The sequence below is a fragment of the Vibrio sp. KUL78 genome (assembly GCF_059725505.1).
This window is the reverse complement of sequence record NZ_AP045837.1, coordinates 3,051,279-3,166,621: the sequence shown is the minus strand read 5'-3', so window position 1 is coordinate 3,166,621 and position 115,343 is coordinate 3,051,279. Positions and strand designations below refer to the sequence as shown.

Here is a 115,343-nt window from a genome sequence, read left to right as displayed (position 1 = left end):
AGATGCAGCCACCCTCATGCTAACGGGTATGGCCGTGGTATTTGTATTCCTAACAATCCTCGTTTATCTCGTTCGGTTAATGTCAAAATTGGTACCAGAAGAAGTACCAGAACCGATCGCAGTTCCTACTCAGAATAAAACCCAACCATCCCCCTCAAATGGTGTTAGCCCGAATGTGGTGGCAGCAATTTCTGCCGCTGTCCATCAATACCGCACTTCGGCCGCTAAATAGATTGAGTTAAAAAAGCTTAAAAAGGAGTTTATGAGCATGTCTAAACCACTTGCTATCACGGACGTGGTACTTCGTGACGCCCACCAATCTTTGTTTGCTACGCGCATGCGTATTGAAGATATGTTACCGATCGCAGCTGAGCTTGATAAGGTTGGCTACTGGTCCCTAGAAACGTGGGGGGGAGCGACCTTTGATGCCTGTATTCGATTCTTGGGTGAAGATCCATGGGAGCGTTTGCGCGAGCTAAAAAAGGCCATGCCGAACACACCTATGCAAATGCTGCTTCGTGGTCAAAACCTACTGGGTTATCGCCACTACGCAGATGACGTTGTTGAAAAGTTTGTTGAGCGTGCACATGCTAATGGTATGGATGTGTTCCGTATCTTTGATGCGATGAACGATGTTCGTAACTTTGAAAAAGCAGTGAAAGCAGCCGTTGATGTCGGCGCGCATGCTCAGGGCACGCTGTCTTATACGACAAGCCCAGTTCACAACACCGATACTTGGGTCGATCTTGCTAAGCGTCTTGAAGACTTAGGCTGTCACTCTCTATGTATTAAAGATATGTCGGGTCTGCTAAAGCCTTACGAGGCAGAAGAGCTGATTTCTCGCATCAAAGCATCTTGTGAAGTGCCGCTTGCGCTGCACTGCCACGCGACAACGGGTCTGTCTACTGCGACAGCAGTGAAAGCGGTAGAAGCTGGGGTCGATATTCTAGATACCGCAATCTCGTCGATGAGCCAAACCTATGGTCACACGCCAACAGAAACTGTTGTCGCGATGCTACAAGGTACTGAGCGCGACACCAACCTAAAACTCGAGCAGATCGAGCCTATCGCTGCTTACTTCCGCGAAGTTCGCAAGAAGTATGCGAAGTGGGAAGGTCAGTTGAAAGGCGTGGATTCTCGTATCCTAATTGCTCAGGTACCTGGTGGTATGCTGACCAATATGGAAGGTCAGCTAAAAGAACAAGGTGCCGCGGATCGCATCGATGAGGTTCTAGAAGAGATCCCACGCGTACGCGAAGATCTTGGCTTTATTCCTCTGGTAACGCCAACCTCGCAGATCGTCGGTACTCAGGCGGTTATCAACGTACTGACTGGTGAGCGCTATAAGAGCATCACTAAAGAGACGGCCGGTGTTCTAAAAGGCGAATACGGTAAAGCGCCAGCGGAAGTCAACGCTGAGCTTCAAGCAAAAGTGCTTGAAGGTGGTGAAGCGATTACCTGTCGCCCAGCCGATCTACTCGAAGCTGAGCTACATACGCTGACGGATGACTTGTTACAGAAAGCGAAAGCAGAGGGCATTTCTCTAGCAGAAGACACTGTGGATGATGTTCTTACTTACGCACTTTTCCCACAAGTTGGTCTTAAGTTCCTGAAAAATCGTCACAACCCAGATGCATTTGAACCAGCGCCAGGTAAAGAAGAAGCGAAGCCTGCTGCGCCTGTCGCTGCGCCAGCAACGTCTGCTCAAGGTATCGAAGCATACAGCGTGAAGGTCGATGGTCAGGTTTATGATGTTGAAGTGGGACCAAAAGGTGAACTGATGTCAGTAACGCCAGCAACCGCTCCTGCGGCCGCTGCACCAGCGCCATCTCCAGCAGCAACCAATGTTGAGGCGGTATCTGCGCCGCTAGCGGGTAACATCTTTAAGGTTAATGTCGCTTCTGGTGCGCAAGTTCAAGAAGGCGATGTCCTATTGATCCTCGAAGCGATGAAAATGGAAACGGAAGTTCGCGCAGCGCAAAGCGGCGTGGTTCAAGATGTACACGTTAAAGAAGGTGATGCCGTTGTTGTTGGCGCGCCTCTTGTTAGCTTAGCGTAAGGGAGCACCATGGAAGGATTGATGACCTTATGGTCAGAAACAGGGATCGCTAACTTTGAATTCGGCCAGATCTGCATGATCTTGGTCGGATGCATCTTGTTGTACTTGGCGATTCGCAAAGGGTTTGAGCCGCTACTCCTATTGCCAATCGGCTTTGGTGCTGTGTTGGCAAATATCCCTAATGCTGGCTTCACTGAGCCGGGTGGTCTGCTGTACTACGTCTACTATATCGGTATTGAATCGGGTGTATTCCCACTGCTCATTTTTATGGGCGTGGGCGCGATGACGGACTTTGGTGCCCTTATTGCTAACCCGAAAACGCTATGGTTAGGCGCAGCGGCACAGTTTGGTATCTTTGCGACCTTATTTGGCGCGATCTTGCTGAACTACGTACCAGGTATGGAGTTTTCCATGCAGGATGCGGCATCAATCGCTATCATCGGTGGTGCCGACGGCCCAACCGCGATTTTCTTAGCGAGCCGACTGTCTCCTGATTTGCTTGGGGCAATCGCGGTAGCAGCATACAGCTACATGGCATTGGTACCAATCATTCAGCCGCCAATCATGAAGGCACTTACCACGCCTGAAGAGCGTACTATCAAAATGGCTCAGCTGCGCCACGTTAGCAAAGGCGAGAAGGTTCTGTTCCCTCTTGCCGTGCTATTGATGACGATTCTGTTCTTGCCATCGGCAACGCCTCTGGTTGGCATGTTCTGTCTTGGTAACTTGATGCGTGAAGCGGGTGTTGTCGATCGACTATCGAAGACGGCGCAAAATGAGCTGATCAACATCGTCACCATCTTCTTGGGTCTAGGTGTGGGTTCTAAGCTTCAAGCTGAGCAGTTCCTGAACTTCGAAACCTTGGGTATCCTGGCACTTGGTGCTGTGGCGTTCAGTATCGGTACTGGCGCGGGTGTATTGATGGCGAAGCTCCTCAATAAGTACTCAAAAGAAGACATCAACCCTCTTATTGGTGCTGCAGGGGTTTCTGCCGTACCAATGGCGGCGCGTGTAGTAAACAAAGTAGGTTTGCAGGCTAATCCGCAAAACTTCCTACTGATGCATGCAATGGGACCAAACGTCGCAGGCGTATTGGGCTCTGCCGTTGCTGCGGGTATCTTGTTAGCTCTGGTTGGCTAGCACCTACGACTGCATTTGATAAGCCAAAGGGAAGCGCGAGCTTCCCTTTTTGCGTTACTAGCTCAGTGTCTCAGGCGACTTACCGGAATCAAACGCACAGCTAAAGTGATTGAATTTGTTACATACTTGCTATTGAGTGATGAAAAGTTAATCTAGACTCAACTATGGAAATCGTTACTATGAAGTCTTGATTAGGAAGAGGAAGCTGCAATGAAGTGTAAACAGATCGTGATTCCAGAATTTGGTTCAGCAGAGGTATTGGCGTTTCAAGAGATTGAGGTTCCACAGCCTCAGGCCGGAGAAGTTCTGGTAAAGGTTACCTACTCAGGAATCAATCCGATTGATGTGAAAACTCGTGCAGGTCTTGGTTGGGCGGCTGCCGAGAACAAAGACAATCTTCCTTGGGTTCCCGGCTATGACATCGCCGGTTCGATTGAAGGACTGGGTGAGGGTGCTAATGAGTTCGAAATAGGGCAAGAAGTCGTTGGCTTTATCGGTTTCCCTGTTCGAGGTGGTGGCTACAGCCAGTACGTATGTGTTCCTGAGTCAGAGTTAACTCCGATTCCTAATTCCGTCACACTTGAAGCGGCCGCAGCGTTGCCGCTGGCAGGTCAAACCGCGGCACAAGCAATCAATAAAGCACAAGTTCAAGAAGGGGAACGAGTGTTGATTTTAGCGGGTGCAGGTGGTGTCGGTCATATCGCCGTTCAAATCGCTGTCGCAGCAAAAGCAGAAGTGTATACCACGTGCAGTGAGCGTAATCTTGATTATTTGGCCACCTTGGGCGCGCATGCCATTAACTATGAGTTTGCACCGGCATCCGAGCGTGTAAGTGACGTCGATGTGCTTATCGATCTTGTTGGTGGTGATACGGCTTTAGATGCGCTGAAATGTTTGAAAGATAATGCGCGAGTCGTGACGATCCCTACGATTACCGCAGAGCTAGTGTGTGAAAAAGCCAAGCTTCTTGGTTTTGAAGCAAGTGGTATGTTGGTATCGCCAGATACTAAACAGATGGAAACCTTACTTTATATGGTGGGCGTTGGGTTGCTGAAAACGGAGATCCAACAAGTCTACCCTTATCAACAAGTGGTGGCTGCTCATCAGCAGGTAGAAACCAGCCGCACGCGCGGTAAAGTACTTCTTAATATGCAATGCTAGAAACGTTTTCTCAATTCCTTGCGGAGTCTTGGTTCGCCGACTCCGCTCTCGCTGTTCTTTTTATCTCTGGATTTTTAAGTGCAACACTTCTCCCGGGCGGCTCTGAAGCAGGTCTTATTGCTACATTGAGCCTGCAACAGTATTCGCCCGTATGGGTTATTATCGTCGCCACGATAGGTAACACCTTAGGTGGTCTCACTAATTATTGGATAGGGATTTGGTTACCAAATCGAACTCAAAACGAGAAGCATGGTCATAAAGCCATGGCTTGGCTACAAAAATATGGGTATTGGAGCTTGTTATTTAGCTGGCTACCCGTCATTGGCGACCCTCTCTGTTTAGCGGCAGGGTGGCTAAGAATGAAATTTCTGCCTTGTGTTGTTTTGATCGCTATAGGTAAGGCTCTGCGCTATATGGTGCTTACGGCCTTGTTCTACGGTCTATTCTAGTTTTCTCGATCTTTTAAGGAGCTCTTATGAGAAAGATCTGGCTCGGCTTACTGTCGGTGGTCTTTGTTTACGGTTGTAGCAATAGTGACTTTTCGACCCAAAGCGATAGCGCACTCCCTCCGGGTATCACCCTTGTTGAGGAGATGAAAGCCGATCCCGACCGGGTGATGATCCCATACTCCAAGTACAAGCTGGATAATGGTTTGACCGTCATTTTAGCGCCTGACGATTCAGATCCTCTTGTGCACGTCGATGTGACCTACCATGTCGGCTCGGCACGTGAGGAAATCGGCAAGTCTGGGTTTGCTCACTTTTTCGAACACATGATGTTCCAAGGCTCAGAGCATGTTGGCGATCAACAGCATTTTAAGATCATCACGGAGGCCGGTGGTACCTTAAACGGTACAACGACTCGAGATCGAACCAATTACTTCGAGACGGTTCCGTCCAATCAGCTTGAGAAAATGTTGTGGCTGGAAGCGGACCGTATGGGCTTTTTGCTTGGCGCTGTCTCGCAGCGTAAGTTTGAAATTCAGCGTGATACCGTCAAAAATGAACGCGCCCAAAACTTTGATAACCGCCCTTACGGTCTGATCTGGGAGCGTATGGGAGAGGCGATGTTCCCTGAAGGCCACCCATACTCCTGGCAGCCGATTGGTTATGTAGAAGATCTCGATCGCGTCGATGTCAACGATCTAAAAGCCTTCTTCTTACGCTGGTATGGTCCAAACAATGCCGTGCTCACTATCGGTGGTGATATCGATAAGGCGCAAACCCTAGAGTGGATCCACAAGTACTTTGGCTCGATACCTAAAGGTCCGAGTGTAGAAAAAGCACCAAAACAGCCGGCAGTACTGCCGGAAGATCGCTACATCACGCTCGAGGATCGCATCCGTCAACCTATGGTGGTGATTGGCTGGCCAACGACGAGTTACCGCGGGGCGGAAGATCAAGTGGTTCTCGATGCGATGGCGGATGCTATCGGTGGTGGTACCAACGGTTTGCTGTATCAGAAGCTAATCAAAACGCAGAAAGCCCTCGATGCTGGTGCGTTTAGTGACTGTAATGAACTCGCGTGTAATTTCTATGTGTATGCCATGGGCGCCTCTACAGACAAAGATGGCTTGAAGTCTCTTTACAATGACTTGTTAGCGACGCTGGATGAGTTTGATAAACAAGGCATCAGTGACGAGCGACTCAAGCAAATCACAGGGCTTTCAGAAGCCGGTGCTGTGTTTGCACTACAAAGCGTAAAAGGCAAGGTGACTCAACTTGCCGCGAATGAAACCTTCTATGGTCAGCCGGATCGCATTGAGCAAAAACTGGAGCAGATTCGCTCGGTGACATCGGAAGAGGTAAGTGCTGCTTACAAGACCTTCATTGAAGACAAACATAAAGTCACCTTGAGTGTTGTCCCAAGAGGGCGAACCGACATAGCGGTGAAACCGGCAACGTTCGTGACGCCAGCACGCACTCTGCCTGAATATAAAAAGGTAACCGAGGCCGATCTTGAGCTGCGCCGTCCTGTTGATGATTTTGATCGCAGTGTTATGCCTCAGGTAGCGGAAGGGGTTGCGGCGAAAATGCCTGAGTTGTATCAAGTTCACTTCGACAATGGCAGTGAGTTATTGGGCACCGAGACCAGTGAAACGCCAACGGTTGAGATCCACTTCCAGATGCCAGCGGGCAGTCGCTATGTTCCTAAGGGCAAAGAAGGGCTTGCTGGCCTTACTGCTGCCATGATGGAAGAGGGCACAACAACACGTACGGTTGAGCAGCTTCAAGCAGAGCTCGATAGTTTGGGGAGCCGGATTGGATTCAGTGAAGGTGCGTACACGACACGAGTTTCTGTGTCTGCTCTGGAGCGCAACCTACCACAAACCTTAACCTTGCTTGAGGACATCTTGTTCAACCCTGCGATGAAACAGGAAGACTTCGACCGTCTCAAAGCACAAACGTTAGAAGGCTTGGTGTATCAGCATCAAAAACCAAGCTGGATGGCATCGCAAGCTACCCGTGATGTGCTCTATGGTGACTCAGTCTTTGGTCGTTCATCAGACGGCAGTGCCGAGTCCATATCGTCTATCACTATAGAGGATGTGAAAGCCTTTTATCGCGATCACTACACGCCGCAAGGAACCCAAATCGTCGTGGTTGGCGATATCTCAGAGAAGAAGATCACCGATCAATTAGCGTTCTGGTCGCTATGGCAAGGGCAAGCAGCACCGCTTATCGCACCTGAGGTCACTCCATCTCAAGGTGAGCAGCGAATTTATCTTGTCGATAAACCATCTGCACCACAAAGTATTGTACGTATGGTGCGTCAAGGTTTACCGTTTGATGCAACGGGCGAGCTTTACCTAAGTCGTCTAGCAAACTTTAACCTGGCAGGTAACTTCAACAGTCGCATCAATCAGAACCTCAGAGAGGACAAAGGCTATACCTATGGTGCCAGCGGTTATTTTGCTAGCAACCGTGAAGTTGGCGCGATTGTGTTTAGTGCTCAAGTTAGAGCCGATGCAACCCTTGCTTCTCTCGAAGAGATGATTGCTGAGCTGAAAAACTACAGTGAAAATGGCATGACGGACGAGGAGCTCTCTTTCATGCGCCTCGCAGTGGGGCAACAAGACGCCTTGACTTATGAAACACCGAGTCAAAAAGCCAGCCTGCTTTCGTCGATTTTAACCTATAGTTTGGATAAGGATTACCTTAAGCAGCGTAATGAGATTGTCGCCACAGTCGAAAAAGAGACCCTCAATACGTTGGCAGCGAAGTGGTTTGACCCGAGCCAATATCAGCTGATAGTGGTCGGTGATGCCAAGCGTTTAAAACCACAACTAGAGAAATTGAATATTCCAATTACAGAGCTTGAAATCTCTCAATAGCATGACCATATAGGGAGGATGGGTGATCTGACGGAGAACAAGGTTTGCTGTCTGTCGGTGCATCCACCCTTCAATTGGAATAACAAACTATAAGCGAATCGCATTGTGACTAATTTTGCTAAGCGACTGGATCAAGTTGCTAAAGATGAGACCGTTTTCCGTCAGTTTGGACGCGGTGTGGAACGGGAATCGCTACGTTACACCGACGATGGTCGATTAGCGACAACACCTCACCCTAAGGCGTTAGGCTCAGCCTTCACTAATGAATACATCACGACGGACTTTTCAGAGTCGTTATTGGAGTTTATTACCCCAGTGTCACGTGATGTTGATACGCTGATTAATCAGTTGTCCGATATTCATCATTTCACGCAAACCAAGCTCGGTGACGAGAAGCTTTGGCCTTTGTCTATGCCTTGTTATGTTGGCTCAGAAGATGACATTGCCTTAGCACAGTACGGCAGTTCAAACTCAGGTCGAATGAAGACGTTATACCGCCAGGGACTTAAGCACCGCTACGGTAGCTTGATGCAGATTATCTCTGGCGTGCACTTTAACTTCTCTTTTCCTGAATCATTTTGGGATGCATTATTTGGCGAGCAAGACGAGAAAACTCGTCAAGATGCCAAGTCAGAAGCTTACTTTGGGTTGATCCGCAACTACTACCGCTTTGGTTGGTTGATTCCTTACTTCTTTGGTGCATCACCAGCTATCTGCTCCTCTTTCTTACAAGGCAAAGAGACGAAGCTTCCGTTTGAAAAAGTGGGTGGGACCTTATATCTACCAAAAGCGACGTCGTTAAGGCTAAGTGACCTTGGTTATACCAACAGCGCTCAGAGTGCACTGAAGATTGGTTTTAATGGATTAGAACAATACCTAGAAGGTCTTAACCAAGCGATTCATACCCCATCACAAGACTTCGCCAAAATTGGCGTTAAAGTAGATGGTGAGTACCGTCAGTTGAATGACTATGTGCTGCAGATAGAAAATGAGCTTTACGCGCCAATCAGACCAAAGCGTGTCGCAAGAAGCGGTGAAAAACCGTCAGAAGCACTATCTCGCGGCGGCGTTGAATACATCGAGGTCCGCTCTTTGGACGTTAACCCGTTTAGCCCAATTGGGATTACCGCGGAGCAGATTCGCTTCCTCGACTTGTTCCTAACTTGGTGCACGCTCAAAGATTCTGAGCCGATGGACAATTGTGAGCTAGAGTGCTGGCGTGAGAACTGGAACAAGGTCATTGTTGATGGCCGCCAAGTGGGTCTTCAGCTGCAAATCGGCTGTCACGGTGAAGTTCTCGATAGCCAGTCGTGGGTAAAACGCGTCTTTGCTGATCTTCGTGAGATTGCCAAGCATATGGATTCAGCACACGGTGGTAACGAGTACGCTGCAGTATGCGACAAGCTAGAAGCGTGGAACGAAAATCCTGAACTTTCTATCTCAGGTCAGCTACTGGCGAAAACCAAAGAGCTAGGCGGACTTGGGAAAGTGGGCTGTGAACTGGGTAAAGAGTACCGTCAGAAGAACCTTTCTCACGAATATAAAGCGTATTCGACTCAAGTAATGGAAGATGAGGTCACTCGTTCGGTTTCAGCTCAAATGAGCATTGAATCGGCGGATACCGTTAACTTCGACGACTTCTTGTCTGATTACTTTGCTTACCTATCACCAGAGCAAGCTCAGGTCGCTAACTAAGCTTGCTAACTGAGGTTGCGCAGCAATACTGTGCCACTTACAATCACGCTAAAGAGATTGTTCTTGAAGACACTGTTCTTAAAGATATAGCTCTTACAGACACTGTTCTCACGGTTTTAACCCAAGGTTGGAACCGTGAGTAAACCAAGGAGAAAATATCATGCCACTACTGGATAGCTTTACGGTAGACCACACTAAGATGCACGCTCCAGCGGTACGCGTTGCGAAAACAATGCAAACCCCTAAAGGCGACACGATTACTGTTTTCGACCTACGTTTTACGATCCCAAACAAAGACATCTTGTCTGAGCGCGGCATTCACACACTAGAGCACCTATATGCAGGCTTCATGCGTGCACATCTAAATGGTGATCAGGTTGAGATCATCGATATCTCTCCAATGGGTTGTCGTACTGGTTTTTACATGAGCTTGATTGGTACCCCATCTGAGCAGCAAGTTGCTGACGCTTGGCTAAATGCAATGCAAGATGTACTGAAAGTCGAGAGCCAGAACAAGATCCCTGAGCTTAACGAGTATCAATGTGGTACTGCAGCGATGCACTCACTGGATGAAGCGAAAGCGATCGCAGAGAAGATCATTGAAGCGGGTATTCAAGTGAACAAGAACGATGAACTTGCATTGCCTGAGTCTATGTTGCAAGAGCTGAAAGTAGACTAATTGAATTAGGTCGCGCGCTTTGAGTCTATCCCTGTTTGCGCAGGAGCGCGGCTAGCGGACATTAAAAAGGATGGCATTTGCCATCCTTTTTCGTTTTTAAAGCCGCTTTAAGCCCACTGCGCCTCAAACCAGCTCTCTAAGATCACCACTGCTGATTGGCAGTCAACATTGCCTTTTGATAAGGCCTTGTAACCACCCATCTCAAACAGCTCCGAGCGAGCTTCGGCGGTAGACAGTCTTTCATCGTGCATTTCCACTTGAAAGCCGAACCGACCATGTACACGGTTGGCAAACTTCTTGGCGCGAGCGGTGATTTCATCAAGTGCTTTGCCTCGTACGTCGGTGGGTAGACCCACGACGATGAGGTCAGGTTGCCACTCTTTTAGCATGGCTTCGATGTCATCCCAGTTTGGAATGCCGTCTTTGGCTTTGAAAGCTTTTAGTGGGCTTGCTGTGCCAGTGACCTCTTGGCCGATAGCACTACCAATACTCTTGGTGCCGAAATCGAAAGCAACGATGGTTCTGGATGTCATAATTTCTCTGTTTGTGAAGGCAATGGTCTTGTTTAGATGAATCTCTAGCTTTCCAAAATAGGGTCTATGCGTGACCAACATCTGTTGAAAGCTGAGCGATATCGAACCCTAACATACCGACGGCGCTACTCCAACGCTCTTCCACCGGGGTATCAAAGATCACGCTTGGATCGGCCTCTATGGTGAGCCAAGAGTTCTCAGCTAACTCGGTTTCCAGTTGCCCCGCACTCCAGCCAGAGTAGCCTAATGCGACGATATAGTTATCCGGCTGTGCGTCAGTGCCGAGTACGGCCAGAATATCCTTAGACGTGGTCACAGATACCGTGTCGGTGATCTGGATACTGGACTGGTACTGATCTTTAGGGTTATGAAGGATAAAGCCGCGATCTTCAGAAACGGGCCCGCCGTTTAACACGGGCTCGTCGAGGCTTTTGCTGTGTGTCGTTTGCGAGGCGATGGGAAGCTCGGTTTGCACTTGCTTGAGCATGTTTGCAACGGTGACATCGATAGGGGTGCTGATCATGATCCCCATCGCGCCATCTTCATTGTGCTCACACACATAGATGACGCTGCGTTGGAAATAAGGATCCTTCATCCCCGGCATTGCCACGAGAAAGTGGTTGGCTAAGTTCATGATCGCCTCTCCCAATAGACTTCTACAATTGGCTACTTGCCTAAACGGCGCTCGATAGCGTCCATTAGTTTGCCAGTAATAGAGATGTCAAAGGCGGCTTCAATTTCACGAATGCACGTTGGGCTGGTCACGTTGATCTCAGTAAGTTTGTCACCGATGACATCCAGACCTACAAATATTAAGCCCTTCTCTTTCAAAGTGGGAGCTACCGCCTCGGCAATTTGCTTGTCTGTCTCACTTAAGGGACGAGCTTCACCACGGCCACCGGCTGCTAGGTTGCCACGAGTTTCCCCTTTAGCTGGGATACGCGCTAGGCAGTAAGGCATTGGCTCACCATCGACCACGAGAATACGTTTGTCACCGTTGCTGATATCAGGAACAAACGTCTGCGCCATGGCGTAGTTTTGACCGTGGTTAGTCAGAGTTTCGATGATCACCGATACGTTCGGATCGTCTTGCTTAACACGGAAGATAGAAGCGCCGCCCATACCATCAAGTGGTTTAAGGATGACATCACCATGCTGATCGCGGAACTCTTTAATCTTCTCTGCTTTGCGCGTTACGATAGTCGTTGGCGTTAGCTCAGGGAACCACGCTGTGAAGAGTTTCTCGTTGCAGTCACGAAGGCTTTGCGGCTTGTTAACGATTAGCGTGCCTTTCTCTTCTGCGCGCTCCAAAATGTAGGTCGCGTAGATGTACTCTGTATCGAATGGAGGGTCTTTACGCATCAATACGGCATCTAGCTCAGACAGCTCAATGGTTTGCTCTGAAGTAAATTCGTACCAGCCATTAGGATCTTCTTTAAGCGTCACGACTTTTGTATCGGCAACCGCTGTACCTTGATCTAGGTGTAGGTCATTCATCTCCATATAGTGGATTTCATAACCACGACGCTGTGCTTCCAGCATCATTGCAAAGCTTGAATCTTTTTTGATGTTGATGGACGAAATAGGGTCCATCACGATACCGAGTTTGAGCATTGTTTTTCTCCCGTTAACCTAAATCGCCAAAGCGTACTTGAAGTGCCGTAATAGCGGTCAGTGCCGCCGTCTCAGTTCTAAGTACACGAGGACCAAGCAGGGTTTCTTCGAATTGATATTGTTCTGTCATTTCAATTTCTTGCGCAGACAAACCACCTTCTGGACCGATAAGAAGACGAACCTTATTCACGGGCTCTGGCAAGGTATTAATTGAGTATTTTGCTCTTGGATGAAGGTTGAGTTTAAGCGCCTCAGATGGCTCTGCACACCATTCTTCTAGCGACATGATTGGGCGAATCACAGGGATGGTATTACGTCCACACTGCTCACAAGCGCTAATGGCTATCTTTTGCCACTGTTGCAGCTTTTTCTCAAAACGCTTGGCATCGAGTTTCACGCCGCATCGTTCTGAGATGAGAGGCGTAATCGTGTTCACACCTAGCTCAACGGACTTTTGGATGGTGAACTCCATCTTATCGCCGCGAGAAATAACTTGTCCGAGATGCAAATCGAGTGGTGATTCGATGCTCGACTCGACCTTCTCTTGAATATCCACGTCGACATTTTTCTTCCCGACGCTGGTAATCGTCGCAGGAAACTCATGGCCACTACCGTCGAATAGCAGAACCTCTTGACCCTCTTTCATACGCAATACTCGGCCAATGTGCCCTGCGGCATCATCGCTTAGGGCGAGAGTGCCTAAAGATTGAATCGTTTCAGGGTGATAGATACGAGGTATACGCATAACAATTTCCAAAGAACAAACAGTATTGAGGTATAAGATGGATGCCAGCCCTCGAAATTACAAGGGCTTGGCTAAGGAATTAGCCCTGATTTTTACACGCTTCGGAGACAAAAGGATTATCGTTGCCCTGAATGCGGCGGATACGCTCGTTTCGAGTGCACTCCCAGTTATCCACAGGGTAGCTTTTGTTCCAAGCTTTCATTAGCTTAGCTTGCTGCTTAGATAGCCTAAACCCGTACTCTTGACTCATGTAAAGGTAAGTTCGAGCAATAGACCCTCGCGCACGTTCAGGCGGCATCGCTTTGCGCTGCTTGAAGTTTACTTGCATTTCGCATTGGCCATAGCTGACACCATCGACCCCATTCCATTGTGAAAAGTTGTAGTTGGAGCGATCACCATTGACCTCGCCGATGGCTGGAGTGAGGTTGTGTAGATCGGCTTCCATCAGTTTGAATTGTTTGTCGTTGCGTGTGCAGTTCTTGCGCCCACCATCTTGCCAACATTGACGCTGGTGGCCAAACTGCCAGGCTGGTACCACGTGTTCCCACTCAATACGACTTGCGCGCTTTTCTTGTTTACGAACCTGGTAACCGCACGCAGAAAGGTCTGGTACGCCTTTCTTACCGTTCCATTGAATATCACAGCCACAATAGAAACTCACAGGATGGTCGGCATAGATCTTTACCGCTTCTTTCTTCGCTTTACTAAAGCTACTCGGTGGTGCACCAACTGCTGTGATTGGAACGGTGATAGCCATTAGGGCGATAGAAGTGAGAAAGCGGCGCATCATAGTAAGGTCTAAAAAAGGTTGAGATAACCTAGTGTAACTCGCAAAAAAGACCTTAGCTATCGATAGTTAGCTCAGTTGTTTGCCAGTGTACTCTATGGTTTGGCCGCACTTTCGACAACGGTAGTTGGCTTGCTGGCGCAGGACCTTATTGTGGCGTCGTATGGTCACAGCAAATGTGTCGCATTGGCAGCGGTACTCAAACGTGCGTCCCTGTACAGACTGGATATTGAGTGAGTGTGTGGTGTTTGGTGCAATATGGAATACTTGGTTCATGACCATCTGCCACTCTTTGCCATGCGGGCGCACGCGACCGAACAGCGCATAGGTAATTAAATGAGCGACTTCATGGGGAATGACTTCGTCGATAAACGCCTGTTGATTCTCGACAAAAAGCACTGGGTTTAAACGGACCTCCCAGGTCTGTAGGTACGCTTTACCTGCGGCTTTTCCGCGCAGCTTGTAGTTGAGAGCTGGGACGGGGAAGTCTCTTTCAAAGTAGTGACGTGCACGCTCAATACAACGAGACAGTGTTTTTAAAGCAAGATAGTGAAGCTGCTCTGATAATTCTGCATCCACGAAGTTCAATCCAAACAAAAAGCGCCCAAACAGGGCGCCATTCTACTTAGGATGTGATGTTATGCCAACGCATCAGACATGATGCTTCTTCTTGATGGTCTCATGGTAAGCGTGCCAAGTTCCGTACCCGAGGATCGGCATGGTCACAATCATTCCAATCCCGTAGGTGGCAAAACCAATTAAAATACCGCCGCAAATGATAAGAGCCCACACTATCATGGCCGGAATGTTGGATTTCACCGCGTTAAAACTGGTGAAGACCGCGGTCATGATATCGACTCGACGTTCCATCATAAGAGGGATCGAGAAGGCTGAAATGCTAAAGATAACCGCTGCGATAACCGCGCCAACAACACTGCCGGTAATCAAAAACGGCGCGAACTCAGTTAGGGGAGCGCCTTGCACTGATGGGTAGAGCGCATGTAACAGCGCAGCGATACGCATCCAAAATATCATCGCTACCGCGAGTAACACGGCAAACGCCCATTGTGATGTTGAGTTGCGACCAATGGCTTTCATGGAATGGAACAGGCTCGGTTTGTGCCCTTTTTCTCTCTCCCAAGCGGCATCATAAAGACCCAGCGCCAAGAAAGGCCCGATAAGCATATAAACCACTAGGCTTGGCATAATGACGAGGTGTGTACCTTGCCATTGCACCAATAGAACGATCGCGACCGCCGCTGCGGTAAAGCAGAGTCCGTAGAAAGCACTAATGATTGGCATACGTATGAGGTCATGCAAGCCGAGCGCGAGCCAGTGGAATGGGGCTGATACACTCAGTTGGTTGCACGGAATGGTTTTAGCGTAATCTTGATCCCTGACTTCATGTTTCTTCTGGAAGTCATCAGAATTTACAGTTCGAGGCATATGTCCTCCCTGATTGACAAACTGGCCTTCGTTTTATCAGGGCATGGCGCTAATAGTCGCGGTGTTAACACGAGCAGCGACTCTCGCCGCAGTTGACGTGTCCTTACCAGCTTACCGTTATTAGCGTCTTCCCCTCTTAAGTGCTCTATTTTGCATACGAACAAACCGAGCAAATTGGTCTATTCGCAAGGGCACTTTTGATTAACTATTGACCGTGTTACAGGAAAACACAATTTTCAAAAGGGTATTAAATCAAAGCCATTCGAGTTTAAGTTAACAACTTTGTAACAAAGTGTTTGAAAAGACAGGATTAAAAAAATAAAAAAGCCCTCAAAATAATTTGAGGGCTTTTTTGGAGTAAATACTCAGACTAAGAGTAATTACAGACCAGCGAAATCACGTAGGATTGCCGCTTTGTCTGTCGCTTCCCAAGGGAACTCTTCGCGACCGAAGTGACCGTATGCTGCAGTCTTCTTATAGATAGGTTGCAGTAGGTTTAGCATCTCTTGCAGGCCGTATGGACGTAGGTCGAAGTTTTGACGAACCGCCTCTACGATGATGTCGTGAGAAACTTTTTCAGTACCAAATGTCTCAACCATGATAGATGTTGGATCAGCAACACCGATTGCGTAAGACAGTTGGATCTCACAACGGTCAGCCATACCAGCCGCTACGATGTTCTTCGCTACATAACGTGCTGCGTATGCTGCAGAGCGGTCAACTTTTGATGGATCTTTACCAGAGAACGCACCGCCACCGTGACGAGCTGCGCCGCCGTAGGTATCAACGATGATCTTACGACCCGTTAGACCACAGTCACCCATAGGACCGCCGATTACGAAACGACCGGTTGGGTTGATGAAGAAGTTGGTTTCTTTGTTGATCCACTCAGACGGAAGTACTGGCTTGATGATCTCTTCCATTACTGCTTCACGCAGGTCAGGTGTTGAGATTGAATCACAGTGCTGAGTTGAAAGAACAACCGCATCGATACCAACGATCTTACCTTGGTCGTATTGGAACGTTACCTGAGACTTAGCGTCTGGACGTAGCCAAGGTAGAGTGCCGTTCTTACGTACTTCCGCTTGCTTTTGAACAAGACGGTGAGAGTAAGTAATAGGTGCTGGCATTAGGATGTCAGTTTCGTTGGTTGCGTAACCGAACATGATGCCTTGGTCGCCCGCGCCTTGCTCTTTAGGATCTTCTTTATCAACACCTTGGTTGATGTCTGGAGACTGCTTACCGATGGTGTTTAGAACGGCACAAGAGTCCGCGTCAAAACCCATGTCAGAGTGAACGTAGCCGATTTCGCGAACAGTTTCACGAGTTAGCTCTTCGATGTCTACCCATGCTGAAGTGGTGATCTCACCACCCACCATCACCATGCCAGTCTTAACGTAAGTTTCACAAGCAACACGTGCTTTTGGATCTTGTTCTAGGATTGCATCAAGAACCGCGTCAGAGATTTGGTCTGCGATTTTATCTGGATGGCCTTCTGATACTGACTCAGAAGTAAACAGGTGCTTAGCCATGAGAGCTCCAATTACTGTTTTTAAGCGAGTGTCGAATCACTCACTTGTAATAAATTCAATGATATATAGTAGGTGTATCTACATCTAGACGTCTATTCTAGTCATCAATGTTCGATTAGCAAGCGATTTTTGCTTTTAACATATAGCCAAACGTTTGCCTATTTTGCGCGTGGATCGCCACATTCCGGCGACATTATTCGGCGATAATGCCAAAAAATGACGGTAAATCGTTTGCAGAGACTATATGGCTTTGCGACAATAGCCGCCGCTGATTATTCAATCAGTCTATGAAAAACTTGGAATTCGCTTAATGCACTCAGGAGCAGACATGTCTTCTCGTAAACAACTCGCTAATGCAATCCGCGCGCTAAGCATGGATGGTGTTCAACAAGCTAACTCAGGTCACCCAGGTGCACCAATGGGTATGGCAGATATCGCTGAAGTTCTTTGGCGTTCTCACCTAAATCACAACCCGTCAAACCCAGAGTGGGCTGACCGCGACCGTTTCGTACTGTCAAACGGCCACGGCTCAATGCTGATTTACTCTCTGCTTCACCTAAGCGGTTACGAGCTATCAATTGACGATCTTAAAAACTTCCGTCAACTGCACTCAAAAACACCAGGTCACCCAGAGTACGGTTATGCACCAGGTATCGAGACGACGACTGGTCCTCTAGGTCAAGGCATCACTAACGCGGTTGGTATGGCGATTGCTGAGAAATCTCTTGCAGCGCAATTCAACAAAGAAGGTCACGATATCGTTGACCACTTCACTTATGTATTCATGGGTGATGGCTGTCTGATGGAAGGTATCTCTCACGAAGCGTGTTCACTAGCGGGTACCCTAGGTCTAGGCAAGCTGATTGCGTTCTGGGATGACAACGGCATCTCTATCGATGGTGAAGTGGAAGGTTGGTTCTCTGATGACACACCTAAGCGCTTCGAAGCTTACGGCTGGCACGTAATTCCTGCAGTAGACGGTCACGATGCTGACGCGATCAATGCAGCGATTGAAGCGGCAAAAGCGGATCCACGTCCAACACTTATCTGTACTAAAACCATCATCGGTTTTGGTTCACCAAACAAAGCGGGCTCTCACGACTGTCACGGTGCACCACTAGGTCACGACGAAATTGCAGCAGCACGTGAATTCCTAGGTTGGGAACACGGTCCATTCGAGATCCCTGCTGACATCAAAGCAGAGTGGGATGCAAACGAAGCGGGTAACGCAAAAGAAGCAGCTTGGAACGAGAAGCTAGCAGCTTATGAAGCGGCTTATCCAGAGCTTGCGGCTGAGTTTAAGCGTCGTGTGAACGGTGAGCTTCCAGCTCAGTGGGAACAAGAAGCAAGCAAGATCATTGCAGACCTTCAAGCGAACCCAGCAAACATTGCATCACGTAAAGCGTCGCAAAATGCACTAGAAGCGTTCGGTAAGATGCTTCCAGAATTCATGGGCGGCTCTGCTGACCTAGCGCCATCAAACCTAACCATGTGGTCTGGTTCTCAGTCGCTAACGGCTGACGATGCGTCTGGTAACTACATCCACTACGGTGTACGTGAATTCGGTATGACAGCGATCATCAACGGTATCGCTCTGCACGGTGGTTTCGTACCATACGGTGCAACCTTCCTAATGTTCATGGAATACGCTCGTAACGCAATGCGCATGGCAGCACTGATGAAAGTGCAAAACATCCAGGTTTACACTCACGACTCTATCGGTCTGGGTGAAGATGGCCCGACGCACCAACCGGTTGAGCAAATCGCATCACTGCGCGTGACGCCAAACATGAGCACATGGCGTCCATGTGACCAGGTTGAGTCTGCAGTGGCTTGGAAATACGCAATTGAGCGTAAAGACGGCCCTACATCGCTTATCTTCTCTCGTCAAAACCTAACACAGCAAGATCGTGACGCTGAGCAGCTAGCAAACGTTGCTAAAGGTGGTTACATCCTGAAAGATTGCGAAGGCACGCCTGAGCTAATCCTTATTGCGACAGGTTCTGAAGTTGAGCTAGCAACAAATGCTTACGCTGAGCTAACGGCTGAAGGTAAGAAAGTACGCGTAGTGTCTCTTCCTTCTACTGATGTATTTGACGCGCAAGATGAAGCATACCGTGAAGCAGTTCTTCCAGCGGCTGTGACTAAGCGTATTGCGGTTGAAGCAGGTATTGCGGATTACTGGTACAAGTATGTTGGCTTCGGTGGCAAGATCATCGGTATGACGACATTCGGTGAGTCTGCACCAGCAGGCGAGCTATTCAAGATGTTTGGCTTCACGACTGAAAACGTTGTGAACACGGCAAAAGAGCTGCTTGCATAAGCACCTTTCTTCTTGAAATGAAAAACCGAGCCTAGTGCTCGGTTTTTTTCTGGGTCGAGAAACGCATTGTCCCCAGCTAACAACTCTTGATGCGAAAGCAACCGTTATCGGTTACCATGCAAGCCTTTATCACGTGAACAAAAAGGCGTAATGCGATGCTAAGAGTGGCAATTAATGGCTTTGGACGCATTGGACGGAATGTACTCAGAGCGCTATACGAAAGCGAGAAGAACGACCAAATTAAAGTCGTCGCCGTTAACGAGTTGGCGCAACCTGAAGCGATGGCTCACCTGCTTCAATACGATACCAGTCATGGTCGTTTTGATAAGAAGGTGTCTCATGACCAAGAGCATTTGTACCTTACGCATAAAGATGGTCAGTTCGACACCATTCGTATTTTGCATCTTGAGGACATCAGCCTGTTACCGTGGAAAAACCTAGAGGTTGATATCGTATTAGATTGCACTGGTGTATTCGGTAGCCGCGCTGATGGCGAGAAACATATCGAAGCTGGTGCAAAGAAGGTGCTGTTTTCTCACCCAGGCAGCAATGATCTTGATAACACCATTATTTACGGTGTTAACCACCATACCCTGACCAAAGATCACACCATTGTCTCCAATGGTTCTTGTACCACGAACTGTATCGTGCCGGTTATTCAAGCGTTAGATGAAGCCTTTGGTATCGACTCTGGGACTATCACCAGCATTCACTCTTCGATGAATGATCAACAAGTTATCGACGCTTACCATGGTGATCTACGCCGTACACGCTCAGCCAGTTTATCCATCATTCCGGTGGATACGAAACTCCATAAGGGCATCGAACGCATCTTTCCGAAATTTTCTAACAAATTTGAAGCAATTTCTGTAAGAGTGCCAACAATTAACGTCACCGCTATGGATCTTAGTGTAACTATAAATACGAATGTGAAAGTTAATGACGTAAATCAAGTCATTATTAACGCTTCTCGGTGTACATTAGACGGCATTGTTGACTATACTGAAGCACCGCTGGTTTCCGTGGACTTTAACCACGACCCGCACAGCGCCATTGTTGATGGGACACAGACTCGAGTGAGTGACGGTCGTCTGGTCAAAATGCTGGTGTGGTGTGACAACGAGTGGGGCTTTGCTAACCGCATGTTAGACACCGCGTTAGCAATGCAAGCGTCTCAGTAGTATCAAGGGCGCTCTTGGGGAAAAATATTAATTTCGAAGGTTGAAATTAATATTCATGAGCCCAATATAAGTAAGCAGTTGATGAATTCTAAAACTTGGCAAGAAGCCGGGTTTCAAAAACTTTATTTATTTTTTAGTTGAGAGGACTAAACATGTCTGTAATCAAGATGACTGACCTGGATCTAGCAGGTAAACGCGTATTTATCCGTGCTGATCTGAACGTACCTGTAAAAGACGGTAAAGTAACATCTGACGCTCGTATCATTGCGTCTCTACCAACCATCAAGCACTGCCTAGAAGCTGGCGCTAAAGTTATGGTTACGTCTCACCTTGGTCGTCCTACTGAAGGCGAGTACGCAGAAGAATTCTCTCTACAACCTGTAGTTAACTACCTAAACGACGCACTAGATTGCGACGTTAAACTAGCAAAAGATTACCTAGACGGCCTTGAGCTTAACGCTGGTGAGCTAGTTGTTCTTGAAAACGTTCGCTTTAACAAAGGCGAAAAGAAGAACGAAGAAGAGCTATCTAAGAAATACGCTGCACTGTGTGACATCTTCGTAATGGATGCATTCGGTACTGCTCACCGTGCACAAGCTTCAACTCACGGTGTTGGCATGAACGCGCCTGTAGCGTGTGCTGGTCCTCTACTAGCTAACGAACTAGACGCACTAGGCAAAGCAATGGACAAGCCTGCTCGTCCAATGGTTGCTATCGTTGGTGGTTCTAAAGTATCGACTAAGCTAACGGTTCTTGAGTCTCTATCTAAAATCGCTGACCAACTTGTTGTTGGTGGTGGCATCGCGAACACGTTCATCGCTGCAGCGGGTCACAACGTAGGTAAGTCTCTTTACGAAGCAGACCTAGTAGACACAGCTAAGAAGCTAATGGACGAGTGTGCAATTCCAGTTGCGACTGACGTTGCATGTGCAAAAGCATTCGACGAGAACGCAGAAGCTGAAATCAAGCACGTATCTGAAGTTCAAGACGACGACATGATTTTCGACCTAGGTCCAGACTCAACAGCTGAACTAGCGAAAATCCTGAAAGATGCTAAAACTATCCTATGGAACGGCCCTGTTGGCGTATTCGAATTCAAGAACTTCGAAGCGGGTACAGAAGGCATTTCTAAAGCGATCGCTGAATCTGAAGGTTTCTCTGTAGCAGGTGGTGGTGACACGCTAGCAGCTATCGACAAGTTCGGTATCAAAGCTGACGTTTCTTACATCTCTACAGGTGGCGGTGCTTTCCTTGAGTTTGTTGAAGGTAAAGTACTACCAGCAGTAGCAATGCTTGAAGAGCGTGCTAAAGCATAATTATCTTTTTATAAAGCGGACTGATTGGTCCGCTTTTATCTATGCTGCAATGGCTGGTTAACTTTGATACAATGCCGCCCATTGTGAGCAAACGATTGCCAATTTTTATTTAAAACGACAGAAAATAGGACTTATTCCATGTCTAAGATCTTCGACTTCGTAAAACCAGGTGTTATCTCTGGCGATGACGTTCAGAAAGTATTTGAAGTTGCTAAAGAGAACAACTTCGCTCTTCCTGCAGTTAACGTAGTTAACACTGACTCTATCAACGGTGTTCTTGAAGCTGCAGCTAAAGTTAAAGCTCCAGTTGTAGTTCAGTTCTCTAACGGCGGTGCTGGCTTCTTCGCTGGTAAAGGCGTTAAGCTTGAAGGTCAAGGCGCGCAAATCCTAGGTGCAGTTGCTGGTGCGAAATACGTACACGCAGTAGCTGAGTCTTACGGTGTTCCAGTTATCCTTCACACTGACCACGCTGCTAAGAAACTTCTACCATGGATCGACGGTCTTCTAGATGCAGGTGAAGAGTTCTTCGCTCAAACTGGTAAGCCTCTATTCTCTTCTCACATGATCGACCTTTCTGAAGAGTCTCTAGAAGAGAACATCGAAATCTCTGCTAAGTACCTAGCTCGCATGGCGAAAATGGGTATGACTCTAGAGATCGAACTAGGTTGTACTGGTGGTGAAGAAGACGGCGTAGATAACTCTCACATGGACGCATCTGAGCTTTACACTTCTCCAGAAGACGTAGCATACGCATACGAGAAACTAAACGCTGTTAGCCCACGTTTCACTATCGCTGCTTCTTTCGGTAACGTACACGGTGTTTACAAGCCAGGTAACGTTGTTCTAACTCCAACTATCCTACGTGACTCTCAAGCATACTGTGCAGAGAAGTTCGGTATCGCACCTAACGCTCTAAACTTCGTATTCCACGGTGGTTCTGGTTCTACTGAAGCAGAAATCCAAGAGTCTATCGGCTACGGTGTTATCAAAATGAACATCGATACTGATACACAGTGGGCAACTTGGGATGGTATCCGTTCTTACGAAGCTGAGAACCACGATTACCTACAAGGTCAAATCGGTAACCCAACTGGTGAAGACGCGCCAAACAAGAAGTACTACGATCCACGCGTATGGCTACGTGCTGGTCAATCTTCAATGGTTGCTCGTCTAGAGAAAGCTTTCGCTGACCTAAACGCTATCGACGTACTATAAGATTAAATCGCATACGATTTAACTGATAGTAAGATGAAAAAAGTCGCTCTTTGGAGCGGCTTTTTTTGTGTCTGATGAAAATTGTGTGATTGATCTTAAAAAAACTGGCATTAACGCATATGTTTGCGTAACCTTTTGTTAAGTAATGTGTATTGGTATTGATTTTCTGAATGCATTGCTAATTACGGCGCGCCTTTGCTAATAGTACAGTGGTATTAGCTAAGACTCGCTTTGCCCAATTCGTTTTATATAAGAGGTACGCAATATGGCTGGTGAGTCAGTTGATATCGAAACTCCGCTCGTGGATAGCCTGTCGCATGCAGAAAAATGGCTAACTAATAACTCTGATCTTCTGATCCAGTACGGTGTAAACATCATCTCTGCACTGCTTATCCTATTTATCGGTAACATTATCGTTAAAGCGATAGCGGGCAGCGTAGCTAAGCTGCTGCACAAGAAGAAGATGGATAAAGCCGTCGTTGAGTTTATCCATGGGATTGTACGCTACACCTTATTTGTTATCGTACTCATTGCTGCATTAAGTCGCATCGGCGTACAAACCGCCTCAGTGGTAGCAGTTATCGGTGCTGCCGGTTTAGCTATCGGTCTTGCTCTGCAAGGCTCACTTTCTAACTTTGCAGCGGGTGTGCTTATTGTTGGTTTCCGTCCGTTTAAGTCAGGTGACTATGTAGAGATTGGCGGTGTAGCGGGTTCAGTGGATTCTATTCAGATTTTCCAAACTATCCTTACCACCCCAGACAACAAGATGGTTGTGGTTCCAAACGCATCGGTCATTGGCTCTCCAATCACCAACTATTCACGTCATGCGACTCGTCGTATCGACCACGTGATTGGTGTCTCTTACGGTGCGGATTTGAAGAAGACGCAAGAAGTGATTCGTAAGACGCTAGAAGCGGATGAGCGTATCCTTAAAGAGCCAGGCATTACCGTGGGTGTTGTTGCACTTGCGGACTCGTCAGTGAACTTTGTGGTTCGCCCTTGGGTTCGCACTGAGCAATACTGGGACGTTTACTTTGATACCCTACAAGCGATCAAAGAAGCTTTGGATGCCGAAGGTATCGAGATCCCATTCCCTCAGATGGATGTACACTTGAACAAAGTGGACTGATCGCTCAGGCTTTAACATCAGATGTAAAAAAGGAGAAGCTAGGCTTCTCCTTTTTCGATTTCAATGACTTGGTTTGGAACGCTATCTAACACCTGTTTGAGAGCATTGCCGTCAATACCGAATGTCCACTCAGGCTTACCTGGCGTATAAAGGATCTCTTCGGCATCAAATAAACGGCTATCGACAACGATGGCGATGTCATCGGGCAAGCCGATAGGGCAGACAGCTCCGGGAACACAGCCGATTTGTTCGATCATTTCTTCATTGCTACAGATAGAGGTACGTTTACCGAGCGCTTGTTTTAGCTGCGCTTTGTCTAGCCTTGAGTCTTTATCGGTTAGGAACAGAGCAAACCCGCCGCCTTTCTTTTTCAAAAACAGGCTCTTGCTATGCAGCCCAGTCCAGCCAAGCTCTTTCGCTATACGAACATCAGTTTCAAAATCCAGAATAGGCTCATGTTGCCACTTGGAAAAGGGGACGGAAAGCTGCTCCAAAAGCGCCACGTTAGCGAGGTAGATGGCTTCAGTTCTGTCCATCAAGACTTACTCCATTAATCCTTTTGTTAGTAACAGAGCAATAGTAAACATCATTGTCGCCACCGCCAAGTCGATACCCTTTTTAACTTTAGGTTTTGATAGCGTTGGGCCAAGTTTAGCTGCGCCCATCGACAGGGAATAGAACCAAACGAATGACGCGAGTACTGTACCAATAGCAAAAGCAATTCGGTCATTTCCTTCAAATTGACCACCAATGGAGCCAAGGATAACAACCGTATCTAGATAGAGGTGTGGGTTCAACACCGTTACCGCTAGGGCACCTAAAACCACCGTGCGTCTTCCGCGCGCCAAGACCTCGCCTGAGGACTCTTTTGCTGCGGGTGCTTTAAACGCGCTGCGCAGTGACAACAAACCATAACCGGTTAGAAAGGCGATACCACCTAAAGTAACAGCGGTAAGCAGCAGCTCATTTTGCGATAGAATCGCACCGCCACCAAAGATACCCAGTGAGATGAACGTCATGTCTAGCAGGCTGCATACCGTTGCTGTTGTCAGGTGGTGATTGCGTTTAATCCCCTGATTTAATACATAAGCGTTCTGAGCGCCAATTGGGATAATCATTGTTGCGCCCAATCCGAAACCTTGAAGAAGCACCCAAAAATTCACTTTAATTTCCTCACCACTGCATAAAAGAGAGCGAGAGAATAGCGATTCGATTATGATTAGGATAGTTAATAATATTAATGAGAAATAAGCTTAACTAATGGCTGTTTTGAGAGGTTAAAAGATGCGCGGATTAGACTACAAATGGATAGAGGCACTGGATGCCATTGTTGAGCAAAAAAGCTTCGATAAAGCGGCGGAACACCTATATATCTCTCAATCTGCCGTATCTCAGCGCGTGAAGCAACTGGAAAAATGGTTAGCGCAACCGGTATTGGTTCGCGAGCAACCACCGCGTCCAACCGCTGTAGGTAAAAAGCTGTTAGGTCTATATCGTCGAGTGCGCCTACTTGAGCAAGAATTGGTGCCTGAGCTTGCCGCGGATCTTGGCGATAAACCTTTATCTGTATCCTTGGCCACTAACGCAGATAGTCTCGCCACTTGGTTACTTCCAAGTCTGTTTCCTCTGCTCGAATCTAAGCGTGTCGAACTAGACCTTATTGTTGATGATGAAGGTCGAACCATAGAAAAGCTGAAAAATGGTGAAGTGGTGGGCGCTATCAGTCTCGAGCCACAATCAATCCCTGGCTGTGTAGCAGACTATTTGGGGCGTGTGGATTACCTTTGCGTGGCGAGCCCAAGCTTTATTAAGCGCTACTTTAGCCAAGGCGTGAATCGTGAAACCTTGATGAAAGCGCCAGCGGTCGCTTATGACCAACACGACAAGATGCATCAGAAGTTTGTTAACCAGCACTTCAATATCATGCGTGGCAACATACTCAAACATACGGTACGAAGCTCAGAGGCGTTTGTGAAGTTGGCTGTTGCTGGTGTCGCATACTGTCTGATCCCTAAGCTTCAAATTCAAGAAGAACTCGAGTCTGGCGCTTTGATTGAACTGACGCCGAATATCTTACTTTCCCACCAAATCTACTGGCATCACTGGCAGCTTGAGAGCGGGGTGCTGAGTGAGGTGTCAGATGCCATCATCGGTCACGCTAGACAATTTTTACCTCAGTAGTCTGGGGACGTGTTTGGTCAATGTTCTGTCAGCTTTTGGATGTTTGGGAACCTATAGTCTAAACCTATGCCTAATATTGAGTATGTGAAAATAAGACGAGGAGTCTTCATGAAACAGTCTTTAGTTGTTGGTAGTTTGGTGGTCAGTTTATTCGCGGCGCCAGTGTTTGCGAGTCAGCCTGAATTTGCCCATATTTCTACGACAGGCTACGGTGAGATCCAGGCCACACCAGATATGGCTGAGTTTTCCGTTCGAGTGGTGCAGTCACAGATGGATGCCGATCAAGCTAAGCAAGGCGTAGATGCCGTAGTCGATAAATTTCTTGATGGTTTAACCAAGAATGGTATCGATAAAGCGGACATCCAAAGCTCAAACTTGTATCTATCACCGCAGTATCACTACCCAGAAAAAGGTAAGCCAGAGCTGATTGGCTATCGCGCTTCACGCACGGTGACGGTTCAGGTGATGGACCTCGATAAGCTTAATAACTACTTAGATCTGGCTCTAGAATCTGGAATCAATCAAGTCGACAACATTCAACTGAAAGTGAAAGACGAAGGGCAGTATCAAGAAGCGGCTCGTATGGCGGCGATAAAAGATGCGCAAAGCAAAGCGTCTTCGTTGGCGAAAGGCTTTGAACAGCAGCTTGGTAATGTGTGGCGTATTGAGTACCGTCAGCAAATGAACCAACCGGTGGTGATGCGTGCGATGGCGATGGATAGTAAGGCGGAGTCGAATGCCTATCAGGATTCGGTGATTACGATTCGTGATCGGGTGGATGTGACTTATCGGATTGGTGAGTGATGGTTTTTGGAGTGCTTAGTGAGTTAGCTGTGTTTGCTAGAGGCTAAGGCGTCTACTTTAATTACTAACTTGTTGTAAGTTCAGCGCATTATCCCCCCTCTAGCTCCCCCTATATTAGGGGGAGAACCTAGGCTAGCTCCTGTCGTCGCATCGCCTTTTAGCAAAGCGGCGCGCAACGAGCATTGGCTCCTCCCCTTGCTAAGGGGAGGCTGGGAGGGGTAAAGCTCTTACTAACCATTAGTGAAGAATACGCGCTCGCAACGTCCCTTCAATCTGCTTCAACTTCGCCAACGCCTCTTCCGAACGCGCCGTCTCAACATCAATCACTACGTAACCGATATCCGCAGAAGTCTGCAGGTACTGACCCGCGATGTTAATACCTTCATCCGCAAATATGGTGTTGATTTGCGTTAGGATACCTGGGCGGTTTTGGTGAATGTGTAGCAGACGAGAACAGTCTGTGTGCTCAGGCAGTGATACTTCTGGGAAGTTCACGCTTGATAGCGTTGAACCGTTGTCTGAGTATTTCGCTAGCTTACCAGCAACTTCAACCCCAATGTTCTCTTGCGCTTCTTGCGTAGAACCACCAACGTGCGGTGTGAGGATCACGTTGTCAAACTTCATCAGTGGAGACTCAAACGGGTCCGCATTGGTTTTTGGCTCTTCTGGGAATACGTCAATCGCTGCACCTGCTAGGTGACCGCCTTCAAGGGCATCACAAAGAGCAGGGATATCAACCACAGTACCGCGTGCCGCGTTGATAAAGATTGAACCTGGCTTCATGCGTTCGAACTCTGCCGCACCCATCATGTTCTTAGTGCCAGCGGTTTCTGGAACGTGCAGTGAAATCACGTCACACTTATTCAGTAACTCAGTCATGGTGTGCACTTGAGTCGCATTACCAAGAGACAGTTTGTTCTCGATGTCGTAGAAGTAGACACGCATACCCAAGTTTTCCGCAATGATACCCAACTGAGTACCAATGTGACCGTAACCGATGATACCTAGGCGCTTACCACGAGCTTCATAAGAGTTGTCCGCACTTTTCTTCCAGATGCCACGGTGAGCGAGAGCATTCTTCTCTGGAATACCACGAAGTAGCAATAGGATTTGACCAAGTACTAGCTCAGCCACACTTCGCGTGTTTGAGAATGGTGCGTTGAAGACAGGCACACCGCGCTTGGCAGCGGCTTCAAGGTTAACTTGGTTAGTACCGATACAGAAACAGCCAATCGCCACCAGTTTCTCTGCCGCGTTGATCACCTTGTCGGTTAGGTTAGTACGGGAGCGAATACCGATAAAGTGCACGTCTTTCACTGCTTCCATTAGCTCTTCTTCTGGCAGAGAGCCTTTGTGGTAAGTGATGTTGGTGTAACCGGCAGCTTGTAGAACCTCTACAGAAGATGGATGCAAACCTTCCAGCAGAAGAATCTTAATCTTGTCTTTTTCCAGTGAAACTTTGGCCATTGAACTCATCCTTAACATGGGAAATTTGGGCTAAATTGGCGCACATTTGACAGTGAGAATATCAGGGAGGGAGCTTCCAACTGCTTGAGGCAAACGTTTTCCTTGTGCGTCTTGTGACCAATAAAGTAACAAAAAAGTTTAACGATGGGTAAGAAAATTACGGAATAAGGCATAATTTTCTTATAGGAAAACGAAAAAACGGCACCAAGGGTGCCGTTTGTAGTCAAATGACGTAATCACGTTCAATATATCGGCCAGTTATAAATCTGGCGACAACGTGAATGTGGGGTCATTAATCTTCGATTTTTGCGCCTTCTGGCGTACCTGTGATGATCACGTCGGCACCACGGTGTGCGAACAGACCCACAGTAACAACACCCGCTAGTGCGTTAATGCTGTCTTCCATCGCTTTTGGATCAGTAATTTGCATACCATGAACGTCTAGGATCACGTTGCCGTTATCCGTTACCACGCCTTCACGATATACAGGGTCACCACCAAGTTTTACTAGTTCACGAGCCACGTAAGAGCGCGCCATTGGGATGACTTCAACTGGAAGAGGGAACTTACCCAATACGTCTACAGCCTTAGTACCGTCAACAATACAAACGAACTTGTCTGAGATAGCTGCAACAATCTTCTCACGAGTTAGCGCCGCACCGCCGCCTTTGATCATGTCGCGAGTTGCGTTGATTTCATCAGCGCCATCGACATACACATCGAGCGCAGCCACATCGTTACAATCGAAAACTTCGATGCCAAGCGCTTCTAGCTTCTCAGTAGAAGCGATAGAGCTTGAAACAGCACCTTTGATGTCTTCTTTAATTGTGCCTAGTGCATCAATAAAGTGGTTAACAGTAGAGCCAGTGCCGACACCGACAATGCTGCCTTTTTCAACATACTTTAGTGCCGCCCAACCAGCAGCTTTCTTCATCTCGTCTTGAGTCATGGTGAAATCCCAGTTTTTAGATTTAAGGTGAAAATGCGGGCGAATTATATATCAAAATCATTAAAAAATGAGCGTAAAGTTGGCGAAATGAAGAAAATCGCCAAAAAACAGCAATCGTTTGCTCGGTGGAGGGGATTTACCAGCGCCAGATCTTGCTCGGTGTCATGATGGTACTAAGAGGAATGTCCCAGGACTCGGTAGGAAGCGCGCTTACCTGCTGACAGTCGTGCGCAAGTCCAATCGCGATAGGACCAGTTGACTTTGACTCCCAGGGTGCCAACGTTCGATCATAGTAACCCCCACCCATACCCAAGCGTTGACCCTGCTCGTCAAAGGCGACAAGTGGCGTAAAAATGATATCGAGGTCAGCGACAGGGCAAATCATTTGCTTATCAAGGCGCGGCTCGAGGATCTTATATTGGTTGTACACCAGAGGCGTTGTCGGTGCGTAACGCAGAAACAATAATTGGCCCTTGGAAAAAGGGTGAATCACGGGAAGGTAGGTGTCGATGCCTTGCTGCCAGCACCATTCAATCATTGGCTGGGCATCTAGCTCACCATCGGTGGCAAGATACAGGGCTATCTTTTTCGCTCGGCTAAGTTCTGGTAACTGCTTAGCACGCTCGACTAACTCATCAGAGTATCGGATTTGTTGGTCTGCACTGATGGCTTGGCGGCGACCTCGAATCAAGGTTCGAATTTGCTGCCTAGTCGATAATGACATTAGGAATACCCCAGAGTGCCGTTGAGGATTGTGGCCCTTGAACCAGCTGGTTCAAGGCGGATCAGCAATGATAACCGTAGGCTTCTCGGTACGGGCCGAGCTTGCTCAATAGCTATCAAGTACTAACCCTTTGGTATTGCTTATCGGCTCAGGGACTTAAATCCACTGACGCACACCCCAGGGTAAAATTAGGCTTGCTGTCCTTGCTTTACTTTGCTGATGGCATCATCAAGCGATGCCGCGAGCTGCTCCATGCGCTCGTTCATTTCAGTCACTTCTTGAAGTGACTCATTACTGCGGTTGTTAAGCTCATACGACATGTTAAGCGCCGCGATGGTAAGCAGTTTCAACTCGTTGGTTACTTTAGTCCTTTCGGACATTTCTTGCAATCGGTTATCCAAGTCTTTCGCTGCTTGAACAAGGGTATCTTTCTGATCTGCAGGACAATTTACCCGAGTCAGTTTACCCAAAATTTCAACTTCGACAGCTTGATTTTCCATAATGACAAGAACTCTTTTAAGTATCACCAATAGCGGTAATGTTGAGGGAGAAACTATAGGTAAAGCCACATTAAGATTCAAGCTTTTCCGGTGACTCAGTGCCAAATGCGTGGCTAATCACACACGAAATCGACAATTCGCACAAAAGCTATTCAGAAACGAGCGCGACACCATTTCCGCCAAGTGTGTGAAGTGGTAGCATGGCACATCAAATTTGAATCAAGGTAGTTTGTTCTTTTTACCGCTGACTACCCTACAGGACAACGAGTATCGTTATGAGTGAATCAACACTACCCGATTACATTGCGGTAGCGACAGAGCTACAGCAGGCAGGACTTGCCGTTTCCCCAGCAGAACTACACGGCCTATTGGTCGGTATGTTGAGTGGTGGTTTAGGGCTAAAGGATGACAGCTGGCAACCGCTATTGTTTGATTACACCAACGATGGCCTCGGTTGGCCGCAGTCATTATTGACTCGCTCAAGAGAGCTTCTTGATCTTTCCATCAAAGAGCTCACGGCTGAGCAAAGCTTTGAACTCGCACTGTTTATCCCTGGGGAAGGTGTGGAAGCCGATCTGTTCGAACAAGCAGATGGACTCAGCGAGTGGGTCAATCACTTTATCTCTGGCTTGGGGCTTATTAATGCCCAGCTTGCTAAGGCATCGGCTGACACCAAAGAAGCGCTCGCTGACTTAGAAGAGATCGCTAGATTAGGCATCGATGAAGATGATGATATGGAAGAGCAAGCGCAGTTGCTTGAGCAGGTTATTGAGCATGTTAAAGCGTGCGTTCTGACCATCCACGCTGAGTTTGGCGTAAAACCAAGTAAAGAATCAGAGACACCTACCATCCACTAAGGTCGGAGAGGGTTTGGCTACAAGGAGAATATCCGTGCCCAAAGAGTATGATGTTGTTATTGCTGGTGGGGCTATGGCAGGCGCAACGCTTGCCATGGCGCTAGATTCCAGCACTAATCATGCGTTAAAGATTGCGGTCGTCGAGCCATATGCGCAAGGTAATGCCGCTCACCCGGGCTTTGATGCTCGCTCTATTGCTCTGTCTTATGGCAGTGTCGAACTTCTGAAACGTTACGACCTGTGGCGTCTCATCGAGGATCACGCTACGCCGATCACCCATATTCATGTCTCAGACCGAGGTCATGCTGGAATGACCGACTTCCATGCTGATAAAGAAGGTCTGGATGCGATGGGTTATGTTGTTGAGTTGGCTGAAGTTGGGCAGCGGTTTAGCGATGAGCTAGCCACTCGCTCCCACATCGATTTGTTCTGTCCAAGCGCAGTAACACACCTTGTTCAACAGCAAGATAATGTGGTTCTTGACCTCACCTCAGACGAAGGTGACCAGCAGCTTCACGCTAAGCTGGTGGTTGCCGCCGACGGTGCAGATTCTGCAATTTGCCAAGCGGTTGGACTAGGTCAAGAGATTCGAGATTTCAATCAAGTTGCCGTTATTACGAATGTGCTGACTAGCGAGGCACCAAACGGTCGAGCGTTTGAACGATTTACCGAACATGGTCCATTGGCCTTGCTCCCAATGTCACAATCGCGCAGCTCACTTGTTTGGTGCTTGCCTCCAGAAGAGGCAGCGGATGTGCAATCACTCTCCGAGTCCGCGTTTCTTGAGAAACTGCAACAGGCATTCGGGTGGCGTTTGGGGAGGTTTACTCGCGTAGGCTCTGTGGTTAGCTATCCACTCTCGCTCAAACACCGTCCGCAAATCGTGAGTCATCGAGTGGCTGCGGTAGGTAATGCGGCACAAACTCTTCACCCGATAGCAGGGCAAGGCTTCAACCTGGGAATTCGCGATATTGCGACTCTGGTCGATTCGTTACTGGAAAACCTTAAAGATGTCGGCGAATACGCTAATCTAACAAGGTTCCAGGCACAACGTCAGTCGGATAGAGAGCTGACGATAACCATGACATCAGGTTTGGTGCATGTATTTTCCAACGATTTGCTCACGCTTCGTGTAGCTCGAAATCTTGGATTGGCAATGATGGACAATTTCCCACGTCTGAAGACGCCAGTGTTCAACCGAGCGTTGGGCGTGGTGAAAAGGTAAGGCAAAGATGCAAAGTTTTGACATCGCCATTGTAGGTGGCGGAATGGTGGGGCTGGCGCTAGCGCGTGCCCTAAAAAATACCGGAATTCGAATCGCAATTGTGGAAGGCTCTCAACCTTCCAAAGATTTGAGTGGAGATCCAGATATTCGCGTCTCCGCACTTAGCCGCGCGAGCGAAACTATTTTAAAAAATCTGGATGCATGGGAAGCGATCCAAAATCACCGCTGTGCACCTTACCAGGCGATGGAAGTGTGGGAGCAAGATAGCTTTGCACGTATTGAATTCTCTGCCAGCCAAATGTCTCAACCGAACCTCGGTCATATTGTTGAGAATCGTGTGATTCAGTTAGCGCTGCTAGAACAGGTGGAACAGCAAAGTAACGTGACGCTATTTATGCCGCACCGCTGTCAATCGATGGCGATTGGTGAGAGCGAGGTTTGGACCACACTGGATAACGGTCAGTCCTTTACGAGCAAACTCATCGTTGGTGCAGATGGCGCCAACTCTTGGGTTCGTAAGCAGCAAGATATTCCTCTGACGCATTGGGACTATGGTCATAGCGCTTTGGTTGCGAATATTTCGGTAGAAGATTATCACCAGCGTGTCGCTCGACAGGTGTTTACCTCTCAAGGCCCACTGGCTTTCTTACCTATGGTGGATGATAACCTTTGTTCCATCGTGTGGTCGACAGATCCAACGCGAGCAGAAAAACTCGCAAAGATGTCAGATGCTGAGTTCAACAAAGCCCTGACTGCTGAGTTTGATAGCCGTTTAGGTTTATGCCAAGTTCAGTCTGAGCGACGCGTTTTCCCGCTGACCATGCGTTATGCTCGAGATTTTGCAACTGAGCGCGTTGCTTTAGTCGGTGATGCGGCGCATACGATCCATCCGTTAGCAGGGCAAGGGGTCAATCTTGGGCTGCTTGATGCAGCAAGCTTAGCACAGGAACTGCTCAAACTATGGAACTCAGGACAAGACTTGGGTCGCAAACGTCATTTAAGAGAGTACGAGCGCTGGCGTAAAGCCGAGGCGGCGAAAATGATTGCTGCGATGCAGGGCTTTAAGGATCTGTTTGAAGGCGATAACCCAGCCAAGAAGTTATTCCGTGGTATCGGTATGAGCCTAGTAGGGCAATTGCCAGGGGCAAAACAGGAAATTATGAGTCGGGCATTGGGGATGCGAGGTCGCTTACCTGAGCTTGCAAAAGCGGTTGTGAATCAAGATTAATCGTAGTCTCTGATCCAAAAGCAAAAGGACAGCATGAATGCTGTCCTTTCTTAATTTTGTTGTGTTTTTCTAATGCGCTGATTCTAATGAGCCTATGCTTGCGAGCCTATGTTTGCGAGCTTAGGTTTGCGAGCTTAGGTCTAACGCGATGCTGCCTTGATGTTGATGAGAGCGCAGCGAGATTATGACTAAACTTTCAGCTATGCGTAGGCGCACCTCAGTTTCATCACTTCTTGATTTACTTCTTTTACGGCTTGAAAGTGGCGTTTCTCTGCACGCTCAGGGATGATCAATTTGCCGTTATCGAACTCAAAGCCACCGAGTCCATAGATGTAGATCTTTCCTTTAAACAATCGACTTATATGTTTAGCAATCATACCTGGCGTATAGCGCTTAAACAGTCTCATTTAGCCTTCCTTATCGTGTTACCTAGCATTGTCCTAGCTCGAGAATTATAGATAAAACCCTAGCTAAATTGTGTGATTGAGAGGGCTTAATTTGTCCTCTATCGGGGTCACTTTTTGGTTTTGTGGTACGTTTTGCAATTCTTCCACTTGCCAGCCTATTCCGCGTGATACCTAGCACAAAAGCGCGTTGAGGGGGCTTCCATTTATTTCGGTATCCTGTTTCAGATAGGCTAGTCACTAGCAAACGAGAATCAACATTATTCTCCAGTAGTCAGTGAGGGAGAAAAGCGCACCTTTGCTATTGCTTACGGATTAATAGACCGGAGAAATCAGAAAAAGTTGTCACCAGACATAAACTTTTACAGATTGAGTGAGGGCGATAAAGTCGATACTAGCAGGTAAAAAAAAGCCCGCACAGCGGGCCAAATGTCACAGATGCATTACACAAAAGTGGAGTTACTGCACTAGGCAGAGATTCACTCTAGTGTGATATTCAGTTCGTCGTGACGATGAACTGAACACAAAACCACCATATCGTAATTTTCACTCTGTGACTATTTATGCTGAATAAATGTATAACTTTTCATTAAGGTAAGTGATAAAACTCGACGGTTCTCACAGTTCCTTGCGCAGAGTGAACAAAATATTACATAAGATCCCGTTTAATTGGGCGCTAACGAATGATGTCACCCCATATTGGAGAGCAGTTCTGAACCAGATCGCTAAGGGCGAGCTCAATGCCCGCAATGCGCTTACCGCTGCTAATTGTCACTGTGGGTGTGGTTTGGAGCGAATGATCAAAGAGGACTGGCATTGGGGTCTTGATAAGTAGGGGAGTGACTGTCCCTATTTGATAGCCGGTTAGCGACTCAATTTCTTTGCTATCGACACACGTCATGCGCCGGGACTGGAGCTGTGCTCGTACTTTCTTTGGGTCAATTTGGCGATCACCCGGGCAACACGCGAGGGCATATTGATTGCCCATGTCTCTGAGTACCATGGTTTTCACCATCATATTGGGCTTGATACCACGTAATAACGCCGCATCTTCAATGGATACGGCCTCTCTAGATTGCATAAGGACACGAAACGCAATGCCATTTCGTGTCAGATACTCAGTAATCGGGGTGTTGATCATCTCTTATTCTTCATCCAGCGGATAAGGAGGAAGTGTCAGCGATAGGCGACTTTCTGGCTGAGACGATAGACGGAACTCAACATCTTGCTCAAGGTTGTTGTTGACGATAATAGAGGCAAGCAGGGTGTTGTCATCGTATTGGAATGTAGCTAGGACATCGCCCGCTTTACGCCAGTTTTCGCCAACCGAACGCTCAATAACGATCTCGTCACCATCTGCGACCGGCGCTGGTAATGTGCCTTTTACCGTTGCCAGCATGCGCTTGTTGATCCCACGGTACTTTGCTCTTGCTACGGTTTCTTGACCTGTATAACAGCCCTTGCTGAAACTTATACCATCCAGTGCTTGCAGGTTAAACGCCTGAGGAATGTGTTGGCTTTGCATAGCATCTGTCAGTGTAGGTAGGCCCTGCTCGATATCGAACTTGGTCCATAACGCTTCTTGAACCCAAGTGAGTGAATCCTGGCTTTGTAGCGCAGAGACAAGCTCAGCATCAGCCAGAACAAACCATCTCTCTTCGGATACTTTTACCGCAGTACTGCCATTGTGTTGTCTTACGTCGCCGCTCACAGGGAAGTGCTGCTCGATCCAAGCGCTCGCCTGTTCGCCCAGCACGCCAAAGCAGGCTTTATCACTTTGGGTAAACTCGACCTTAGAAAATACCGCATACTTTTTCAGTTCTGCGAGTTCTTGAACAATCGCGCTCTGAGGCTGAAACATTGCGTAGCCTTGCTCGGTATGAAATAGGCGGAAAATACTCCACACTTTGCCTTTGGCATCACAATGAGCACCCAATGTTGACTGCTGAGGCTCAAGCGAGACCACATCACACGTTACTTGACCTTGAAGATAAGACTTGGCGTCGTCTCCCGATAACTCAATGGCGCCCCATGACGTTAGCGGCGTAAACATTAATGAAGGTAGCGTTGTCTCTGGCGTTAAAGATAGTGCTTGAATGCTTGGTTGCCATTCCATAGATTGTGATCTCATTGTTAAACATAGTGGCTATGTTAATCCTCACCGTGGCATTTGTCAGCTTAAACTGCGCAGGATAAATGGGGTGAGGACGAGGGAAGCAAATAAGATTGAGTGTGTTGCACGAAATCTTGTGAGCAAAGTTGAGTTTGTGTGATACAGAGTGTGGTGGGGCATGCACTTGCTTGTTACACTCGGCTCATATTGAGTAGTAGATGGAGATTAGAATGTACTCTAGTGAAGAAAAAGCGCGCATCAAGTGGGCGTGTCGTAGAGGTATGTTGGAGCTCGACGTGGTAATTATGCCTTTCTTTGAGGAGTGCTTTGATACTCTCAACGATCAAGAGCAACGAGACTTCGTATCCCTGCTAGAATGCGATGATCCTGACCTGTTTACCTGGGTCATGGGGCATGGACGTAGCGAGAATCTTGGCCATGCGTCAATGGTCGACAAAATCGTGGCACATAACCTAAGCAAAGTGCGTTAATTCTGTTGTCTGGGGGGCAGGCATCGACTCATTACCTTGACCTGCTCCTTCATTCTTCTGCTTTCCCCTTCTATATTGATATCAGTATCAGGCTATTCCTCTGTAGCCTAATCGTCTTCTCGCCTATTCCTTTGGTCATTGTGCCAGTTGTTTTTACTTTTGTTATGACCTCTTCAATGCTCAGGCCCTGTGTTGTTGGACGGCTGCTGCTTAAAGACGAGGTTTGGTATCTAAACAGTGAGGCGCTGAGAAACGTACAGTTTAGTCTCGCGTTATCGCCCTGGGTGATTGCGATAAAAGATAATCGATATGGTTGGCGTCTTATCTGGCGCTCATCAGCTTGTGAAACCAGTTATCGTCACTTAATCGTGAGCATAAAAAAGCAGCCAATGTAGCGGCTGCTTTTAAAGGTAGGCGAGTCGAATCAACGATTCGTTGAGTGCTCGTTACTCATTAGGTGTCAGAATAGTTGGCCCGCTGTTCTCTAGCATATCTGGGTAATCTAGCGTGTAGTGAAGACCACGACTTTCTTTACGCTGCATCGCACAACGAACCATCAGCTCTGCAACCTGAAGAAGGTTACGAAGCTCGAGTAGGTTGTTGGATACCCTAAAATTGCTGTAATACTCATGCGTCTCTTGCTGAAGCATTTGAATACGGCGCAGCGCTCTTTCTAAGCGTTTGTCGGTGCGAACAATCCCCATGTAATCCCACATAAATAGGCGCAACTCGTGCCAGTTATGCTGAATGATAACCTCTTCATCAGAGCAGCTGACTTGGCTTTCATCCCAGTCTGGAATAGCATCAACCACGCTCGCATCGTCAAATTTGGTCAGGATATCTTTCGCCGCTGCCCAGGCATAAACCACACACTCGAGCAGTGAGTTAGATGCCATACGGTTGGCGCCGTGAAGACCCGTGTAGCTCACTTCACCAATCGCGTATAACTGGTCGAGATCGGTTTGACCGGTTTTATCTACCATGACGCCACCACAGGTATAGTGAGCGGCAGGAACGATAGGGATCGGCTCCTTGGTCATGTCAATACCCAGATCTTGCAAGCGCATGTGAATGGTCGGGAAGTGTTTAATAATGAACTCTTCTGACTTGTGGCTGATGTCTAGATACATGCAATCTGCACCAAGTCGCTTCATTTCAAAGTCAATAGCGCGAGCGACCACATCACGCGGCGCAAGCTCTTCACGCTCATCAAAATCAGGCATGAAACGAGTGCCATCTGGGCGTTTTAGGTAAGCCCCTTCACCACGCAGTGCTTCCGTAAGCAAGAAGTTACGCGCGTCTGGGTGGAAAAGGCACGTTGGATGGAATTGATTGAACTCTAGGTTCGCAACGCGGCAGCCTGAACGCCATGCCATCGCGATACCATCACCCGATGATACATCAGGGTTTGAGGTGTATTGGTAGACCTTAGAGGCACCGCCTGTCGCGAGGACCACGAATTTAGCGCGCACGGTTTCAACGTGTTCTTGGTTTCGGTTCCAGATATAAGCACCGACAACCTTGTCTTTGCGTCCGCCGACTTTATCTTCGGTAATAAGATCGAGTGCATTATAGCGTTCAAAGATCTCAATGTTTGGATGGCTTAATACGTTGTCTTGAAGTGTTGTTTGCATCGCCATGCCTGTCGCATCGGCGGCGTGCAGAATTCGGCGATGGCTATGACCGCCTTCACGAGTTAAGTGGTAACGAGGGGCTTCGTCTTTGGCCGTTTCAACTTGATCAAATGGAACGCCACCGTCGATGAGCCATTGCACACACTCTTTCGCGTTCTCGGCAATAAACTGCACGGTATCTTGTTCGCACAGCCCAGCACCAGCAATATTGGTGTCATTGACATGAGATTCAATGCTGTCTGCTTCATCAAAAACAGCCGCAATACCGCCTTGGGCGTAGTAGGTTGCCCCTTCACTTAGCGGGCCTTTACTTAAAACAATAACCTTCGCGCGCTCAGCAACTCGAAGCGCAAGAGAAAGACCAGCAGCGCCACTTCCTATGACTAAAACATCACAAAGATGTTCTCGGTTTGTGTTCATAATTCTATTAAAATCCTGACCTATAGTAGAGATAGCAAACTCTACTCAGCTAAAAGTGCACGATAGGAAGCTGCCTAATGCAGCTGGCGAAGGGCACTTGCTATGAGGATTACCACCTTGAGTAACACATTGAAAAACTCGTTGTGTTGCGGCGTTAAGTAATCCATTCTAGAGAATTGACCCCATTGTAGTTGACGCCAAATCACATTGTGAATGATAAATAACAAAAAAATGCAGAAATTTTGGAACTTTCCAAATTGCATAGAGTCACAATAGTGCTCATGTTAGCGGTGGTGTCAAGACTACATTATGCATAATTAATACTCATATCTGAGAAGGTAAGAGTAATAACGAATAGGAGTGAACGCTCGCATGAACGAGCAGCCGACCGATCAGGTGTTGATTGAGCGCGTTCAAAGTGGAGATAAACAAGCATTTAACCTATTGGTTTTGCGCTATCAAAACAAGGTTTGCAATCTCATATCAAGATACGTGAGCAATTCGGGCGATGTGGCGGACATAGCCCAAGAAGCATTTATTAAAGCGTATCGAGCGATCCCGACGTTTAGAGGCGAGAGTGCCTTCTATACTTGGTTGTATCGCATAGCAGTGAACACCGCAAAAAACCACATAGTGGCACAGAGTCGAAGACCGCCTGCCAGCGATGTGGATGCAGAAGATGCCGAATTTTTTGAAACCGGTAACGCTTTGAAAGAAATTTCGAACCCTGAGAACTTAACGTTGTCGAACGAATTGAAGCGAACAGTTTTCGCTGCAATTGAAGCGTTACCAGAAGACTTAAAGACTGCGATGACCTTGCGTGAGCTTGATGGTTTGAGCTACGAAGAAATCGCAGAAGTAATGGATTGCCCAGTAGGAACGGTGCGTTCGCGCATCTTCCGTGCTCGTGAAGCGGTAGAGAAGAAGATTAAGCCTCTTCTTCAACGCTAAAACTAGTTACAACTATGGTGAATATAATGGCTGACAAACAGAAGCTTTCAGCATTCATGGATGGAGACTTGATCGATGACGCGTTAATTGAAGCGTTAGAGAACGATCAGGAGAGCAAAGAAGCCTGGCAAAACTATCATCTGATTGGTGATGTGATGCGAGGTGATGAGCCGCAGAGTCTGGATTGGAACATCGCTGAAAGCGTGGCGCTAGCTCTTGAAGATGAGCCTGCGCATCAAAGCGTGAACACCGAAACGGTTACTCCGATTGAATCACAACCAACGCCTTCACAGGCGAAGCGTCAGTTGCCAGCGTGGCTCACGCAGTTTGGTCAAGTGGGTATTGCGGCGTGCGTATCCATGGCTGTGATTCTGGGTGTTCAACAGTTCTCTGGCCAAGATGCAACGCAGCCAGAGATTGAGCAACTTCCTGTTTTACAAACGATTCCATTTGCCGGTAGTGCAGAGCCAGTGAGCTTGACTCGTGACTCAGTCGCTAAGACGAGTTCAAACGAAAGCGCTAACGTGCAAGAGCAGCGTCGTCGCATCAATGCGTTGCTGCAAGACTACGAGTTGCAATTACGCTTAAACAGCGAAGACCACGCTTCGCTGAATACGGATACAGAATCGGTAATTGAATGAAAAAACTTCTGACCAGTTCGTTATTGCTGTTCAGTTTGTTTGCTAACTCGGCCTTTGCAGAAGAGGAATCTTCTGTAGAGGCTTTGTTGCATCAGATGAATGAAGCCAGTCAGCAATTGAACTACGAGCTGTCTTATATCCTTATCAAAAAGAGCAGTATCGAACCTCTGCTCTATCGTCATGCGACCCATGAAGAGCAGCAGCTCGCCCACTTAGTCTATTTGAGCGGTCCTGTCCGAGAAGTTATCCGACGCGGCAACGAAGTCAGCTACATCGAACCTGGTGTTGATCCATTTACGATTGAATCGGGTAAGATGGTGGCACCATTGATGCCACTACTAAACAGTGACATCAAAAAGCTGAGTCAATACTACGACTACGTTAGAGTTGGACGTGCTCGAGAGGCTGGCGCTGCGGCGCAGGTGTTCAGAGTAGTACCAAAAGATGGCCTGCGTTATTCCTACGTATTGTGGGTGGACGAAAAGAGCAAACTGCCACTGCGCGCTGACCTATTGGATCGTGATGGCGAGATCTTAGAGCAGTATCGCGTGATCTCATACAGCATCAACGATCACATTGCGACTATGCTGAGCTCATTAGATGAGGTTCAGCTTCCAGCTGTGTTGTCTCTTCCAAAAGGCAACATCGAGAATACGTTCTGGCAGGTGGGTTGGGTGCCAAGTGGTTTCAATCCGAAAGACTTGAATCGCTACCGAATGATAGCTTCAGAGGATGTAGTGGAAAGCCAAATGTACACCGATGGGTTATTTAGCTTCTCGGTCTATGTGTCTGAGCGTGACAGTAACTCTATGAAAGGGCAACTGATTCGCCAAGGGCGCCGCACCGTACACAGCATAGTGACCGGCGATAAACAGATCTCTGTTGTTGGCGACATTCCTCCAGCCACTGCGCAGCGTATCGCACAATCTGTTAAACTGAATAAAGTACAGCAAGCAGATGAAGGCGTAACCCCATGATGACCGCTCTTGCAACGGTGACCTCGGTGAAAAGCCGTGGTCATCGTTACCAAGTCGAATTGAGCTGCGACCAACAAACCAGTTGCAGCTCTTGCCAATCAAAAAATAGTTGTGGAACCGGCATTGTCACCAAAGCGGTCGGTAACAAACAGCTGAACTGGCACCTACTGACCTCCAAAACCGTCAACCCAGGCGATGTTGTCGAAATCGCGTTTCCAGAGAAAAGTCTGCTGCAATCAGCAGCATTGATCTATTTATTGCCGCTACTGTTTCTGTTTTTGGGAGCGATGGCTGGCCAGTTGTGGTTGGCGCCCTTGCTTGGCGGCAGTGAGCTGGTGGTGATTGGTTTTTCAGCAATTTCTGCCTACCTTGGCTTCAAACTCGCGAAAAAATGGGTGTCACCGATGGAAGCGGCATCGCATCAACAGGTTGAATTGGTGCGGGTGCTCGGGCAGTCCATTGCCTAAATAAGGTGCGAACCGCAACGAAATTGGGTAGAATCTGCCAACTTAATTGAAATGCGTGTTTTTTCCGCTATTTCATTCCCTAATTGTTTAAGAGTTTAGCTACACCAAATCTATGAAGCACATTCGTAACTTTTCTATTATCGCCCACATTGACCACGGTAAATCGACGCTGTCGGACCGTTTGATCCAAGTTTGCGGCGGCTTAAGCGACCGTGAAATGGCGGCACAGGTTCTTGATTCTATGGATCTAGAGCGCGAGCGCGGTATCACTATTAAAGCTCAGAGTGTTACTCTGGATTACACGGCGAAAGATGGGGAAACCTATCAGCTAAACTTTATCGATACTCCAGGACACGTTGACTTCTCATACGAAGTATCACGTTCATTGGCGGCTTGTGAAGGTGCGCTACTGGTGGTTGATGCGGGTCAGGGCGTTGAAGCTCAGACACTGGCGAACTGCTACACCGCGATTGAAATGGAACTTGAAGTGGTTCCAGTTCTTAACAAGATCGACCTTCCTGCAGCAGAGCCAGAGCGCGTAGCTGAAGAGATCGAAGAGATCGTCGGTATCGACGCAATGGAAGCGGTTCGCTGTTCAGCGAAGACCGGTCTAGGTGTAGACGATGTTCTTGAAGAGATCGTAAAAGCGATCCCTGCGCCAGAAGGCAACCCAGACGATCCACTGCAAGCGCTAATCATCGACTCTTGGTTCGATAACTACCTTGGTGTTGTTTCTCTAGTACGTATCAAAAATGGCGTGCTGAAGAAGAACGACAAGATCAAAGTAATGAGCACCGGTCAGGTTTGGGGTGTAGACCGTCTTGGTATCTTCACACCAAAACAAGTTGATACGACTGAGCTAAATACTGGCGAAGTAGGCTGGGTTGTATGTGGTATCAAAGACATCCTTGGCGCGCCAGTGGGTGATACACTGACCACGGCTAAGAATGGCTGTGAAGTGGCACTACCGGGCTTCCAAAAAGTTAAACCACAGGTATACGCGGGTCTATTCCCAGTATCGTCTGATGATTACGAAAACTTCCGTGATGCACTAGGCAAACTGAGCCTAAACGATGCGTCACTGTTCTATGAGCCAGAGAGTTCAGCTGCACTTGGTTTCGGTTTCCGTTGTGGCTTCTTGGGCATGCTTCACATGGAGATCATCCAAGAGCGTCTAGAGCGTGAATACGATCTAGACCTGATTACGACAGCGCCGACGGTAGTCTACGAAGTAGAGAAAACTGATGGTTCACTTCACTATGTTGATAGTCCAGCGAAACTGCCGGCAACCAACGACATCGAAGAGATCCGTGAGCCAATCGCACGTTGTAATATCCTAGTACCATCAGATTACTTAGGTAATGTGATTACGCTTTGTGTTGAGAAGCGTGGTACTCAGGTAGACATGGTTTATCACGGCAACCAAGTGGCTGTGACTTACGATATCCCGATGGCAGAGGTGGTACTCGACTTCTTCGACCGTCTGAAGTCGACCTCTCGTGGTTACGCATCACTGGACTACAACTTCCAACGCTTTGAAGCGTCGAACATGGTTCGTGTGGACGTACTGCTTAACGGCGATACGGTTGACGCATTGGCGATCATTACTCACAAAGACCAGTCTCAGAGCCGTGGTCGTCAGTTGGTTGAGAAGATGAAAGAGTTCATCCCTCGCCAGATGTTCGATATCGCGATTCAGGCTGCGATCGGTAACCACATCATTGCGCGCTCGACTGTGAAACAGTTACGTAAAAACGTAATCGCGAAATGTTACGGTGGTGACGTGAGCCGTAAGAAGAAACTGTTGAAGAAACAGAAAGAAGGTAAGAAGCGTATGAAGCAGATCGGTAACGTCGAGCTGCCTCAAGAAGCGTTCCTTGCGATTCTACACGTAGGCAAAGACTAATTCTTTTGCCTCACGTGGCGACATAATACAGCAGAAGTGAAAGTGCTCAGTGAGTGCTTTCACTTTCGTTATTTTTAAAGATACGAAAATTAAGGGAATTGAATGGCTAATACCTTCTCATTGATCCTCGTCATCGTGACGTTAGTGACTGGTGTCGTTTGGGTTTTGGATAAGCTCGTATTGAGAAAGCAGCGTCAGCAGAAGCTGGCAGATATCCAAGCGCAAGCAAATCAAATTGATGATGAGACCGCAAACAAAGCGGTCGCACCATCTTGGTTTGTTGAGAATAGTGTTTCAATCTTCCCTGTGATTGCCTTTGTTTTGGTGTTGCGTTCGTTCATTTACGAACCATTCCAAATCCCATCAGGCTCAATGATGCCAACGCTACTGGTTGGTGATTTCATCTTGGTTGAGAAGTATGCCTACGGACTAAAAGATCCAGTATGGCGCACTCAGCTAGTTGAAACTGGCAAACCTGAGAGAGGCGATGTTGTTGTATTTAAGTACCCGCCGCAGCCAAACATCGACTACATTAAGCGTGTCGTTGGTCTGCCGGGTGATACGGTTCGTTACAGCGCTCGTAAGGACATCTGTATTCAGCGTCCTGGCGAGTCAAGCTGTAAGCCGGTTAAGCTGTCTAATGTCCAAGACAGTCCGTTTATCCAAAATGGTATCCCGCTTATCCAAATGGATGAGAAGTTGGGTGAAGTAGGTCACCAGGTATTGGTGAATCCACTGCGTCGCGACCGTGTTGATCAATATCAGCCACGCAATGGCGTGAACGAATGGGTTGTGCCAGAGGGTCAGTACTTTGTGATGGGTGATAACCGTGACAACAGTGCCGACAGTCGTTACTGGGGCTTTGTGCCAGAAGGCAACCTAGTGGGTAAAGCGGTTGGCATTTGGATTAGCTTCGAATTTGAACGTGGTGCAGACAGCATTCTGCCTACATGGATCCCAACCGGTGTCAGATTTAATCGCATCGGTGGAATAGACTGAACGAGAGAGCATGAATTCTCCTATTAAACTTTTAGAAAAAAAGCTCGGCTATCAGTTCAATGATAGCGAGCTGCTGATGCTGGCGCTGACTCACCGCAGCGCCCACGGCAACCATAACGAACGACTAGAATTTCTGGGCGATTCAATTTTAAGTTTTGTCATTGCTGACGATCTTTACCATCGTTTTCCTAAGGTAAACGAAGGGGACATGAGTCGAATGCGTGCCACCTTGGTTAGAGGAAACACTCTGGCTGAGCTAGGGCGTGAATTCGTCTTGGGAGATTACTTAAAATTAGGTCCAGGCGAGCTGAAGAGTGGCGGATTCCGTCGTGACTCAATCTTGGCTGATGCGGTTGAAGCGATCATTGGCGCGATTTATCTTGATAGCGATGTCGAGACGGTTCGCGGCATCGTGCTGAGCTGGTATCAATCGCGTCTTGATGCGATCAAGCCGGGTGTGTCACAAAAAGATCCAAAAACTCGCCTGCAAGAGTTTCTACAAGGTCGAAGAAAACCACTCCCTGTCTACACAGTGACTAATATTAAAGGGGAAGCGCATAACCAAGAGTTTACCGTTTCCTGTGAAGTGGCAGGTGTGGATAAGCCTGTTATCGGCAAAGGCACCAGCCGCCGCAAGGCAGAACAAGCGGCTGCGGAACTGGCTCTAGAGAAACTGACCAATGTCTGATAAACCAAATTCTGATCAAGAGTTCGATCTCGATGCGTATTTCGCTTCAACGAGCGACTCGACAAGTGCAGCAACCCAAGAAAGCACCGGTGAGCAGCACTGTGGCTTTGTGGCTATCGTAGGTCGCCCTAACGTCGGTAAATCGACGCTGCTTAACCGCATTTTAGGACAGAAGATCTCGATCACCTCACGCAAGCCTCAAACCACGCGCCACCGTATCATGGGTGTGGACACTGAAGGTGACTATCAAGCGATCTATGTCGACACTCCGGGTCTACATATCGAAGAGAAGCGTGCGATCAACCGCCTAATGAACCGCGCAGCAAACAGTTCTCTAAGTGATGTGAACTTGGTGCTATTCCTTGTGGATGGTACGCAGTGGACGGACGACGATGAGATGGTGCTGAACAAGCTGCGTAAGTCGAACTTCCCTGTTATCTTGTGTATCAACAAGGTAGACAATGTGAAAGATCGCAATGACGTGATGCTGCACATGCAAGAGATGACCAAGAAGATGGAATTTGTTGATGTAGTGCCAATTTCGGCCAAGCACGGCAAGAACATCGACGTGATTCGCCAGCACGTTCGTAATCACCTGCCTGAAGCGATTCACCACTTCCCAGAAGAGTATGTGACTGACCGCTCTCAGCGTTTTATGGCGTCTGAAATCCTGCGTGAAAAGCTAATGCGATTCACCGGTGACGAGCTACCTTACTCGGTAACGGTTGAGATTGAGCGCTTCGATTACAACCCAGATACGGATGGCTTCCACATCAATGCGCTGATCCTTGTAGAGCGCAGTGGCCAGAAGAAGATGGTGATTGGTAAAGGTGGTGAGAAGATCAAAACCATCGGCCGTGAAGCTCGTCTTGATATGGAAGAGCTGTTCGACCGTAAAGTGTATCTAGAGACCTGGGTGAAAGTGAAATCAGGTTGGGCTGATGATGAGCGTGCACTGCGCTCCCTTGGCTACATCGACGATATTGAAAACAAATAATACCCTAGATCAGAGTAGCATTCGCTGCTCTGATTCCCTTTAGACAGAATATGACCTATGGATGGATTGCAACGCTGCTTTGTTTTGCATCGAAGACCTTACAGTGAATCGAGCTTAATACTCGATGTATTCAGTGAGGAATATGGTCGTGTCACGCTGCTATCCAAAGGCGCTCGAAGTAAGCGCTCAAATCTCAAAGGCGCTCTACAGCCTTTTACCCCATTATTGTTGAAGTGGTCCGGCAATGGCTCAATGAAAACATTGAGACAAGCGGAGGCCATCAGTCTTGGTCTGCCGTTAACCGGTGTGAACCTCTATTCTGCCATGTACGTGAATGAGCTGATTGCTCGCGTATTGGCAAGTGAGATACCGTTTCCTGAATTATTTCACGACTATCTTCAAGCTTTAACAGAGCTTGCCCACAATACCAATCCTGAACCTGCGTTGCGGCGTTTTGAACTCGCTCTCCTTTCTGCAATGGGATACGGTGTAGACTTCTTGCACTGTGCTGGTACCGGCGAACCTATAGATCCGACAATGACTTATCGTTATCGGGAGCAGAAGGGATTCATCGCGAGTGTGCGTAGAGACAATCTCACCTTTTTAGGTGAAGAGCTCATCGCCATCAGTGAGCGACGTTTCCTGAGTAAAACACAGTTACAAGCGGCAAAACGCTTTACACGTATAGCATTAAAGCCGTATCTTGGCGGAAAACCATTAAAAAGCAGGGAGCTGTTTCGAATGAAGCAGTCCTGATCATGGAGTAATCATCGATGAGTTCTATCCTTTTAGGTATCAATATTGACCATATCGCGACCCTACGTAATGCTCGCGGTACTAAGTATCCAGACCCAGTGCACGCAGCAGAGATTGCTGAGCGTGCAGGTGCAGATGGCATCACGATTCACCTTCGTGAAGACCGTCGTCACATCCTAGACCGTGACGTGCGTATCCTGCGTGAAACGCTACAAACGCGTATGAACCTAGAAATGGCCGTCACCGATGAGATGATCGACATCGCGCTAAAAACTAAGCCTGAATTCGTATGCTTGGTACCAGAAAAGCGTGAAGAGCTGACGACGGAAGGTGGTCTAGACGTTAAAGGTCAGTTTGAAAAGATCAAGGCAGCGACAGAGAAGCTAACGGCAGCAGGCATTAAAGTGTCTCTGTTTATTGATGCTGATCGCGAGCAGATCGATGCTTCAAAAGCGGCTGGTGCGCCATTCATTGAGCTTCACACTGGTCACTACGCGGATGCAGAAACGGAAGAAGATCAGCAAGACGAACTGAAGAAGATTGCGGCAGGTGCAAGCTACGCCGCTGACATCGGTATCACGGTTAACGCAGGTCACGGTCTGACTTACCACAACGTTGGTCCTATCGCAGCCTTGCCAGAGATCTACGAGCTGAACATTGGTCACTCTATTATTGGTCGTGCTGTGTTTGATGGCCTGCATAAAGCGGTTGCTGACATGAAAGCAGTCATGGAAGCGGCGCGCCGCGGTTAATCCGCGCACGGTAAACAACGAATAGAGGCGAGATTTAGTGGCAATATTAGGACTTGGGACAGACATTGCGGAAATAGAGCGTGTAGAGAAGGCGCTATCGCGAACAGGCGAGGCGTTTGCTAAGCGTATCTTGACCGACAGTGAGTTTACGCAGTTCCAGAGCCTGAAGCAGCAGGGGCGCTTTTTAGCGAAGCGCTTTGCTGTTAAGGAAGCTGCCTCTAAAGCTTTGGGTACGGGTATTGCTCATGGTGTCACGTTTCATGATTTTGAAGTCACAAACGACGAGCACGGCAAACCTTTACTGACGCTCAATAAAAAAGCCGCACAAATTGCGGCTTCTATGGGAGTGGTGTCTAACCACCTCTCTATCTCTGACGAGCGACACTATGCCGTCGCGACAGTCATCTTTGAAAGCTAGCCCTTGTCTTCGCTGTTATCCCCTTTTAGATACAGCTTTGAGCTTTCCAGAACCTTATCCATTTCATCCTGCAGTTCAAACAGCTCAGGCTCAATGTCTTCCAAAGAGTCTCCGGCACGCAGTGCTTTTTCAATCGTTGCGCAGATAGACTTCAGCCTTGGTACTCCACAATACGAGCAACTGCCGTGCAGTTTGTGGATCAAATGAATCACCTGCTCGACATCATCAAAACCATTATCAAGGATATTCTCACTTAACTCGGCGACTTCAGGAATAAAGTCGACCAGCATTTGGAGCATATCGATAGCCAGATCTTCTTTGTTTGCGGCTTGCTTGAGGGCAGCATTCCAATCGATCACTTGTGAGGTCGGAGCTTCGATGACAATAGGTTGAGGTGTTTCTGACTGCTGTGCTACGTCGCTCGGTGCGACAAAATCGAGACATGATTCTGGCTCCGATGGACGCACTGGTACCCATTTGTTGATCACTTGCAGTAGCATGGTCTCGTCAATTGGCTTGGTGAGGTAATCATCCATCCCCTCAGACAGCAATCTATCACGCTCGCCTGTCATCGCATGGGCAGTCACAGCAACCACAGGTGTCGCGCCATTTTGCTGAGTCTCTTTCACCAGTTTACACGCCGTCACACCATCCATTTGCGGCATTTGAATATCCATAAATACCATATCGAAATGCTGCTCTTGCGCCTTCTCGACAGCCGCTTGACCGCTGGTACAAGAGACGACCGTTTCGACGCGTTCAGAGAGAAGCGCCGTAATCAGCTTAAGGTTCGCAGGGTTGTCGTCTACCGCCATCACATTCAGTGTGCGTTTCTCAGTAGAGGCTACCTCAACCACAGGGGCGATAAGTGCCGGCTGCTTCTCAACCAGCGATTGCAGCAGTTTCTTACGTGACAATGGCTTGGTGAGACACTGCACGTCATGGGTTTGCATCAAGTAGTCAGAAAGTGCTAGCTGAGTACTCGCGGTACCAATGATGATGTTCGACGTCGATTGTTTACAGCGAGCGATCCAATCTTCAATCAATGTCAGTGGAACTTCTTCATTGGTAGGCAAGCAGACAATGATGTAGTCAAACGACTCAATACGCTCAGGTAAGGTTGAGCGATAGGTCACCATGACACCTTCATTGGTCAGTGTTTGTTGCAACACCGAGGCGGCTTGCATGTTTGGCTCAACCAAGAGTAGGCGCTTGTTATTGATCACCGCTGGGTCAATAGGGTCCAGCATAGGAATATCGGTTGAGCTGAGTTTCACCGTAAACCAGAAGGTCGAGCCTTGGTGTAGGCGACTGGTTAGACTGATGTCACCCCCCATTTGTCCCACCAGTTTCTGAGTGATAACCAAACCCAGACCCGTACCGCCGTAGCGTCTTGAGATACTGGCATCTGCTTGACTAAATGCTTGGAATAACTGCGCTTGTTGACGCTCTGAGATACCGATACCGGTATCTCGCACCATAAATTGCAGTTCCACTCTGTCTTCTTTGGTGCTCTTGAGTTCTACGGAAATATCAATATTGCCGCGCTCGGTAAACTTGATTGAGTTACCCACAAGGTTAGTCAGGATCTGCTGGATACGCAGTGGGTCTCCCACCAAACCGCTTGGGATCTTAGAATCGATTTTTTAAGGTTAGCTCTAAGCCCTTTTCATGAGCGCTGGTGGCCTGCAGTGCGACGACTTCATCGAGGCTATCTTGGAACTCGAACGGAATATTCTCCAGAGCCAGCTTACCGGCTTCTAGCTTCGAGAAGTCAAGGATGTCATTGATGATGTTCAGCAGGTTGTTCGCTGATTTTTCAATGGTTTGTAGATAGTCTGTCTGGCTATTGGTGAGCTGAGTCTTCAGCATCTGACGCGTAAAGCCAATCACACCATTAAGCGGTGTTCGTAGCTCGTGTGACATGTTCGCCAAGAATTCAGATTTCACTCGGGCAGCTTCTTGTGCGCGTTTTTTCGCGATATCCAGCTCGACGTTTTGGATCTCAAGCTGTTCAAGTGTTTCTCGTAGATCGGAAGTGGCCTGGTCGATACTGTGTTGCATCTCGACATGATACTCAGACAGCGACACCGCCATGGCGTTGATACCGTTTTTCAGTGAGTCGAGCTCACCATGCATCTTGCCCTCAATTCGCACGTCGAGGTGACCACGACGGATACGGTCGACCATATTCTTCATGTGTGAGATAGGGCGCGTCACATCGTACATGAGTCGATAGGCGAAGATGCCAGACAAGATAAGCCCTAAAACCATGACCAGGATGGCGGAGAAAACTTCTTGGTATTGCTGCAGGCGTAGCGAAGAGAGGTCGAGTTCAATCGCGATATAGCCAAGCATCTGGCTGGTAGAGGTCAATTCTCGGGTGTCCGATACCAATTGGCTCTCTGCCAAAATAGGCGCACGCAGTATCAGAGTATTATCATGAAACTCTGATGAGCTAAGAAACGGTATAGGTCTATCTTTGGGAAACGTCAGCGTATCAAAATTGGGATGAAAGTTTGAGGTGACAAACAGTTCATGAGAGGCGTCGAACACCGCTATACTGCGGACAAATTTTGAGTTTTTGCGGTGGGCGTAACTTATAAGGCGTCGGACGGATTCGCGGCTCTGATTAACAAGTCCTTGCTCACTGGCGATAGCGAGTGGCTCTATGATGCTCGCCCCCGCATTCAGTACCTGTGATTCAAGGTCGTGATAACGGTTATACGAGAAAAAGGCACTCAGAAGAAGACCGATGATTAAGGTCGGTGCCAAGGTCAATGTGATTACGCGAGCGCGAAGGCCGTATCTTGTCATTTTAATTCGAAGTCATTATTTGCCAACAGAGTATTATCTGATGGGGGGATATGGGACAATACCCAGTATTGCATCCTCAAGATGACGTAAGCTTAATCAAAGCAGCGCTGTTCGACAATCATTCAGACTCAGAATAGTGAAACTCTAACAATATTTTAAAGGCGCAGAGCACTAACGCTTTGCCTTGGAACTGGTCATGGCACGTTTTTTTAAACCAACAAAGAAAACCTCTTTTTCCAAAAAGCACCAAGAGGTGCAGATTGAACGCATGGATCACCACGGCGCAGGTATCGGCTATATCAACAAGAAGCCAGTATTTGTTGAGGGAGCTCTAGCGAACGAAAAGGTGTTGGTGCAGTTGACGGAGAGTAAAGCCAAGTTTGCCAAGGCCAATCTCATCAAAGTCTTAACGCCATCAGAGCAGCGCGTCGAACCGTTTTGCCCTCATTATTACGAATGCGGCGGTTGCAATCAGCAGCACTTAGAGCGTGAAGAACAAATCACCCACAAAGAGCGTGTGCTATCGCAGTTGATGACTAAGTTTGCAGGGCAGACTCTAGCGCTATCACCGTCGATTACAGGAGAGGGGCTTGGCTACCGTCGCCGCGCGAGATTGAGTATTCATGTCGATAAGCAGCGTGGCCTGATGATGGGCTTTCGACGCAAGCAGAGTAATCAGATCGTCGATGTTGACCATTGCCCTGTGCTCGATAACAAGCTCAATGCATTGATTCCTGAGCTACGTAAGATTTTTGATGGCTTTAAACAGCCAAGTATTTTAGGGCACCTTGAACTTGTGCTTGGCGAGGCAGGACCTATCGCGGTTATTCGTCACACCAAAGCACTGAGCGAGAAAGACCAAACTCGCTTAATCGAGTTTGCTGAGCAAATGGGTATCACGCTTTATTTGATGCCAGAGACCAACCAATTAGATCGAGTGGTCGGAGAGCAGCCTTATTACGCCGAGGTCGGCGTCAAGCTACCGTTTTTGCCTTCCCACTTTATTCAGGTTAATCAAGCGATCAATGAGCGTATGGTGACGCAAGCGCTAGAGTGGCTCGCGCCAGTAGAAACGGATCGCGTGTTGGATTTGTTCTGTGGGTTGGGTAACTTTACCCTGCCGCTAGCCAGTCGCAGTGCCCACGTGGTTGGTGTTGAAGGGGTTCAAGATATGGTCGACTGGGCCGCGGACAACGCGAAACTAAATGGCATTTCGAATGTCGAATTCTATCAAGCTAATCTTGAGCAGGACTTATCGAGCATGCCATGGGCATCGCAGCAGTTTGACAAAATTTTGTTGGACCCTGCGAGGGCTGGCGCAAGCGGCGTGATCGACCAAGTTTCCGCATTAGGTGCGACACGTGTCCTTTATGTTTCTTGCAATCCTGCTACCCTTGCGAGAGACAGTCAAAGCCTACTTGAACAAGGCTATACATTGACTCGATTAGGTATGATGGATATGTTCCCTCATACCAGTCACCTTGAGTCGATGGCGTTGTTTGAAAAATAGCGCAGATGTCATAGTAATAACGCTAACTGGGATAGGTTAGTGAACCAATAAACTAGGAAGAAAAAGAAATGGTTGCGGTAAGAAGCGCGCATTTGAACCCAGAAGAGCAATTCAATTTGGATAATTGGATTGCATCACTTAAGCAAGATAAGAACACCTCAAAACGGCTGAAAGACGTGTATCGTCAGTGCGAGGAAATCGTTGCCGATAGTGAGCAAGGGGCATTGCTGTTGTGGCGCGGGAGAGAGATGAATGAAATCCTCATTACCCTGTCTATGGATAAAGCGACGCTGGTGGCGGCGCAATTGTATCCCGTGGTCTCTAGTGGTCTTTATGATCGTGAACTGCTAGAAGAAAACTACGGCAAAGAAATCATCAAACTGATCGATGGCGTAGAAGAAATGGCCGCTATCGGTCAGCTCAACGTTACCCTTGAAGGCTCTGAAGCCTCGGGTCAGGTCGATAATGTCCGTCGTATGCTGCTTGCCATGGTGGACGACTTCCGTTGCGTGGTTATTAAGCTCGCTGAACGTATTTGTAACTTACGTGAAGTGAAGGATGAGCCTGATGAGGTTCGCCGCGCGGCAGCGAAAGAGTGTGCCAACATCTACGCACCACTCGCCAATCGTCTTGGTATCGGTCAGCTCAAATGGGAAATCGAAGATTACGCCTTCCGCTACCAGCAGCCAGACACCTACAAACAAATTGCCAAGCAGCTTTCTGAGCGTCGTATCGTCCGTGAGCAATACATCAAAGACTTTGTTGACGATTTAACCAGTGAGATGCAAGCCTCGAGCATCCTTGCAGAAGTCAGTGGTCGTCCAAAGCATATCTACAGCATCTGGCGCAAAATGCAGAAGAAGAGTCTGGATTTTGACGAGCTGTTTGACGTGCGCGCGGTGCGAATCATCGCTGAGCGTTTGCAAGACTGTTACGCCGCTCTAGGTGTAGTACACACCAAATACAAGCACTTACCTAGCGAGTTTGACGATTACGTCGCTAACCCTAAACCGAATGGTTACCAATCGATTCATACCGTGATCTTGGGGCCTGAAGGCAAAACCATTGAAATCCAGATCCGTACCAAGCAGATGCACGAAGACTCCGAGTTGGGTGTTGCCGCGCACTGGAAGTACAAGGAAGGCGGCAGCGGCGGTCGCAGCGGCTACGATGAGAAGATCACTTGGCTGCGTAAACTACTCGACTGGCAAGAAGAGATGTCAGACTCTGGCGAGATGCTTGATGAGCTTCGCAGTCAGGTGTTTGATGATCGCGTCTATGCCTTTACACCGCGTGGTGATGTGGTCGACCTACCAATGGGCGCGACTCCGCTTGATTTCGCTTACCACATTCACTCTGAAGTGGGACACCGCTGCATTGGTGCGAAAGTAGCCGGACGTATTGTTCCGTTTACTCATAAGCTCGCAATGGGTGATCAGGTTGAGATCATCACGGCGAAAGAGCCAAACCCATCTCGTGACTGGTTGAACCCATCACTTGGCTTTGTGCACTCTGGCCGAGCTCGCGCCAAGATCAATGCCTGGTTTAGAAAGCAAAGCCGCGAAAAGAACTTAGAAGCGGGTCGTGAGATCCTTGAAGGAGAGCTGGCTAAGATCGGCGCGACACTCAAAGATGCTGAGCAATATGCCTTGAAGCGCTTTAACGTAAACTCGGCGGACGAGCTGTATGTCGGTATCGGCAGTGGCGATCTGCGTATCAATCAGATCATCAACCACATCAACGCTTTGGTGAACAAGCCAACGGCGGAAGAAGAAGATCAGCAAGCGCTAGAAAGATTGCAAGAGTCTGAGAATAAAGCTCCCGCACAAAGCCGCCCGCATAAAGATGCAGTGGTGGTGGAAGGTGTCGATAACCTAATGACTCACTTAGCGCGTTGCTGTCAGCCAATTCCAGGCGATCAGATAAAAGGCTATATCACCCAAGGACGCGGTATCTCAGTGCACCGCGCGGACTGTGAGCAGCTTGAAGAGCTTAGTCATCACGCACCAGAGCGTATTATCGATACGGTATGGGGCAGCGGATTTGTTGGTTCATACATCTTAACGATTCGTGTTGAGGCGATGGAGCGTGGCGGTCTACTGAAAGACATCACCACCTTGCTGACCAACGAAAAGATTAAGGTGACTAGCATGAAGAGTCGCAGTGATTACAAGCGTCAGCTATCTATCATGGATTTTGATCTGGAAGTGAACAATATTGAGGTATTGTCGCGCGTGACCAAGCGTATTGAGCAGATTAAAGATGTGATGAATGTGAAGCGGTTGGGGTAGTTGGGCGTATTATTTTGAGCTTGGCGCTTTTACCCCTCCCAGCCTCCCCTAAATAGGGAGGAGCATGCGAATGACAGGCGATGCGACGCTAGGAGCTAGCCTTCTGTTCTCCCCCTAAATAGGGGGAGCTAGAGGGGGTAAAAAACCGCGCGCTCCCAACCCTTTACAAACCAAAAAACAATAACCAAGGGCGAGTGCTACCACACTCGCCCTTGTCGTAACCAGGAACCCAACATGACCCAACCTATAGACCAACTCCTCACAATCATGGCTCAGCTCCGCGACGAAGAAAAAGGCTGCCCATGGGACAGAAAACAAACCTTCGAAACCATTGTTCCTCACACCATCGAAGAGACCTTTGAGGTGGTGGATGCCATCCACAACAAAGACTGGCCGAACCTAAAAGAAGAGCTGGGTGACTTGCTGTTCCAAGTCATCTTCTACAGTCAGATGGCGAAAGAGCAGGGGCTGTTTGATTTTAATGAGGTGGTAGAAGGGCTTAACGAGAAGCTTACCCGCCGCCATCCGCACGTTTTTTCTGACGTTGAGTTTGAAGATGAAGCGGCGATCAACGCCAACTGGGAAGCAGAGAAACAGAAGGAAAAAGCGCAACTAGGCAAAACCGCGCAAAGTATTCTAGACTCAATACCACAGTCGCTTCCTGCACTTTCTAAAGCCAACAAAATACAGAAACGTTGCGCAAAATTTGGCTTCGATTGGGACGCGCTTGGGCCTGTGGTTGAGAAGGTTCAAGAAGAGATCGAAGAGGTCGTTGAAGAAGCGATACAAGTCGATGTAAACGAAGACAAACTGGAAGAAGAAGTGGGCGATTTGCTGTTTGCCGCAGTGAACCTTTCTCGTCATTTGAAGAAAGATCCTGAAGTGGCGCTGCGAAAAGCTAATGACAAATTTGCACGCCGATTTAAGGGTGTAGAAGCTCGTGTTGCGGGCGAAGGTAAGTTATTGACAGACTTTAGCCTTAACGAGCTAGATGCGTTTTGGAATGATGTAAAAAAACAAGAAAACAGCTCGGATTTGTGAACCACTTCTCGCTGGTGTAAGTTTCTACTATTGATTTGAAGCAAAAAATAAAAATTTTGAATGTGATAAGTTTCACGTTGTGGCGGTAAAGGGCTTCTGGTATATTTGCATCCCGTCCAGAAGAAATCCATTTTCCCTCATTCAACCAACTTCAGGTTAAACATGACGACAAATTATATTTTTGTTACTGGCGGGGTAGTATCCTCTCTAGGTAAAGGTATTGCAGCAGCATCTCTTGCAGCAATTTTAGAAGCACGTGGTCTTAAAGTGACCATGATGAAGCTTGACCCTTACATCAACGTTGATCCAGGCACAATGAGCCCAACTCAGCACGGTGAAGTGTTCGTCACGGAAGATGGCGCTGAAACTGACCTTGACCTTGGTCACTACGAGCGTTTCATCCGTACCAAGATGACAAAACGCAACAACTTTACTGCTGGTCGTGTTTACGCTGACGTTCTACGTAAAGAGCGTCGTGGTGACTACCTAGGTGCGACTATTCAGGTTATCCCACACATCACAAACGCTATTAAAGATCGTGTAATCGCTGGTTCTGAAGGCCATGACGTTGCGATCGTTGAAGTTGGTGGCACCGTTGGTGATATCGAATCTCTACCATTTATGGAAGCAATCCGTCAGCTAGCGGTTGAGCTTGGTCGTGAGCGTGCAATGTTCATGCACCTTACTCTCGTTCCTTACCTAGCAGCAGCGGGCGAAGTGAAAACTAAGCCAACGCAGCACTCTGTAAAAGAGCTTCTATCTATCGGTATCCAACCAGATATTCTTGTTTGCCGTAGCGATCGCATGATCCCTGCAAACGAGCGTAAGAAGATCGCTCTGTTCTGTAACGTATCAGAGAAAGCGGTTATCTCAATGAAGGATGTAGACTCTATCTACAAGATCCCTCAGCTTATCAAATCGCAAGGTCTTGACGATCTTGTTTGTACTCGCTTTGGCATCAACGCTCCAGAAGCTGACCTATCTGAATGGGAACAGGTTATCTACGAAGAAGCGAACCCAACGGGTGAAGTTGTTATCGGTATGGTTGGTAAGTACATTGAGCTTCCAGATGCGTACAAGTCGGTGAACGAAGCGCTTAAGCACGCTGGTCTTAAGAACCGTCTGAACGTGAAGATCAAGTACGTTGACTCACAAGATGTTGAGAGCAAAGGTGAAGAAGCACTAGCAGGTCTAGACGCTATCCTTGTACCAGGTGGCTTTGGCGATCGTGGTGTAGAAGGTAAGATCCGCGCAGCTCAATACGCACGTGAGAACAAAGTACCTTACCTAGGTATCTGTCTAGGGATGCAAGTGGCGCTTATCGAATACGCTCGTAACGTAGCGGGCATGGAAGGCGCACATTCAACAGAATTTAACAAAGAGACGAAATACCCTGTGGTAGGCTTGATCACAGAGTGGGTTGATGGTGAAGGTAAAGTTGAAGAACGTACTGAAACCTCAGACCTTGGCGGTACAATGCGTCTAGGTTCTCAGCTGTGTCACCTTGAGAAAGGCACAAAAGCTTTCGAACTATACGGCAACGCGAAGATCCACGAGCGTCACCGTCACCGCTATGAAGTGAACAACGTACTTCGTCCTCAGATTGAAAAAGCAGGTCTTAAAGTTTCTGGTCTGTCAGCAGACAAGAAACTGGTTGAAGTGATCGAGAACCCAGCACACCCATGGTTTGTAGCTGCGCAGTTCCACCCAGAATTCACTTCAACACCACGCGATGGTCACCCACTGTTCTCTGGCTTTGTTAAGGCAGCAGGTGAGTACCAGCGCGGTACTGAAGAAGAGTAAAAAGGATACGGGCGGCAGCGAAGGTTAGTGCGGCTGCCCTAAATTTGACATTTATATTTAATGAGAGGAAACATTAATGTCTAAGATCGTTAAAGTTCTAGGTCGTGAAATCATCGACTCACGTGGTAACCCAACTGTTGAAGCTGAAGTTCACCTAGAAGGCGGTTTCGTAGGTATGGCTGCGGCTCCATCTGGCGCATCTACTGGTTCTCGCGAAGCTCTTGAGCTACGTGACGGTGACAAAGCACGTTTCCTAGGTAAAGGTGTTCTTAAAGCTGTTGAAGCTGTGAACGGTGCAATCGCTGAAGCTCTAGTTGGTAAAGACGCTAAAGCTCAAGCTGACGTTGACCAAGTAATGATCGACCTAGACGGTACTGAAAACAAGTCTAAGTTCGGCGCGAACGCTATCCTAGCTGTTTCTCTAGCAAACGCTAAAGCTGCTGCAGCGGCTAAAGGCATGCCTTTGTTCGAGCACATCGCTGAGCTAAACGGTACTGCTGGTCAGTTCTCTATGCCTCTACCAATGATGAACATCATCAACGGTGGTGAGCACGCAGACAACAACGTTGACATCCAAGAGTTCATGATCCAACCAGTTGGTGCTAAGACTCTTAAAGAAGGTCTACGTATCGGTGCAGAAGTATTCCACAACCTAGCTAAAGTTCTTAAGTCTAAAGGCTACAGCACTGCAGTTGGTGACGAAGGTGGTTTCGCTCCTAACCTTAAGTCTAACGCTGAAGCTCTAGAAGTTATCGCAGAAGCTGTTGCTGCTGCTGGTTACGAACTAGGTAAAGACGTAACTCTAGCTATGGACTGTGCAGCATCTGAGTTCTTCGACAAAGAAGCTGGCATCTACAACATGAAGGGCGAAGGTAAGACTTTCTCTTCTGAAGAGTTCAACCACTACCTAGCTGAGCTTGCTAACCAATTCCCAATCGTTTCTATCGAAGACGGTCTAGACGAGTCTGACTGGGATGGCTTCAAGCACCAAACTGAACTACTAGGTGACAAGCTTCAACTAGTAGGTGACGACCTATTCGTTACTAACACTAAGATCCTTGCTGAAGGTATCGAGAAAGGCGTAGCTAACTCTATCCTTATCAAGTTCAACCAAATCGGTTCTCTAACTGAGACTCTAGCTGCTATCAAGATGGCTAAAGACGCAGGTTACACAGCTGTAATCTCTCACCGTTCTGGCGAAACTGAAGATGCAACTATCGCTGACCTAGCGGTAGGTACTGCTGCAGGTCAAATCAAGACTGGTTCTATGAGCCGTTCTGACCGTGTTGCTAAGTACAACCAGCTAATTCGTATCGAAGAAGCTCTAGGTGAAAAAGCACCTTACAACGGTCTTAAAGAAGTTAAAGGTCAAGCTTAATTCTTGATGTTTACTGACTGATAGAAAGCCGCTCATTTGAGCGGCTTTTTTTGGTTTAAGGCCAGCGAAAACGGGAGATGTGTCGTCAAAGCGAGTAACAGTTTAAGTAACAGCATCCAGTATGTTACTTCTGGATTTCGTCTCATGGTTTAAAGTAGCTATAGTTTTCATAAAAACGTATTCCTACTTATACAGAGGACATTACCATGGCTAAAGTTAGCAGCCCTACTACAACGTTTAACAACGAGTATTTCTTATTTATCGTTTCTGAATCTTGGAAGCACATCGGTGCCTCTCAAGCTCACGCTGATATCCTAGCGCACAACCTACTTGTAGGTGGCCTACAGGGTAAACTACACCAAGGTCTAGGTGTTATCGAAGCGGTAACTATCCCTTACGAAGCGGGCATCCTTGACACGACGACGACTCCAGAAATCGAGTCTGAAGGTGATACTTGGGCTGTTTACAACGGTAAGAAGTCTTCTGGCCACTACGTATGTACGCTGATGGCTCAAACGGCTATCGAGAAAGCACGCAAGCACGGTATCTCAATCGTATTCGGTTACGACCACTGTGACGGCGGCAACTTCTCTAACTACACACAGATGGCAATGAAAGAAGGCATGTTTGCGATGTCTTCAAACAACTCTGTACCTCTAAACGCTCCATTCGGCGGCATGGATCCAGCAATGTCTTGCCCTCCGTTCGATGCGGCTCTAGTTGGCGGTGAAGAGCTACCACTAGTTACGTCTATCATGATCGGCGAAGGCTACGACTCTCACATCTGCGACGCTATCGTTAACGACCGCGACCTACACGTTGCTGCACTTGTTGACCAAGACACGGGTGAGCTAACGGCTGACGCTCGTAAGTGGGGCTCGCTAATCGAAGGTTACGGCCGCGTTGCTGACTGTAAAGCACCATGGACGTTCCTAACGCCACGTCTGTACTCGCTAAACATCTGGAACGAAGTAATGACAGCAATCATCAACCCGAAAGGTAAGATTGCTCCTGAGCTTCCAGCGGTACCAAGTGACTTTTTCACTATGGAAGATGCACCATGTCCAGTAGGCGGTTCTTACATCCTAGTGATCGACCCAAGCCACTTCGGTCCAATCGAAGAAGTGAAGCGTAAGTCAGACATGTTCGTTAAAGCGATCAAAGAAAACCGTCCACGCGCTGGCTTCAACGAAGTATTCATCCCAGATGAGTGGGGCCTAAAAGCGCTTGCAACTGCAACTGACGAGCACCAAGTAATGGACGCTCACTGGGACGGTTTCAAAGACTTCCTAAAACGCTCTGGCACTTCAATCGAAGAGCTAAACGCGAAGTGGGAAGCGAAAGTTGGCGCTGAGCGCGCAGCGGAAACTATCCGTAAGTAATTTGAAAATCATACGCACATGATTTTTACGCCCAGTCCTTTGGACTGGGCTTTTTTATGCTTGTCACTCATAGAGTCGATCACTTTGGAAGAGAGCTGCGAGGCTTATTGTGGTTTGTTCTGCACACGAAACTGCTTAGGACTGCAGCCAACGTAGCCTTGAAACGCTCGGAAAAAAGGCGGGGCTGAGTGGTAGTTCAACATGTCGGCAATTTCCGTCGTCGACAGATCAGAGCTAACCAAAAACTCCTTGGCGACACGCATTCGTGTATCCAAAACCAGATGCTTGAAGGTGGTGTTTTCTTTTTCTAGTTTGCGACGCAGCGTACGTGGCGTCATGTTCATTTCCTCGGCGACCGCCTCCATACTAGGAAGGCCGTATTTCAACTGGGACAACAGCTTGACGCGAATCTGGTAGCTGAGCGGTGCATCCATTTCATCATCAAGTTGCTGGCTTTGAAGTGAGGCGATGTGGGCCACCAAAGAGGGCTGCAAGCTAATCGCATGATGGATCCAATCTACGGGGAAGCGCACTTGATGCTGATTGGCATCAAAACTTAGGTTGTGTGAGAACACCTCTTTGTAAAGCGCTGCGTAGCTCGGGGCTGGATAGGCAAAATCGACATGAATCAAGGAGGCATCAAATCGCTCTCCCAGAAACTGTTGTAAGCCTAAGTAATAGTGGCAAAGCGATTCTTCGACATTGTAATGCTGCGGAGAGAGGCCGTCAGAGCGGTCAACAATAGTGATGTAAGCCCATTCACTATCGTAGCCGATATGAATATCGACATAGTCTTTGGTCACAAACGAAAACTGCAAACCCGTGTCGAGCAGCTGTTTGATATTTTGGCAGTTGATCATAGCGTAGCCCCACGCACCCATATCTTGCAGCTTCAATCGCTTAGCAATACGAAGCCCTAGACCGTCAATATGAAGTTGATTCACCGTACTGCTCATCAGTTGGTGCACCTGTGAGACCTCAATCGGGTGATAGTGACCGAGATTGATGCGCACAATATTGGCCTTACGTAAAAATTGCTGGGCATCGAAGTCACTGCCGATAGATTGGCGCACGACGGCTTCCCAGTGACCGATAATGGCTTGCAAAAAGTGCTGACGGTTTAAAGAGTACACAAATAATGTCCTGAAATATCATGTTGCTGTCCTGAAGTGTAATTAATAACTCAGGGCTTAGCCACTATAATGAGCGTATCTTGAGAAGCAAAGCTGATTTGCTTGTCCAATAACGAGAGGAATTATCCATGTTTAAGCCAAAACGTGTTGAGATTGCGAAAGAAAAGCTAGACCTATACCAAGACATCTACTGGAACAAGTCAGATGCGGATTTCTACATCAACGAAGACATTGCTCCTATGCAAGCACGCATGGCTGAGCAGGGCGTTGAAGCATTCAGCTTGCTAGGTAAGCAGCACGTTGGTGCATTTGGTGCGCCATATGTGAACAGCTTTGAAGGCGTTGATATCGCAATGTACGGCCTAACTATGGATAAGTGCTCACCAAACGCTGGTGGCCACAAGTTCGGTCCTGCTGCTATCCGTGAAGCATCAAAAACGGGTATGGGCATGATTCACCAAGACGGTACGATGCCATTCGAACTGTGTAACATCATCGACTATGGAAACTGGGATGGCCTAGGTCAATTCAACCTAGACGAAGAAATGCGTGCAGCTCAAGAAGTGGTAGACGACATGGTTGTTAACCACGGTATCACGCCATTCTTCTTTGGTGGTGACCATACGGTAGCATACCCAGGTCCAGCGGCACTGGCGAAGGTTCACGGCCCAGTATCGCTCATCCATATCGATGGTCACTTTGACCTACTGACTCGCAAAGACTTCGACTACGAGTCATATTCAGGCAACTGGTACTGCCGTCTAGCATCAGAAGGTGCAATGGATCCATCAACCAGCTTCAGCCTTGGTATGCGTGGCCGCTGGTGTGCATCACAGCAAGGCAAAGCGAAAGCGATTGGTGGTAACTTCTTCCTAGCAGATGAAATCTACGACCTAGGCATTGACTACATCGTTGAGCAGATCCTTGAGAAGCAAGGCGACGGTCGTCCGGTTTACCTAACGTTTGACCTAGATGGCCTAGATCTACTAGACCACAGTGCAAACTCAAGCCCAGATCCATTTGGTGTCTCTGCGCGCATGTACTACGACATCTTCCGTAAGCTTCGTGCTACTAAGCGTATCAACCTAGTAGGTGCAGATATCGCGGAATTTGCTCCTCAGAAGAACTCTGACGAGAAAGATGCGTTACTAACAGCCGCATTCGGTTGGGAGCTACTGACATGGCTAGCTGAATGTCGCCACATCCGTGAAGGCAAGAAGAACCCAACTAACTGGCCAATGAACTTCGGTCGTAACATCGAGTTCTAATAAGACTTGGTCCGCTTCGTAGATGCCATCCCTGCGCAAGCAGGGATCTTCTCACAGCGTCCACCAAGCCTATCGTAGATTCCTATCTGCATAAGCGTACGGCTAGTGGAATGACATAAAAAATGCCCGCTCAATTGAGCGGGCATTTTGTTTTGTAGCAAAAGGAAACTATTTGCTGAAATTCATCGCCATCGCAGCAGCGATGTTGCGAGAGGTCATCTCGACATTAAACGCCGCTTCTTTCAACGCCGTCGGCAAATCGGTCGCACCAAGTACCACGCTGTAAGCTGCATCAATACCGTGCTCATGGACCACTGCGCAATCTTTCGCAGTACTACCAGCAATTGCAATCACAGGAATATCGTATTGCTTAGCGGTGCGCGCCACACCAATTGGCGTTTTGCCATGGATAGTTTGGCTATCAATTCGACCTTCACCAGTAATCACAAGGTCGGCATCTTTGACCACTTCGCTAAGGTTTACAGCATCCATCACGATCTGAATGCCCGGACGAAGCTCGGCATCGAAGAGACCTAAAAGTGCAGCACCTAGACCACCCGCAGCGCCAGCCCCTGCGGTATCTACGACGTCACGACCATTGGTCGATTTAATCACACCTGCGTAGTGCGCCAGGTTAGTGTCTAGCGTTTCAACCATCTCAGGCGTTGCCCCTTTTTTGCGGGCCGAACACATGAGAGGCGCCCTTAGGGCCACACAGTGGGTTATCGACATCACAAGCCACTTCAAGTCTGATTTCGGCCAGGCGAGGATCTAGCTTAGAAAGGTCGATACTTGCAAGCTTACTTAGCTCACCGCCACCAAAACCCAGTGGATTGCCATCCGAGTCGAGCAGTTTAGCGCCTAATGCCTGCGCCATACCGATACCGCCATCATTCGTTGCGCTACCACCGATGCCGACGATGATGTGTTTAACGCCGCGATCCAGCGCCGCTTTAACCAATTCACCTGTACCAAAAGTGGTGGTCACCAGCGGGTTGCGCAGCTCTGGTTCCACCAAGTGAAGACCAGAAGCGGCCGCCATCTCGATGATAGCCGTGGAACCATCACCCATCAGACCGAAGAAGCCTTCGACGGTTTGACCTAGCGGGCCAGTGACTTCACAAGTAATAATCGAGCCGCCAGTGGCATCAACGAGCGATTGAACTGTGCCTTCGCCGCCGTCTGCCATAGGTAGTTTGATGTATTCGGCATCGGTGAAGATCTTCTTAAATCCTGCCTCAATAGCTTCGGCAACTTCCATGGCCGTAAGACTTTCTTTGTATGAATCTGGAGCGATGATAATTTTCATAATTAAACCTTAAACAAATAGACCGAACACACCGAAGATCATTACCGAAACGAAGGCGATCATCAGACCAACCGCAGACTCGTAAGGAATGAGTTTGAGACGCTCGCGAATATCCATATGCACAGCGCCGCCAGTGGCGTGGAAGAAGCTACCGTGTGGCATGTGATCCAGAACAGTAGCACCAGAGTGAATCATGGCTGCGCCCGCTAGAGCAGGAACGCCGAGTTCAAGAATGGTAGAGCTAAATACGCTAGATGCTACCGCCGTACCTGCTGTGGTCGATGCGGTTGCAAGTGCCATCATGGCACCGGAAATTGGAGCAAGTAGATATGATGGAAGACCAGAGGCGGTCAGAACATCAATAAGGCCATCTTTTAGGCCAGAGTTAGCGATGATGCCAGCAAGTGTACCCGTACCAAGAAGCATCACAGCTACTGGTGCCATGCGCGATAGGCCAGACACTGCAAAGTGGTTGGTATCGGCAAAACGACCCATGACGACGGCGCCAATCAAGCCACCAAGCGGTAGTGCGATGAGCGGGTCAACGTTGATGCCTGCAATAGGACGAAGCGCAAGCAGAGCGATAGCAACAAGAGGTGCCACAATCGCAGCGCCAAATTTAGGTAGCCTAGAGTGGTCAACTGCAACCACTTCGCTTTCGGCGACTTTAGAGCCTTTGTTGACCAGCTTTTTCGCTATGAAGTAAGCGAAGATCATACCGCAGAGACCCGGGATGACGCCGGCTGCCATTACTGAGGTCAGCGGTACGTTGAACGCATCGGCCGCCGCAATGGCGTTCGGGTTTGGCGACATTACGTTACCCGCTTTACCACCACCGACCATCGCCAGTAAGATAGCGGTCTTAGAGATGTCAGCACGGCGTGCAATCGCAAGTGCGATAGGCGAAACAGTGATAACTGCCACATCAACGAATACGCCAACCGCAGTTAGGATCATGGTGGCAATCGCCAAAGCGAGAAGCGCGCGGGTTTCGCCCACTTTCTTAACGATGGTCTCTGCGATGGATGTTGCAGCTCCTGACTCGATCAATACGCCCGCCAGCACACCAGCGGCAAGGATGCGCAATACTGCTGTGACAATGCCTTGTGCACCGCCAATCATTAGCGCAACGGTATCGGTGAGAGAAACGCCGCCAACGACACCACCGACAAGCGCGCCGATGATCATGCCGTAAGCAGGTGGAACTTTTTTAAGGATAAGGGCAATAGCAACAACCAGAGCTGCTAATGCGCCTAAGGTAGAGACTTCAATCATGGTTTGGTTTCCGCAATACTAATTTTATTAATTATTTAGTTGGGTCTTGTGACCCTTATTGAGCGGAAGAGTAGCCATTTAGGGGGAGATTTTCTTTATGCGAACTGACGAATTTATCACTGCTGGTTATCGTTAATTTGTGCAATTGCACAAATTAACGGATTTTTTACAAACATTTTAACGCAAGGTAGAGCTGAACTTTTTCATCTAAGTTATTGATATTTAATTTAGTTGTCTGTTCTATTTTCTCAAGTCGATACCGCAAAGTGTTACGGTGGATATGGAGGCTTTCACAAGTTTGAGCCAGATCGCAGTTTTGTTCAAAAAAGGTGCGTAGTGTCTTTAGCATTACGCCTTTACTATCTGCAGCTACCAGTTTTTCGATCGGAGCCTTCAGTTGAGTCGCACGCCACGGGTCATGTTTAATGCTGCTCACCAGCACCGAGAGTTTCCGGTCTTGGTAGAACAGTATGGGACCATCATTACTATGACTGCTCTCAATGGTGGCTTTGGCGGTTTCGTATGATTTAGCTATGCCGACGAGTTCAGGGAAATAGTCTCCGATGGCCATCTGAATAGAGAAGTCACACTCTTGGTCGATACGCTTAAGCAGTTTAGCGACTCGCTTTTCTTCCTCTTTGCGATTCCATGCGTTATTGACGACCGTCACCGGTTTCAATACCACGATCTCATTCATCGATACCGAGGCAATTCCGACGATGTTATCGCGCTCAGGGTACTCCAGAAGATGTACCAGTTTCTGCAGGTGCTCCAGTGTGACTGGTTCTCCAGGCAGCGGGATCACTTTGATCACTGTGGCCACACGAGGCTGTGCGAGATCAAGATCGAGCCGCTGAGCAATAGAGAGCAGTTGTCCCTCATTTAAACTTGATCCTTCAATGAGCTGCAGTAGTAACTCTTCCCGGTGGCGTTTATTCCATTGAACCTGCGACATAAGTGCAGCCTGTTCGACAATAAGCTCAGCCGTCATTTTTACCAGCTCACCGTAGCTTCTCACCTCTTCAGGCGTGCCTGAGATCCCGACAACACCAATGACGTTGTTATCGTAGATGATGGGTAGGTTGATGCCTTTTTTAACGCCGGACAATGTGGAGGCAACGGAATCATTGATCTCTAAGGTTCTATTATCTCGGATTGCTAGCAGTGCCCCTTCATGTGTTTGGTGCAAGCGTGACGGATCGCTAGAGCCAATGATCACGCCATTCTCGTCCATCACGTTGATGGAGTGTTCGATGATCTTCTTGGCGCGATCGACAATTTGTTTAGCAATGAGAGAGTTAAGCTGCATAAGGTCTGAGTCATAGAGAGCGATGTCATGAGTATACCCGATTGTCTCGTAAACTAAGGTATAATCGCCGCGAGATTACTAAGAGAAACAGTGATGGAATTCGAGTTTATTAAAAACAGTTTCACAGGTGAGTACCTAGTGAGATGCGAAATGGGCCAAGAAGTGATTGCTCGTTTGTTGCATGAAGAGATCAGTACCAGTGACCGCACCATCATGGAAATTACCGAGTTGCTCACCCAAGCTGCCCAGTTTTCGGGCAATGAGTTTAATTGGCAAGGCAAAGAGATTTCACTTAGCGTGGTGGACTCCGAGGTTCATGTTTACGAAAACTCCTTAGCTTTTGATAGCTTAATGGAGATGGATGAAGAGTTTTCTGTCTACGAAAGTGAGAGCCATAGCGAGTGTGGGCTAGAGGATTTTCGCTCAGTTTTAGAGCAATGGGAGCGTTTTATTCATAATAGGTAATGATCCTTTGCCCCAAATTTGCACACTCCTAGTGCTAATAACATAAAACGCATTATTTTTGTGAATACCTTGCACCATTAAAGTGCAAGGTATTTTCATTTATGTAACATGAAATAGTCAAATCCTTATATATCAATGATTTAAAAAGTTGGCACGCACCTTGATTACTAGAATACGTAACAGGGATAAAAGGCGAAGGGGATGCCATGAAACTTATTAACGCAATCATTAAACCATTCAAACTCGATGATGTAAGAGAAGCACTTGCAGATGTTGGTATTGAAGGTATGACAGTTTCTGAGGTCAAAGGATTTGGCCGTCAGAAAGGACACACAGAATTATATCGTGGTGCGGAGTACCAAGTGGACTTTCTACCGAAAGTAAAACTTGAAATCGCAACGCACGCAGACAACGTAGACCGAGTTATTGAAGCGATCACGAACGCTGCTCAAACCGGCAAGATTGGCGACGGAAAAATATTTGTGTACGACCTAGCCCAAGCAGTACGTATTCGTACGGGCGAAATGGACGCTGAAGCACTTTAAGGGATTGGAGAATTTATTATGGAATTAGCAACAACTGTCAGCGAACTGCGTTATGCGCTGGACACTTTTTACTTTCTTATTTCAGGCGCACTAGTAATGTGGATGGCAGCAGGCTTCGCAATGCTAGAGGCAGGCCTAGTTCGCTCTAAAAACACCACAGAAATCTTAACCAAGAACTTCTGTCTGTACGCGATTGCGTGTACTTGTTACCTCATCGTAGGCTACCACATCATGTATGTTGATAACGGCGAAGGCGGTTGGCTACCATCATTTGGTGCGCTAATTGGTACGCAAGGTGAAGGCGCAGACCATTCTCTAGAATCGGACTTCTTCTTCCAAGTAGTATTCGTTGCAACAGCAATGTCAGTAGTATCTGGTGCGGTTGCTGAGCGTATGAAGCTTTGGTCTTTCCTAATCTTCTCAGTAGTGCTAACAGCATTCATCTACCCAATGGAAGGTTACTGGACATGGGGCGGCGGTTTCCTATCAGAAGCCGGCTTCAGTGACTTCGCAGGTTCAGGTATCGTTCACATGGCGGGTGCAGCAGCAGCTCTAGCAGGTGTTCTACTACTAGGTGCTCGTAAGGGTAAATACGGTAAGAACGGTGAAATCCACCCAATCCCAGGTTCGAACATGCCGCTAGCAACACTAGGTACGTTCATCCTATGGCTAGGTTGGTTCGGTTTCAACGGCGGTTCTCAGCTAATGGTCTCTGACTTCGAGAACGCAACAGCGGTTGGTCAAATCTTCCTAAACACGAACGCAGCAGCAGCGGCGGGTGCAATCGCAGCAATGCTTGTATGTAAGACAACGTGGGGCAAAGCTGACCTGACAATGATTCTTAACGGTGCACTAGCAGGTCTGGTTGCAATCACAGCAGACCCACTGTCTCCATCACCAGTTTATGCTGTAGCAATTGGTGCAGTAGGTGGCGCGCTAGTGGTATTCAGCATCATCGGCCTAGACAAGCTTAAGATTGACGATCCAGTAGGTGCTATCTCAGTTCACGGTGTGTGTGGTTTCTTCGGTCTAATGGTTGTTCCACTAAGCAACGGTGACGCAACGTTCGGTGCACAGCTTCTAGGTGCGGCAGTTATCTTCGGTTGGGTATTCGCAGCAAGCCTAGCGGTATGGGCGGTACTGAAAGCAACAATTGGTATCCGTGTATCGGAAGAAGAAGAGCTAGAAGGTATGGATATGCACGACTGTGGTGTTGGTGCTTACCCAGAGTTCGTCAGCATGAAGTAACATTTAATCACATTTTTATTAAAAACCTGCCTTAATAGGCAGGTTTTTTTATGTCAGATCATTGTTTTTCAAATCTGTATGAATATAATAACGCAACTGATAAACGTTCTCATTATGAATTAAAGGAACTAAACAATGAAAAAACTGCTAACTCTTTCTGCAATCGCAGCAAGCTTTGCCACTCCAGCGATGGCTGCGGAAGAAGTCAACGTTTACTCTTACCGTCAACCTTTCCTTGTTGAACCAATGCTCAACGAGTTCACGAAAGAAACGGGTATCAAGGTAAATGTGAAGTTTGCTAAGAAAGGTTTGGCAGAGAAGCTTCAGCAAGAAGGCGAATACAGCCCAGCTGACGTAGTGCTAACAACTGACATCAGCCGTCTTGCAGAGCTCACTGACAAGGACGTAGTTCAAGCGGTAGACAGCGATGTGATTAACGCGAACGTTCCCGCTCAGTACCGTGATAAAGAGAATGAGTGGTTTGCACTGACGCTACGTACTCGTAACGTTTACTCATCTCGTGACCGTGTTGGTAAGCTAGGTGCAGAGTTCAACTATGCAGACCTTGCTAACCCAGAGTACAAAGGCAAAATCTGTACTCGCAGCGGTAAGCACCCATACAACGTATCTTTGGTTTCATCTATGATTGCACACCACGGTGAAGCGGAAACTAAAGAGTGGCTAGAAGGCGTCAAAGCTAACCTAGCACGCAAGCCACAAGGTAATGACCGCGCGCAAGTTAAAGCGATCAAAGAAGGTCTTTGTGACGTTTCTCTAGGTAACAGCTACTACCTAGGTAAAATGGTGAATGATAAAGAGCAAAAAGCGTGGGCTGATGCGGTTTACATCAACTTCCCGAATCAAGAAACCACTGGCACGCACGTTAACGTGAGTGGTATGGCAATGGCGAAGCACTCGCCAAATAAAGAAAATGCACTGAAGCTAATGGAGTTCCTAACAGGCGACAAAGCTCAGCAAATGTACGCAGAAATAAACTTTGAGTACCCAGTAAAAGAAGGCGTTAAGCGTTCTGAGCTTGTAGCATCTTGGGGTGACTTTAAAGCAGATACTGTCTCGCTAGACGACATTGCTGGTTACCACAGCGCAGCGATCAAATTGTTAGATGAAGTTAAGTTCGACCTATAATCGATAAAAGGGGGTATAATGCCCCCTTAATTATTCTGGTTTATGACTTCTCGACTTCGCGTCGCCTGATGTATGTTTAGGCAATGAAAGAAAAAAATGTTGTTTGGAAAACCAGTAGTGGAGTGCTAACTCTGCTACTGGTTTTGCCTATTTTAGCGATCTTCTATACTGCACTTGGTGAATCAAGTGATCTTTTCGCACACCTGATGTCCACGGTGATGCCCACCTATGTTCTCAATACCATCAAATTGGTCGTTGGTGTTTTGCTGCTCTCTCTTGTGTTCGGGGTGCCCAGTGCCTGGCTAATGGCCATGTGCAAGCTACCTAGCGAACGCGTATTGCAGTGGGCCTTAGTACTGCCACTGGCGATGCCAAGTTACATCATTGGCTACATCTTTACTGACTGGTTTGATTTTGCAGGCCCTGTACAAGTGTGGCTACGTGATGTTTTTGCTTGGCAGGTTGGCGACTACTGGTTCCCGGATATCCGCACGGTTGGTGGCGCCACGGTTGTGCTCTCTTTAGTGCTGTACCCGTACGTCTATCTGTTGTGCCGCGCGGCATTTATGGAGCAAAACGTCTCTTTGCTGCAATCTGCAAGACTTCTCAAATGCTCCCCTTTAGAGAGTTTTTGGCGTATCTCGTTGCCGCTTGCTCGTCCATCCATTGCGGTAGGTCTATCGCTGGTGGCGATGGAGACCATTGGCGACTTCGGTGCGGTTAGCTACTTTGCAGTCAGCACCTTAACCACAGCGGTTTACGATACTTGGCTTGGCTATTCCAATTTAAGTGCGGCCGCCAAAATTTCCGCCATGATGATGGTGGTGATTGTGCTTCTACTGGGTGCTGAGCGCTATAGTCGTCGTAAACAGAAACTGTTTCAAAGTCAGTACAACAGCCATGAAGATTTTCGTTATGAGTTACGTGGCTGGAAAAAGTGGGCAGCATTAACTTGGTGTTGGGGCTTGGTATCAGCAGCGTTTATCTTCCCGCTTGGCCAGTTAATTATTTATGCCTACAAGTACTTTGAGCAAAGCTGGACTGAAGAATTTCAAACCTATGCTATCAACAGTTTACAGGTCTCGATCATTGCCGCCATCATTGGCGTAATCGTCGCTTTGGTGGTTAACTTCTATCGCCGTTTGGATCCAAGTCGTAAGGGTGTCGTTTTCATGCGTGCCTCGTCGCTGGGCTATGCCGTACCGGGAACGGTGCTGGCGATCGGCGTGATGGTGACTGTCCTGTTTATGGATCATTCAGTAAATGACTTTGCCAAAGCGATGGAGTGGCAGCGCCCAGGTCTGATCTTCTCTGGCTCGATGTTTGCGCTGATTTTTGCCATGGTGGTGCGTTTTTCAGCGGTAGCGATTGGCAGTATCGAAACCAGTCTAAGTAAGGTGTCGCCTTCGCTTGATATGGCCTCGCGTACTATGGGCTGTAAGAAGAACCAGATGTTGGTTCGCGTGCATCTGCCACTGATTAAACGTGGTGTGTTGATTGCTGGCTTGTTGGTGTTTATTGAGTCGATGAAAGAGCTCAATGCTGCGCTGCTGCTGCGTCCATTCAACTTTGAAACCTTGGCCACCTACGTATTTAACTTTGCCTCAGATGAGCATTTGGAGCTTGCTGCGATGCCAGCCGTCTTGCTAGTACTCGTTGGATTACTACCGCTCATTATTATTAACCGTTCATTGGAGCAAAATCACTGATGACCACTGCACTGTCGATTGAAAATTTATCTTGTCAGTATGACGAGCAAACGATTCTTGAAAACTTGTCTCTAGAGGTTAATCAAGGTGAAATTGTTTGTTTGCTGGGCGCCAGTGGCTGCGGTAAAACGACCTTGCTGAAAGCCATCGCGGGTCTATTGCCCCTGTCTGCGGGCAAGATGACGCTGGGTGAGCGTGAGATTGATAACGGTGAAACCTGGATGCCGCCAGAGCAGCGCAACATCGGCATGATCTTCCAAGACTATGCGCTGTTTCCTCATCTAACGGTGGCGCAGAACGTCGCTTTTGGGCTTAAGGGCACTCCGAAGTCAGAGCAAGATGCAATCGTGATGGAGATGCTGTCACTGGTACATCTAGAGCAGTTCATTGACCGCTACCCGCATCAGCTATCGGGTGGTCAACAGCAGCGTGTGGCGATTGCGCGCAGTTTGGCGTACAAACCCGATCTATTGTTACTTGATGAGCCATTTTCCAACATCGATACCCAAGTACGTCACGAGCTGATCCGCGAGATCCGCAAAATCTTCAAAAAGCAGGGTGTAACAGCGATATTCGTGACTCATAGCCGCGAAGAAGCGTTCGCGTTTGCTGACAAAATGGCAGTGATGAACCAAGGTGTGATTGAGCAATATGGCTCGGCATCAGAGCTCTATTTCTGCCCATCGAGCAAGTTCGTTGCGGATTTCTTAGGTGGCGGTAGTTATTTGCAAGCTAAGCATATCAATGACACGACCTTTGAGACGGCTATCGGCCAGGTTGAAGCACAGTCGTGTGCCTTGATTGAGCCGGGGGCTGATTGCCAACTTTTGGTGCGCCCACAGCACATTCAATTGACTCAGTCAGAAAAGAGCACTATCACGGTTATCGAGCAGCAGTTCATGGGTGACCATTGTCGCTATGTAGTTGATATTGAAGGCACGCGTGTCTTGGCCACCTCATTAGAGGCGCTTGATGTTGGCCAGAGTGTCGCGGTGAGTGTCGATGCGCAGGGCATTGTCGCGTTTGCATAAGTACTAAAAAAGCCCGGAGACAGTCGTTCCGGGCAAAAATGTTCTCCACCTATAGGGAGCTTTTTGCTAATAGGTGACCAAGAAGGTGAGTCGAGGTCACTTAGGGCAAAAAGAGAAGGAAACAGTGACTACAAAGACAAAAAGTCTTTCATCTGCTGAAGAACATATTCCGCTTGTTCCTTATCTTCCATTTCACAGAAGATTCGTAATAGGGGCTCCGTACCCGAGAAGCGAGCAATCACCCAACCACCGTTCTTAAAGTACACTTTCGCGCCATCGGCGTAACTCACCTTTTCTACGTCATAATCAAACTCAGGAAGCAGTTTTTCGACATAAAGTTTGTGGTAAAGGCTGTCTTTTTGCGACGGTTTGAAGGTGCAGTCGCCCTCAGCGGTATAGGCGTAACCATACTTGCCGTAGATCTCTGATAGCAACTCGGAAAGTGTCTTCTGAGTGACACTGAGCATTTCGACTAAAAGGCTAGAGGCGAATACGCCATCCTTACCTTTGATGTGGCCGCGAATGGTTAAACCACCTGAGCTCTCACCGCCAATCAGTGAGTCGTCGGCCTCCATTTGACTACTTATGTGCTTAAAGCCTACGGGAACCTCAAAGCTCTTTTCACCGTAGTCGGCAGCAACTTTATCTAGTAGATGAGTGGTAGCGATATTACGAACCACTGAGCCTTTCCAGCCTTTGTACTCGAGTAAGTAGTAGTAGAGCAGTAGCAGGACTTCATTCGGGTGAATAAAATTGCCTTGCTCATCAATGATGCCAAGACGGTCAGCATCGCCATCGGTACCTATACCAATATCGTAGCCTTCTGCCGCTACTAGGTGCTTAAGACGATATAGTGTCGCTGCACTTGGCGAAGGCATTAAGCCGCCAAAGTCTGGGTTTTTACCATCGTTGATGACGTCAACGTCACAGCGACCGTTGATGAGCACCGTCTGCAATGCGTTTTTCGCAACCCCAAACATCGGGTCGATAAGCACTTTGAGATTGGCGTTTTTGATGGCTTCAATGTCGATAAGATCGATGATGGAATCAACAAACTCGTTCATCGGATTGATGACATTAATCGCGCCGCGCTCAACACATACATCGAAGTCGCCTGAAATCACTTCCTGAAGGCTGAGAGTGGCTATCTGAGCTTCAATCTTCTCAGTAATGATTTCGTCGGCATCACGGCCACCTTCGATAAAGACCTTAATCCCGTTGTAATCGGCTGGATTGTGCGACGCGGTAATACAAGCCGAGTAGGCACATCCCATACTCTTCGCCTTGTACATGACTATAGGGGTCGGCACAAACTTGTCGATAAAGCTCACTGGGATGTTGTTCGCGGCCAAGACTTCCGCAAACCAGCGCCCCGCTTTATCGGATAGAAAACGCCTGTCATAGCCAATCACGAATCCGCGGTCTGCCACGTTTTCGCTATTGATGATGTTTGCCACTGCTTGAGCAACGAGTTTTACGTTATCTTTAGTGAACTCCTCGCCGATGAACGCGCGCCAACCACCTGTTCCAAATTTGATCATCTCTCTCTCCTAAGAGGTTACCTACTCTTGTAGTGATACGCTTAAGTTCGATGGGTCCGAATTAAGGACCCATCGAGGCACTCGTTAACCTAGAACAACATGTACTTGGTTTACGCTGCCTTCGGCTTGAGGCGCGATCGAGCCTTGAATGGCTTGGCCATTCAAGGTAATGGACTGAACACCCTTGCTGACATTGTTTGGGTTCTCAACCGTAATTTGATACGTTGCACCGCGCCATTGACGCGTCACCTCAAATCCTGGCCACTCTGTTGGAATACATGGGTCAACCACTAGGCCATCGAAGCTCAGTCTCACGCCGAGAATATAGTTGGTTGCGGCGAAGTAAGCCCAGCCAGAAGTACCCGTTAACCAAGGGTGGTTGGCGCGACCATGATCTTGGTGGTCACGGCCCATGATGAACTGCACGTATGAGTACGGCTCTGTGATGCGTGTTTCGATCATGTCGTTTTGGTTATAAGGGTTTAGTGCGTCGTAGTACTTCATGGCTTGATCGCCACGGCCTAGTTTCGCTTCGGCTACCCACGCCCATGGATTTGGATGTGAGAAGATCGCGCCGTTTTCTTTTACGCCCTGATAAACGCGAGTGACAAAGCCGATGTCGTCATTAGGTGTTGCGAACGATGGCGCGTTTAGATGTAAGCCGAAGTCTGAGTAGAGGTACTCATCGACCGCATCCATGGCTTTCTTACCGCGCTCTTCGCTAACTGCGCCAGAAACCACTGCCCAGGTGTTGGACTCAAGGTGAACCTTACCTTCGGTTTGTTTACTGGTACCGACCTTGTCGCCGTTTTTGGTGATACCACGGATGTACCAGCCACCGTCTTCATCCCAAAGATGCGTTTCACAGGCGTCTTGAACTTTTTGCGCCATTTGTTGGTAGTAGGCGACATCATCAAGCTCGCCACGGTTGCGTGCGAGGTCAACGAAGTCTTGCAGTGCCCAGTAATGCAGGAAGGCCACCATAGATGATTCACCACCACCGAGGTTTAGACAGTCATTCCAGTCTGCGCGCAGACCTTTGGCGATGCCTGTCGCTCCCACGTGCTCATCGGTAAAGTTAAGTGCTGCTTTCATGTGCTCGTAAACGGTCGCATTGCCGCCGTCTGCGTATGGGATCACCTCATCAAAGAAATCCGTCTCACCGGTTTCCATCACGTAGCGACAGATCGTTGGGACTAGCCACAAGTGATCGTCAGAGCAGGTGTCGGCAATGCCGTGGATCTTATCTTCATCGCTTGGTGTCGGAACCACGGTTGGTGATTTTGATGGCTCAACATCGGCTTTTTCTGGATCAAACCAATCTGGATCGAACAGATGCAAACCGTAACCAGCTTTCACTTGGCCACGCAGTAGATCAACGATTCGTTTGCGAGTCATAGCCGGTGCAGAATGAGGAACGGCCATAGCGTCCTGAGCGGTATCTCGATAGCCCAGTCCAGTACGTCCTCCAACCTCGATAAATGAAGCGAAGCGTGACCATACGACACATGTCTCGGCTTGATACAGAGTCCAAGTGTTCAGCATGGTGTCTAGCCCCTCGTTAGGAGATTTCACCTGAAACTTCGCGCAGCGCTCATCCCAGTGAGCCTTGATGGCATCAAACGCTGCATCGACCTCAGTTAAGTCTTGGTATTTTTGACGAAGACGCTCACCGTTGCCTTTGCCAATACCAAGAACGTAGGCAAAGCGCACCTCTTCTCCCGGTGCGATGACAAATTGCTTGTGCAGTGAACCACAATGGTTGTAGCAGGTTTGTGTGTGATTAGAGCATTGCCCTTTTTCAACTGCGATTGGGTTGGATTCGTCGCGATATAGACCTAAGAAGCTATCGCGCTGACCATCATAGCTATCTGGGCTAAAAGTAGAAGCAAGGTAGTAGTAGCCTTCGAAGTCGTTGGTGTTGTAGAAGAGATCATACTCAATGACACCATCTTGATAGCTAGTCCCTGCTGAATATAGCGACATTTGATGGTTTTGATTGTCAGAGGCGATGTGGCTGAAGGAAAACTCCACAAACGAGAAGGCGCTGATGGTGCGCGGCTTATCACCGGTATTGCGGATCACCACATCCCACACTTCAGCATCTTCGCCTTTTGGTACGAACAGAGTTTTTGTCGCCTCAATATCTGAGTATTGACACTTAAACTTTGAATAAGAAAGCCCGTGCCTTACTTCATAATTCGCTTCATCAAGGCTTTTGGCGACTGGCTGCCATGAGATTGACCAGTAATCACCTGTCTCATCATCACGCAGATATACATAATGCCCTGGGCGATCGAACGTCGCATTTGGGCGGAATTTGGTTACACGGTTGTACTCAGGTGAGTTGTAAAAGGAGTAGCCGCCAGCATTATGGGAGATAACGGTACAGAACTTCTCTGTGCCTAGGTAGTTAGTCCAAGGAGCGGGGGCATCGGGACGAGTGATGACATATTCTCGGTTCTCGTTATCGAAGTAGCCGTATTGCATGATGATATCCTTATTGGGGAAAATTTAAATTCGTTAAGTAATGTTGGCTTTGAGTGTTGAACGTCAGCCATTCTCTTTTTGGCTCTCTGGCCATGGGTGTCTGTATCGCACATCTTGTCTATCTAACAATTGGAGGTGTGGCTTAAGCCGAGACAAGAAGGCGTGGAAGTCTTTTGAGTGATCTTGTGTCCATGCGGTTTCTGCAAGCGCAACCAAGCGCGGAAACATCATGTAGTCGAGCCGCTCCGGAGAGGTAACTCTCTCTGTCCAAAGTGCGGCCTGCATGCCCAAAATGCGTTTCTTGATTGGGTCTTGCTCATGAAGTTGGACGAGAGGTTCGTATTGATATGCGTTTTCTAGGGTAATTATGTGAGAGCGGTACACGCCCAACTCGCAAACGCTGTAGTCTTGCGCCATATCTAAGTAGGTGCTTTGGCCTGGCTGAAGGATGACGTCGTAGCCCAGCTTGGCACTATTAATAGCGGCTTCTTCGCTCAGCCATGAATAGACGACCGTGTCTTTGCTTACCTTGCTACCAAAGTGCGCCTCTTCCCAGCCAAGCATGCGCTTGCCCATGGATCTGAGTTTATCTTCGACGTAGCGAAGCAGATGACCCTGCAGGTCTTTCGGATTGCGATAGCCTTGCTCCGCCATGAGTTCACGACAAGACGGGCTGTTGGTCCAAACTCCGACAGGCACTTGGTCTGCGCCGATATGAACGTAAGGGGCCGGAAACAGCTGAGCAATCTCTTCAAGCACGGCATCAAGAAATTGGTAGGTGCCAGAGATCCCTGGTGATAACACGTTGTCGGTGTAGTTTTGTTCACTGCGGTAATGAGACTGATCTTCCGGGTCGACTAACAGATCCGGTAGCGCGGTAATCGCGGCGCGACTGTGGCCAGGAATGTCGATCTCTGGGATCACTTGGATGCTGCGATCTGACGCGTACTGAACAATCTCGCGGATCTCTTGCTGTGAGTAGAATCCACCATAGTAATCCCCGATGCTATGAAGCTGCGGTTTTAGCGGGTGAGTCGGGCCACGCCAAGCACCAATGTTAGTCAGCTCTGGATATGCTTTGATTTCAACGCGCCAGCCTTCGTCATCAGTAAGGTGCCAATGGAAGGTATTGATCTTGTAGTGCGCAAGAAGGTTGATAACGCGCTTTATCTCGGTCACTGGCTGAAAGCTGCGTGCACTGTCTAGCATTACACCACGGTAGCGAAAGCGAGGTGCGTCTTGGATGCGGACATGAGGCACGTAGATGGTGTGGCGATTATGGTCAAAGTCCATCAACTGAATCAGCGTTGCACAGCCGTAGGTAAAGCCTGCATTGCTGTTGGACTCAATCTCAATCCCTGAACCATCCACAGTCAATTTGTAGGCTTCAGAATCTAAAACAGGAGAGTGCCTAAAACGAATGTCTTGCTGTCCAATCGATTTATGGCTTAGTCCGAATAGACGCTCCACCTCTTCACTTAGCCAGTTGGCGACACATTGCATGGATTGATCTTCGACGCAAATCTGACTGTAACGCGTCAGTTCAAACACGCTTTCCCCAAACTCCATGTATTGAGGATGTGGGATAAGAGCGTGGCGTCCTGCGCCTACCTCTGGCAGCGATACTCGGCGGTCGTCAACCGCCCCGAGTACAATCGGTGAAACTGCAACAGGAAGCTGGGTTTTTGCATCAGTGTCGAGATAGGCGTCGTTAATGCCATCACTCAGTAAGTTGAATGCGGACGTCGCGGTGCAAAACTCGACATAGACATGGTTATTGGCATACAGCGGCGTCTCGTTGACGTTTAGCGTACAGAAGGTGCCGACTTGTGTGAGCTCGCCTTGTGATAAGCTGTCTGGAATCACAAAACACTCAAACGCAAAATAAAGCTTCCAATTGGCGTGACTCTTCTCAGACAGGTTATGCAAGGTTAGCCCGAAGCGACAGCCTTTCGCTAGATGTTCAACAATGGCTAAGTCGACACGAAAATCCATACTCATCCCTTACTCGTAAAGGTTGTGTTGCTCGTTACCCGCCATCATCAGCGCGCCATCCATCGCATCCCCTTTAGGGACTACGATCCAGCGCTGAGCAGTAGGAGATAACCAGTCAAAGATACGCTCGGCGATACTGCCCATCAGGCATATTTTGTCCGCGCCTTTGCTGTTGAGCGCGCACAAAAACATTTCAATGTCGTTGGCGGTTTCCAGCAGAAGCGATTTTGCCAACTCATCGTTGAGGTAGGCATACTCAAAAATCACCGGAGAAAACTGACCGTAATCACGTGGTAACGCTGTTTTTGACCACTCTACGATGGCGTCGATATCCTGATTGAAATGTTCCATGACGACATCGGCGAGGGGAGAGTGGGGCTTGATACCATCTTGGATAAGCAGGACTTGCTGGATCAACCTAAGTCCCATCACAGCGCCGCCTCCCTGATCTGAAATCGGGAACTCTCGACCGCCTACCACATACTGATTTATCCCTTTAATGAGAAGACCAACGGAGCCAGTCCCGGCTATCATGATGGCACCATCTTCACCCTGATGGGCGCCAAGGCAGGCACCGTAGCCATCGGTGTTAAGCGTTAGGCTTGCGAATGGGTGTGATGTCGCCATAAACGCTTGATAGCTGCTTTTGTGCTCGGCCCCCGCGAGCGCGCAGCCAACATCCATCTGGGCAAAATCGGCTGAGCCAAGACCTGCTGATTGGGCCGCAGACTCAATCGCTTCAATAATCGACGTTAAAGCAAGTTCGGCGCCCAACATAATGTTCGCGCTGCCGCTTTTCGCCTCACCAATGACTTGCTGCTGTTCATTGATGATTCTGGCGCGACACGATGTACCACCGCCATCAATTCCAACTCTGTACCTAGCCATATTTAACCCTTAATTCTTATAGTGTTGCTGCCACAGTGCCAAAGCGAGAAGTAGCCAACCTGCATGGGGAATCCACTGCTCACCCCAGCGCCAATTTTGTAGCATGTCGTCTTTATGAATTGGTGGGTTAAAGGCAATATCAGCCTCATCTTCAAAGCCTGCGGTGATACCGTTGCACACCCCTCCGAGAGCATTGAAGAAACCAAGCTTCGGTAGGTAGTCGGGGTTGTTGTGGCCATGACCATCGAGCATGCACATATCATAGGGATTAGCACCGAGCACCCAGCTAATACAGTCATCGGCATAGTGCGATAGCTGAGCTTTCAAAGCGGAGTCTTCTAGGTGCGGTTGAGCCAAAAAAGCCATTGAGGCAAGTGAAGCCAAGCGAGCATTCTCGCCTTGCCACCAGTAACCAGACTCGTTTTGATGAGGGATAAAGAACGCGTCATGTTTGACCCCATCGACGGCTTTTACGTACTGCCTTGGGTAGCCAAATGGGTTGTAAACCTTGTGAGTGATACTGATTTCAAATTGGCAGGCTTTCTTGAGCGTTTCTCGCGCTGCTTTGACTCGCTCTGCTTCGGTTTCTATTGCTAGATACTCAGTCAGTGCGATGTTAGGCAGCCCAGCCTCTGCAGCATGGAAGTAAGGTCGACTGCCATCTTCATTTGCAGACCAGTAAAAAGCATGTTGTTGGTCGCTCAGCGCTCGATTGGTTAATGCATCAAACCAGCTTCTTGCTTCCGTTAGGTACTGTGGTTCCAAGCTGGCTTGATACAGAGCCACTGACGCCACAAGTGCGCAATATTCGTCAATGATGTTCGGAGTATGATCATCAAGGTATTGCTCGTTGTGCTCTTTGAGGTGCCAATAGCCTGCTTTTGCTGCTTCTAAATAAGTGGCGGCGCTATCCTTTGAAAGTGAGCTCACCTGGCTGCTCTTCGCAAGTGCTGCGATGGTCATGCCGCCGCCTTGACGAAACCCAGCCTCATAGTTGGTTTTCTTATGACCGAGTTGAGTCTCGTAAGCGCAGATCTCTCGCTGCGTCGGATCTTTACTCCATTTGTCAAAAACCGTCATATAGAAATAGCCACTGTGATGCTGCATGCGCGAAAGGAACTCAGCGCCATAAAGCGCTTCTTCTAGAAGCCGGGTAGCAACAAAGTTTGGGCTCTCGATGCGCTCACACACTATGTCGTGTACCTTGAGCATATTCCAAACCACCATAGGGGTTTGTTGAGGATTCAAATAATTGGCATAGGACAGGTGGCTAAGGTACTTGCTGACATCACCAGACGCGTCATACCAGCCACCATGGACATCCACCGAATCTTGGCTGCCTACAATCGAAGCTTGCTTGTCGGCGGCATCAAACTCCCCACCGCATCGCTGAGATTTGAAGTAGTGGATAATGTCTGAGAAGCAGCGGTTATAGAGCTGATTCTCGGCGATTTCAAAAGATTGAGAGCGTACTGTCTGATAGCGCAGGTAGTAGTGACCTTGCTCTGTCCATTGACTGAAATCGAGAGTGAAGAAAACACCTTGATGCCAATTATCCACGTTAGCGCCACCGATAGGGCTCAGTTCGAGCACGATTTCGTCATTGTGGGCATCCACTAAAAAAGCACTAGCGAGTTCATGCTGTGACTGTCGAGTCATTAACACGGCGCGCTTTTCACTGTTTATGTGGTAGCCAATGTGGTTAGTGAGTAATTGCATGTTTTCTTCCATAACTTATCCCTACAGCTAGGCTCCCGAGACGGGAGCCGGGTATTAGTTCTCGTATAAGTAGCAACGTACGAAGTGGTTGTCTGATAGCTTGGTAACGCTAGGTAAGGCTTCACGGCACTTAGTGGTGGCGTGCTTACAGCGTCCGGCAAATGGGCAGCCTACTGATGCTGGTGTCCACAATGGGATTTCACCTTTGTTTCCTTCCAGCTTCTCGTGGATGGACTTGGATGGATCGGGGACTGCAGATACCAGCAGCTGGGTATAGGGATGCTGAGGGTTAGCAATGACCTCGTCAGTGTCGCCCCATTCGACCATGTGACCGACATACATCACGGAGATGTCTTCGGCGATGTAGCGTGCCGTTGCAATGTCGTGAGTGATGTAAAGTAGCGACATCTGCTTCTCGAACTTCATCTCTTCCATCAGGTTGAGAACGCCTGCTCGAATCGATACATCCAGCATGGATGTCGGTTCGTCTGCGAGCACGACCTCTGCACCTACGGCAATGTTTCGAGCAAGGTTGACACGCTGTCTCTGACCACCAGAAAGTTGATGCGGATATTTCGCCGCTGTCTCTTTTGGTGGGATCAATCCAACTTGTTCTAGTAGGTCGTAAACACGCTCTTCCAACTCTTTCTTGTTGCCCTTGCTGACCTTGTTATGTATCAGCAGAGGACGGGCAATGTGGTGGAAAATAGTGTGCGTTGGGTTAAGTGAACCAAACGGGTCTTGCCATACCATTTGTACGCCTTCGCGATACTGCATGAGGTCACGGCGCGAGGTGATCTCTTGAATGTCACGACCGCGATATTTGATCTCACCGCCGCTTGGCGCATACATCTTGGCTATCATTTTAGCCGTGGTGGATTTGCCCGAGCCGGACTCACCTACGACTGATAATCCACGGCTCTTGTACATCTTGAATGAGACATCGTTAATCGCACGCATCATTGGCTGAGATAGCGCGTTGCTATTGATGGGAAAGTCTTTAACGACGTTGTTGCCTTCTATGAGTAGTTCACCATAGTTGCTCATAATTGTTCTCCAGAAATCCTTGTTAATGCTTACTTCTTCGCTGGTGGTCGTTATGACAACTCTTGCGCGACGGCAATAGGTTCACCGTACAAGTGGCAGTTTGAAAAACGGCTGTGCTCGATTTGACGCAGCTTAGTGGGTATGCGAGTACAAGCTTCATGTACTCGGTCACAACGAGCTTGGAATCGGCAGCCTTGAGGCACCTCTAAAAGGTTTAAAGGATTTCCAGGAATACCAGTCAGCTTGGTCTTAGGGCCCGTTAACGGCGGGAACGAACTACCCAGCCCTTTGGTGTAAGGGTGGTAAGGCGATTCAAGGATCTGTTTCGACGGTGCAACCTCAATAAGCTCTCCTGAATACATGATCCCAATGCGATCAGAAAACTCGACCATAAGTGAGATATCATGGGTGATGAACAAAATAGAAAAGCCAAACTCTTCTTTTAGCGCATAGATCTTTTTGTAAGATCTCGCGTTGCACAACCACATCCAGTGCTGTGGTTGGCTCATCCATAATGATCATCTTAGGGTTCAGTGCTAGCGCGATGGCGATGACCAGCCTCTGACGCATACCGCCAGAGAATTGGTGTGGATAGTCATTCAAGCGGCTAGGGTGGATATCAACGATTTCCAATAGCCCTTGAGCACGTTTTACTGCCTGATCACGAGTCATGTTGGTGTGGCGCATAATGACGTCACAGAACTGCTCTTCCATCGTCAGTACAGGGTTTAGCGCGTTCATCGCACTTTGGAATACCATCGACATCTCGCTCCAGCGGAATGTCTGCATGCGGTCGTCACTGTACTGAAGAATGTCTTCACCATTAAACAGTACCTGACCGCCGCTGATATAAGCAGGTGGCTTATGAAGGCGCATAAGAGAGAAGGCGACTGTTGACTTTCCACAGCCAGACTCGCCAGCTAGACCGAAGACTTCGCCTTTGCCGATATCGAAGCTGACGTTGTTACAAGCACGTACGTCACCAGCATCGGTAATGTAGTCAACGCAAAGGTTGCGGATTGAAATTAGTGGTTCTGACATGATTAACGATCTCCGCTCCATAGTGCATTTTGAGGCGCGACTTCAACTTCACGCTGCTTTTTGTCTTGTGCTGCGATTTTCTTCCAGCGTTTCATCCCTTTGTGTGAACGAAGCTGCGGGTTAGCAATTTCATCTACTGCGAAGTTCAACAAGGCTAAACCCGTCACTAGGAACGTCAGTGCTAAACATGGTGCAATTACTTCCCACCACGCGCCGATGAGCATGGCAGATGAGGTTTGAACGTTGTAAAGCATGATGCCCCAGCTGATCGTGTTTGGATCGCCCATACCTAGGAATGAAATCGTTGCTTCCATCAAGATGGCGTACATAACAGAGCCGATGAAGCTTGCCCCAACAATGGAGATAAGGTTTGGCAGTAGCTCAACGAAGATAATACGAAGGCGCGATTCGCCCAGAACTTCGGCTGCTTTTACGAACTCTTTCTCACGTAGTGATAGGGTTTGTGCTCGAATGACCCTTGCGCCCCACGCCCAGGACATACAGCCGATGACCAAGGCTATGGTTAGCGGACCTGCCTCACCGATAAATGCGGCCACCACAAACAGTAATGGGAAAGGAGGAATAACCAACATGATGTTCATGGCTGAGGTCAGTACTTCGTCTACTCGACCACCAAAGTAGCCTGCAGAGATACCAATAACGGTGGCTAGGAAGCAAACGGTGATACCGGCACCAAAACCAACCATTAGTGAAACACGTGCGCCGTAGGCAACCTGTGACCAGATATCACGACCCATACGAGTTGTGCCCATTGGATGATCGGCTTTTTTCGACATCAGGAGCGTTCGGCGATCATCTGCAAGATTTTGTGCCACCCAGCCATCAGGATTCGCTTGAGCAAGCTTTACCACGGCACTTGGGTATTCATGAGAGTTACCCGTGCGTTTGTCTGGTGCGTGTTTAGTGATAAGTGGGGCTGCGACCGCCATAAACACGAACAAACCTATGATTGAAAGTCCAATCCTGGCAGTGGTATTACGCCACACGAGTTGTAAGAAACCTTTCATGGTTATTTGCCTCCCTTGCGTAGACGAGGATCAAGCACGACATAAAGCATGTCAGCCGCTAAGTTAAAGAAGAGCATAAACAGAGTCATAATAAGCAGCTGTCCTTGCAGAACTTGGTAGTCACGAGCGTGGATGGCGTTGAGCATCACAGAGCCAAGACCTGGGTAGTTAAAGATGATTTCGACAATCAGCTGACCACCAATCGCAACACCAAGAGACATTGAAAGTGCGGTAACACTTGGTAGTAGTGCGTTACGAGCGGCGTAGTTGAACACCACGCGGTTTTCACTCAGGCCCTTACCTTTTGCCATCGTGATGTAGTCTTCATTGAGAAGGTTGATCATGTTGTTACGCATATTGACTAGGAAGCCACCGATCTGAATAATCGTCGCACAGAATAGAGGCAAGACCGCGTGGTAGAGCACATCTTTGATGAATGCCCAGCTGGTCCAGTCTGGCATGGTGCCAGCGGTGTAGGCGTAGCCTGTAGGGAACCATTTCAGACCGATAGCGAAGATGAACATGGCCATCATAGCGATAACCACCTGAGGCATTGCTTGGATGATAAGCATGCCTGGAGTGACGAAGGTGTCGAACTTAGAACCTCGTTTCCACGCGGCGAAAATGCCCAGTACCGAGCCGATTGAAAACGAAAGAATAACCGCGCTGCCTGCCAGAAATAGTGACCAGCCGAAAGCACTGCCTAATAGTGTATTGACCGATAGCGGGAAGAATTGAATCGAGGTACCTAGCTCCCAGCTCAGGATGTTTTTCATGTAATGTAGGTATTGAACGAAGTAGTTACCTTCTACAAAACCCAGTAGTTCTTTCATCGCAGCAATACGCTCTGGTGTTACCTGAACCGTTGTGTGGGCGAACATCATAGTGACCGGATCGCCTGGCATTGCACGAGGAATAATAAAGTTGATGGTGGCTGCAACCAGAAGTGCCACCATATAAAAGGACAAACGTCTTAAAAAATAACCCATAACTCACACCTTAATTACCCAGCTTTTCCTTGCTGCTGGTAGCCTCATCTCAAAATTTGAAACGAGTAAACCCCTGACGACGAGCGCCACACATCAACACTGATATTTAGGGGAAGAAAGCGGTACGGACGTACCGCTTCAGTTTGTGTTTACTTACTTAACTGGTTTTAGGTCCAGCACGTGAAGTAGACGCTCTGGGATACCAGCCCAGATGTTTGGACGACCTTTAGGATTTTGCTCGTTCCACCAACCCGCGAAGCGAGTCGTGTTGTATTGGAACATGTAAGCACCAGACATAACCGGGATAGTAACCTGATCTTGAGCAATGATTTTCTGGATGCCGTGAGCGATTTCTAGCTGCTCAGCTTTATCTGCAGTTTTGTAGAAGCTGTTTAGCAAGTTATCTAGCTCAGCATTCTTATAGAAGTGCATGGCAAAACGAGGCATACCGTCACCACTTTGCAGGGTCGAGTTATAGCCAGAGTTCCAGTATGTGTATGGGTCTGCACCGTGGAAGTAGTTGGTGTAAGCAACGTCATAGTTTGCTTCAAGCATTGCTTGGTTGTACACAGAGAAGTCTGGTGTACGAGCTTTTGCTTTAATGCCGGCTTCTGCAAGTTGCTCAACCGCTAGCTGAACTGTGTTGTTGAAGTCGGTCCAACCGTTAGGTGATTGAATCAGTAGTTCAAATGACTTGCCTGATGGAGTATCTACAAAACCATCACCATTGACATCTTTAAAGCCCGCTTTTTCAAGCAGTGCTTTTGCACCGTCGACGTCGTAAGAGTTGTAGCCCTTGTACTTGTTGTGCGTCGATTCATCTGACCAAGTAGCAAATGCGTAGCCTAGACCTGAAGCGAAGTCATTTACTGTACCGCCGCCATAAAATGCGATATCAATAATTGTTTGACGGTCAAGAGCCATAGAGAATGCGCGGCGGAAATCAACGTTAGTCAACGCTTCTTTTTTAGCAGGATCTTGGTGTTTGAAGTTCACAAGAAACGCTTGTGTACCTGCTGGTGGATACCAGTACTGATGATTTGGTGACGCTGCTGCATAGGTGCGGTCAATATCTGGGATGAACGATGATGTCCAGTCCATCTCTGAGTTTACAACTTTACCTAGGAACTGGTCATTGTTAGCGATCTGAGGAACACGCAGACAGTCGACTTCTAAGTTGTCGTTATCCCAGTAGTTAGGGTTGCGACACTGAACGTAAAGCTGTGGAGTGAAGGTATCAATTTCAGTGAAAGGTCCTGAGCCTACAGGGTTCTCATTAGTGAACGTTGTTGGATCTTTCACATCTTTCCAAACGTGCTCAGGTACGATTGGCACCTTAACGATTTCATAAGGAAAGTTTGAGTTAGCCTCAGTTGTGTAGAACTTAAGCTGGTAGTCGTTTAGTTTCTCTACCTTAGTTACCCAAGAGTTGATACCACTTTGGTCCAGGGCTGGGTTGTTCTTCACTAGGTTGAACGAGAACAATACGTCGTTAGCATCAAATGTTTCGCCGTCAGACCACTTCACACCTTTACGAATATCAAAGGTTACAGACATAAGATCGTCTGCCATTTTGAAGCCTTCAGCTAAACGGAACACAGGCTCATTGCCGTGCATTTCGTTAAATACAACAAGCGGCTCGTATAGGAAGTCGGTTGTTGTGTGTAAGTAGGTTGCACCTAAATATGGGTTGAAGTTGCGAACAAAGGTGTTGAACTCTTTCGGGTGGATAGTGAGTTCGCTGCGTTCTGCTGCTGTTGCTACAGAGCTGAAACCTGTTACTGCGGTCGCAATAATTGCTGTCGCTAGTGCTGTTTTTTTAATATGCGCAAGCATAGCTATTCCTTACTATTTGCTTTTGTTTCACAGAGAGACCAAGTGCTTCCCTCTCACATGTTGCTAAAGCCTACCTCTCTAAATAGGGTCCTAAAGAGTGGCCTGTAGGCCTTAGGCGTTACTAAGAAAACACCTTAAAGCACAATTTATCAATTACGCTTCCCGTCAAAAACGTCAAAACTGAGATTGAGTCCGTCAAAAACGTTAAATTTGCGGCGAATTGTATGTTTTTTCATCGAGATTCTAAGTTGGTTTCCTTCACGTAATGGTGATTTTTTGGCTAATTTGTAAGTGCTTACTATCTTTTATGTATAGTTATATTATCGCCTTCCAAGTGGTAGTGTTAAAAAGTGAGATGGGTCACTACTCAAAAGCGCACGTTAATTCTATCCGAAAAATAGCACAGTGAATTTGTTGTGATAACTATCGCAAAGTGGTCATTATTTTGCTTTTTTATAGGCGGAGACTGAGAAATATGTAGGCTAATGATGTTGCTCTTGGTGTTTGTTTTGAGCCGTTAATAAAGTCTGTTTGTTGAAAAACTTGCCAAAGAATCAATTGAAGAAATGGTGAAAACAAGTAATAAGAGGTTGAATGAAGAAACCGATGACACGTCGAGAGGTGTGAAGGTTGGGATGGGTAAAGCGGTAGAGGTACAAAAAAACCCGATCAACGAGTGCGTAATCGGGCTGTTTCATAAAATGCTTTCAGGATTACTTAGTGTGGAATATCTGCTCTGTTTCAAGAGAGGTCATGCCGCGGATTTGACGCCAAACATAATAGAAAATACCCATCATCATCAACATGCTTGGGATGGCGATAATAGGGTAGCTGTAGAGCGTGAGCTTCCCGAGCTCTTCATTAAATGCTGCAGTACCTGCTGGGCTGGTTACTATCCAGGTTGCAAGAAAGTAGTTCATAGCCGATGAAAACGCAAAAGTACTAGCGAACAGGTAGTTTGACGACATTAGGCAGCGGTCAAAGGCCTGTGTCTTACCGCGCTCTTGCAGGCGCTCTGTTATAAGCTCGAGATTGAGTACCGTGTCATTCAAGATCATTTTCTGCATGAACGGATAGCGCGTAAAGGTCGAACCAAGAACCGCCAAGCCGATAAGACCTGGAATCAATGCTTCTTTTAAAGCTAGCCAGCGTGTATCAAGCTCTAATAACCCGATACCACCGGTCAATAACACGCTGATAAAGCCCAACGCCGCGATAAAGTTAAACTTCTTATTGCGGATAAGATCCATACCGCCGTAGACCACAGGAAACAGCAAAGCGACAACCAGAGCCATCGCCGTTCCAAGATGTTCGTCACCGCTGAACTTCATCAGGATAAAAGATGGAATGAAAACGTTGAAGAGGATTTCAAATAGTGGGTTCGACTTTTTTGTCGTTGTGTTACTCATAATGTGCTGCTGGCTCTACTGTATCGACTGACTGTGTAATTCGAAAGGCAGTGTTCATTGCTTAATGGCAGATGTAAAGGGCTAAATTTCGAACTTGTGTAACGACATGTGAAATTACGTGTTACGATTAGGTGCTCTTTGCGTGACCTATATCGCGCTCTTTTTGAGAAAGTATGCTCTATGTTACGCCTGAACCACGGAAAAGGCGCATCATGTGATACTGCTCTATTGGTAGAAATGTTAATTAATTGTACCATTGAATATTATAACAACTTAAGCAGGACTCGATAAGGATGTTTAGTCAGCTAGTTTCAAAGGTAGCCAAGTGCTGCCTGTTAAGTACTTCTATTAGTTTATTATTTTCAATGTGGGTATACGCAGAATCGAATGCTAGTTACCCCAAAGGCTGGGAAGATTGGCCGGTAGTAAAGGAATCTATGAACCTGCCAGCCGATACGGTACTCCCACCAGACACGTCACTGTTTATCCAAGAGTCCGTTCGGGCTTACAGCTGGATCAACAACGGTGAAGGCTCACCATTAACCATTCGCGTTAACCCAGAAAAGATTGAACAGTACAAGACCCACGGTCCTTATACCGATGGTCCCACTGTGGTTGCCGTCTCTGAGGTTCAAGGCATTGTCTGGGTAACGGAGCATATTGCAGGCGAGGCAATTTATGGGAGCTACGATAGAAAAGGCAAGGACATCTCTTCTATGCACCCGACGCTAGAGCCAAGTTTTTGTCAGAACTGCCACACCACGTACAAAGATATTTGCATCAATGGCACCTGTACTGAACCCGTTTTGGAAGTGTATGAGTCTAAATAGGATTCGTTAATTTGGGCCCCAATCTGTTTGGTCGGTTGACTATAAACCAGATGCTGTTTGTCTCGCATCTGGTTTTAGTGATGTTCATCATCGTCGGGATGACCTACACAAGATACACCAGTGAATGGTCTAATCGACTCGACACCACGGTTGAGATTGCCGAGGCACATCTCGCCCCACACAATACGTTCCTCTCTGGCGCTGTAGCTGGGCGAAACTATGCCAAGCTGCTTATGCCAACCACTAAAGACACACTTTTCAGTATACCCAACCTTCGGTTTCTAGAGGTCAGTGGCACATCAGATTATCAAGGGCACCCGATAGGAGTTCGTTACTCCCCCAAGGAACAACAGGCTTGGCGAACGGATATTGATGACACCGAGGTCATAGTGCTCGCTGCACGGCTAAAAGAGTTAGACGCGGCACTAAGCTCTAAAGATGAAAAAACGCAAGCGAGAATCAACAAGCTGACTTACGTAAAAAACAAGCTTCAAAGCGACTTCAATAGCTTACAGTCGAGTCAAGAGATCCACAAAACCTATACCTTACCTTGGTCTAAGCCTGATTTAAGCCAGCAGCATTGGCTTTTGGATCTAGAGCAGAACATTTTGCATGTATGTATTGAGCTGCGAAATGAAAACGGAGGAGAACTCTGGTTGGTGCTTGATGCCACCGAGCTTCAAGCTTTTCGTAAGGCGCTAGCACGCAGTTTGTTGTTTGAGGCCAGCGGTGCATTTTTGGTCTCTTTGGTGTTGATATATTGGGTCACGCTTTGGATTGTGAGCCCACTTAAACGGCTGGCGAATTCCATGAAATCGGATGTGGAAGACATTCGCTTAAACATTCCAAAAGAAGTGCAGCGTGATGATGAAATAGGTGACCTTGCTCGTTCCTACATGAGTCTTATCCAAAAGATAGAAAACCAACTAGGGGTATTGCAACAGCAAACAGACACCGACCCTCTTACAGGTCTTGGCTCTCGCTACAAGTACTCACGCGATGGTAAGGCATTCTTGATGCATCATCTCAGCCACGGTCGATACGTTGGCTACATGGTTTGTGACATCGATAACTTTAAGGCCTATAACGACCTCTATGGCCATATTGCGGGTGACAACGCCTTGTGTATGGTGGCGTCGGTGATTGGCGAACAAGTAAAAGGTCAAGGGTTTGCTGTGCGCCTGGGAGGAGAAGAGTTTGTTGTGGTGATTGAGGCAAACACGTCTCAAGAAATTGTGGGCGTCGCTAACCGTATCCATCATGCAATAGAAGATCTGAGTATCTTGCATCGCGGTAACCCTCCCTTTAATCGCGTGACTATCTCGATAGGCTCTATCGCTATCGCGCCTACCCAACAAGATTTTGATGGTGAAGCATTGTTGGCAGAGGCGTTTGATGCAGCTGATGTTCATCTCTATCACTGTAAAACCAGTGGAAGAAATAAATCACATCACCAAGAGGTCACGATTGGTGAACTACTAGAGACTACTGTGGAGAAACAATGCAGAGAGTAAGCAAGGAAGCACCACTGCAAGGCAATCAAACACGTCTATGGATAGACACGGATATCACAATAGGAACCCATGGCAAGTTAATGGCGTTCCGAGATGTTGATGATGGTTATGCGCTAGGCGCTTTGTTTCGTAGCCAGGAGGTTGATATTGTTGGGTTAAGCTCGACGCGCGGTAATACGGACGAAATTGCAGTTACTACCGCCAAGGCGAAAGAGTTTACCGCACGGTTTGGTCCAAACAGCTTAACGGTAACGGCTGGTGCGGCGGTAAACTTTGAAGATGACAAATATACCAAAGCCACATTACCCGATGGTGTGAAAGCGTTGGCAGAGCAGTTACAGCAGGGAAGGTTAACCATTCTTGCCATCGGAGCACTGACCAATATCGCGCTGTTACTAAAATATTTTCCTGAGCTGAGTTGTCAGATTGAGCAGATTATTTGTGTTGCAGGTCGACGCTCAGCGGATCAGCATTTCATTTCCGGCTCCCATCAACCAAGGCCTTTCCGAGATCTCAATTTTGAGTTTGATGTTCCCGCGTTTCGCAAGGTGTTAGAGAGTGATGTGGCGCTTACCTTAGTTCCATTCGAAGTCTGCCAGCAAGTTTGGATTCATTTTAAAGATTTGGAGCAGTTGGCGGAGTCTAACCAGCTCAGTCGTTACCTTGCTGAGCATTCACTAGGGTGGTATTTAGAGTGGAAAGCGGTATTCGGTGCGAAGCAAGGCTTTAATCCTTTTTGATATGGTTGCGGCTGCTTTTGCTATAAATCCTCAATGGTTCCAAAGTAAGCAATGGCCAGTGGCGATAGTAGAAGCGCCAAGTGATACTGAACATAAGCAAGACAAACCCTATTTGCTTTGTCACCCAGATCTTGTTAGCCAACGTAAAGTGAACTACCTAGTAGAGATTGCCCCATCCGCATCAGAGACGTTGCTCGAACGTATAGAGCAAAATGACATCAGCGCCTTTGTGCTCGGTCTCTCTCATATTAATGTCATCGTAGATGATGTCGATAGTGCGAGTGAGTACTACCAGCGAGTCCTTGGTTTTCAGCCAGCTTTCGATGAGCAAGGTCAGCCGATGGATTATCGTGGTGTTTCTATGGCGCAGTTTAATCAAGACGCCGGGCTTGCCGGTCAAGATGTGATTGTTGACGTTCTATTTGTTAAACATCCATACGCCCACATCTACTTGGAGCTGATGAAATACCATAAACCCATTGGTAATCGTGAGTTACCGCCACAACCACGAACCTATGACTTAGGTGGGCCTCGTCATATCGCGCTGGAAGTATCGAACTGCAATGAGGTATTTAATTACCTAAAAGCTCAGCCTGATGCCAAGATGATCGACCCTCGTTCATCGTACCATCCTGAGAAGTTAGACGGCTTCCCAATTACCTTCTTTTATTGGATTGATAAATATGGCATTCAATGGGAGATCGAAGAAGGGAGAAGGGTTGGTACTTCTCGAGGGATCGTGTAGGGCTTTGAAATCATTGGGTAACTGAAACGCAAAAAGGCGCATAGATTTCTCTATGCGCCTTTCTAAATTTGTGGCCCCTCGCAGACTTGAACTGCGGACCAATCGATTATGAGTCGACTGCTCTAACCACTGAGCTAAGGGGCCAATAGGTGGATGATTATAGGGGAAGGTAGGGCGAGTGTCTAGATGCAGTGTAGGCTAATTGCGCTTGCTTTTTAGTCACTTAAACCTTGCAGATACAAAAAAGGTGAGCCAGTGCTCACCTTTTTGTTAAAGCTTAATGCGATTACTCGTCAAGGAAGCTGCGCAGTGTTTCTGAGCGGCTTGGGTGACGAAGCTTGCGCAGTGCTTTTGCTTCGATCTGACGGATACGCTCACGTGTTACGTCGAACTGCTTACCAACCTCTTCTAGAGTGTGGTCAGTGTTCATATCGATACCAAAGCGCATACGAAGTACTTTTGCTTCACGAGGTGTTAGACCCGCTAGTACGTCTTTCGTTGCAACACGTAGACTTGTCATTGTTGCTGAGTCTACTGGTAGCTCGAGCGTCGTATCTTCGATGAAATCACCTAGATGCGAATCTTCGTCGTCACCGATTGGTGTCTCCATAGAGATTGGCTCTTTAGCGATTTTTAGTACCTTACGGATCTTATCTTCAGGCATTTGCATACGCTCTGCCAACTCTTCAGGAAGTGGCTCACGGCCCATTTCTTGAAGCATTTGACGAGAGATACGGTTTAGCTTGTTGATAGTCTCGATCATGTGTACTGGGATACGGATGGTACGAGCTTGGTCAGCGATTGAACGCGTAATAGCCTGACGGATCCACCATGTTGCGTAAGTCGAGAACTTGTAACCGCGACGGTATTCAAACTTATCTACCGCTTTCATCAGACCGATGTTACCTTCTTGGATCAGATCCAAGAACTGTAGGCCACGGTTGGTGTACTTCTTCGCAATAGAGATAACAAGACGTAAGTTCGCTTCAACCATCTCTTTCTTCGCACGGCGAGCTTTCGCTTCACCGATAGACATGCGACGGCTGATGTCTTTGATGTTTTGAACAGAAAGCGAAGTTTCTTCTTCGATGATGTCCAGCTTCTGGATAGAGCGGCGGATATCATCTTCGTAACGCTTGATCTTTTCTGCGTATGGCTTGTCAGAAGCAAGAACTTCGTCTAGCCACGCATCACTTGATTCGTTACCTGTGAACAGTGCGATGAACGATTTCTTCGGCATTTTGCCGTACTCTACCGCTTGACGCATGATCAGGCGCTCTTGAGTACGTACGCGGTCCATAGACGTGCGTAGTTCGTTCACAAGGTGATCGAACTGCTTAGGCGTTAGACGGAACTCACGGAACACTTCTTGTACTAGTTCGTGCGACTTAGCCACTTGTGGGCTGTCGTAGCCGAATTCGTTTACGGCTAACTGAAGATCTTGGTACGTGTTACGAAGTGCAGTGAATTTTTCAAGAGCAAGCTCAGGGTCGATACCTGTATCTTCCTCTTCTTCATCTTCAGAGTCTTCGTCGCTATCCGCGTCTTCTTCGTCTTCGTCTTCAAGATCTGCTTCAGACAGTTCAGAACCGATATGAGTAGCAGTAGGTGCCGCAGTTTCTTCTTCGTTTGGATCAACAAAACCAGTGATAACGTCAGTTAAGCGAAGTTCTTCCGCCTGCACCTTATCAAACTGTTCAAGAATGTATGGGATGGTACCTGGGTATTCTGCCACTGAGCTTTGAACTTGGTTGATACCGTCTTCAATGCGCTTAGCAATGTCAATCTCGCCTTCGCGAGTCAATAGCTCAACAGTACCCATCTCACGCATGTACATGCGGACTGGGTCGGTAGTACGACCGATTTCACTTTCAACGCTGGAAAGTGCAGCTGCAGCGGCTTCGGCTGCATCTTCATCAGTAATGTTGTTGTCATCATTCAGAGCAAGATCATCAGCATCAGGAGCAGTCTCTACTACCTTAATACCCATGTCATTAATCATCTGAATAATATCTTCTACCTGTTCTGAATCGACGATTTCTTCAGGTAGGTGGTCATTTACTTCTGCGTAGGTCAGATAGCCTTGTTCCTTGCCCTTAATGACAAGTAGCTTCAGCTGTGACTGCGGATTTTGGTCCATAGACGATATCCAACTTAAGATCTGGTGAAGGAATTTTAGTATGCGAAATGCAAACCACTAATATTAACAAATTTATTCGTTGCTGACTAACTGAATTGGGTTACGCTTTTAAGTCTAGCATCAAGGCTAGCAGCTCCCGTTTTTCTTCGACTGATAAGCCGACACTTCTTTCTTTGGCCTGCAGGTTTTCAATTTGCTTTTCAATGCATTGGGATAAAATTTTGTCCAATGAATCGATAAATACGTCTTCTTGGTTGTCGTCGTCAAGTGGAATGACCCAACTTGCGAGACGAGACAGAAGTGCCTCATTACTACTTCCACGCCATTGTTCTAATAGCTGGCCTGTAGTCATATGGGGATGTGCTTGACATTTATCAACCACTTCCACAAATAAATTCAGCCCAGGCAGTGACAAATCTCTCACTGTGGACAAATCAGGTACCATTTCAGCATAGCTCGGATTTTGTAAAAGGAGAGCTATGACTTCACGCATTGGTGTGCGTTTAATCTCTTTATGAGGCTGAGCTCGCGTTTCTTGCTGACCTTGCTTATCGATCAGCTGTTGCAGTTGCCTTTCATCGACAAGACCAAGTTTACGCCCTAGAAGCTCCCTCAAGTATAGTCGCAATGTGCCGCCGGGCACTTTGTCGATCAATGGAACCGCTAGAGTGCTAAGCTTTGCCATCCCTTCTTTCGTGCGAGTATCGACCTGCTGCATGAGTGAGGAAAACATAAACTCAGACAATGGCATGGCATTTTGCACTTCGGCTTCGAACGCTTCTTTGCCGTTTTGGCGAATGAATGAATCCGGGTCTTCGCCGTCTGGCAAGAACATGAATTTAAGCTGCCTACCATCATTTAAGTAAGGCAGAGCATTCTCCATTGCACGCCAAGCAGCATCTCGACCCGCTCGGTCACCATCGTAACAGCACACGACAGTACTGGTTTGGCGAAACAGTACCTGTAGGTGATCGCCCGTCGTTGAGGTACCCAAAGAGGCGACAGAGTAGTCAACGCCATATTGTGCCAGCGCGACGACATCCATATAGCCTTCTACGACAAGAACCTGTGGTGGCTCACGATAGGCTTGCAGCACTTCGTAAAGGCCATAAAGCTCTTTACCTTTATGGAAGATTGGCGTTTCAGGAGAGTTTAGGTACTTGGGCGTACCATCGCCTAAAACACGTCCACCAAAACCAATCACACGACCACGTCGGTCACGAATAGGGAACATGATACGACCTCTAAAGCGGTCATATCGGTTACCCTTGTCGTTTTCTATCAACATACCACCAGACACCAACATGTCTTGGGTGGCTTTCTGTTGACCGAAGTTCTTACGCACGCTATCCCATTCATCTGGGACATAGCCAATGCCAAACTTCTGAACAATCTCTCCAGAGAGCCCACGGCCCTTTAGATACTCTATAGCGACTTTGTTTGCAGAAACTTTAAGCTGGTCTCGGTAGTATTGACCTATGGTCCCCATGAGATCATAGAGAGATCGTTTCTGCTCGCTATTAGCGGTAGGTCCTTTGGAGAAATTACCCGATTGCCCACTGCGCTGTTCTCTTGGAACATCTAATCCTAATGACGAAGCTAACTCTTCAATCGCTTCAACAAACTCGAGGCGTTCATACTCCATGAGAAAGTCGATAGCATTACCGTGTACGCCACAGCCAAAGCAATGATAGAACTGCTTTTCTTGGCTTACGCTGAAAGAAGGGGTTTTTTCGTTATGGAATGGGCAGCAAGCACCGTAGTTCTTACCTTGTTTCTTCAGTTTTACGCGTGCGTCAATGACGTCGACAATATCAAGTCGAGCGAGTAGGTCATCGATAAAGCTACGAGGGATGATTCCTGCCATAAAACCTTTTTACAAGAGAGAGATACAAACAAGCCGTGCGTTCCAAAGGATAGCACGGCTTGTTGCAATTTTGGTTGAGTAATTAAGCGAGTTTAGAGCGAACTAAACCACTTACTTTACCCATATCTGCACGACCTTGAATTTGTGGCTTAAGCACACCCATTACCTTACCCATGTCTTGCATGCCCGCTGCACCAGATTCGGTAATGGCACTGTCAATCAGTGCTGCAACTTCATCATCGGTCAGTGGTTGAGGCATAAAATCCTCAAGTACGGCAATTTCAGCTTGCTCAGCTTCAGCAAGATCTTGACGACCCGCTGCTTCAAATTGCGTAACAGAATCGCGACGTTGTTTAACCATTTTAGTCAGCACGGCAAGAATGTCGTCTTCGCCCAGAGTAATCTGTTCGTCGACTTCACGTTGCTTGATGGCTGCTAAGGCTAAACGAATAGTACCAAGGCGCAATTTGTCCTTGGCTTTCATCGCTAATTTTTGCTCTTCTTTGAGTTTATCAATCAGAGCCATAACTAAAATCCTATCTGGACCTAGTTATTAGTACAGGCGAACGCGACGAGCGTTTTCGCGAGCTAGCTTCTTAGCGTGACGCTTTTGAGCTGCTGCTTTAGCGCGTTTGCGAACTGTAGTTGGTTTTTCATAGTGCTCACGACGACGCACTTCAGAAAGGATACCTGCTTTTTCGCAAGAGCGCTTGAAACGACGTAGTGCAACGTCGAACGGTTCGTTTTCACGTACTTTAACTACTGGCATATGCCTTTCACCTCAGGGGTTAACTGTTCATTAATGCTGGCGCTTGTTGGTTAGTACTAAGAACTCTCAATGGAACTCTCTGTTCTAAGCGTAAAACCAGCTAGATCAAAAATGGTGCGGAATTTTAATCCGATCACATGCCCTTTGTAAAGTACTTTGTCGTCTATCTCTTGTACAAAATTTGTTTGCGAGCTCATGACGAGGTAATATTGCGCCAATTTCGAAATATGTCGAGAACAATATGCGCATTCTAGGTATTGAAACCTCTTGTGATGAAACAGGCATCGCAATCTATGATGATGAAAAAGGACTGCTGTCCCATCAACTATATAGCCAGGTAAAATTGCACGCTGATTACGGCGGTGTTGTCCCTGAATTGGCGTCACGTGATCACGTGAAGAAAACGATCCCGTTGATCAAAGCAGCATTAGCAGAAGCAAATCTGACACCAAAAGATATTGACGGTGTGGCCTATACCGCTGGTCCAGGTCTGGTGGGTGCGCTGCTGGTTGGTACGACGATTGGACGTAGCATGGCTTACGCGTGGGGTGTGCCTGCTGTGCCCGTGCATCATATGGAAGGACACTTGCTGGCACCAATGCTGGAAGACAATCCACCACCATTCCCGTTTATCGCTCTGCTGGTCTCGGGCGGACACAGCATGATCGTTGAAGTAAAAGGCATTGGTGAGTATCAGATCCTTGGTGAGTCTATTGATGATGCCGCTGGCGAAGCATTTGACAAGACGGCGAAACTAATGGGCCTTGATTACCCGGGTGGGCCGCTGCTTTCTAAGCTTGCAGACAAAGGCACGCCAGGTCGCTTTAAGTTCCCACGTCCAATGACGGATCGTCCGGGTCTTGATATGAGCTTTTCGGGTCTAAAAACGTTTGCAGCGAACACCATTGCGGCGAACGATGATAGTGAGCAGACGCGCGCAGACATTGCCTACGCATTCCAAGAGGCGGTGTGTGAAACTCTAGCAATTAAGTGTAAGCGTGCCCTAAAGCAAACGGGTATGAAGCGTATCGTTATCGCGGGTGGTGTGAGTGCTAACCGTTTCTTGCGTAAAGAGCTAGAGGCGCTGGCGAGCAAAATCGGCGGTGAGGTGTATTACCCACGCACAGAGTTTTGTACCGACAACGGGGCGATGATTGCTTACGCGGGCATGCAGCGACTTAAAAATGGTGAAGCGGCCGAACTTTCGGTTGAGGCGACACCACGCTGGCCAATTGATCAGCTAAGTCCGATAAAAGGTTAACAATGAAGGTCACGCAAGTGGCCTTTTTTAATGACATTTCTGCACAAAACTCCTAAAGTCCGAGACTGGCTTATCGTGCTACAGTCTTGAATAGCAAAGTAATGGTTATTAATTAGGGAATACGACAACATGAAGCAGTTTACCGTTGAAGGACAAGTCATGACGTATCAGGATGTCGGCGAGGGGCCGGTCGTCCTATTTGGTCACAGCTATTTGTGGGATAGCCAAATGTGGCAGCCGCAAGTAGAAGCGCTGAGTCAGCACTATCGTTGTATCGTTCCTGATTTGTGGGCTCATGGACAGTCGCAAGCCGCACCGGCATCAATGAGTAATCTTGCCGATTACGCCAAGCACTTGTTGGCGTTAATGGATGAGCTTGGGATTGAGACGTTTTCAATCGTCGGTTTGTCGGTTGGTGGCATGTGGGGCTCGGAGTTGACGGCTCTGGCTCCAGCTCGAGTAAAAAGCTTAGTGTTGATGGATACTTTCGTCGGTTTAGAGCCTGAGGTTGCGCATGCCAAGTACTTTTCAATGCTAGCGACGATCTCTGAGCTTAAGATGGTACCCGCACCCATTGTCGACGCGGTTGTGCCGTTGTTTTTTGCCAATAATGCTAATCAAGACAATGCAGAGTTAGTTTCAGGTTTTGAAACCAAACTTGCCGCTTTGTCAGGTGAGCAGGCAGATCAAGTTGCCCGAATTGGCCGAATGGTGTTTGGTCGTCGTGATCTCTGTGATGAGATTGAGAAGTTTGCATTGCCGACATTGATTGCCGTTGGTGCAGAAGATAAGCCTCGTCCAGTGCTTGAGTCTTACCTAATGAATGATCTGATCACCGGAAGCTCGATCAACGTGATCCCTTCTGCAGGTCATATTAGTAACTTAGAGCAGCCAGAGTATGTGACGGGGATGCTAAGCGAGTTTTTATCTCAGCATGCGTAAGCAGCCAACATCGCACGCACAGAAAAGAGCAGCTTAGGCTGCTCTTTTTTATTGGGAAGATAGGTAACTAGGAGGTCTTTTTCTTACCTAGCTTTGGCTCTGTTCCTTCAAATAGCCTGCGAATATTTTGATGGTGCCTTAATAGGATAAGGCAGCTAAGCATAGCAACAGGCAGGGTAAATAGTGGGCGCGCCATCCAGGTATATACAGGGGCCATGAGGACCGTCACTATCGCCGCTAAAGAAGAATAGCGAAACAGAGCGGCAACCAATAACCATGTCCCGGTGATGAGTCCGGTTAAATCCCAGCCAATGGGTGCGATGGCTCCCAGCGCTGTCGCCACTCCTTTGCCACCTTTAAAATGGAAAAATAGTGGGTACATGTGACCTAAACATGCAGCAATCGCAATGACACCCAACACTACAGCATCGATGCCGAGGTAATAGCCACTCCAGACTGGAATCGTCCCTTTAAGCATGTCACAAAGAAGCACGGCAACCGCAGCCCCTTTTCCGCCAGTACGCAGGACATTGGTCGCTCCGGGGTTATTGGACCCGACCGTTCTTGGATCGGGCAGTCTGAGTAGACGACAGATCAGTACAGCACTCGACACAGAGCCAAGCAGGTAAGCTGCAATAATCATAGCGAGTGCTATTGGTGTCATTGGAACCCTTTTCGCAAGAAATTATCCATAGGGACTGATATCATAACGAAAATAGTACGTTTTTTCCCGATAAATGGGTATCCGACCTCTAATCAAAGGACAAATCATGGCATTGGATAAAGTATTCATTGAGCAGCTTGAAGTGATCACCACCATTGGTGTGTATGACTGGGAACAAGAGATTAAACAAAAGCTTATTCTTGATATTGAAATGGCCCATGATAATGCGCCAGCAGGAAAAAGTGATGATGTTGCTGATGCCTTGGATTATTCAAAAGTAAGTGAAGCAGTACTCAACCATATCCAGAATGGGCGCTTCCTCCTGGTAGAGCGTGTTGCCGAAGAGGTTGCTGCTATCATTCAAAATCAATTCAATGTGCCTTGGGTTAAGATACGTCTTGCTAAACCTGGCGCTGTTCCTCAAGCAAAAAGCGTTGGTGTCGTTATTGAGCGAGGCCAAGCATGATCACTACTTACATTGGCATTGGTACCAATGTGGAGCGTGAAAAGCACATCAGAGCGGCATACGTAGAACTGACATCTCTTGGACGCAATCTTGCACTTTCGCCCGTTTATGCCTGTGAGTCATTTGGCTTCGATGGCAGTGAGTTTTATAACATGGTGATGCGAATTGATACCGATCTCAATTTGTTTGAGCTTTCCCAAGTGTTAAAACAGATTGAGATAAAGTGGGGCAGGGCGGCAGATGCGGCAAAGTTTCAGGATCGCACGCTTGATCTTGATATCTTGTTGTATGGAAATGAAATCTCACAAAAAAAGCCGTTAGTTCCGCGTGAAGATATCTTTAAGTATTCCTTTGTCACACAGCCACTGTATGATCTCGACCCGCAGCTTGTTATTCCTAATGACGGGCGAACGGTAGAACAGATTTTAGAGACTATGTCCGATGTAGACTCACTGAAAAGAATCGATTTTCAATTTTAGTTGGTAGTTATTAATCATGAGTTATTTTGAAGCCTTTATACTGGCCTTGGTGCAAGGATTTACCGAATTTTTGCCAATCTCTAGCTCCGCGCACCTTATTTTGCCTTCGGCTATTTTGGGCTGGGAAGATCAAGGCCTGGCATTTGATGTTGCTGTACACGTAGGCACACTGGCTGCGGTGGTGATCTATTTCCGCAAAGAGGTCGTCACTCTTTTTAGTGCTCTATTTGGGTCCATTTTCAAGGGAGAGCGAAGCAAAGAATCGAAACTGGCGTGGATGATTGTTCTAGCAACGATTCCGGCATGTATCTTCGGTTTGCTGATGAAGGACATTATTGAGCTTTATCTGCGCAGTGCTTATGTGATTGCGACGACGACAATCGTATTTGGTTTGTTGCTATGGTGGGTGGATAAAAACGCTAAGCTGGTGGATGACGAATATCAAGCGGGCTGGAAGAAAGCGTTATTCATTGGTCTGGCTCAGGCCGCGGCAATCATTCCTGGTACTTCTCGCTCCGGTGCGACGATTACGGCAGCGCTATACCTTGGCTTTACGCGTGAAGCGGCAGCGCGTTTTTCATTCTTAATGTCGATTCCGATTATTACGCTAGCGGGTGCGTATCTTGGCTTGAAACTAGCCACTGGCAGTGAGCCGATTCACTTTGGTTTCTTGTTAACGGGCATCATTGTTTCGTTCGTTAGTGCGTATATCTGTATTCACTTCTTCTTGAAGCTTATCTCACGTATGGGCATGACGCCGTTTGTGATTTATCGCTTGATCTTAGGTGTGGGTCTGTTTGCTTTTCTGCTAATGAGCTAATTTCACTTGATAGTGGCTCAGAGCTTTTCCTTCGAGCCACTATTCATCATCACTCGCTTTAGTTTCCCTCGGCTAATGCCATTTCAACCGCTTTGATGCGGCGTTTATCCAGCTCTTCCTTTATCGCCTGTCCTTTAAATCCATCAGCAATAATGGGTTGGACATTAACACTAACTGCAGCTCGATATGCTGTCATGAAACGCTCTGCTTGGGGGTAAGGTTCCTTCTCCAATCCTTTTCGCCCCCTGTGGTCTGCCTCGCAGCATACTAATACTTGATCCAGTTTTTCAGGTTTTCGCCAGACGTCGAGTTGGCCGAATATTTTCACAAAGGTGCTGGCGCGCAGTTCAAATGCGCGATGAACATTCGAATGCTGAGCGCACACGGCAATAGCAAGATCTCGGTAGTCATTGGGGACGCGAACCCGTGCGCACAATGCCTTAATGATCTTCTGTCCTGTGTGCGTGTGTAGCTTGTGGCTTGGCCACTCTTCTTTGGGGGTGACCGCTTTTCCTAAGTCATGAACTTGGGCTGCGAATCGCACGGTTGGCAAGCTGCTTAATCGTGATACCTGTTTAGCCACCATTAAGGTATGGACGCCAGAATCAATTTCTGGGTGCCATTTTTCTGGTTGTGGGACGCCAAACAGTGCATTGATTTCTGGCAGTACGACTTCTAGGGCACCGCAGTCTCTAAGAACCTGTAAGAAAACCTCAGGCGATTGTGTGGTTAACGACTTATGCCACTCTTGCCAGACGCGCTCGGCTGTCAGGTATTCGAGCTCCCCTGCGTCGACCATAGTGCGCATGAGCGCCATTGTTTCGGGAGCTACCTTAAAACCAAGATGAGCAAGTTTCGCGGCAAATCTTGCAACGCGAAGGACACGAAGTGGATCTTCACTAAATGCTGGTGAGACATGCCTCAACACTCGCTCTTCGAGGTCTTGCTGCCCGTTGTAGGGATCGATAAGCTCGCCTGTTTCATCTTGGGCAATGGCATTGATGGTGAGATCGCGGCGCATTAAGTCTTGCTCTAGTGTGACATCCGGCGATGAGAAACATTCGAAACCTGTATAACCCTTACCAGATTTTCGTTCAGTTCGAGCTAATGCGTGCTCTTCTTTAGAATCTGGATGCAAAAATACTGGGAAGTCTTTGCCCACGGCTTGAAAGCCGAGCTCAAGCATCGCCTCTGGTGTGGCTCCGACGACCACCCAATCTCTGTCGTAGACATCAATATTTAATAATTGGTCGCGTACTGCGCCTCCAACAAGAAAGACTTGCAAATTGGCTCCCCTTTTTACTACTTAGCCGTTGGCATTACTGAGCGCCAATGGTACTTTGCTTTGAGTGATATTGTAAGGTTAACCCATGTACAAGGATTATTTTGGTTTTCGCGAGGTACCGTTCTCGATAGTACCGAGTTCGCGCTACTTGTTTTTAAGTCAACGCCACCGAGAAGCGATGCAGCATTTACAAGCTGGACTCGGTCAGGGTGGCGGCTTTGCCATGCTTACAGGTGAGGTAGGTACCGGGAAAACTACGGTTGCCAAAGCCATGCTGGCTTCGCTTGATGACAAAACGGCGTCAGGTCTCATTTTAAATCCAACGTTTTCAAGCCAGGATCTGCTTGAAGCGATTTGTGATGAATTCTCTATTTCTTATCCTGAGCAAGCCTCACTCAAGCAGTTAAGCCAAGCTATCTATCAGTATTTACAACACAATGAGCAACAAGGCATCAATACGCTGGTGGTCATTGATGAAGCTCAGCACCTTTCTGCGGAAGTGCTAGAGCAACTGCGCCTTTTAACCAATCTGGAAACCGATGACCGTAAGCTTCTGAAAGTACTTCTGATTGGTCAGCCTGAGTTGCAACAGAAGCTAAGAACGACGCAATTACGCCAGTTAGCACAGCGTATTACGGGTCGATATCATTTACTGCCATTATCAGAAGGTGAGGCGCGTCAGTATATTGAGTTTCGCTTATCGACCTCAGGAGGTGAGACCTCGTTATTTAACAAGTCGGCGGTAGCGGCGATTAACAATGCGAGTCAAGGTATTCCAAGGCTGATTAACCTAATTGGGGATAAAGCCTTGCAGTACGCTTACCATTCAGGTGAGAAGCGAGTATCAAAGTCTATCGCTCTCAAAGCGTGTGAAGATATTCTCTCGTTTCAGGCTCCCGGTGTCGGCAATACAGCCAAATCAACATCTAGCCCTTGGCGTCAAGCCATAAGTCAATATGCTCTGCCTGCCGTCCTGGGCGTGTGTGTCGCGGCGGGTTTGTATTGGAAGGGGGCTGATGCCTTGTCTTGGGTTCAGCACTCATGGGCGTCGCTGCAGGCGACTGATGTTCCCAATGAAACGGCACCTGTCGAGACACCCGTGGATGCGCTAGCGGTGATTGCCGAAGAGTCTCAGCCGCAACAGACTCTATACCCTGCCGAATTGATTCCGCAACTGCTAAATCGTGACGACAAAATTGCTGCGATCCAGGAGCTTTATGCCGTTTGGGGTTACAGAGCCAGCGTGTTAGATGGCATGTGCGATTCCGAAACCAATGGTTTGTTTCAATGCCAGAAGTACCTTGGTACGTTAGAGCAGATCACCGCACAAAACCTTCCTGTAGTTATGCCTTTGTATCATAAAGGGCGAGAAGGCTATGTCGTGCTCTACAGAGTGGCTGGTGATGAGGTTGAGGTGCTCAATGGTACCCAACGTATTGCCATGCCGAAAGAGTGGCTAGAATCACTATGGACCGGTGAGTATTACTCGATTTGGCAACGTGAGATCTACTCGACACTGCGCTTGAATCAACAAGGCGAGCAGGTGTTATTGTTGGATAGCAAACTGTCTCAAGTATTGGGTGACCAGCCAACCGGCAGTGACGTGTTCGATAAAACACTAGAGCGTAAAGTTGAGATCTTCCAACGCTGGCAAAATATGGATGTTGATGGCATTGCTGGAAGAAACACACTCCGACAGCTAGAGCTTATGACTCAGACCGATGCACCTAGCCTGGTTTGGGATACCCCTGAGGAGGCCGTGCAATGAGTCAGGTTACTTCTATGAGTCTACTTCTCATGGCGATGGTGAGTAGTGCAGCGCTTGCTGAAAGTCCATCGAATAGTCCAACTCAGAGCGAAGGATACTCGGTGTTAACGTATCCGACGTTTTCTGAGCTAAAACCGCTCCCTAAAAGAACTTATGTAGCGCCGTTGCCAATTCCTGAATCAACCGCCGCTATCCAAGCTTCATCAAACAGCGAGCGTGAGTTGCCTAGTGTTTCTGAGCCAGCTCTTAACGCCCCAAAACCAGCAAACACGTCTAATGAACCTTTTGGGTTGGATGATCTTGATTTGAGCGGCCTTGATCCAGATATCGCGAGAAAAGTGGCGGCGGCGATGAGTAATGAGCCGGAAAACCCTCTGCTTCGCAATGCTGATCATATCGCACTAGAGAGCAACGAGGCCCGCTATCGAGGCCGTTTGCCAGCCCTTAATTTACAGACCCACATGTACTCGTCGGATATGAACCGAAGGTGGATCAAGGTAAATGGGCAAGAGCTGAAAGAGGGTGATCGACTCAACTCGATTCAGTTACTGGCGATTGAGCCGCAGTCGATAACAATTCGATTCGACAATGACATTATCGATATCCCAGCGCTTTATGAATGGGGTGGGTAATAAACAAAAATGAGGCTCGCCGATGTGGCGAGCCTCATTTTTTAACGAACGAACCCTAACGAGCCTACTCTTGCAAGGTCAGCTTTTTAGAGAGTGGTAGACGTAGAACTTACGGCCTCACTGGGACTGCTGGTTGGCGTGGAAATAGGTGCCAGTTCAAACGTGTGATCCGGGAATAGATATTGCGCCTCAGCGAGCACCTGCTGGGCCTTACTTACCTCACCACTACCTTGATACGCCAAGATCAAGTTTCGATAGAAGGCTGGTCTGGGTTTACTCTTAATCACCTCGACTGACCAATCAATATAAGGCTGAATATACTCTGGGTTTCCGGTTGCGAGTCCAAGTTTTAAGTAGGTGCTGTATAGATCCCAGTGATACCTGTCTTTCCAAACCACAGGGTTCGTTACTTGCTCTAGTAAGCTTGCGTCGACCGGTTGCGACTTTTCAAATTTGGTCAGTACATAGTTGGTGTGTAGCGCCGCGACCATATACACACTGACCAAGATAGGGATGAGCAATGACAGAACCCTAGAGAACGTTTTGGTAAACGAAGTAAAAGAGATCTGTTTGATCCTTGGCGTACGTTGATCGACCCAGTAGATAAGAATAATGAATGTGATCCAGTGGATCAGCGAATGGTAAAACGGGTACTCAAGCTGACTGTGCAAAAAGATGGGCAGAAACAGCGCAAATATAGCGAGTCGAGTCCCTTTTTTAGCGGTGTAGATTCGACTCAAGACAAATAGAGCAGCCAGTAGAATACCGAGCATTGGGAGTAGGCCACCTTCTATCCCCCAAAACAGCATTTCGTTGTGTGGGTGATCAAGAGCCGGCAGACCTGGTGCAAAGCTGTCGTTGAGCTGGTGCTGTCTCGCGGTATAAATCAAATACTCAGATTCAAACTTACCCAGTCCGTAGCCTGTGAATGGCTTTTCAATCAACATATCTAAAGACTGGCTATAGATGGTTGAACGCACATCTTCGAGACTCGACTTTTGCGTGATCAGGTTCTGACTTCCTGAGTTACCGAACCCTAATAGCAGCCCTAGGGCCAAACCAGCAAGTGTGGCGAGAGTCCAACCTCTAAAGCGTTTTCTGGTCGAGTGGCGGTAAAGATATGGCACAAGAAATACAAACCCCATCGCAGCGCCAAGCCAACCGGTTCGAGAGCCCAGTACTACGACTAAAGGTATGGTAATCATGGGGGTGATATAGAGGATAGAGACGTCACTGATTCGCCAGTTGTACTTATGCTTTTGCCTAGCGAGTAAGTAGCCAGAGAGCACGAAACCTGTAGCGAGAAAGCTTGCCATGACGTTAGGCTGCTGAAAAATGCCATAGGGACGGTTAGCCGATACATCGTAACCGAACCAATTGTCAGGCGTGAGCAGCAGGAACTGAGCATAACCGATTAAGGCTTCAATGAGAGAAGCGAGTACGATGAGCCACAGCAAGCGTTGCTTCTGTTTGTTGGTAAATTGAAATTGCTGCAGCAATACAAAAAATAAAAAACCAAACCACAGGGCGACATATCGAGGTGCGACAGACGCGATATCTGGACCGCTGTAGAGTAAGGGTAGCGTCATCAATACACTGGAAAGCCCAAGCCCTACGGTTAGTTTGCTAAATTTTAGTACTCGATTAGTGCCTAGCTGGTAAAGCCCCAAGCCAATGGCTATCGAGAAAACGATCCATGCTGTGTTGTTGAACGACAGTGCCAGACCGGTTCCCCCAGGGTTTGGCCAAAATAGATGCGTCGCAATAAGAAACAGCACCGCCATGGCGGTCATAAACTTGCGATTAAGAGGAGGGCGAACCTTTACTGGTTCGAGTTCCGTTCCATTGGTATGAATGATTGCCATGTTCGCGACTAGTTAAACCCAAGAAAATCATAGGAGGTCAATCTGACCTCCTATGTATGATGCTCTAATTTAACCTTTTAGCATAGGTTTTAGGAAGCGTGCTGTGTGAGAACCTTCGACTTGGGACACAGTTTCTGGCGTGCCTTCTGCGATGATTTCTCCGCCGCCTTGTCCGCCTTCTGGGCCCAAATCGATGATCCAATCAGAGGTCTTGATGACATCAAGGTTGTGTTCAATGACTACAACGGTGTTACCGTGGTCGCGTAAACGGTGCAGTACTGACAGCAATAATTCGATATCGTGGAAGTGTAGACCCGTTGTCGGCTCATCCAAGATATATAAGGTCTTACCCGTATCGCGTTTAGACAGCTCTCTCGCTAGCTTCACACGTTGTGCTTCACCACCAGACAGCGTGGTTGCTGCTTGACCTAAACGGATGTACGACAGGCCCACATCCATCAGGGTTTGTAGTTTTCTGGCAATCACAGGAACAGGATCGAAGAACTCTCTGGCGTCCTCAACGGTCATCTGTAGAACTTCGTCAATCGTTTTACCTTTATAGCGAACTTCCAGTGTTTCACGGTTGTATCGCTTGCCTTTACACACATCACAAGGCACGTATACATCAGGAAGGAAGTGCATCTCTACCTTGATGACGCCATCACCCTGACATGCTTCGCAGCGGCCACCGCGCACGTTAAAGCTAAAGCGCCCTGGCTTATAGCCGCGTGAGCGGGCTTCCTGTGTGCCAGCAAACAGCTCACGGATTGGCGTGAAGATGCCGGTGTAGGTTGCTGGGTTTGAACGTGGTGTTCGACCGATAGGGCTTTGGTCGATATCAATGACCTTGTCAAAATGCTCAAGCCCTTCAATTTTCTTGTATGGTGACGGCTCTGCAGTCGTAGCACCATTGAGTTGGGTGTGGGCGATCTTAAAGAAGGTATCGTTAATCAGCGTAGATTTACCGGAACCCGACACCCCAGTAATACAGCTAAACAGACCGACAGGTACCGTAAGGTCGACATTTTTTAGGTTGTTACCCGTCGCGCCTTGTAGCGTGACTACCTTTTTCGGATCCATCGGGGTGCGATTTTCAGGGATAGCGATCTCGCGCTTACCACTCAGATATTGACCAGTAAGGGATTGTTCTGATGCAATGATGTCGTCAATCGTGCCTTCTGCAACCACTGAGCCGCCATGAACCCCAGCACCAGGACCGATATCAATTACGTGATCCGCTGTGCGGATGGCATCTTCATCATGTTCAACCACGAGAACTGTGTTGCCGAGATCCCTCAGGTGGGTCAAGGTATTAAGCAGGCGTTCGTTATCACGCTGGTGGAGACCAATGGAAGGCTCATCTAGTACATACATTACCCCAACCAGACCTGCACCAATTTGGCTGGCCAAACGAATACGCTGAGCTTCACCACCAGATAAGGTTTCGGCACTTCGAGATAGGTTAAGGTAGTTCAAGCCGACGTTGACGAGGAAATGGAGTCTGTCGTTGATCTCCTTCATCACCTTTTCGGCGATTTGAGCTCGCTGGCCTTCTAGCTTGAGTGACTGGAAGAAAGCCATCGCTTCGCTGATGCTCATTTCAACGATCTCTGGCAGTGTCGTATCGTCGACAAAGACATTGCGCGCCTCTTCACGCAAGCGAGTTCCGCCACACGTCCCACAAGATTTGGTAGAGATGTACTTAGCCAGATCCTCACGAACCGAGTTCGATTCTGTATCGCGATAGCGACGCTCTAAGGTGTTCAAGATCCCTTCAAATGGGTGACGTTTGACGCGAATATCGCCGCGATCATTGACGTAGTTGAACTCGACCTCAGTGCGTCCAGAGCCGGTTAATACGACGTCTTTAATTTTCTTTGGCAGTGATTTAAACGGCGCAAACAGGTCAAAGTCATAATGCTTTGCCAGCGACGTTAACATCTGGAAATAGTAGTAGTTTTTCTGATCCCACCCACGGATTGCCCCGTCGGCAATGCTGAGGTTTTCATCTACGATGACTCGGTCAGGATCGAAATACTGCTGCACACCGAGTCCGTCACAAGTGTGACAAGCGCCCGCTGGATTGTTGAACGAGAACAATCTAGGTTCTAGCTCTTGTAAGCTGTAGCCACAATATGGGCAAGCAAAGTTCGCTGAGAAGATGATGTCTTCTTTCTCGGGCTCATCCATCCAAGCGACGCCAACGATGCCACCAGAAAGCTCAAGTGCGGTCTCGAAAGATTCAGCCAGACGTTGCTGCAAGTTATCGCGTACCTTAAAGCGATCCACAACGACCTCAATGGTGTGCTTTTTATGGAGCTCTAGAGTCGGTGGATCGGAGAGATCGCAGGTTTCACCATCGATACGCGCACGAATAAAGCCCTGAGCGGCAAGGTTTTCTAAGGTTTTAACGTGTTCCCCTTTACGCTCCTTAACAATCGGTGCAAGCAACATCATCTTGGAGCCTTCAGGAAGCTCTAACACCTTATCAACCATCTGGCTTACAGTTTGAGCGGCCAGTGGCACTTTATGGGTAGGACAACGTGGTTCGCCAACTCGAGCGTACAGCAATCGCAAATAGTCATAGACTTCAGTAATGGTACCCACGGTTGAGCGCGGATTATGAGAGGTGGACTTTTGCTCAATGGAAATGGCGGGTGATAGACCTTCGATGTGGTCAACATCCGGTTTTTCCATGAGAGAAAGGAACTGTCTTGCATAAGCGGACAAGGACTCTACATAGCGACGCTGACCTTCTGCATATAGGGTATCAAAAGCAAGAGATGATTTGCCTGAGCCAGAGAGGCCTGTAATAACGGTAAGTTTGTCGCGAGGAATTGTGAGATTGACGTTTTTAAGGTTATGGGTGCGAGCGCCCCTAACTTCGATCTTGTCCATTGTTGCCACTCATGTAATACGTAGTGTGACAAGTATTACATAGTGTGAAGTTTGTGCAAAGAAATACTGGATAAAAAAACAGGCTTTGAAAGAAAATGGCCACTACTAAGTAGTGGCCATTTTTATAATTAAGTAAGCTTAGACTTGCTTAAGCTTTTTTGGTCGCGTGCTTACCAAGCTCAGAGGCTTTTTCGTCTTTTAGGTAAAGGTTTTCGAAACAGTAGTTGGTTGCTTCGATATAGCCTTCCACGCTTCCGCAGTCAAAACGCTTGCCCTTAAACTTGTAGGCGAGAACGCAGCCCGCTTTTGCTTGTTTAAGTAGGGCGTCAGTGATTTGGATTTCACCGCCTTTGCCAGGTTCTGTTTGCTCAATAAGCTCAAAAATATCTGGTGTTAGGATGTAGCGACCGATGATCGCTAGGTTGCTTGGCGCTGTGCCTTGCTCTGGTTTTTCAACCATGTCGTCAACACGGAATAAATCGTCTTTGATCATCTCACCAGAGATAACGCCGTACTTGTGTGTTTCATCTTCTGGCACTTCTTGGACAGCAACAATAGAGCAGCGGAACTGCTTATATAGCGCAACCATTTGTGCGAGTACGCCTTGGTCCTCATTAACACATAAGTCATCGGCAAGTACCACAGCAAACGGTTCGTCACCAACCAGTTCACGACCTGTAAGAATTGCGTGACCAAGGCCTTTCATTTCGCGTTGGCGAATGTAGGTGAAATGCGCAGAGTCGATGATGTCGCGAATATCGACCAGCAGTTCTTCTTTATTGGTACCACTGATCTGGTGTTCAAGCTCGTAGTTCTTGTCAAAGTGATCCATGATCGAGTGTTTGCCACGTCCAGTAACGATACACATACCGTCCATACCTGCTTGAATGGCTTCTTCCACACCATATTCAATCAAAGGTTTGTTAACGACTGGCATCATTTCCTTAGGCATCGATTTAGTTGCCGGTAGGAAGCGTGTTCCATAGCCCGCTGCTGGGAATAGGCACTTTTTGATCATGATAAGACCCTTTATCTTTATAAGTTTTAATTCACTGCCAACGATGGCGAATACGTCATAGTCTACAGAGTAACGTTGGGTTATGACAGTAGAAATATTGTGAAGTTCGATTCACATGCAAGTGATAAAGATGCTTGTAAAATAAAGAGTAACGGGTCTGATTTTTGTAGAAGAAAGGTGGCTTATGACAGCAAGTGTTGGTTTGCCCACGCAATAGCCTGGAGTCTGTTTTTGACCGATAGCTTTCTAAAAACCTGATACAAATGAGACTTTACCGTCGACTCCGTGATGTATAAATCTTCAGAAATTTCGAGATTACTCGCACCCGATTGCAAGCAGCGTAATATTTCAATTTCTCGTGAGGTTAAATCTACCACTGTGGTAGAAGTATTCGCCGAAACGACATAGCGATAATGGTGTATAAGTTGGCTTGCGACGTCTCTTGGTAACCAGTTTTTTCCATTGATGATCTCGCCAAACCCATAGGTAATCTTACTCGCATCCTCATGGGTATAAAAAAGTCCTTTGATGTGACCATACCTGAGAATCTCTTCAGTAGTTAGCCTGTGAGGAACGTTGATGAGAATCGTCTCAAAATTTTTGCTAGCAAGGGGCAGATTTAGCACTTGTTTGAATAGGTCTAGGGATTCTTCATAATCAAAAAGAAGGATGCGGTTTCTTGGTCCCGACGAGACATTGAGCAAGTCGTTCGGAGTAATAGTTTCGATGCTATTGATGCATAGATTGGACAGCTCATTTACGCGCTGCGTGACGTCTAGGTCTTTCCCAAAACTGACGTGTTGTATGGTTCGCTTATAGCTATTCTTTCTCATAATCATTATTAATTTTGCCACTGAACTAGCGTGCATATTGAAGTTTATAAAATTTGGCTTCCAGTGTTTACAACGTAAAATGGGAGAGAGTTAAAGCAAATCAAGTAACTGATATGTATATAAGGTGGGCGCATTTTGTAGAAGGTCTGAAGTTTCAACGCTAGACTTATATTCAGACACGTGCGCTGGATTGTAGGATAGTTCACATAAGCGCTGTTGCTGTCTGGTTGGTTCGTGGTATCCTACTGGGCTATTTTAAAACACACTGTGGTTACGGAGCAAAACATGGCAAGCCGTGGAGTAAACAAAGTCATTCTAGTGGGTAACTTAGGTAACGACCCAGAAATTCGTTACATGCCAAACGGCGGTGCCGTGGCGAATATTACAATCGCGACTTCTGAATCGTGGCGTGATAAGGCGACTGGCGAACAGCGCGAAAAAACTGAGTGGCACCGTGTTGCACTATTCGGCAAGCTGGCAGAAGTGGCTGGCGAGTACTTGAGAAAAGGCTCTCAAGTGTACATCGAAGGTCAACTTCAGACTCGTAAGTGGCAAGACCAAAATGGTCAAGACCGCTACACAACAGAGGTTGTGGTCCAAGGCTTTAACGGTGTTATGCAGATGCTAGGCGGCCGTCAAGGCGGCGGTGCTCCAATGCAGGGTGGTATGAACCAAGGCGGTATGCAGCAGCAAGCTCCACAACAACAAGGTTGGGGTCAGCCACAGCAGCCTGCAGTTCAGCAGCCAGCACAGCAAAAACCTGCTCAACAGCAGCCACAATACAATGAACCACCAATGGATTTCGACGACGACATCCCGTTCTAAATCGAGGTTTGGTGAGATCAGTGTGTAGCACTGATGGTATTGAACATAAGAAGCCGCGATGATCATCGCGGTTTTTTTGTGTTTCTTAGAACCTTGCCATAGCCTGTTACTTAAAGGTTTTGGTTAAATTTGATATAACAAACATTAATATAGCTGGCTATTTCTCTGTTCAAAAAGGACTTTGACAACCTATGAGGCAAACTCCCACTCTCAAGCTGAGCACGCGCTTGGTCGCTTTTGTTACGGTGATCGTGATGAGTGCGGTCTTTATTCTCTTTGTCGGTGGCACTTTGTCGATTAAGCGAATGGGACAAGAGTATTTAAATCACCACTTAGCAGGGATTGTTAAGGTGATAGATAAAGAGCTTGAAGACCCAGATGCTGCGTACATGATGCAGCGCTGGATGCCTAAAATGCTTCAGGCAAGTAATATCATAGAGATGCAGTTGCTCTCATCTGCCGGTATTGTCTACCGATATAAGAACACCTCGCCAACCATAGACAGAACCATTGTCTACAAGCAAGGCTTTGAACTCGAGAGAAATGAAGGCTACCGCGTAGAGTTTGTCGCCTTACCCCCTTATTTAGATGTTCGCTATTCGATAGAAGCCATGTGGTCGGTGACGCTGGCATTTGGCTTGATTGTATTTTGCTTGATGCAAGGCGTGAAATGGCTGCGCCAGCAGTTAGTTGGCTCTGAGCTTCTCGAAGAGCGCGGGCGTATGATCCTAGGTGGGCGTGTTGAACAATACGCTAAAGGGGATGAGCGAGAGTGGCCATACACCGCCAGTGAAGCGCTGGATATCTTAATCGAAGAGCTTCAGGATGCGCGCCAAGAGCGTAGTCGATTTGATACCTTCATTAGGACTCAAACCTTCCTCGATCCATTGACTGGCAGCGCCAATCGGATGCTTTTTGATAGCAAGCTAGAGTCAGCTTTGCAAGAAAGTGGCGCTCAGGGTGGTGTCATCTTATTCAGCATTGAAGACTGGGAGCAGGCGCAGGAAAAGTTAGGTAAATCCGCTGCCGATGACTTCTTAATTGAGGTCGGCGAGGTATTGTCTCAATCAATTCAAAAATACCCTGATGCTATATTCTCTCGTTACTACGATGCAGACTTTGCCATATTTATTCCACATCAAAGCAGTAAAGACGTTGCGAACCTGGCGAGCCAGTGTATTCGCCAAATGGAGAAGGCACCGCCGCCTGCGCCTCTTGATGAAGATAATTGGTGTCATATCGGGGTGAGTATGTACTCCGAAGGGGAGCGTCGAGGACGCATCATGGAAGAGGCGGAAACGGCTCTTAAGAGCGCTCAACTGCAGCGAGTTAATAACTGGAGTCGATTCCAAAAGCAAGCCCAACCGTTTGATGAGCGTGGTAGCGTCCGCTGGAGAACCTTATTTGATAAAGCCTTGTTGCCAGAGAATTTGTTGATCTATGCTCAGCCCTGTTATCTGTACGAGAAAGGCAAAGAGCTGAATACGATTCACAAAGAGCTGTTTGCCAGAATCGATGATCCAGAAAGAGGAACGGTGAAGGCATCCCGATTCCACTCGGCTCTGCTTCAAGTCGGTTATGAGGCGAACTTTGATAGAGCAGTACTGGGCAAGCTATTTAGAAGTATCAAGCAAGGCCAGATTACGTTGCCCGTTTCGATTAATGTCTATGTGGTGCCGTTTGCCAACAAGAACTACTTCAAGTGGTTCAGAGATGAGTTGCTGCAACTACCGGTTGGCGTCAGAAAGCAATTGAGCTTTGAGTTCTCAGAGGCTCGCTTAGTGCAGCATCTCGACTATATTCGTCCTGTGGTTAAAATGCTCTCTGGGCTAGGGTGCACCGTGATCGTTGGGCAAGCGGGACGTTCGATTGTCAGCACGCACTACATAAAAGATTTAAAA

General features: G+C 47.8%; 99 protein-coding genes, 1 tRNA gene, 1 other RNA gene and 2 pseudogenes (2 of these 103 cut by a window edge). 56 read left to right on the top strand and 47 right to left on the bottom strand.

The window, feature by feature from the left end:
• The 8 genes from AC6I8Y_RS14690 to luxS form a co-directional block, all read left to right on the top strand.
• Positions 1-232, top strand: the 3' portion of a protein-coding gene (locus AC6I8Y_RS14690; protein ID WP_042473248.1) for an oxaloacetate decarboxylase subunit gamma. Its footprint begins 26 nt before the window's first position; 232 of the gene's 258 nt are visible here — the last part of the coding sequence; the start codon falls outside the window, past its left edge; its stop codon occupies positions 230-232.
• Positions 233-268: 36 nt separating this feature from the next.
• A complete protein-coding gene (gene oadA, locus AC6I8Y_RS14685) occupies positions 269-2,059 on the top strand; it encodes a sodium-extruding oxaloacetate decarboxylase subunit alpha (RefSeq protein ID WP_252012616.1) in 1,791 nt (596 codons plus the stop codon).
• 9 nt (positions 2,060-2,068) lie between these two features.
• Positions 2,069-3,199, top strand: coding sequence for a sodium ion-translocating decarboxylase subunit beta (locus AC6I8Y_RS14680; RefSeq protein ID WP_234495114.1), 1,131 nt, complete (start codon positions 2,069-2,071; stop codon positions 3,197-3,199).
• A gap of 210 nt (positions 3,200-3,409) precedes the next feature.
• Positions 3,410-4,360 carry an NADP-dependent oxidoreductase gene (locus tag AC6I8Y_RS14675; protein ID WP_498020425.1) on the top strand — a complete coding sequence of 317 codons (951 nt, stop codon included), beginning with the start codon at positions 3,410-3,412 and terminating at the stop codon, positions 4,358-4,360.
• On the top strand, positions 4,354-4,809 hold the full coding sequence (locus AC6I8Y_RS14670) for a YqaA family protein (RefSeq protein WP_128649347.1): 456 nt from the start codon (positions 4,354-4,356) through the stop codon (positions 4,807-4,809). Before AC6I8Y_RS14675 ends, AC6I8Y_RS14670 begins: the two co-directional genes overlap by 7 nt.
• Positions 4,810-4,835: 26 nt before the next feature.
• Positions 4,836-7,694: a M16 family metallopeptidase gene (locus AC6I8Y_RS14665; RefSeq protein WP_498020424.1), complete on the top strand. Its 2,859-nt coding sequence runs from the start codon at positions 4,836-4,838 to the stop codon at positions 7,692-7,694.
• Between the two features lie 105 nt (positions 7,695-7,799).
• On the top strand, positions 7,800-9,389 hold the full coding sequence (gshA, locus tag AC6I8Y_RS14660; protein WP_498020423.1) for a glutamate--cysteine ligase: 1,590 nt from the start codon (positions 7,800-7,802) through the stop codon (positions 9,387-9,389).
• 160 nt (positions 9,390-9,549) lie between these two features.
• The gene (gene luxS / locus AC6I8Y_RS14655; protein WP_042473253.1) at positions 9,550-10,068 is read left to right on the top strand and encodes an S-ribosylhomocysteine lyase; all 519 of its coding nucleotides are present in this window, start codon (positions 9,550-9,552) and stop codon (positions 10,066-10,068) included.
• Positions 10,069-10,175: 107 nt separating this feature from the next.
• Here the strand turns inward: luxS and ruvX are convergent, their stop codons facing one another.
• From ruvX to metK, 8 genes are all read right to left on the bottom strand, one after another.
• Positions 10,176-10,601: a Holliday junction resolvase RuvX gene (gene ruvX, locus AC6I8Y_RS14650; protein ID WP_234495117.1), complete on the bottom strand. Its 426-nt coding sequence runs from the start codon at positions 10,599-10,601 to the stop codon at positions 10,176-10,178.
• 64 nt (positions 10,602-10,665) lie between these two features.
• The gene (locus tag AC6I8Y_RS14645; RefSeq protein ID WP_128649352.1) at positions 10,666-11,235 is read right to left on the bottom strand and encodes a YqgE/AlgH family protein; all 570 of its coding nucleotides are present in this window, start codon (positions 11,233-11,235) and stop codon (positions 10,666-10,668) included.
• Positions 11,236-11,267: 32 nt separating this feature from the next.
• The gene (gene gshB, locus AC6I8Y_RS14640) at positions 11,268-12,215 is read right to left on the bottom strand and encodes a glutathione synthase (protein WP_234495118.1); all 948 of its coding nucleotides are present in this window, start codon (positions 12,213-12,215) and stop codon (positions 11,268-11,270) included.
• A 13-nt stretch (positions 12,216-12,228) separates the two neighbouring features.
• Complete coding sequence (rsmE, locus tag AC6I8Y_RS14635) at positions 12,229-12,960, bottom strand: 16S rRNA (uracil(1498)-N(3))-methyltransferase (protein ID WP_128649346.1); 732 nt, start codon at positions 12,958-12,960, stop codon at positions 12,229-12,231.
• Positions 12,961-13,039: 79 nt separating this feature from the next.
• Complete coding sequence (locus tag AC6I8Y_RS14630) at positions 13,040-13,747, bottom strand: endonuclease (RefSeq protein ID WP_498021524.1); 708 nt, start codon at positions 13,745-13,747, stop codon at positions 13,040-13,042.
• 69 nt (positions 13,748-13,816) lie between these two features.
• Positions 13,817-14,326, bottom strand: coding sequence for a SprT family zinc-dependent metalloprotease (locus AC6I8Y_RS14625; RefSeq protein WP_394150902.1), 510 nt, complete (start codon positions 14,324-14,326; stop codon positions 13,817-13,819).
• A 72-nt stretch (positions 14,327-14,398) separates the two neighbouring features.
• Positions 14,399-15,193: a DUF2189 domain-containing protein gene (locus tag AC6I8Y_RS14620; RefSeq protein WP_252012608.1), complete on the bottom strand. Its 795-nt coding sequence runs from the start codon at positions 15,191-15,193 to the stop codon at positions 14,399-14,401.
• 380 nt (positions 15,194-15,573) lie between these two features.
• Complete coding sequence (metK, locus tag AC6I8Y_RS14615; RefSeq protein ID WP_234495121.1) at positions 15,574-16,725, bottom strand: methionine adenosyltransferase; 1,152 nt, start codon at positions 16,723-16,725, stop codon at positions 15,574-15,576.
• 310 nt (positions 16,726-17,035) lie between these two features.
• Here metK and tkt point away from each other — a divergent pair, with 310 nt between their 5' ends.
• The 5 genes from tkt (at position 17,036) to mscS (ending at position 23,889) form a co-directional block, all read left to right on the top strand.
• On the top strand, positions 17,036-19,048 hold the full coding sequence (gene tkt, locus AC6I8Y_RS14610) for a transketolase (RefSeq protein WP_042473261.1): 2,013 nt from the start codon (positions 17,036-17,038) through the stop codon (positions 19,046-19,048).
• A 155-nt stretch (positions 19,049-19,203) separates the two neighbouring features.
• Positions 19,204-20,229, top strand: coding sequence for an erythrose-4-phosphate dehydrogenase (gene epd, locus AC6I8Y_RS14605; protein WP_252012605.1), 1,026 nt, complete (start codon positions 19,204-19,206; stop codon positions 20,227-20,229).
• A gap of 152 nt (positions 20,230-20,381) precedes the next feature.
• A complete protein-coding gene (locus AC6I8Y_RS14600) occupies positions 20,382-21,545 on the top strand; it encodes a phosphoglycerate kinase (protein ID WP_112478570.1) in 1,164 nt (387 codons plus the stop codon).
• A 138-nt stretch (positions 21,546-21,683) separates the two neighbouring features.
• On the top strand, positions 21,684-22,760 hold the full coding sequence (fbaA, locus tag AC6I8Y_RS14595; protein WP_042473266.1) for a class II fructose-bisphosphate aldolase: 1,077 nt from the start codon (positions 21,684-21,686) through the stop codon (positions 22,758-22,760).
• Positions 22,761-23,025: 265 nt separating this feature from the next.
• Positions 23,026-23,889 carry a small-conductance mechanosensitive channel MscS gene (gene mscS, locus AC6I8Y_RS14590; RefSeq protein ID WP_042473269.1) on the top strand — a complete coding sequence of 288 codons (864 nt, stop codon included), beginning with the start codon at positions 23,026-23,028 and terminating at the stop codon, positions 23,887-23,889.
• A 38-nt stretch (positions 23,890-23,927) separates the two neighbouring features.
• Here the strand turns inward: mscS and AC6I8Y_RS14585 are convergent, their stop codons facing one another.
• Together AC6I8Y_RS14585 and AC6I8Y_RS14580 are read right to left on the bottom strand one after the other, a co-directional pair.
• On the bottom strand, positions 23,928-24,425 hold the full coding sequence (locus AC6I8Y_RS14585) for a YbaK/EbsC family protein (RefSeq protein ID WP_128649342.1): 498 nt from the start codon (positions 24,423-24,425) through the stop codon (positions 23,928-23,930).
• A 6-nt stretch (positions 24,426-24,431) separates the two neighbouring features.
• The gene (locus tag AC6I8Y_RS14580) at positions 24,432-25,052 is read right to left on the bottom strand and encodes a LysE/ArgO family amino acid transporter (protein WP_498020422.1); all 621 of its coding nucleotides are present in this window, start codon (positions 25,050-25,052) and stop codon (positions 24,432-24,434) included.
• A 121-nt stretch (positions 25,053-25,173) separates the two neighbouring features.
• Here AC6I8Y_RS14580 and AC6I8Y_RS14575 point away from each other — a divergent pair, with 121 nt between their 5' ends.
• Both AC6I8Y_RS14575 and AC6I8Y_RS14570 read left to right on the top strand, forming a co-directional pair.
• Positions 25,174-26,070, top strand: coding sequence for a LysR family transcriptional regulator ArgP (locus AC6I8Y_RS14575; protein WP_234495124.1), 897 nt, complete (start codon positions 25,174-25,176; stop codon positions 26,068-26,070).
• Between the two features lie 108 nt (positions 26,071-26,178).
• Positions 26,179-26,874, top strand: coding sequence for an oxidative stress defense protein (locus tag AC6I8Y_RS14570; RefSeq protein ID WP_498020421.1), 696 nt, complete (start codon positions 26,179-26,181; stop codon positions 26,872-26,874).
• Positions 26,875-27,111: 237 nt separating this feature from the next.
• On the opposite strand, the gene serA is transcribed toward AC6I8Y_RS14570, so the two are convergent.
• From serA to zapA, 5 genes are all read right to left on the bottom strand, one after another.
• Complete coding sequence (gene serA, locus AC6I8Y_RS14565; protein WP_042473278.1) at positions 27,112-28,341, bottom strand: phosphoglycerate dehydrogenase; 1,230 nt, start codon at positions 28,339-28,341, stop codon at positions 27,112-27,114.
• Positions 28,342-28,633: 292 nt separating this feature from the next.
• Complete coding sequence (rpiA, locus tag AC6I8Y_RS14560; protein ID WP_234495126.1) at positions 28,634-29,290, bottom strand: ribose-5-phosphate isomerase RpiA; 657 nt, start codon at positions 29,288-29,290, stop codon at positions 28,634-28,636.
• 136 nt (positions 29,291-29,426) lie between these two features.
• Entirely contained in the window at positions 29,427-30,014 is a 588-nt protein-coding gene (locus AC6I8Y_RS14555; RefSeq protein WP_394150899.1) for a 5-formyltetrahydrofolate cyclo-ligase, read from the bottom strand.
• 3 nt (positions 30,015-30,017) lie between these two features.
• Positions 30,018-30,201, bottom strand: a non-coding RNA gene (gene ssrS, locus AC6I8Y_RS14550) — 6S RNA.
• A 1-nt stretch (position 30,202) separates the two neighbouring features.
• Complete coding sequence (gene zapA, locus AC6I8Y_RS14545) at positions 30,203-30,514, bottom strand: cell division protein ZapA (RefSeq protein ID WP_042473283.1); 312 nt, start codon at positions 30,512-30,514, stop codon at positions 30,203-30,205.
• Positions 30,515-30,789: 275 nt separating this feature from the next.
• Here zapA and AC6I8Y_RS14540 point away from each other — a divergent pair, with 275 nt between their 5' ends.
• The 3 genes from AC6I8Y_RS14540 (at position 30,790) to AC6I8Y_RS14530 (ending at position 33,824) form a co-directional block, all read left to right on the top strand.
• Entirely contained in the window at positions 30,790-31,371 is a 582-nt protein-coding gene (locus AC6I8Y_RS14540) for a YecA/YgfB family protein (RefSeq protein ID WP_252012599.1), read from the top strand.
• A 73-nt stretch (positions 31,372-31,444) separates the two neighbouring features.
• The gene (gene ubiH / locus AC6I8Y_RS14535; protein ID WP_498021523.1) at positions 31,445-32,596 is read left to right on the top strand and encodes a 2-octaprenyl-6-methoxyphenyl hydroxylase; all 1,152 of its coding nucleotides are present in this window, start codon (positions 31,445-31,447) and stop codon (positions 32,594-32,596) included.
• A 7-nt stretch (positions 32,597-32,603) separates the two neighbouring features.
• The gene (locus AC6I8Y_RS14530; RefSeq protein ID WP_394150898.1) at positions 32,604-33,824 is read left to right on the top strand and encodes an FAD-dependent 2-octaprenylphenol hydroxylase; all 1,221 of its coding nucleotides are present in this window, start codon (positions 32,604-32,606) and stop codon (positions 33,822-33,824) included.
• 200 nt (positions 33,825-34,024) lie between these two features.
• Here AC6I8Y_RS14530 and AC6I8Y_RS14525 read toward each other — a convergent pair whose 3' ends face one another.
• The 3 genes from AC6I8Y_RS14525 to ygfZ form a co-directional block, all read right to left on the bottom strand.
• Positions 34,025-34,231 carry a DUF1107 domain-containing protein gene (locus AC6I8Y_RS14525; protein WP_042473288.1) on the bottom strand — a complete coding sequence of 69 codons (207 nt, stop codon included), beginning with the start codon at positions 34,229-34,231 and terminating at the stop codon, positions 34,025-34,027.
• A gap of 673 nt (positions 34,232-34,904) precedes the next feature.
• Positions 34,905-35,369 (bottom strand): aminoacyl-tRNA deacylase, encoded by a 465-nt coding sequence (locus AC6I8Y_RS14520; RefSeq protein ID WP_498020420.1) that lies wholly within the window; start codon positions 35,367-35,369, stop codon positions 34,905-34,907.
• A 3-nt stretch (positions 35,370-35,372) separates the two neighbouring features.
• Positions 35,373-36,344, bottom strand: a complete 972-nt coding sequence (gene ygfZ, locus AC6I8Y_RS14515) for a tRNA-modifying protein YgfZ (RefSeq protein WP_498021522.1) — start codon at positions 36,342-36,344, stop codon at positions 35,373-35,375.
• Positions 36,345-36,571: 227 nt separating this feature from the next.
• Between ygfZ and AC6I8Y_RS14510 the strand changes: the two genes are divergently transcribed.
• Positions 36,572-36,832 (top strand): FAD assembly factor SdhE, encoded by a 261-nt coding sequence (locus tag AC6I8Y_RS14510; RefSeq protein ID WP_042473291.1) that lies wholly within the window; start codon positions 36,572-36,574, stop codon positions 36,830-36,832.
• Between the two features lie 446 nt (positions 36,833-37,278).
• Here AC6I8Y_RS14510 and nadB read toward each other — a convergent pair whose 3' ends face one another.
• On the bottom strand, positions 37,279-38,886 hold the full coding sequence (gene nadB, locus AC6I8Y_RS14505; RefSeq protein ID WP_498020419.1) for an L-aspartate oxidase: 1,608 nt from the start codon (positions 38,884-38,886) through the stop codon (positions 37,279-37,281).
• A gap of 372 nt (positions 38,887-39,258) precedes the next feature.
• Between nadB and rpoE the strand changes: the two genes are divergently transcribed.
• From rpoE to acpS, 11 genes are all read left to right on the top strand, one after another.
• Positions 39,259-39,837, top strand: coding sequence for an RNA polymerase sigma factor RpoE (gene rpoE / locus AC6I8Y_RS14500; RefSeq protein WP_103882021.1), 579 nt, complete (start codon positions 39,259-39,261; stop codon positions 39,835-39,837).
• A gap of 14 nt (positions 39,838-39,851) precedes the next feature.
• Positions 39,852-40,478, top strand: coding sequence for an RseA family anti-sigma factor (locus AC6I8Y_RS14495; protein WP_128649335.1), 627 nt, complete (start codon positions 39,852-39,854; stop codon positions 40,476-40,478).
• On the top strand, positions 40,475-41,455 hold the full coding sequence (gene rseB, locus AC6I8Y_RS14490) for a sigma-E factor regulatory protein RseB (RefSeq protein WP_234495132.1): 981 nt from the start codon (positions 40,475-40,477) through the stop codon (positions 41,453-41,455). Before AC6I8Y_RS14495 ends, rseB begins: the two co-directional genes overlap by 4 nt.
• Positions 41,452-41,922 carry a SoxR reducing system RseC family protein gene (locus tag AC6I8Y_RS14485; RefSeq protein WP_498020418.1) on the top strand — a complete coding sequence of 157 codons (471 nt, stop codon included), beginning with the start codon at positions 41,452-41,454 and terminating at the stop codon, positions 41,920-41,922. The genes rseB and AC6I8Y_RS14485 overlap by 4 nt, the downstream gene beginning before the upstream one ends.
• 112 nt (positions 41,923-42,034) lie before the next feature.
• Positions 42,035-43,828 (top strand): translation elongation factor 4, encoded by a 1,794-nt coding sequence (gene lepA, locus AC6I8Y_RS14480; RefSeq protein ID WP_338165381.1) that lies wholly within the window; start codon positions 42,035-42,037, stop codon positions 43,826-43,828.
• A 102-nt stretch (positions 43,829-43,930) separates the two neighbouring features.
• Positions 43,931-44,827 carry a signal peptidase I gene (gene lepB / locus AC6I8Y_RS14475; protein ID WP_112460554.1) on the top strand — a complete coding sequence of 299 codons (897 nt, stop codon included), beginning with the start codon at positions 43,931-43,933 and terminating at the stop codon, positions 44,825-44,827.
• 10 nt (positions 44,828-44,837) lie between these two features.
• Positions 44,838-45,515 carry a ribonuclease III gene (rnc, locus tag AC6I8Y_RS14470; RefSeq protein WP_042473301.1) on the top strand — a complete coding sequence of 226 codons (678 nt, stop codon included), beginning with the start codon at positions 44,838-44,840 and terminating at the stop codon, positions 45,513-45,515.
• Positions 45,508-46,512 (top strand): GTPase Era, encoded by a 1,005-nt coding sequence (era, locus tag AC6I8Y_RS14465; RefSeq protein WP_498020417.1) that lies wholly within the window; start codon positions 45,508-45,510, stop codon positions 46,510-46,512. The genes rnc and era overlap by 8 nt, the downstream gene beginning before the upstream one ends.
• A gap of 57 nt (positions 46,513-46,569) precedes the next feature.
• Positions 46,570-47,268, top strand: a complete 699-nt coding sequence (gene recO / locus AC6I8Y_RS14460; protein ID WP_042496265.1) for a DNA repair protein RecO — start codon at positions 46,570-46,572, stop codon at positions 47,266-47,268.
• A 17-nt stretch (positions 47,269-47,285) separates the two neighbouring features.
• A complete protein-coding gene (gene pdxJ, locus AC6I8Y_RS14455; protein ID WP_042473306.1) occupies positions 47,286-48,020 on the top strand; it encodes a pyridoxine 5'-phosphate synthase in 735 nt (244 codons plus the stop codon).
• A 37-nt stretch (positions 48,021-48,057) separates the two neighbouring features.
• Complete coding sequence (gene acpS, locus AC6I8Y_RS14450) at positions 48,058-48,438, top strand: holo-ACP synthase (protein WP_394150893.1); 381 nt, start codon at positions 48,058-48,060, stop codon at positions 48,436-48,438.
• On the opposite strand, the gene AC6I8Y_RS14445 is transcribed toward acpS, so the two are convergent.
• Positions 48,435-50,012: a response regulator gene (locus AC6I8Y_RS14445; RefSeq protein WP_498021521.1), complete on the bottom strand. Its 1,578-nt coding sequence runs from the start codon at positions 50,010-50,012 to the stop codon at positions 48,435-48,437. The genes acpS and AC6I8Y_RS14445 overlap by 4 nt on opposite strands.
• A gap of 58 nt (positions 50,013-50,070) precedes the next feature.
• Positions 50,071-51,255 (bottom strand): histidine kinase dimerization/phospho-acceptor domain-containing protein, encoded by a 1,185-nt coding sequence (locus AC6I8Y_RS14440; protein ID WP_498020416.1) that lies wholly within the window; start codon positions 51,253-51,255, stop codon positions 50,071-50,073.
• A 196-nt stretch (positions 51,256-51,451) separates the two neighbouring features.
• Here AC6I8Y_RS14440 and rlmD point away from each other — a divergent pair, with 196 nt between their 5' ends.
• From rlmD to AC6I8Y_RS14410, 6 genes are all read left to right on the top strand, one after another.
• Entirely contained in the window at positions 51,452-52,765 is a 1,314-nt protein-coding gene (gene rlmD / locus AC6I8Y_RS14435; protein WP_498020415.1) for a 23S rRNA (uracil(1939)-C(5))-methyltransferase RlmD, read from the top strand.
• A gap of 68 nt (positions 52,766-52,833) precedes the next feature.
• A complete protein-coding gene (relA, locus tag AC6I8Y_RS14430; RefSeq protein WP_498020414.1) occupies positions 52,834-55,056 on the top strand; it encodes a GTP diphosphokinase in 2,223 nt (740 codons plus the stop codon).
• A gap of 234 nt (positions 55,057-55,290) precedes the next feature.
• A complete protein-coding gene (gene mazG, locus AC6I8Y_RS14425; RefSeq protein WP_252012578.1) occupies positions 55,291-56,097 on the top strand; it encodes a nucleoside triphosphate pyrophosphohydrolase in 807 nt (268 codons plus the stop codon).
• A 162-nt stretch (positions 56,098-56,259) separates the two neighbouring features.
• A complete protein-coding gene (gene pyrG, locus AC6I8Y_RS14420) occupies positions 56,260-57,900 on the top strand; it encodes a CTP synthase (protein ID WP_128648964.1) in 1,641 nt (546 codons plus the stop codon).
• Between the two features lie 76 nt (positions 57,901-57,976).
• Positions 57,977-59,278: a phosphopyruvate hydratase gene (eno, locus tag AC6I8Y_RS14415; RefSeq protein ID WP_042473318.1), complete on the top strand. Its 1,302-nt coding sequence runs from the start codon at positions 57,977-57,979 to the stop codon at positions 59,276-59,278.
• Between the two features lie 206 nt (positions 59,279-59,484).
• Positions 59,485-60,660, top strand: a complete 1,176-nt coding sequence (locus tag AC6I8Y_RS14410; RefSeq protein ID WP_498020413.1) for an Ldh family oxidoreductase — start codon at positions 59,485-59,487, stop codon at positions 60,658-60,660.
• Between the two features lie 104 nt (positions 60,661-60,764).
• Here the strand turns inward: AC6I8Y_RS14410 and AC6I8Y_RS14405 are convergent, their stop codons facing one another.
• Entirely contained in the window at positions 60,765-61,793 is a 1,029-nt protein-coding gene (locus AC6I8Y_RS14405; RefSeq protein WP_498020412.1) for a helix-turn-helix domain-containing protein, read from the bottom strand.
• A gap of 128 nt (positions 61,794-61,921) precedes the next feature.
• On the opposite strand from AC6I8Y_RS14405, the gene AC6I8Y_RS14400 reads away from it, so the two are divergent.
• Positions 61,922-63,061: an arginase family protein gene (locus AC6I8Y_RS14400; protein ID WP_234495143.1), complete on the top strand. Its 1,140-nt coding sequence runs from the start codon at positions 61,922-61,924 to the stop codon at positions 63,059-63,061.
• A gap of 168 nt (positions 63,062-63,229) precedes the next feature.
• On the opposite strand, the pseudogene AC6I8Y_RS14395 reads toward AC6I8Y_RS14400, so the two are convergent.
• From AC6I8Y_RS14395 to AC6I8Y_RS14385, 3 genes and pseudogenes are all read right to left on the bottom strand, one after another.
• A pseudogene (locus tag AC6I8Y_RS14395) lies at positions 63,230-64,370 on the bottom strand (glycerate kinase).
• Between the two features lie 9 nt (positions 64,371-64,379).
• Positions 64,380-65,645 (bottom strand): GntP family permease, encoded by a 1,266-nt coding sequence (locus AC6I8Y_RS14390; protein WP_234495145.1) that lies wholly within the window; start codon positions 65,643-65,645, stop codon positions 64,380-64,382.
• Positions 65,646-65,811: 166 nt separating this feature from the next.
• Positions 65,812-66,954 (bottom strand): sugar diacid recognition domain-containing protein, encoded by a 1,143-nt coding sequence (locus AC6I8Y_RS14385; RefSeq protein WP_394150886.1) that lies wholly within the window; start codon positions 66,952-66,954, stop codon positions 65,812-65,814.
• Between the two features lie 93 nt (positions 66,955-67,047).
• Here AC6I8Y_RS14385 and AC6I8Y_RS14380 point away from each other — a divergent pair, with 93 nt between their 5' ends.
• The 6 genes from AC6I8Y_RS14380 (at position 67,048) to AC6I8Y_RS14355 (ending at position 73,098) form a co-directional block, all read left to right on the top strand.
• Positions 67,048-67,419, top strand: a complete 372-nt coding sequence (locus AC6I8Y_RS14380; RefSeq protein ID WP_498020411.1) for a YacL family protein — start codon at positions 67,048-67,050, stop codon at positions 67,417-67,419.
• 206 nt (positions 67,420-67,625) lie between these two features.
• Positions 67,626-67,964, top strand: coding sequence for a P-II family nitrogen regulator (locus AC6I8Y_RS14375; RefSeq protein WP_038229080.1), 339 nt, complete (start codon positions 67,626-67,628; stop codon positions 67,962-67,964).
• An 18-nt stretch (positions 67,965-67,982) separates the two neighbouring features.
• Complete coding sequence (locus AC6I8Y_RS14370) at positions 67,983-69,212, top strand: ammonium transporter (RefSeq protein ID WP_252012562.1); 1,230 nt, start codon at positions 67,983-67,985, stop codon at positions 69,210-69,212.
• Between the two features lie 135 nt (positions 69,213-69,347).
• The gene (locus AC6I8Y_RS14365; RefSeq protein ID WP_498020410.1) at positions 69,348-70,358 is read left to right on the top strand and encodes a Fe(3+) ABC transporter substrate-binding protein; all 1,011 of its coding nucleotides are present in this window, start codon (positions 69,348-69,350) and stop codon (positions 70,356-70,358) included.
• Positions 70,359-70,441: 83 nt separating this feature from the next.
• The gene (locus AC6I8Y_RS14360; RefSeq protein ID WP_498020409.1) at positions 70,442-72,067 is read left to right on the top strand and encodes an ABC transporter permease; all 1,626 of its coding nucleotides are present in this window, start codon (positions 70,442-70,444) and stop codon (positions 72,065-72,067) included.
• Entirely contained in the window at positions 72,067-73,098 is a 1,032-nt protein-coding gene (locus AC6I8Y_RS14355; protein WP_498020408.1) for an ABC transporter ATP-binding protein, read from the top strand. The genes AC6I8Y_RS14360 and AC6I8Y_RS14355 overlap by 1 nt, the downstream gene beginning before the upstream one ends.
• A gap of 128 nt (positions 73,099-73,226) precedes the next feature.
• On the opposite strand, the gene AC6I8Y_RS14350 is transcribed toward AC6I8Y_RS14355, so the two are convergent.
• The 11 genes and pseudogenes from AC6I8Y_RS14350 to AC6I8Y_RS14300 form a co-directional block, all read right to left on the bottom strand.
• Complete coding sequence (locus AC6I8Y_RS14350; RefSeq protein ID WP_394150881.1) at positions 73,227-74,639, bottom strand: phosphoglucomutase/phosphomannomutase family protein; 1,413 nt, start codon at positions 74,637-74,639, stop codon at positions 73,227-73,229.
• Between the two features lie 84 nt (positions 74,640-74,723).
• Positions 74,724-77,129, bottom strand: a complete 2,406-nt coding sequence (locus tag AC6I8Y_RS14345) for a glycoside hydrolase family 94 protein (protein ID WP_394150880.1) — start codon at positions 77,127-77,129, stop codon at positions 74,724-74,726.
• 63 nt (positions 77,130-77,192) lie between these two features.
• Positions 77,193-79,124 carry a beta-N-acetylhexosaminidase gene (locus tag AC6I8Y_RS14340; RefSeq protein WP_498020407.1) on the bottom strand — a complete coding sequence of 644 codons (1,932 nt, stop codon included), beginning with the start codon at positions 79,122-79,124 and terminating at the stop codon, positions 77,193-77,195.
• Positions 79,125-79,133: 9 nt separating this feature from the next.
• A complete protein-coding gene (locus AC6I8Y_RS14335) occupies positions 79,134-80,012 on the bottom strand; it encodes a glucosamine kinase nucleotide-binding domain-containing protein (protein ID WP_498020406.1) in 879 nt (292 codons plus the stop codon).
• A gap of 9 nt (positions 80,013-80,021) precedes the next feature.
• A complete protein-coding gene (locus AC6I8Y_RS14330) occupies positions 80,022-81,731 on the bottom strand; it encodes a glycoside hydrolase family 9 protein (protein WP_498021520.1) in 1,710 nt (569 codons plus the stop codon).
• Between the two features lie 54 nt (positions 81,732-81,785).
• Positions 81,786-82,778, bottom strand: coding sequence for an ABC transporter ATP-binding protein (locus AC6I8Y_RS14325; protein ID WP_394150877.1), 993 nt, complete (start codon positions 82,776-82,778; stop codon positions 81,786-81,788).
• Positions 82,779-82,828: 50 nt separating this feature from the next.
• Positions 82,829-83,819: pseudogene (locus AC6I8Y_RS14320) on the bottom strand (ABC transporter ATP-binding protein).
• A gap of 2 nt (positions 83,820-83,821) precedes the next feature.
• A complete protein-coding gene (locus tag AC6I8Y_RS14315) occupies positions 83,822-84,847 on the bottom strand; it encodes an ABC transporter permease (protein ID WP_394150875.1) in 1,026 nt (341 codons plus the stop codon).
• Between the two features lie 2 nt (positions 84,848-84,849).
• Entirely contained in the window at positions 84,850-85,836 is a 987-nt protein-coding gene (locus tag AC6I8Y_RS14310; RefSeq protein WP_498020405.1) for an ABC transporter permease, read from the bottom strand.
• Between the two features lie 153 nt (positions 85,837-85,989).
• On the bottom strand, positions 85,990-87,672 hold the full coding sequence (locus AC6I8Y_RS14305; protein WP_498020404.1) for an ABC transporter substrate-binding protein: 1,683 nt from the start codon (positions 87,670-87,672) through the stop codon (positions 85,990-85,992).
• Positions 87,673-88,385: 713 nt separating this feature from the next.
• Positions 88,386-89,081 carry a VC0807 family protein gene (locus tag AC6I8Y_RS14300; protein ID WP_128648954.1) on the bottom strand — a complete coding sequence of 232 codons (696 nt, stop codon included), beginning with the start codon at positions 89,079-89,081 and terminating at the stop codon, positions 88,386-88,388.
• Between the two features lie 365 nt (positions 89,082-89,446).
• Here AC6I8Y_RS14300 and AC6I8Y_RS14295 point away from each other — a divergent pair, with 365 nt between their 5' ends.
• The 4 genes from AC6I8Y_RS14295 to AC6I8Y_RS14280 are packed head-to-tail and all read left to right on the top strand — an operon-like array spanning position 89,447 to position 92,910.
• On the top strand, positions 89,447-89,911 hold the full coding sequence (locus AC6I8Y_RS14295; RefSeq protein ID WP_234495158.1) for a hypothetical protein: 465 nt from the start codon (positions 89,447-89,449) through the stop codon (positions 89,909-89,911).
• Between the two features lie 11 nt (positions 89,912-89,922).
• A complete protein-coding gene (locus AC6I8Y_RS14290) occupies positions 89,923-91,425 on the top strand; it encodes a diguanylate cyclase (RefSeq protein WP_498020403.1) in 1,503 nt (500 codons plus the stop codon).
• Positions 91,413-92,165, top strand: a complete 753-nt coding sequence (locus tag AC6I8Y_RS14285; protein WP_498020402.1) for a nucleoside hydrolase — start codon at positions 91,413-91,415, stop codon at positions 92,163-92,165. Before AC6I8Y_RS14290 ends, AC6I8Y_RS14285 begins: the two co-directional genes overlap by 13 nt.
• 58 nt (positions 92,166-92,223) lie before the next feature.
• Positions 92,224-92,910 carry a VOC family protein gene (locus AC6I8Y_RS14280; RefSeq protein WP_498020401.1) on the top strand — a complete coding sequence of 229 codons (687 nt, stop codon included), beginning with the start codon at positions 92,224-92,226 and terminating at the stop codon, positions 92,908-92,910.
• A 71-nt stretch (positions 92,911-92,981) separates the two neighbouring features.
• On the opposite strand, the gene AC6I8Y_RS14275 is transcribed toward AC6I8Y_RS14280, so the two are convergent.
• The 5 genes from AC6I8Y_RS14275 to rpsU form a co-directional block, all read right to left on the bottom strand.
• A tRNA-Ile gene (locus tag AC6I8Y_RS14275) sits at positions 92,982-93,054 on the bottom strand.
• Between the two features lie 142 nt (positions 93,055-93,196).
• The gene (rpoD, locus tag AC6I8Y_RS14270) at positions 93,197-95,050 is read right to left on the bottom strand and encodes an RNA polymerase sigma factor RpoD (protein WP_394150871.1); all 1,854 of its coding nucleotides are present in this window, start codon (positions 95,048-95,050) and stop codon (positions 93,197-93,199) included.
• Positions 95,051-95,150: 100 nt separating this feature from the next.
• Entirely contained in the window at positions 95,151-96,917 is a 1,767-nt protein-coding gene (gene dnaG, locus AC6I8Y_RS14265; RefSeq protein WP_498020400.1) for a DNA primase, read from the bottom strand.
• A gap of 82 nt (positions 96,918-96,999) precedes the next feature.
• Positions 97,000-97,443, bottom strand: a complete 444-nt coding sequence (locus AC6I8Y_RS14260; RefSeq protein WP_252012528.1) for a GatB/YqeY domain-containing protein — start codon at positions 97,441-97,443, stop codon at positions 97,000-97,002.
• 27 nt (positions 97,444-97,470) lie between these two features.
• The gene (rpsU, locus tag AC6I8Y_RS14255; RefSeq protein ID WP_001145625.1) at positions 97,471-97,686 is read right to left on the bottom strand and encodes a 30S ribosomal protein S21; all 216 of its coding nucleotides are present in this window, start codon (positions 97,684-97,686) and stop codon (positions 97,471-97,473) included.
• A gap of 241 nt (positions 97,687-97,927) precedes the next feature.
• On the opposite strand from rpsU, the gene tsaD reads away from it, so the two are divergent.
• Positions 97,928-98,947 carry a tRNA (adenosine(37)-N6)-threonylcarbamoyltransferase complex transferase subunit TsaD gene (gene tsaD, locus AC6I8Y_RS14250; protein WP_042473362.1) on the top strand — a complete coding sequence of 340 codons (1,020 nt, stop codon included), beginning with the start codon at positions 97,928-97,930 and terminating at the stop codon, positions 98,945-98,947.
• Positions 98,948-99,076: 129 nt separating this feature from the next.
• The gene (locus AC6I8Y_RS14245) at positions 99,077-99,889 is read left to right on the top strand and encodes an alpha/beta fold hydrolase (protein WP_394150869.1); all 813 of its coding nucleotides are present in this window, start codon (positions 99,077-99,079) and stop codon (positions 99,887-99,889) included.
• A gap of 67 nt (positions 99,890-99,956) precedes the next feature.
• Here AC6I8Y_RS14245 and plsY read toward each other — a convergent pair whose 3' ends face one another.
• Positions 99,957-100,553: a glycerol-3-phosphate 1-O-acyltransferase PlsY gene (gene plsY / locus AC6I8Y_RS14240; RefSeq protein WP_234495166.1), complete on the bottom strand. Its 597-nt coding sequence runs from the start codon at positions 100,551-100,553 to the stop codon at positions 99,957-99,959.
• A 106-nt stretch (positions 100,554-100,659) separates the two neighbouring features.
• On the opposite strand from plsY, the gene folB reads away from it, so the two are divergent.
• Genes folB through AC6I8Y_RS14225 form a run of 3 tightly spaced genes read left to right on the top strand, consistent with a single transcriptional unit; the run spans position 100,660 to position 102,318 of the window.
• Positions 100,660-101,019, top strand: coding sequence for a dihydroneopterin aldolase (gene folB, locus AC6I8Y_RS14235; protein ID WP_042473853.1), 360 nt, complete (start codon positions 100,660-100,662; stop codon positions 101,017-101,019).
• The gene (gene folK / locus AC6I8Y_RS14230) at positions 101,016-101,498 is read left to right on the top strand and encodes a 2-amino-4-hydroxy-6-hydroxymethyldihydropteridine diphosphokinase (RefSeq protein ID WP_498020399.1); all 483 of its coding nucleotides are present in this window, start codon (positions 101,016-101,018) and stop codon (positions 101,496-101,498) included. The genes folB and folK overlap by 4 nt, the downstream gene beginning before the upstream one ends.
• 16 nt (positions 101,499-101,514) lie before the next feature.
• A complete protein-coding gene (locus AC6I8Y_RS14225) occupies positions 101,515-102,318 on the top strand; it encodes an undecaprenyl-diphosphate phosphatase (protein ID WP_498020398.1) in 804 nt (267 codons plus the stop codon).
• A 58-nt stretch (positions 102,319-102,376) separates the two neighbouring features.
• Here the strand turns inward: AC6I8Y_RS14225 and AC6I8Y_RS14220 are convergent, their stop codons facing one another.
• Positions 102,377-103,603 carry a multifunctional CCA addition/repair protein gene (locus AC6I8Y_RS14220; RefSeq protein ID WP_498020397.1) on the bottom strand — a complete coding sequence of 409 codons (1,227 nt, stop codon included), beginning with the start codon at positions 103,601-103,603 and terminating at the stop codon, positions 102,377-102,379.
• An 85-nt stretch (positions 103,604-103,688) separates the two neighbouring features.
• Here AC6I8Y_RS14220 and AC6I8Y_RS14215 point away from each other — a divergent pair, with 85 nt between their 5' ends.
• The gene (locus AC6I8Y_RS14215) at positions 103,689-105,371 is read left to right on the top strand and encodes an ExeA family protein (protein ID WP_498020396.1); all 1,683 of its coding nucleotides are present in this window, start codon (positions 103,689-103,691) and stop codon (positions 105,369-105,371) included.
• Complete coding sequence (locus AC6I8Y_RS14210) at positions 105,368-106,003, top strand: general secretion pathway protein GspB (RefSeq protein ID WP_498020395.1); 636 nt, start codon at positions 105,368-105,370, stop codon at positions 106,001-106,003. The genes AC6I8Y_RS14215 and AC6I8Y_RS14210 overlap by 4 nt, the downstream gene beginning before the upstream one ends.
• A gap of 86 nt (positions 106,004-106,089) precedes the next feature.
• Here AC6I8Y_RS14210 and AC6I8Y_RS14205 read toward each other — a convergent pair whose 3' ends face one another.
• The 4 genes from AC6I8Y_RS14205 to AC6I8Y_RS14190 form a co-directional block, all read right to left on the bottom strand.
• Complete coding sequence (locus tag AC6I8Y_RS14205) at positions 106,090-107,868, bottom strand: PglL family O-oligosaccharyltransferase (protein ID WP_498020394.1); 1,779 nt, start codon at positions 107,866-107,868, stop codon at positions 106,090-106,092.
• Between the two features lie 69 nt (positions 107,869-107,937).
• Positions 107,938-110,766 (bottom strand): excinuclease ABC subunit UvrA, encoded by a 2,829-nt coding sequence (uvrA, locus tag AC6I8Y_RS14200; RefSeq protein WP_394150864.1) that lies wholly within the window; start codon positions 110,764-110,766, stop codon positions 107,938-107,940.
• 148 nt (positions 110,767-110,914) lie between these two features.
• Positions 110,915-111,784 (bottom strand): UTP--glucose-1-phosphate uridylyltransferase GalU, encoded by an 870-nt coding sequence (gene galU, locus AC6I8Y_RS14195; RefSeq protein WP_042473378.1) that lies wholly within the window; start codon positions 111,782-111,784, stop codon positions 110,915-110,917.
• A 182-nt stretch (positions 111,785-111,966) separates the two neighbouring features.
• The gene (locus AC6I8Y_RS14190; protein WP_394150935.1) at positions 111,967-112,617 is read right to left on the bottom strand and encodes a LuxR C-terminal-related transcriptional regulator; all 651 of its coding nucleotides are present in this window, start codon (positions 112,615-112,617) and stop codon (positions 111,967-111,969) included.
• 285 nt (positions 112,618-112,902) lie between these two features.
• Here AC6I8Y_RS14190 and AC6I8Y_RS14185 point away from each other — a divergent pair, with 285 nt between their 5' ends.
• Together AC6I8Y_RS14185 and csrD are read left to right on the top strand one after the other, a co-directional pair.
• Positions 112,903-113,442 carry a single-stranded DNA-binding protein gene (locus tag AC6I8Y_RS14185; RefSeq protein ID WP_042473381.1) on the top strand — a complete coding sequence of 180 codons (540 nt, stop codon included), beginning with the start codon at positions 112,903-112,905 and terminating at the stop codon, positions 113,440-113,442.
• Between the two features lie 191 nt (positions 113,443-113,633).
• On the top strand, positions 113,634-115,343 hold the 5' portion of the coding sequence (gene csrD, locus AC6I8Y_RS14180; protein WP_498020393.1) for an RNase E specificity factor CsrD. The gene runs 282 nt beyond the window's last position; the window shows 1,710 of its 1,992 coding nt (coding positions 1-1,710); its start codon is at positions 113,634-113,636; its stop codon lies beyond the right edge, outside the window.

Bases quoted from the DNA above. Each gene is read 5' to 3' on its own strand.
- AC6I8Y_RS14365 (WP_498020410.1), top strand. From the start codon at position 69,348: ATGAAAAAACTGCTAACTCTTTCTGCAATCGCAGCAAGCTTTGCCACT.
- AC6I8Y_RS14360 (WP_498020409.1), top strand. From the start codon at position 70,442: ATGAAAGAAAAAAATGTTGTTTGGAAAACCAGTAGTGGAGTGCTAACT.
- epd (WP_252012605.1), top strand. From the start codon at position 19,204: ATGCTAAGAGTGGCAATTAATGGCTTTGGACGCATTGGACGGAATGTA.
- rpiA (WP_234495126.1), bottom strand. From the start codon at position 29,290: ATGACTCAAGACGAGATGAAGAAAGCTGCTGGTTGGGCGGCACTAAAG.
- nadB (WP_498020419.1), bottom strand. From the start codon at position 38,886: ATGAACACAAACCGAGAACATCTTTGTGATGTTTTAGTCATAGGAAGT.
- ubiH (WP_498021523.1), top strand. From the start codon at position 31,445: ATGGCAGGCGCAACGCTTGCCATGGCGCTAGATTCCAGCACTAATCAT.
- serA (WP_042473278.1), bottom strand. From the start codon at position 28,341: ATGGCCAAAGTTTCACTGGAAAAAGACAAGATTAAGATTCTTCTGCTG.
- AC6I8Y_RS14670 (WP_128649347.1), top strand. From the start codon at position 4,354: ATGCTAGAAACGTTTTCTCAATTCCTTGCGGAGTCTTGGTTCGCCGAC.
- ygfZ (WP_498021522.1), bottom strand. From the start codon at position 36,344: ATGGAATGGCAACCAAGCATTCAAGCACTATCTTTAACGCCAGAGACA.
- AC6I8Y_RS14350 (WP_394150881.1), bottom strand. From the start codon at position 74,639: ATGATCAAATTTGGAACAGGTGGTTGGCGCGCGTTCATCGGCGAGGAG.
- AC6I8Y_RS14190 (WP_394150935.1), bottom strand. From the start codon at position 112,617: ATGAGAAAGAATAGCTATAAGCGAACCATACAACACGTCAGTTTTGGG.
- AC6I8Y_RS14525 (WP_042473288.1), bottom strand. From the start codon at position 34,231: ATGAGACTGTTTAAGCGCTATACGCCAGGTATGATTGCTAAACATATA.
- AC6I8Y_RS14185 (WP_042473381.1), top strand. From the start codon at position 112,903: ATGGCAAGCCGTGGAGTAAACAAAGTCATTCTAGTGGGTAACTTAGGT.
- AC6I8Y_RS14310 (WP_498020405.1), bottom strand. From the start codon at position 85,836: ATGGGTTATTTTTTAAGACGTTTGTCCTTTTATATGGTGGCACTTCTG.
- AC6I8Y_RS14375 (WP_038229080.1), top strand. From the start codon at position 67,626: ATGAAACTTATTAACGCAATCATTAAACCATTCAAACTCGATGATGTA.
- AC6I8Y_RS14305 (WP_498020404.1), bottom strand. From the start codon at position 87,672: ATGCTTGCGCATATTAAAAAAACAGCACTAGCGACAGCAATTATTGCG.
- AC6I8Y_RS14380 (WP_498020411.1), top strand. From the start codon at position 67,048: ATGGAATTCGAGTTTATTAAAAACAGTTTCACAGGTGAGTACCTAGTG.
- zapA (WP_042473283.1), bottom strand. From the start codon at position 30,514: ATGGAAAATCAAGCTGTCGAAGTTGAAATTTTGGGTAAACTGACTCGG.
- rsmE (WP_128649346.1), bottom strand. From the start codon at position 12,960: ATGCGTATACCTCGTATCTATCACCCTGAAACGATTCAATCTTTAGGC.
- AC6I8Y_RS14570 (WP_498020421.1), top strand. From the start codon at position 26,179: ATGAAACAGTCTTTAGTTGTTGGTAGTTTGGTGGTCAGTTTATTCGCG.
- relA (WP_498020414.1), top strand. From the start codon at position 52,834: ATGGTTGCGGTAAGAAGCGCGCATTTGAACCCAGAAGAGCAATTCAAT.
- folB (WP_042473853.1), top strand. From the start codon at position 100,660: ATGGCATTGGATAAAGTATTCATTGAGCAGCTTGAAGTGATCACCACC.
- AC6I8Y_RS14245 (WP_394150869.1), top strand. From the start codon at position 99,077: ATGAAGCAGTTTACCGTTGAAGGACAAGTCATGACGTATCAGGATGTC.
- rnc (WP_042473301.1), top strand. From the start codon at position 44,838: ATGAATTCTCCTATTAAACTTTTAGAAAAAAAGCTCGGCTATCAGTTC.
- AC6I8Y_RS14330 (WP_498021520.1), bottom strand. From the start codon at position 81,731: ATGCAATTACTCACTAACCACATTGGCTACCACATAAACAGTGAAAAG.
- pdxJ (WP_042473306.1), top strand. From the start codon at position 47,286: ATGAGTTCTATCCTTTTAGGTATCAATATTGACCATATCGCGACCCTA.
- AC6I8Y_RS14210 (WP_498020395.1), top strand. From the start codon at position 105,368: ATGAGTCAGGTTACTTCTATGAGTCTACTTCTCATGGCGATGGTGAGT.
- rseB (WP_234495132.1), top strand. From the start codon at position 40,475: ATGAAAAAACTTCTGACCAGTTCGTTATTGCTGTTCAGTTTGTTTGCT.
- tsaD (WP_042473362.1), top strand. From the start codon at position 97,928: ATGCGCATTCTAGGTATTGAAACCTCTTGTGATGAAACAGGCATCGCA.
- AC6I8Y_RS14260 (WP_252012528.1), bottom strand. From the start codon at position 97,443: ATGGCTCTGATTGATAAACTCAAAGAAGAGCAAAAATTAGCGATGAAA.
- rlmD (WP_498020415.1), top strand. From the start codon at position 51,452: ATGGCACGTTTTTTTAAACCAACAAAGAAAACCTCTTTTTCCAAAAAG.
- AC6I8Y_RS14645 (WP_128649352.1), bottom strand. From the start codon at position 11,235: ATGAACTTAGCCAACCACTTTCTCGTGGCAATGCCGGGGATGAAGGAT.
- tkt (WP_042473261.1), top strand. From the start codon at position 17,036: ATGCACTCAGGAGCAGACATGTCTTCTCGTAAACAACTCGCTAATGCA.
- AC6I8Y_RS14295 (WP_234495158.1), top strand. From the start codon at position 89,447: ATGTGGGTATACGCAGAATCGAATGCTAGTTACCCCAAAGGCTGGGAA.
- oadA (WP_252012616.1), top strand. From the start codon at position 269: ATGTCTAAACCACTTGCTATCACGGACGTGGTACTTCGTGACGCCCAC.
- AC6I8Y_RS14675 (WP_498020425.1), top strand. From the start codon at position 3,410: ATGAAGTGTAAACAGATCGTGATTCCAGAATTTGGTTCAGCAGAGGTA.
- mazG (WP_252012578.1), top strand. From the start codon at position 55,291: ATGACCCAACCTATAGACCAACTCCTCACAATCATGGCTCAGCTCCGC.
- AC6I8Y_RS14485 (WP_498020418.1), top strand. From the start codon at position 41,452: ATGATGACCGCTCTTGCAACGGTGACCTCGGTGAAAAGCCGTGGTCAT.
- mscS (WP_042473269.1), top strand. From the start codon at position 23,026: ATGGCTGGTGAGTCAGTTGATATCGAAACTCCGCTCGTGGATAGCCTG.
- AC6I8Y_RS14385 (WP_394150886.1), bottom strand. From the start codon at position 66,954: ATGCAGCTTAACTCTCTCATTGCTAAACAAATTGTCGATCGCGCCAAG.
- galU (WP_042473378.1), bottom strand. From the start codon at position 111,784: ATGATCAAAAAGTGCCTATTCCCAGCAGCGGGCTATGGAACACGCTTC.
- AC6I8Y_RS14225 (WP_498020398.1), top strand. From the start codon at position 101,515: ATGAGTTATTTTGAAGCCTTTATACTGGCCTTGGTGCAAGGATTTACC.
- folK (WP_498020399.1), top strand. From the start codon at position 101,016: ATGATCACTACTTACATTGGCATTGGTACCAATGTGGAGCGTGAAAAG.
- AC6I8Y_RS14600 (WP_112478570.1), top strand. From the start codon at position 20,382: ATGTCTGTAATCAAGATGACTGACCTGGATCTAGCAGGTAAACGCGTA.
- AC6I8Y_RS14205 (WP_498020394.1), bottom strand. From the start codon at position 107,868: ATGGCAATCATTCATACCAATGGAACGGAACTCGAACCAGTAAAGGTT.
- AC6I8Y_RS14300 (WP_128648954.1), bottom strand. From the start codon at position 89,081: ATGAGTAACACAACGACAAAAAAGTCGAACCCACTATTTGAAATCCTC.
- AC6I8Y_RS14325 (WP_394150877.1), bottom strand. From the start codon at position 82,778: ATGAGCAACTATGGTGAACTACTCATAGAAGGCAACAACGTCGTTAAA.
- AC6I8Y_RS14345 (WP_394150880.1), bottom strand. From the start codon at position 77,129: ATGCAATACGGCTACTTCGATAACGAGAACCGAGAATATGTCATCACT.
- fbaA (WP_042473266.1), top strand. From the start codon at position 21,684: ATGTCTAAGATCTTCGACTTCGTAAAACCAGGTGTTATCTCTGGCGAT.
- AC6I8Y_RS14400 (WP_234495143.1), top strand. From the start codon at position 61,922: ATGTTTAAGCCAAAACGTGTTGAGATTGCGAAAGAAAAGCTAGACCTA.
- eno (WP_042473318.1), top strand. From the start codon at position 57,977: ATGTCTAAGATCGTTAAAGTTCTAGGTCGTGAAATCATCGACTCACGT.
- AC6I8Y_RS14495 (WP_128649335.1), top strand. From the start codon at position 39,852: ATGGTGAATATAATGGCTGACAAACAGAAGCTTTCAGCATTCATGGAT.
- recO (WP_042496265.1), top strand. From the start codon at position 46,570: ATGGATGGATTGCAACGCTGCTTTGTTTTGCATCGAAGACCTTACAGT.
- rpoD (WP_394150871.1), bottom strand. From the start codon at position 95,050: ATGGACCAAAATCCGCAGTCACAGCTGAAGCTACTTGTCATTAAGGGC.
- lepB (WP_112460554.1), top strand. From the start codon at position 43,931: ATGGCTAATACCTTCTCATTGATCCTCGTCATCGTGACGTTAGTGACT.
- uvrA (WP_394150864.1), bottom strand. From the start codon at position 110,766: ATGGACAAGATCGAAGTTAGGGGCGCTCGCACCCATAACCTTAAAAAC.
- rpsU (WP_001145625.1), bottom strand. From the start codon at position 97,686: ATGCCAGTAGTTAAAGTACGTGAAAACGAACCGTTCGACGTTGCACTA.
- AC6I8Y_RS14510 (WP_042473291.1), top strand. From the start codon at position 36,572: ATGTACTCTAGTGAAGAAAAAGCGCGCATCAAGTGGGCGTGTCGTAGA.
- AC6I8Y_RS14410 (WP_498020413.1), top strand. From the start codon at position 59,485: ATGGCTAAAGTTAGCAGCCCTACTACAACGTTTAACAACGAGTATTTC.
- AC6I8Y_RS14335 (WP_498020406.1), bottom strand. From the start codon at position 80,012: ATGGCTAGGTACAGAGTTGGAATTGATGGCGGTGGTACATCGTGTCGC.
- AC6I8Y_RS14370 (WP_252012562.1), top strand. From the start codon at position 67,983: ATGGAATTAGCAACAACTGTCAGCGAACTGCGTTATGCGCTGGACACT.
- AC6I8Y_RS14540 (WP_252012599.1), top strand. From the start codon at position 30,790: ATGAGTGAATCAACACTACCCGATTACATTGCGGTAGCGACAGAGCTA.
- metK (WP_234495121.1), bottom strand. From the start codon at position 16,725: ATGGCTAAGCACCTGTTTACTTCTGAGTCAGTATCAGAAGGCCATCCA.
- AC6I8Y_RS14575 (WP_234495124.1), top strand. From the start codon at position 25,174: ATGCGCGGATTAGACTACAAATGGATAGAGGCACTGGATGCCATTGTT.
- AC6I8Y_RS14340 (WP_498020407.1), bottom strand. From the start codon at position 79,124: ATGGATTTTCGTGTCGACTTAGCCATTGTTGAACATCTAGCGAAAGGC.
- dnaG (WP_498020400.1), bottom strand. From the start codon at position 96,917: ATGGCAGGAATCATCCCTCGTAGCTTTATCGATGACCTACTCGCTCGA.
- luxS (WP_042473253.1), top strand. From the start codon at position 9,550: ATGCCACTACTGGATAGCTTTACGGTAGACCACACTAAGATGCACGCT.
- ruvX (WP_234495117.1), bottom strand. From the start codon at position 10,601: ATGACATCCAGAACCATCGTTGCTTTCGATTTCGGCACCAAGAGTATT.
- pyrG (WP_128648964.1), top strand. From the start codon at position 56,260: ATGACGACAAATTATATTTTTGTTACTGGCGGGGTAGTATCCTCTCTA.
- AC6I8Y_RS14285 (WP_498020402.1), top strand. From the start codon at position 91,413: ATGCAGAGAGTAAGCAAGGAAGCACCACTGCAAGGCAATCAAACACGT.
- AC6I8Y_RS14215 (WP_498020396.1), top strand. From the start codon at position 103,689: ATGTACAAGGATTATTTTGGTTTTCGCGAGGTACCGTTCTCGATAGTA.
- AC6I8Y_RS14530 (WP_394150898.1), top strand. From the start codon at position 32,604: ATGCAAAGTTTTGACATCGCCATTGTAGGTGGCGGAATGGTGGGGCTG.
- rpoE (WP_103882021.1), top strand. From the start codon at position 39,259: ATGAACGAGCAGCCGACCGATCAGGTGTTGATTGAGCGCGTTCAAAGT.
- AC6I8Y_RS14315 (WP_394150875.1), bottom strand. From the start codon at position 84,847: ATGAAAGGTTTCTTACAACTCGTGTGGCGTAATACCACTGCCAGGATT.
- AC6I8Y_RS14390 (WP_234495145.1), bottom strand. From the start codon at position 65,645: ATGATTGAAGTCTCTACCTTAGGCGCATTAGCAGCTCTGGTTGTTGCT.
- era (WP_498020417.1), top strand. From the start codon at position 45,508: ATGTCTGATAAACCAAATTCTGATCAAGAGTTCGATCTCGATGCGTAT.
- AC6I8Y_RS14665 (WP_498020424.1), top strand. From the start codon at position 4,836: ATGAGAAAGATCTGGCTCGGCTTACTGTCGGTGGTCTTTGTTTACGGT.
- AC6I8Y_RS14555 (WP_394150899.1), bottom strand. From the start codon at position 30,014: ATGTCATTATCGACTAGGCAGCAAATTCGAACCTTGATTCGAGGTCGC.
- AC6I8Y_RS14440 (WP_498020416.1), bottom strand. From the start codon at position 51,255: ATGACAAGATACGGCCTTCGCGCTCGCGTAATCACATTGACCTTGGCA.
- AC6I8Y_RS14355 (WP_498020408.1), top strand. From the start codon at position 72,067: ATGACCACTGCACTGTCGATTGAAAATTTATCTTGTCAGTATGACGAG.
- AC6I8Y_RS14520 (WP_498020420.1), bottom strand. From the start codon at position 35,369: ATGATCAACACCCCGATTACTGAGTATCTGACACGAAATGGCATTGCG.
- AC6I8Y_RS14680 (WP_234495114.1), top strand. From the start codon at position 2,069: ATGGAAGGATTGATGACCTTATGGTCAGAAACAGGGATCGCTAACTTT.
- lepA (WP_338165381.1), top strand. From the start codon at position 42,035: ATGAAGCACATTCGTAACTTTTCTATTATCGCCCACATTGACCACGGT.
- AC6I8Y_RS14630 (WP_498021524.1), bottom strand. From the start codon at position 13,747: ATGCGCCGCTTTCTCACTTCTATCGCCCTAATGGCTATCACCGTTCCA.
- plsY (WP_234495166.1), bottom strand. From the start codon at position 100,553: ATGACACCAATAGCACTCGCTATGATTATTGCAGCTTACCTGCTTGGC.
- gshB (WP_234495118.1), bottom strand. From the start codon at position 12,215: ATGCTCAAACTCGGTATCGTGATGGACCCTATTTCGTCCATCAACATC.
- AC6I8Y_RS14620 (WP_252012608.1), bottom strand. From the start codon at position 15,193: ATGCCTCGAACTGTAAATTCTGATGACTTCCAGAAGAAACATGAAGTC.
- AC6I8Y_RS14585 (WP_128649342.1), bottom strand. From the start codon at position 24,425: ATGGACAGAACTGAAGCCATCTACCTCGCTAACGTGGCGCTTTTGGAG.